The following is a 101,222-nucleotide window of genomic DNA, read 5'->3' on the forward strand; positions in this document are numbered from 1 at the left end:
TCCGGCTGTCAGCCCGTCATTCCACCCAGAAAAAATCGCAAGGAGCAGCGGGACTATGACAAAGCTCTATACCGTGTACGCCATCTGGTCGAGAACGCCTTTCTTCACCTCAAGAGATGGCGCGGCATCGCTACGCGCTATGCAAAACGAAGCCTTTCCTCCCTTGCCGCCGTGCAAATCAGGTGCATCTCACTGTGGGCAACAATAATTTGACGACACTATCTAGCCGGACAGCAATGATTATAATAGGGACCTCTTCTCTTCACCCCCGCTCTCGCTTGAGATAGCGATACAGCGTGGCCAAGCTAATGCCCATCCAATGGGCTACGGCCTTTTTGCCTTCCATATCACTGCCGTACCGTTGCAGCAGACTTTCCATACACGCCACGTCAAAGGCTGACTTGCGACGGCGCACTCCATTTGGCACCTTATCCAAAACTCCCGACAAGGCAAAACGCGGCTCCAACAGCTTTCGGGTCAGTCGGCCATTTTCACTGAAACAGACACCGTATTCCACAAAATTCTTCAGCTCACGCACATTCCCGGGCCAAGCATAAGACTCGAATTTTCTGAGCAAACCGGACGAAATTTCATAGCGTATCCCCTGTGCAGCGCTATGTGCATTGAGAAAAAAATCTGCCAAAAGACGAATATCCTCTGGCCGCTCGCGCAGAGGCGGCACAAACAAAGGTATGACGTCCAATCGATAGAAAAGATCTTCACGAAAGCGGCCCAACCTGACTTCCTCGCGCAGATTCCGGTTACTGGCAGCTATTATCCGCATATCCAACTGACAGACCTGACTGCCGCCCACGCGACGAATTTTATGATTCTGCAATGTCCTTAGCATCTTGGCCTGCAGGCTGGGCGGCATTTCACCCGCTTCATCCAGAAAAAGGGTTCCGCCGCTGGCCTTTTCCAGCAAACCAACCTGACCGGCACTGCTTGCCCCAGAAAATGCACCGCCCTCATAGCCGAAAAGGATGCTCTCTGTAAGAGATTCGGGGATAGCCCCGCAGTTGATGGCCACAAAGGCTTTCCGACTCCGTCGGCTCTGATCGTGGATGGCTCGTGCCACCAATTCCTTGCCAGTACCGGACTCGCCCTGCACAAGAACAACAACATCCATGGCGGCAACCTTATGTATCTGCTCCCGCAAACGGCAGATAGCAGGACTCTTGCCCAGTAATTGCATACTCTCGCCGCTTTCGAACGCCACCTCCCCCCCCGTTCTCTCTTAATCATTCTCAAGTTTTTTATCATTAAAAAATATTTTTAATTAAAAATCAATATGTTTTATAAAAATTTTTCTTATTTAAGAAAAACAAAAAAAACTTGTGCATAAAATGAAAAATTTTTACCGCGCCATGCTCACAACAATAGCCATAAGCATTTCAAAAAACTTATACAACCGAAATAGTATCAGGAATATCTGTTTTTGGCACAGTAATTGATAGTCTTTTAGCATCTGTTGCGTTTACGGACCCTCATTTTCATTAAAAAGCAACAATATCAACATATTATACTGCACAACAAAGGAGGCCTGTTATGAAATGGAATGAAGAAGTTACGCGGCGTGTTCGTGGCGCAATGCGGGATCGTGCCCGTGTAATGGCCTGCCTATGCGGAGAACTGGAAAAGATTCTGCCCTCCAACAAGGCGGAATCAGTGGCACGACGGGCTATCACCAGTTATGGCTGTATCCGTGCGGAGCGCGACGGTCACAAGATAACGCCCGACGAATGGGTCGATATTCACTACCGCGATATGGGCGGTGTCTTTGAAACAGAAATCACCAAGAACGATGAATACAGCGAAATGCGCATGCATTATTGTCCTCTTTTGGAAGAATGGAAAGCTATGGGGCTTCCTCCGGAAAAACAGGATCTATACTGCGACATCGCCATGGAGTTAGACCGCAATCGCGCCGCAGAACACGGCATCCCCTGTGATATCATCGAAAGACTGGGCAAAGGCGACAGCTTTTGCCGCGTCCGCCTATGGAAAAAAAAGCGACTATAAAAAAATAGCTTTTTCTCTGTTTGAGGCTTTTCTATCTTGGCAAACACCCCGATCATACTGTTTAAAACGTAAATTTTTCTGCCCTCGGACACCGAGTGGACTCTGGAATCCGGCTCCCAAAACAATTTGAAATTTCAGGGAGACACTATGAAAATCCACAGAGATATCATCTCAGGAACCATCGTTCTTTTTTTCTGCGTCGTGGGTGCTTCAAGTACCAGCCAGTTACCAACCCCGTCCACCGGAGAATGGGTCGGCCCCTCCACCCTACCTTACATTGCGCTCTTATCCACGACACTGTGCGGTATCTTTCTTGTGATCAAGGGGGCTGTCTGCCGCAATGCTGCGTATAGTGCGCCTTACCTCCCCAATCTCGATCCCAAAGCTCTGGGGTTTTATGCCTTCTGGGTTTGTTATATGGTTGCCATGATCTGCGTCGGCGACCTGGTCGCCAGCTTGGATTGGCTCAACATGCCCCACAATGGCGGCTTCATCGTGTCCACCTTTTTGTTTTTACTTGTGGCTTTGCCTCTGCTCGGCAGAAGAAAGCCATTAGAAATTGCTGGGATAGCGGCAGGAAGCACTGCCGCTCTCGTGCTTACCTTCAGTGGATTTTTTCAGGTTCTCTTGCCTTGATCTTGATAATCTGGCTTCGACTTGCTGTACGAGCATTTCGCGCGGAAAGACTTTTACAGGAGACGAACGTACATGGACATTTTCGCGGGCTTACAACAGGCGCTAACCCCCGCAGCGCTTTTCGCAAACTGTTCGGGTGTGGCCCTCGGCATTATTTTCGGTTCATTGCCAGGCCTGACAGCCGCCATGGGGGTTGCGCTACTCATACCGCTCTCTTTCGGCATGCCAACGGTAGAAGCCTTTTCTTTGCTGCTGGGCATGTACTGTGGTGCCATTTACGGAGGCTGTATTTCTGCCATTCTGGTGGGAACTCCCGGCACAGTGGCTGCTGCTGCCACCATGTTGGAAGGCCCCAAGCTCACGGCCAAGGGACAGTCGCTAAAGGCTCTAGACATGGCTACATGGGCTTCCTTCCTAGGTGGAACCTTCAGTGGCATAGCACTTGTTACTTGTGCCCCATTACTGGCTATGGTTGCCATGCGCTTCGGCGCGCCCGAATACTTTGCTCTATCCATCTTTGCCCTTACAGCGGTCACGACCTTTTCTTCCGGAAACATCCTAAAAGGCTTTACAGCCGCCTTTTTCGGACTTTTTCTTTCTTCTGTCGGCATAGATCAGATTTCAGGAGATTTCCGCAACACTTTCAACATTCCCGATCTTTTCAATGGCATCCCCCTTGTTCCGGCGCTGGTAGGCCTGTTTGCTGTTTCTCAAGTGATGCTTTCGCTGGAAGATATCTTTCACGGTCAGTTCGGCATGGTGAAATACGGTTCCCTTTCTAATGACAGCTTAACGTTCAAAGAACTGCTGGTTCAAAGGCTCAACCTGTTGCGCTCCGCTGTAATCGGCACAGCCATCGGCATTATTCCCGCGATGGGGGCTAGCGCGGCCTGTTTCATCGCCTACAGCGAGGCCAAGCGCCGATCGGCCACGCCGGAAGCCTTCGGCACGGGGACCCTTGAAGGCATCGCTGCCACTGAAAGCTCCAACAATGCTGTTACGGGCGGCGCGCTCATTCCCATGATGGTTCTGGGAGTTCCTGGAGACGTACTGACAGCCCTTCTGCTCGGCGCACTCATGATTCAGGGACTTGTCCCCGGGCCGCTGCTGTTCAGCGAACATGAAGCAGTGATCAGCGGCATTTTCGCGAGCTTCTTTGTGGCCCAAATGGCAATACTGGGTATCGGCCTGCTGGCCGTGCGGATAGCAGGTAAAATAGTTCATGTCCCCACCCCCATTCTCATGCCCATCGTCCTAGTATTGTGTGCCGTGGGCAGCTACGCCGCCAACAATTCAACCTTTGACCTCTGGATCATGGCCGGATTTGGTCTGCTCGGCTATCTCATGATCAAAGGAGGCTTTCCACAGCCACCGCTCCTGCTTGCCCTAATTCTGGGACCTATTGCCGAGTCCAATTTCCGGCGCACACTCTCCATCTCCCGCAACGACGCAAGTATTTTTGTAACCAGCCCCATTTCCTGCACCATTCTTCTCATCAGCCTGCTGCTCGTCATCAAGGTAGCCCTAGACGAACTATGCCGCACACAATCATCCCAAAGGACTCATCTGTAAAAACAAGGAGGAAGAACATGTTAGCAGCACTACAACGCCATATTGCAGCAGCCTGTAGTCTATTGGCCCTGATCTGCATGGCTTCACCAACCGTAGCGGAAGATTTTCCCGAGAAACCCATCACACTGATCATGCCCTTTGGTACAGGTAATGCCCCGGATACACTGGCGCGCATTATAGGAGAATACCTGCAAACCAAACATGGCGTTACCCTCCTGATCACAAGCAAAGCCGGCGGCAGCGGCATTCCTGCCATGGTGGAGCTGTCGCGCGCTCGCCCCGACGGGTACACCATCAGCCTCACCTCGGCCAACATTCTGACCGTGGTGCCGCAGGTCAAGCCCTGTGGCTTCACATGGGAAAGCTTCACGCACATAGCGCAGGTTTCCGAGTTCACCATGGGTTGGGGCGTATTGCCCGCTTCGGGCATTACATCGCTGGTCGATCTGATGGGAAAAGCCAAAGCCGCTCCGGATAAGTACAGCCTTGGCAGCCCAGGAGCCCTCACAGCGCAGCGCTTCTTCCACATGCAGCTTATGAAGCACTTCCCTGGTTCCAATGTGCCATATGTGGCCTATAACGGAGGCGGCGAACTGATCACGGCACTACTGGGGGGGCATATCAGCGTGGCATACACTCCCATTGCCAACTTCCTGCCGCACAAAAACAACATCCGCGTCATTGCCGTTTCCAGCGCCAAACGTGACCCCTACTACCCTGATGTTCCCACCTTTGCTGAACTGGTGAGCAAGAATCTGATCTTTGATTCTGTATATGGCATCGTAGGACCCAAACTTATTCCCGCCGAACGTGTGGAACGCCTACAGGCGTTATTCCGTGAAGCTCTTGCGGATCCCGGCGTGCAGGCCAAACTGAAGCAGGTCTACATACGCCCCAATTTCTTGCCCGGAGTGGAATTCAGCGACGTACTGAAGCAGTACAATGATTTCTTCACGGAGCCGATCCGCCAGCACAAGGAAGAAAATACTGTGAAATAATCGGAGAAAAACATGTACCGCGATCATCTTGTCCTTTTGCTCAGGCGGAATGTAAAACCGGCTCTGGGCTGTACCGAACCAGCGTCCATTGCCGTGGCCGTGTCCCGTGCACATGAGGAAAGCCGCGGGGAAGTCAGAGGCGTTCATGTCCGTCTAAGCGGCAACATTTTCAAAAACGCTCGTGGAGTGGGTATACCGGGAACCAACGAATATGGCATAGAATACGCCGTTGCTCTGGCATTGGCCTGCGGCGACTGGCGCAAAGGTCTGGAAGTGTTCGCTAACGTGGACGAAGACAGCGTGACCCAGGCTCATACAATCATGGAAACCGTACCCATTCAGATGAGTATCTGCGATTCCAAAGAACATTTTTATATTGAAGCCATAGTGTACGGTGAGATGGGGCATGGACGAACCGTAATCTTGGAAAACCATACCAATATAGTTCTAGTGGAACGCGATGGCAATGTCGTAGAGGAGGCTACCCCCTCGACCGTAGTTAATGGAAAAGAAAAAACAGCCGACACTCCCATCCTCAAGGATATGTCCATCGGGGATCTGCGAAAGGAAGTGGAAGCATTGCCTCTGGAAGAGATCGCCTTTCTTATCGCTGGGGTTCCCATGAACTACCGCATGGCCAGAGCGGGGCTGGAACGAACGCCCGGCCTAGGTCTGGGCGCGGGGTTGCGCCGCCTGATGGACGAAGGAGTCATTGAGGACAACATGGTCAACAAAGTCCGCATGTATGCTGCCGCAGCTGCGGACGCTCGCATGGCCGGACTCAAACTTCCTGTCATGTCCAGCGCGGGGAGCGGAAATCACGGCATTATAGCCATCCTGCCACCGTATATCGTCTGCAAGGAAAAGGCTCTGGATGAAGAAAAACTTATCCGCGCCCTAGCGCTAAGTCATTTAGTAACCATTGCCATCAAGGAGCTTTCCGGACCGTTATCGCCCGTGTGCGGCTGCGCCATTGCGGCCGGAGTTGGTGCGGCGGTGGCCGTCGCTTGGCTTCTGGGCTGTGAAGACAACCAACTGGCCGGAGTCATCAATTCTATGAGCGGTACCTTAGCGGGAATGCTCTGCGATGGCGCCAAGGGCGGCTGCGCCTTCAAGCTGGCCACAGCAGCATCTGAGGCTGTACTATGCGCTCTGCTGGCCAGTCAGAATATCCATGTAGGATACGGTCAGGGCATTGTTTCAATTCATCCGGAAACCACCCTACAAAATATCGGAATCATCAGCACACAAGGCATGTGCGGCGTGGATAAAACGGTTCTTGATGTCATGCTGGCCGACGCTCTCCGCGCCCCTCTGTAAACCACCTTACAAGCAAGCAGACGATCCTTGCATGCTTCTGCCCCTCGGCAAACCCAGCATCGTACAGCGATGGGGTGCCGTGTTCCGGCACCCCATCGCATTGAGCTCCGACACAGCCGGAGTCAAAAACAAGCAGCACTTCTGTCGCCGACGATACGGCGTGCCAGTGTCAGATATGCGTGCCCGCCAGGGCTTCCAAGCTGCTGTCAACAGCTTGGACGATGGCATCAGCCAGCGCCAGAAAGGCCGTTTTGGCGGCACTTTCTTCCTCAAGATAGACCACAGGAACGCCCTTGTCCGCCGCTACCACGGTCACGGGATCCAGAGGTACGGCCCCCAGAAATTTGAGGCCGTATTTCCGGGACAGTTCCTCGCCTCCGCCTTTTTTGAACAAGTCAATTTCCTGACGGCAGTGGGGACAGACAAGGCCGCTCATGTTTTCCACCACCCCAAGCACATTGGAGTTGGTATACTGCAAAAAATTGATGGCCTTGCGCACATCGGCCAGGGAAATTTCCTGGGGAGTGGTGACCACGACGCACAGGGCGTTGGGGATGGACTGCATGACAGTCATGTGTTCGTCACCGGTTCCCGGAGGCGAGTCGATGAGCAGAAAATCCAGATCCCCCCATTTGACATCCGCGATAAACTGGCGGATGGCCGCTGTTTTTTTGGGACCGCGCCAGAGGATGGCCTGATTCTTGTCCTGCAGGAGGCTGTCCATGGAAATGACAGACAGATTTTCGTTGTAACAGGCGGGGAGCATGAGGCCGGTTTCCGCATCCATTTCCACGCCGCCGGTTAGCCCGAGCAGATTGGGAACGCTGGGGCCGTGCATGTCCACATCCAGAATGCCCACCTTGAAGCCCCTGCGGGCGAGCGCCGCCGCGGAGTTTACGGTAACGGAGCTTTTTCCCACGCCTCCCTTGCCGCTCATGACAAAAAGCGTATGCCGGATATGGCCGAGGCGCTCGGCGATGCGCTGATCCTGCATGGCCGCGGGGTCGGAGCAGTTGCCGCTCCCCCCCTTGCTGGTGGCATGGGCACAGGAAGCTGCGGACGAACAGGACGAACAGGACGACATAATCCCTCCTTGCACAGATAAAACCTTGGTCCCACAAGCGGGCGTACGCGGCAGCACGCCTGTACTAGACCTTCCAGTGAATGATTGCCTTCCCACAAGCGGGCGTACGCGGCAGCACGGCGGAAAAGCCCGGAACCTACCAGCCGTGACTCCCCACAAGGTCGACAAAGACCACGGAATCCAGCTCCTCCCGGAAGGTGCGCCCGTTCTCCTTGCGGACGCGCACCAGGCGCTGGGCGCGCCGCTTGCCCCCCACCGGAATGAGCAGAATACCGCCCTCGTCAAGCTGGTCCACAAGAGGCGAAGGCACTTCCGGCCCGCCCGCTGTAACAATGATGCGGTCAAAGGGGGCGGCCTCGGGCATGCCCAGAGTGCCATCCCGTCGTTCCGGGTGGACGCCGCTCAGGCCCATATGCCGGAACAGGTGCACAGCGTTCTGGTGCAGCTCCCGTACCCGTTCCAGCGTGAACACAGTGCAGCCCATGCCCGCCAGAACAGCGGCCTGATAGCCCGATCCTGTGCCGATTTCCAGAACACGCGCGCCTTTTTGCACCTCAAGATACTGGCTCATCAGGGCAACAATATAGGGCTGCGAGATGGTCTGGCCGTATCCGATGGGCAGGGAGGTATCTTCATAGGCCTGGGCACGCAGCGCCTCCTGCACGAAAAGATGACGCGGCACGCGCGCCATGGCGTCAAGAACCCCCGCGTCCGTAATGCCCCGGCTTTCCAGCTGTTCGCGCACCATGCGCAGGCGGGAACGCTTCGGATCCACAGAACGCAAGGTTCCTCCGGAAGGGACACTGATCTTTCTCTGTCCGCTGTGCTGCATACCGGGCATGTGAGAACAGATTTTTTTCCGCAAGTCAATGCGGGGCTTCCCCCTCCTGCGGCGCGACCAAAACCCCGTATTGACCCCCGTGGGCCGCACGCGCTAGAATACAGGAATGTCAGCGCCATGACGGCGCGCGGGAGAAGCAATGAAAAAGGCACTGGTTCTCGGAGGAGAAACCGGCCTGCTGGGGCAGGCCCTGACGCGCGCGCTGCAGGCGGACGGCTGGACAGTTCATACCCTGGGCCGCCGGGACGGCAACCTGCTGGACAGGGACTTCCTGCAAGGGGCTCTGGCCGGGCATGCCCCCCACATTATCTTCAACGCCGTGGCCTGGACAGCCGTCGACGATGCGGAAGACCGCACGGAAGACGCACTGCTGCTCAATCGCGCCCTGCCCTCCATGCTGGCCCAGACGCTCAAGACCTTGGGCTCGGGGCATCTTATGCACTACAGCACTGACTTTGTGTTTTCCGGCGAGGGAACCAGGCTCTGGACCGAGGACGATACGCCGCAACCCCGCACAGCCTACGGACGCACCAAGCTGGAAGGCGAACAGGCCATTCTGGGCATTTTGCCGGACAGGGCCTGCATTTTGCGCACTGCTTGGCTTTTCGGGCCGGGGCGCAAAAATTTTGTGAGCACCATTCTGGGGGCTTGCCGCCAACGCGATGCCATCAGGGTTGTGCACGATCAGGTGGGCTCGCCCACCTATACCGCAGATTTGGCGCAGTGGAGCGTGGCGCTGGCGCAGAGCGGGGCCACGGGCATCTGGCATGCAGCCAACGGCGGTCAGGCAAGCTGGTGCGATCTGGCCTGCGAGGCTGTTTCCCTGGCTGCGGCTCCATGCCGGGTCATTCCCATAGATTCTGCAGACTGGCCGCAAAAAGCGCAGCGCCCGGCTTTTTCCGCCCTGGACACAAGAAAGCTGGCGACCTTTCTGGGCAAACCGCCGCGCCCCTGGCCCCAGGCCCTGCGGGAATATCTTTTCAGCGAAAACATGCTGCTTCCCTCTGACAACGGCGGACGATCATGAGCCACGCCATGACAGACGACCGCTGCGCCTTTGCGGCAGCTTGGCCACTGCCCGTCCTCCTCTGCCTGCTGTCCCTCTGCCTGACGGCCCTGCTGCCGCCCGAGGCCGCAGCGCGGCCCCGAAGCCTTGAAGAGTTGGCGGCCATCAGCGGAAAACTTGTCGATACAGGCACGGAATACGGCTCCATCCCCTCTCTCTACCGCCCCCGCTATGACCGCATCCAGGACGCCAACCTGAGCAGCAGCGACGATGACATCATGTTTGTCGTCATCTTTCCTGATGGCCCACGCATATATCCGCAGCGCATCATGGTCTGGCATCAGGTGGTCAACGAGGTCATTGATGATGTGGCCTATACCGTCACATACTGCCCCATCAGCGGCACACTCATGGCTTACAACGCCTATCTTGACGGCCTGAACCTCATTTTTGACATTGAGGGACGGCTCTACGACGGCAACAGCGTCCTCATGGATCGCAATTCCGGCAGCCTGTGGCTTCAGGAAACAGGCATGGCCTTTGAGGGGCCGCTCTTGGGGCGCGGCCTGCCCCTGCTGCCCGTTTTCTGGACCACATGGGGATCCGCCAAGCGCGTCTACCCCGATGCTCCCGTGCTGGCCAGACCCGCAGGCAACAGGCCTTACGGGCGTGACCCTTACGGCAGTTACCACCACAGCAACAGCTACTATACCAATGACAGACTGATCTACCCCGTACAGCGGGTGGACAGACGCTTTCCGCGCAAGACACCCATGCTCTGCCTTGAATACGAAGGCTACCTGCTGGGCATTGATGTGGCGTACGTCAAGAAAAGGGGAGCTGTGAACTTTTTTGCCGGGCCCCACGCCCTTCTGGCCGCCCATGATCCGAAGCTCGATGTGATCCGGGTTTTCAACCGCCGCGTCTGGACAGAACCGTTCCTTTTCATTCCCAGCTACGGCAAGCTCATGGATCTTGCCACCCGGAGCATCTGGGATCCGGGCACAGGCATTGCCCTGGAAGGCAACATGAAAGGTGCGTCCATGCCGCAGTATTACGGGGGCTATTCCATGTGGTTTTCGTGGTACAGCATCAATCCGGAAACTCTGGTCGTTCCCGGGGAAGGCGATGTGCCGGAAAACCTGCTCTCTCCCGCTCCGCCCGGTCAGTCCGCTCCGCAGGAAGCGCCCGACGCCACGCGCTGAATTTGCGTTCAGCCAAGCGGCAAGACGCAGGGGGAAAAGCTCCCCCTCAACAAAGGGAGAGCCGCCTACCAGCCCCCCACGCCGCCGCCGCCCGAACCACCGCCCGAGCTTCCTCCGCTGCTGAAGCCGGAATCACCGGAGCTTGAGCTGGAAGAACCGCTCGAAGACATGGCGGCAGCCGCCGCTGCTGCCGCAGCAGCCACACTCCCTGCTGCCACGGAGAGCGCCTGCACCGCCGGGAATACGCTCTGGTATCCAGTGGAAGTCACCAGCGGGTCAGGAGTGGCGCACCAGTCCGGACGGTATTCCACTTCCGCCAGCAAGGGCGCAAAGCGCTTCTGCCAGGCATCGGCGCATCCCAGAGCAAGAGCGTAGGGCAGAATTTCCTCATACTTTTCCAGAGTGTCCTCGGGCGCGTTGATTTTGGCCAGACGATCCTTTTCCGCTGTGCGGATGTACATTTCGAGCCCCTGAACCTGAGCATACTCCTTCGCCCCCTGCTTGGTACGAACGCGCAGAAAGTGCGTACTCCACACCCAAGCTATCCCCAAGCCGACCGCATAGACTGCAACGAAAATGTAGTCCACAGGCTCGACAAAAGCGGACAGGATATGCATGCACCCGACCTCGAGGGCAAGAAAAGCAACAGACATAGCCAGCCGCTTCCAGCCCTTCCGCATTACCCATACCCTGTACAGGGCAAACAAGAAAAGGCCCATGAGAAACAGCAGAAAAGTGAAGAAAAAGAAAAACTCCGAAATACCGCCGAACTCCGAAGCCGGAGAGGAGACAAAAGGCATAACGGCGATTATCATCCCGCCAAAAAGAACCGCGCCCAGCCCTCCGAGAAAAGGATGTTTCGTCCAGCGCCCCCAAGAGCTGTAGTAGTTCTGAAGGCTGTCATAGGCGTTCCCCAGTGCTGCCCGTCCGGAACCATCGCTCAGATCAAGCCTGTCTACGGAAAAGGGAAAAAACATGGAGAAAAGTACATCACACAAAGAGAGTATCCAACCGGACCTTGCTGGCCTTCCGATGCGCACAGCCTCCAGTATCACATTTTTTTTGTCCTTCATGTTCATGCGCAGATATCCGTTGACCGCCAGCCACATGATATCCGCTTGGAGCATAAGGGCGGAAAAGCGCATCTGCCTGAGCGATGCCATGAACCCCGGAGACATTCCTTTCGGAGGAGAAAAAATTGGAATAACCGTATGCCGCCCCTGCGATTTTTTCAGAATATGGCCGAGCATCAGATAATACAGGATCAGCATGCCCAGAATGGCCGCCAGCAGCAGGGTGCGGTGCTCCCCGGCCCAGTTGGCCCACGATTGCGGTGGCAAAGAAACCAGGTTCTTGTCAAAAGCGAAAACCACCGTCATGCCCTCACCCGGCATGAGCGTACGGGAACTGGTCACCGAGCCGTTTTCCAACCTGAAGTCGCGTCCTGTCTCGCCCCGCTTGCCGGTAAAGGCCGTTATGCGTGTGGGCGCGGCATTGCCGGGCAGTTCCAGGCGGAAGCTGGCCTCCTCCACGGGAAAGACGTTTTCAAAGCCTATGCCGTTATAGTATATCTCGGCATGGTTTTCGAAAAAACGCACATGATTGTCTGTCGTATAGCGCAATTCGTACACATGCTCGCCGTGGGGCACGAGCCTGTCAGAGCGGCCCACGGCAACCCCCGCAAACAGGGACAGATTCTCCAAGTGGACGTGAAAGGGAACTTCTTCTCCGTCCAGACGGGCGGACAACATGGTGAATCCGTAATGGCGCAGGGTTCCGTCTGCCAGACGCTGCCTGACAGGATAGGATCGGGTAATGCCCCGGCGGATCTTGCGCCCCTCAACATTGACGCGGATGCGCTCTGTCACCAGAAAGGATGCATCCTCCCGCACCTGCACCACCACGTCATACTGGAGAATACGCTCCGCAGCGGCTCCTTCGGAAGCAGAAAAACAGGCACACACCAGACACAGAAAAAATACGGCAAAACAGGACATCCCGCGGAACATCACAGCCTCCTTGCCAAGGCGAAACAGGGCACGCTAGCCCGCTCCCATACGAATAAGTTCTCTTTTTAGCAGAAAGTATGCAGAAACGCCATCCCCGAAAAGCTCAAACCGCTTCCGCGGCCCGACGCGCGCAGCCTGTGTGGATTTTTCAGAGCACATTGTCCTTGAAGTGCAGGCCCCTCCGGGGTTATGCTTGGTGTGCGGGAAAGCCCGCGATTTTCTTTGTACCCCCAACTTGGAGAATTTTCATGAAAAAACTGTTTTTGTGCGCGATCCTGCTGGCCTGCGGAACTTTTTTCATCGGCACCACATTCGTATCGGCCGCCTCCACGACGTACAAGGTATACTGCGCCAACGGCAAAATCGAGGTGGACAGCCGCGACCTGAAGCAGATGCAGTCTGCCCGGGGCAGCGGAACATACATGATGTCGGAATTCAACTACAGGATGGATGCGGAGAAGTTCGCCAAGCAACTGGGCGGCGTTGGCAGCCAGTGCCCCAAACGCTAACATTGCGGCCGACAGAGCGCGAACCGCCGCGCTGAAGAAAAGCGATACCACGATACGCACAGGGAGGGCAGAAAAATGGCATATACGGAAACCACAACCACAAGCTTTTTCAGCCGGATAGGTGCCTCTTTCGGCGGCATTGGGCTCGGCATCGTGCTTTTTCTCGCCGGGACGGCCCTGCTCTGGTGGAACGAAGGAGACTTTGTGGCCACGGGCGATGCGCTCACCGAGGCGCAGTCCGTAACGCAGGAGTTGGGCGACATCACCAGGCTCAACCCGGCCATGAACGGCAAATTGGTGCACGCCACAGGGCCGACCGAAACAAAGGATGTGCTCGTTGACCCGGTTTTCGGTGTCAGGGTGCAGGGCATACGCCTGCTGCGGAATGTGGAATACTACCAGTGGGAAGAAAAATCCCGGACGGAAAAACGGCAGAAGCTCGGCGGAGGCGAAGAAACCGTGACCACCTACACCTACGAGCAGGGATGGCAAAACTCGCCGGTGGATTCGTCCCGCTTCAAGGATGTTCAGGGAGGATACAGGAACTTCGTTCTTGTCCACCTTGACGATTTTGAATCCCAAGCCAAAAATGTCGCTTTCGGGGCATATCGCCTGCCGGAATCCATGATCGGATCCATCAGCGGCGAAGAACCTCTGAACGTGACTCTTTCCGGGGAAGCGCTGGACAAGCTGGATACACAGGTCCGGCGGACGCAAAAAGAGGTCGCGCCGTCAGCGCAGCAGTTTTCCGGAACCCTGTTCGGCGGGACGGACTCCCAGCTTCCGGAGGGCAAGGTGCATGTGGAGGGCAATACCGTCTTTCTGGGCGACTCTCCGGCAATGCCCAAAATCGGCGACATGCGGGTGACCTTCCGGCAGGTTCTGCCGACCAACGTCAGCATTCTGGCCAAGGTCAACGGCAATACCTTTGAAAGCTACCATGCGAGCAACGGCAAGAATATCAGCAGGCTGAGCATGGGAACCCAGAGCTTGGAGAACATGTACGGTGCCGCGCACAGTTCCAACGCTACCTGGACTTGGGTTCTGCGCATTCTGGGAGTCATTCTGGTCATTTCCGGATGCAAGATGGTTGTGGCTCCCCTGTCGGTCATTGCCAGCGTTGTGCCCTTTCTGGGCGATGTGGTCGCGGCGGGCACGGGCATCGTCTGCACGTTTTTCGGCCTTGCCTGGTCGCTGCTGATCATTTCCATCGCATGGCTGCGCTTCCGCCCGGTAGTGGGCGGCTGCATGCTGCTTGTGGCGGCAGTGCTCATCGCCCTGCTCTACGTCAAGGGACGCAAGGCAAAAGCCGCCGCGTAAGAATTTGCCTCCCGCAAAAAAATAACCCGGAAAAATCTGCCCCGTCATGCCAAGGTCTTGACGGGGCGGATTTTTTTTCAGCATGCGCCAAGATTTCAAGACTTTTTATAAAAAATAACTTATTGATTTTTATTTATTTTTACATACTGGCACATGTTCTGCATGATGCGGGCAGGCAAAACGCACAGGCGTTTCAGACAAAACAGATTTTTCTCTTGGGGAGGAAATATGAACAATCATCTGGATTACGAAATCAACAAGGAACTGGGCGAGTGCTACCTGTTCATGGGCGATTACGACAAGGCCGAAGAATACTACCGCAAGGCGGCCAGCAGCAATACGCAGAGCGCCGCTCCCTATCTGGGCTTGGCTACCGTGGCCGTGCAGCGCTCGGAACTGGACAAGGCCCTGATCCTCTACCAGAAGGCCGCGGCTGTGGACGAAACGGACAAGGCCCTGTGCGGCATCGGACTTGTGTGCATGGAGCAGGGCAAGCATGAGGAAGCCTATACCCACTTTGCCAAGGCTCTCGGCAAGGCCGCCGACAATATTGTGGCCCTGAACTGCCTGGTGCGTGAAGCCTATCAGCTGGGGCGCGTGGAAGACGTGCTGCCGTTTTTGGAAGACAGCCTGCAAACAGGCGTTGAAGCCGAGGCCATTCGTGTCACCTTGGCCGGGTGCCTCATTTACCTTGGCCGTGGCGACGAGGCTCGCCAGCATCTGGAGGCTGTGCTTGGCGCCAACCCGGCCAATGCCAACGCCAAAGAACTTTTTGAAACCATGGCCGCCTGAAGGTATGCGCCTGCGGGGCATCCCGCATGCCCCTCCCCATAAGGTTTTCCGGTCCGGTCACAGACCGGGCCGGAAAACCCCGGAGGAAGCATGCCTTCAGGCCACTCCTGCCCTGCACAGCCCGGCTGACGGAACCGGCTGCTGGCGGCAACACGGTTTGGGCAAAGACGCTGCGGGTTCATCCGCGCGCTCCGGCTGCCACAAGCCTGCGTCTCCATCACCTCTCGTGGTACATCTATGACCCGGCTGCCCACAAGCCTGCGGAGCCTGCTCGCTCTACCTCAATGCCGTCATGCTTACCAAACGGCTGCCCACAAGCCTGCGGAGCCTGCCCTGCCGGAAACGGCAACAGGCGAAAATGTACCGTACGCAAGAACGGCAGCCCCCCCCAGCAGAGAGCGACGGCGCGTAATCTCCATGCCCGCCGCGCGCGCAAGTCCTTCCAGTCCGCCGCGTCTCATGTATTCCCGCGCACAGGCAAAAACCGCATTCCCGCCTTTTCTGAACGCCGTTCCCGCCATAGCCGCAAAGCCCGCAAGCACAGCGGCCGGGGTCTCCATATTGCGCTCCGCCAGCCTGAAATCCGCAGCCAGCACCACGCGCGCGCATCTTCCGGCCTCACGCAGCATATTTTCCGCATCTTCCGGCGACAGACAGGACAAAACATAGCCCAACCGCAGGCAGGAAAGAGCGCCGTCTGCCAAGGCGCACAGCATTGCCAGAGAAGGATTGAGCGGCGCAGAACGCGCATCTGCGGGCCACGGCACCAGATCCCGTACGGCAGACCAGGGGAAAAAACTCGCGCCGGAAAAATTCTTCATGCTGTCTCCGCAGCCGCCCGCAGTTCACGCAAAAGAGCGTCCCGCACGTCGGCGTGCGGCGGGCAGTCCCGCAGGCCCTGCAACAGGCTCGCGGCATGGCCGTCCCGCAAAAACTGCCGCCGACTGGAGGAAAAATGCAGGTCAAAGTACCAGGATCCCAGCAAAAGGCGAAAGTCGTTGACACACAGCAGATCAGCATAGGCCGCCGAGCGCCTCTCCAGCACCGCCTGTCTGACCTTCGGGCTTGCCAGCCCGGGATCGTCGGGAAGTTGCAGCACCACAGCGGGATGGTACGGTTCCGGGCCACGCAAGTGGCAGTCCATAACGCGCAAAATGTCCAGTTTGTCAGCATCGCGTACTACTGTGACCACAAGGGCCGTCTGCCGGGGCATATGCACTGGCAGGGAAAAACGGTTGTGCAGGCCAACGCCCGCGAGCACCAGCCGGGCGACATCCGGCGGTTCTTTGGCCAGCGCCCCTTCCCGCTTGAGAATGCGCACTCCCAGGTGCCCGTGGTTGCACGAATCCCTGTCGCGAAAAGTTCCGTACCGCAAATACTGCTCGAAGCGCCCCACGTCATGATACAGCGCGGCCAGCAGGCAGGAGCGCCCCACAAGAGGAGAAAAATTTTCCGCCTCCACCATGCGCGCGGCATTGGCGAAAACAAGGAGGGAGTGCTCCATTTTCAGATCCAGCGGCCCCGGATCGCGGGCAGCCGAGGCGCGTTGCCGCGCAAAGTAATCCTGAAGCCATTGCTGATGCACGGCAATGTCCATCTGCCGTTTCTCCGTTTGGGTTTCTGATGCTGTTTTGGCGGCGGGTCTTTTTGCGCGCCAGCGCCCCGCGGCGGTTGGGATCAATGCCGCCCCGCTGAGTTTGCGCCTTCCTGCCGGGCGGCTTGAGCATCACGCGACTTTTTCCTATCATGAGCGCACAGCGCGTATCGCGCAGCTTCACATACACCCACATCCGGAAACAGCCAAACACAATCTCGCCCGTACACCCGGAGCCGCCATGTCCGATTTTGTCCACCTGCATTGCCATACCGAATACAGTCTGCTGGACGGGGCCATTCGCATCAAGGATCTTTGTGCCCGCGCCAAGGATTTCGGCATGCCCGCCTGCGCCCTTACCGACCACGGCAACCTGTTCGGCGCGGCGTACTTCTACAAAGGCTGCAAGGACATGGGAATCAAGCCCATTCTGGGCTGCGAGGTATACGTCTGCCATGACCACAGAGACAAAAGCGCGGATTCTCCCCTGGCCCGCCGCCGGAACCACCTCATTTTGCTGGCCAGAAACATGACGGGCTACAAGAATCTGGTCAAACTGGTCACCCACGGTTTTTTGCACGGCTTTTACTACAAGCCCCGCGTGGACAAAGATTTGCTGTGCACCCATGCCGAAGGACTTACCTGCCTTTCCGCCTGCATTGCCGGCGAAATTCCCCGCGCGATTCTGGCTGATGACATGGACAAGGCCCTGACCCTGACCCGCGAATACGCAAGCATTTATCCCGGCCAGTTTTATCTGGAAATACAGTCCAACGGCCTCTCTGAGCAGGAAAAAGTCAATACGGCCCTGATGGAAATCGCCCACGACACGGGCATTCCCCTGGTGGCCACCAACGACTGCCACTATCTTGAAGCCGACGACGCCAAGGCCCACGAGGTACTGCTCTGCATCCAGACCCAGACCACCATGGACGATCCGAAACGCATGCGCTTCGAGACGCACGAATTGTATTACAAGTCCGTCGAAGAGATGGAAAAGGCCTTTGCCCATGTGCCCGAAGCCCTGGCCAACACCGTGCGCATCGCCGAAGACTGCACGGTGGACCTGGATTTCGGCAAGCACTATTTTCCTGTCTATCCCCTGCCCGAAGGTGCCAGCATGGACTCGGAATTCCGCAGGCTGGCCGAAGACGGACTGGAAAAACGCCTGGAAAGGCACCCTGACCGCGAAAACCTTGATCCCCAAGTGTACAGGGACCGCTTGCGGCACGAACTGGACGTGATCATCCAGATGGGATTTTCCAGCTATTTTCTCATCGTGCAGGAATTCATCAACTGGGCCAAAAACAATGCCGTGCCTGTGGGGCCGGGCCGCGGCTCCGCCGCCGGCTCCCTGGTGGCCTGGGCCTTGCGCATCACCAACCTGGACCCCATCCCCTACAACCTGCTCTTTGAACGTTTTCTCAACAGCGAGCGCGTGTCCCTGCCCGATATCGACGTGGACTTTTGCGAGCGCCGCCGCAGCGATGTCATCAAACACATGGTGGACATGTACGGCGAGTCCTCTGTCGCCCAGATCACCACTTTCGGCAGCATGAAGGCCAAGGGAGTGGTGCGCGATGTGGGCCGCGCCCTGGGCATGAGCTTTGCCGAGACAGACCGCATTGCCAGACTGGTGCCCGCCGACCTGAAAATGACCATCGCCAAAGCGCTGGAAACCGTACCGGAACTGAAAGACCTCCACGCCACAGACCCGCAGGTGCGCCACCTTCTGGACACGGCTCGCCGCCTTGAAGGGCTTGCGCGGCATGCGTCCACCCATGCTGCGGGACTGGTTGTTTCCGACGGCCCCATGCAGGAATACCTGCCCCTGTATCTGGGCAAGCGCGGCGAACTTGTTACCCAGTTTGACGGTCCCATGACGGAACAGGCCGGGCTGGTCAAGTTTGACTTTCTCGGCCTCAAAACCATGACCCTCATTCAAGACACTCTGGACAATATCGCCCTTCAGGGCCAGACCCCGCCCGATCTCGACAACCTCTCTCTCACCGATGCCGCGACGTACGATCTCTACGCCAGAGGCGACACTGACGGTATCTTTCAGGTGGAAAGTTCCGGCATGCGCCAGTATCTGCGCCAGCTCAGGCCGTCCTGCTTTGAAGACATCATTGCCATGCTGGCCCTGTACCGTCCGGGGCCGCTTGGCTCGGGCATGGTGGACGAATTCATCAAGCGCAAGCACGGGCAGGTAGAGGTAAGCTATCCGCACGAATCCCTCACCGACTGCCTGCGCGACACGTACGGAGTCATCGTCTATCAGGAACAGGTCATGCAGATCGCCCAGATCATCGCCAATTATACTCTGGGCGGCGCGGATCTTCTGCGGCGGGCCATGGGCAAGAAAAAGGTCGAGGCCATGGCCAGGGAGCGCGTGACCTTTGTGGACGGGGCGGAGAAAAACCATATCACCAGGCAAACGGCGGAAGAAATTTTCGACCTGATGGAAAAGTTCGCGGAATACGGGTTCAACAAGTCCCACTCTGCGGCGTATGCCCTTATCTCCTACTACACGGCCTATCTGAAAACGCACCATCCGGTCGAATTCATGGCAGCCCTGCTCACCTCGGAAATGGGCAATCAGGACAAACTGCTCAAATACGTTTCGGCCTGCAAGGACATGGGCATCACCGTGGTGCCGCCCTCCGTCAACCGGAGCCAGCGCGAATTCACGCCCCATGAGGGTCAGATATTTTTCGGCCTGGGCGGCATCAAGAACGTGGGGGATGAAGCCATCCGCGAGCTGACGGACGCCCGGCTGCAGGCGGGAGAATTCACGTCTCTTCTGGACTTGTGCTGCCGGGTCAACCTGCGCAAGGTGACCAAAAGGGTGCTGGAATCCCTTGTCAAGGGCGGAGCCTGCGACTGCTTTGGCGTGACGCGCGCGGCCATGCTGGCCTCTCTTGAGCTTGTGACCGCCCGCGCCCAGAAAAAAGCGCGGGAAAAAAACTCCAGCCAGATTTCCCTGCTGGTCATGGCGCCGGAGGAGGAAACCGCGCCCCCGTCCGGCATCGGCATGGACTGCCCCGAAGGGACTTTGCCGGAAATGCCCGAAGACGACAAACTCAAGGCGGAAAAGGAAGCGCTCGGATTCTTTCTGACCAGCCACCCCTTGCAGCCCTATTGGCACGAAATACGCCGTCAGTGGCTGACAACCCTTGAAGAAGCGCGCGATCTGCCCGCCGGAACAGAAATCCGCTGTGCTGTGCTGGTCACAGGCGTCAAGGAATTTCTGACAAAAACCCGGAACGAACGCATGGCCTTTGTCAACGTCGAGGACCTCACCGGCCACGCGGAAGTGACCTTTTTTCCCCGTTCCTATACCCTGTGCCGCGAGCTTCTGCTTTCGGAACAGCCCCTCTGCCTGGTGGCCCGCATCGACAGCCAGACAGACGCAAGCTCCGGCGACCCTGATGAAGACAGTGAAAAATCTTCTGAACTCAAACTGCAGGGCCAAAGTGTCTGCACCATGGAAGAAGCCTGCCGTCAGTGCGATACTCCCGTATGGGTGCAGGTTCCCCCAAACAGGCTGAACCGCGCCGACCTGCTGGCCCTGCGCACCATTCTGGAAAACCACTCCGGCCCGGTGGAGGCCCGGGCCCAGATACGGATTGACGGGCACGTCTGCACACTGTCTCTTGCCGAAGAACTGAAGGTGACTCCGGGCCCAACGCTGGACAAGGCGCTTTCCGCCTGGGCATCATGAACGTGCATATCCGGCGGCATGCCGGAGGGGTTGCCCGATACCATCAAATGGCGAAGGGCTGTACCCGGCAGCAGCATGCTGAAGGAAAGAACTCTAAACCATTTTTGAGGGATAGCCGATAGAGAAGGAAGTACCGGGCAAAATACTATGCTTGTGCCCATGGTGCGATAAAAGGAGAGAGGGGAAACAATGAACATAAAAAACAAGATCGTATTGTTCTATATCTTGTCCTCGGCCGTAACCGTTTTTGCGATCATCGGCATCCTTGTCTACAAGGCCTACGAGTTTGAATACACAAACAGCGGGCGGCAGAACGCGCAGACTCTCGCCCACATCAACAAGTACATCGAATCCGTCTTTCACTCGGCGCAGCAGAACGCCCGTATGCTTGCGGCAACTCCGGAGGTTGACGCGGCCAGACACGGAATTCCCGACTTCACGCGGGCCACCGAACCCACCAAGGTGCTGCGCTCCCAGATGGACGAAGAAACGCAGGAGTTGGACAAGCTGCTCGAACGCATTGTGCAGACCCATCCTTCATATCTGGCTGCGGGTGTGGGGCTGGAAACAGGACAATACACGGAATTTCCCCCATCGACGTTTTCTCCGGGCTATGACCCGCGCAAACGCGGCTGGTATCAGGGTATCATGGCCGCAGGCACGGACGTTTCCGTCAGCCCGGCCTATCTGTCCACAGCCGGCGATCTGGTCTGCGGCGTCACGGCAAAGATGACGGATGCGCGCGGCGCGGCAAAGGGCGTGGCTCTGCTGGAAATCAAGCTCACCAGCCTTGTGGAGATGGTCGCTTCTGTCCGCCTGTACGACACAGGCTATCTGGTGCTGCTGGAAGACTCGGGCACCATTCTGGCTGATCCGCGCCACAAGGAAGCCCTGTTCAAGAAAATCGGCGACGGCGTCATCCCCGGTCTTGCCGGGGCAATGCAACTTAAGGACGGCACAACGGTCATCCGCATGGGCGAGCAGGAAAATCAGGTGACCGTTTTGACGGGCTTTCACGGCTGGAAACTCTTGGCCATTGTGCCGCAGGACGAAGTTTACGCCAGCGTCACCGAGATGGTCCGCTTCGTCGGCCTGACCGGTTTTGTCATTCTCTGCCTTGCGGGGCTGGCTTCCTGGGGACTTGCCAGAAGCATCAGCACCCCCATTGTTTGTCTGGCCCAGACTTCCGAAGCTCTGGCGCAGGGCCGCCTCGACACTCCCCCGCCCCATGCCGCCATGTTCACCGGCGAAATGAAAATTCTGCACCGCTCCTTCTTCATGATGGTGGACAACCTCAAGCAGATGCTGGAAAAAGCCAGACTCAACGAAGAAGATTCCGCCACGCAGACGGCCAGGGCCCAGGAAGCTCTGGCCCAGGCCGAAATCGCCGGGCAGGAAATCGAAAAAAAGAACGCGCACATCCTCTCGGCCGCCCAGCATCTGGAACAGGCCATCCTGACCCTGAACTCCACATCCGACGCCTTGGCCGGGCAGATCGACCGATCAAAGGAAGACGCTTCCCGTCAGGCCGCAAGAATCACGGCAACAGCCGCAGCCATGGAAGAAATGAACTCCACCGTGCTGGACATCGCCCGGAACGCGGGCCAGGCATCAGAAGCCTCCGCCCTTGCCCGCCAGAAGGCCGAATCCGGCGCGGAAGTGGTGCAGATGGCCATTTCCGGCATCCAGACCGTGCGGGATCAGGCCCTCAAACTCAAGGAAGACATGGCGCAGCTTGACGAAAGCGCGCGGGCCATCAACCAGATCATGAGCGTCATTTCCGACATTGCCGACCAGACCAACCTGCTGGCCCTCAATGCCGCCATTGAGGCGGCTCGCGCGGGCGAAGCCGGGCGCGGCTTTGCCGTGGTGGCCGACGAGGTGCGCAAACTGGCGGAAAAAACCATGACGTCCACAGCAGAGGTAGATCGGGCCATCACCGCCATTCAGGCCAGCACCAAGCAGAGCATGGTGCAGATGGACGCTGCGGCAAATTCCATTGAGGAGGCCACACAGTTGATCAACCAGTCCGGCGGCTCCCTGCAGGAAATCGTGCAGATGGTGGACTCCACGGCGGATCAGGTGCGGGCCATTGCCACAGCGGCAGAGGAGCAGTCCGCCACCAGCGACGAGATCAACCGCTCCATTGCGGACGTCAACGAAATCGCAGGCACAACCGTTGATACCATGCGCCAGGCCGCCGATGCCGTGGTGGAGCTGGGGCGCCAGTCGCATGACCTGAAGGGGCTGGTGCAGGACATGAAAATGCACTGATGCAGCCGGGACGACACAACTTCCGCGAGGCGGGGTTTGTCATCAATCAGAAACGGCAAGGCCAGCGCTGCGGCCTTGCCGTTTCTGCACATGCGTTGCCCCGCCCTGACACATTGTCGCGGAGTCCCCAAACGGAGGCGAGCGTCAGAAGAGCAGCAGAAACACCAGCAGCAGAAACATGCCGCCGCCGAGCCACGGCTCCACTGTGGTCACATATCCTGCGGCAAGGCAATAGATCAGGAGGGCGGTCAACAGCACGGGATGCCGGGCAAAAAACGCCCAGAGAAAAAATCGCTCACCCCGCGCGGCTTCCTCTGCTGCCCGGCGTTTTTCAAGGATTTTCCGCAAGCGCGGCAAGTGCCGCGCGGCCGCGCCCGGAGCGTTCCAAAGCGGCGCATACGCGTCGGCCACTACGGGCCAGATGCCGTCGGGCAGGCCGCCCTGCTCCAGAAAGACGCACAAATCCTCCATAAAGTCCGGATCCGGCAGGACAATAAGAACCTCCGGCCGACCGAACACATGGTCCCACGGCGTGCGCCGGGTGCTTGCGGCAAAGCCTTTTTTGGTCAGCAAAAGGAGTTCCAGCGCTTTTTTGCGCAGCGCGGCGAGAAAAGCCTCTGCCCCGCCCCCAAAGATATCTTGCGCCAAAGGGTTCCAGGCGGGCCACTCGGCATGGGGGCCCGTATCTGCAGGCAGAAATTCCGCCAGGGGCAAAAGGCAGGGGGAGGTCGGCTGCCCGGATGCCAGATACCACTGGGCCAGGGCAATCTTCATGGCTTCCGGAGCCTGCGTTCCGGCGCACAGACCGGAGAGCAGGTCCAGAAAATACGGCTGGTGTCTGACCGTCGCCATGTCTGGGTGTTGCAGGGCCTGCTGCCAGACATAGAGAACCGGGCACTCAAGGCGTTTCAAGCGGTCCAGCGCCTCCCTGCACTGCCGCACATTTTCCTCCAGCGACAACAGAGGAACGTCCGCCGCAGGCAGACGCAGAACAGCGCGGAGCATCTCGCGCAATTCCCCCAGCGCAGGCAGGGGGCACGGCGCGGCGGAAGAAGCGAAGCCATATGCCGTATACAGGGCCTTGGCCGTGGGCAGCGAAAGGGAGGCGCGGCAAAGTTCCAGCAGACCGGCCAGAAATTCCCTGTCACGTCCCACAAGGACAAAATCTTCGCTGCGGAGCAGTGAAAGCCAGTCCTCCCAACGGGCATCTTCCTGCCGGTTCAGGATTTTCATGCTCCGGAGGCAGGAGGCGCGGGCTTTTTCCGTGCGGATTTTCCGTTCTTCCTCCTCGGGGGTCTGGGGAAAGTGCTCCGCACGAAATCGAGAAAAACCCTCCACGCCGCCGCCAGGCAGGGGGAGCGGCATCAGGGGAAAGCCCCCTCCTTCTCCGTCCAGCAGAGAAGGCATGCCCGGAAACAGCAGCGGCGTGACATGGCCCACCGGGGGAGGCGTTTCTCCTCTCCCGGTGGCTGCGGATGTTCCGGAAAACGTGCCGGAAGGAGCTGCACAACCTGTAGCAGCGAAAGACAGCGGTTCTTCCGCCGCCTGTTCCACATCAGGTGAAGCAGGCGGAATGGACGCCGCCCCCCTGACCGGAGGAAAAGAAAAGTTTTCTCCTGCCTCTGCTGCGGAGCTGCTGACGGAAGAAGGGGGCGCATCTCCCACCCCACGGTTTGCGGAGGCAAAGGACAGCGGCTTTTCCGCCGCCTGTTCCACATCAGGTGAAGCAGGCGGAATGGACGCCGCCCCCCTGACCGGAGGAAAAGAAAAATTTTCTCCTGCCTCTGCTGCGGAGCTGCTGACGGAAGAAGGGGGCGCATCTCCCACCCCACGGTTTGCGGAGGCAAAGGACGGAGGCAAAAGACAGCGTATCTTCCGTGACATCTTCCGCTTTGCACGGAACAATCGGAGAAGCCTCCCCTTCATCCTGCCCCGCACTCCCGCCCACCGTGATGCTGCGCAGATTGCCCCCGCCAGCCAAAAGCACGGGGTGTCTTCCTCCCTCCTCCCCGCTTGCATCCCTGCTCTCTTCCTCACGCGCATCCCGCATGGCCTCCCGATAGGCCTCGTGCAGACGGCGGAAGCCCTCGGGGTCTTCCTCCGGATGGCATTTTCTCGCCTTTTCCACATAGGCTCGCCGGATTTTCGCGGCGTCCCTGGTGGGCGGTATGCCCAAAATATTCCAAACAGACACAGGCAGCCTCACAACAGGCAAAAGCTTCAAAAAAACAGGCGCAAAATACCGCGCCAGCATCCTACTGCAGGACGGAACCTGAAGGAGGCGGCCCCATGCCCTCCGGGTCGGCGTCTGCGGCATCATTGTCATCGACATCAAAGGCATCTGCATCGTCCATATCGTCCGAAGGCAGCAACCCGTACCCTGCGGAAAACTTTTCCACTCTTTCCAGTACTTCCCGAAAAACCTTTTTTCCCCGCGCAAGGGCAACGGGGCCTCCCGCAGCGCAGGCCTTCAAGAAATCCTCCACGGCAAGGACCACCGCAGTCCTTTCATCTCCGGTGGTCTGCGCATACAGGCGCTCTCCCCAAGCCAGGAGCGCGCGGGCTTCCTCTTCTTCATGGGGGGGACGCTTCAGGGCGGCCAGGGCCTGTATGCGCTGCCGGGCTTCTTCTTCCGTCATGCCGCTGCGCTTTCCCAGCAAAATCTCCCGCCGCACCTCCCCAGTGCTGGGCACGGTTCCTTCCACCTCCAGCAGTCCATTGATATCATAGGTAAAGCGCACAGAAACGCATTCCTTTCCCGCAGGCGCAGGAGGAACATTGAGCGTCATTTCACCCAACAGAAGATTGTCTCTACTGTAGAATTCTTCACCCTGCAAAATGTCCACATGCACTTTTGTCTGGTTGGCAGTCGTCGTCCGGAACTTTTTGACCCGGCTGCACGGCAGGGGGCTGTTGCGCTCGATGATGGACGCCATGTGCAGCGTGTCGTCCTCCCTGCTGCCCACAACGGATGTGCCCAAGGTAAAGGGGCAAATATCCGTCATGATGATATCGCGCACTTCTTCCCTGCGCTCCCTGATGCCCGCATAGATCCCCAAACCCAACCCCACCACGGTGTCCGGAGAGAAGGGATGGCCCACCTCGCGCCGCAAAAGCCGGGACAAAAAGGCCTGCACCACAGGCATATTGCATGATCCGCCCACCAGAATGATGTGGCTGATTTCCCGAAGCCGGGTTTTGCTGTCGGCCAGCACACGCCGCACCGGTGTGCCCATACGTTGAAAAAGAGGGCCACTCATGTCGATGAGCTTCTGGTTGGTCAACACCAACTTTCCGGCAGCCTCGCCCGCCGCGATATGCAGCAGGGTTTCTTTTCTGTTGCTCAGTTCGCGCTTGCAGGCTTCTGCCCGCTGCAACAGATCCGCCTGGGCCAGAGGCGAAAGCAGGTCCAAATCCAGCCCATTGGCCTCGCAATAGCCCAAGGCAATCTGCCGGTCGAAATCCCGCCCGCCCAACTGATTGTCGCCGGAAACAGCCATGACGCTGAGCATGTTCTCAAAACAGTCCACAATGGAAACATCAAGAGTGCCCCCGCCAAAGTCGAAAATGAGCGCCTTCATATCTGTGCTCTGATCATACAGGCGGCAGGTCAGGGCCGCGGCCGACGGCTCGTTGAGAATGCGCTCCACCCGCAGCCCAGCCAGGCGGCCCGCCGCCTTGGTGGCGGCACGCTGGGCATCGTTGAAGTAGGCAGGCACGCTGATGACGGCCTCGTTCACGTCTTCTCCAAGCCATTGCCCGGCATCATCCTTGAGCTTGCGCAGCACCAGGGCGGAAAGATCCTCCGGGGCAAAGGTCTGCCCCCCCAGAAAATATTTTTTGTCCGTGCCCATGAAACGCTTGAAGCCCGACGCGGAATATTCCGGCGCGCAGACGAGCCTGTCCAGCGCGGCTTGCCCTACCAGCACGGAACCGTCCTCGGCAATGCTGACGGCGCTCGGCGTGAGTACGGACCCCAGGGCATTGGGCACAAGTTCGGCACTGGTTTCGCGCCAGACGGACACAAGGCTGTTGGAGGTTCCAAGGTCTATTCCGATGACTGGCATATCCACTCCCGATTTTTGGTACAGTTTTCGGACGCAGGCCTTGCATGGGCTGGCCGCAGGGGGACGCAACGCACAGCCCCCCGGAACAAGCCCCCTGCGCAGCATTGCGGCGTGGGTATTTTTATGCTATAGATATACGGTAATATGCAACAAGCCCGCTATGAGGAATTTTCCCGGTGCCTTACCTGTCGCCCGCAGAGAGCCTTTCTTGAGCCATGCCGGAATCCGCCGGGAAAAAACGTCCGCCACCCAGCAATGCAAAACCACGGGAGACAGCCCGCATGAAACGATCCGCCGCCCTTTGGCTGTGCCTTGCCTTTCTTTTTGCCCCCCTTTTCGCCCATGCCAAAGAAAAAGTTCTGCTGGACACCGACATGGTGGAAGCCTTTGACGATGGCGTGGCCATGGTCATGCTGGCCAATGCCCCCGGCATCGAGCTTGTGGGCGTGACCACCGTCACAGGCAATTCCTGGGTGCAGGACGGCACTGCATGGGCCATACGCCAGCTTGAGGCCGAGGGCCGCACCGACATTCCCGTAGCCGCCGGTCTGGAATATCCCCTGCGCCCGCAGCGACATCTCAACTTCGAGCAGGAGCGCAAGGCCAACGGCATGGGGCACGATGCGTGGCTCGGCTCCTTCGGCTATCCCCAGCCCGAAAGCTGGCAGGCGTTCTACAAAAAGCACTATGGCAAGGAACCCACAGCCCGCCCTGTGGACAAGCATGCCGTGGACTTCATCATCGACACCGTGCGCGCCGACCCCGGCCAGATCACCATTGCGGCCATCGGCCCGTGCGGCAACCTTGCCCTGGCCATCCGCAAGGCCCCCGACATCATCCCCCTGATCAAGCGCGTAGTCTACATGGGTGGAGCCTTTTTCCGGCCGGGAAACGTGACCCCCGCTGCGGAGTTCAACTGGTGGTTTGACCCCGAAGCCGCACGCATGACCGTGCGCGCGCCCTTCAAGGAACAGATCGTTTTGGGGCTGGATGTCTGCGAAAAAGTCGTCTTCCGCCGGGAGAATTACGACAGGCTGTTGACTACCCTGGGCACGGGGGAGCAAGGCCGCATCCTGCGCTCCACATTTGTGGGCAAAAGCTTTGAAAAAGACCCCGCGTTTACCCACTTTGTGTGGGACGTGCTGGTGGCTGCGGTAATCATTGACCCGACCCTCATCACCAGCGAGGTGACGTGCCTTGTTGACGTCAACGATGTCTTGGGCTTGTCTTACGGGCAGTCTCTGGCCTACCCCAAAACCGGCCCCGAGGGGAGCCAGAAGGCTCGCATTGTTCTGGATGTGGATCAGAAGCGCTTTTGGGACATGCTCAACGACACCACATACTGGGCCTCTGTGCGCCGCAAATAGCCAGCCCGCCGAAAGGCAGGCGCGGCCCTGACATAAACACAAACATTACAGGAAGAACACAATGGCCCTGCAACCAGTACGCATAGGCGTTCTCTTTGTCCTGTTCGCCCTTTTGTCCGCCCCGCTGGCCCTTGCCGGACCGGCATACCGCACGATAGTGACCAGCAATCCCCAGCATGACAATGCCGAGCGTAGCAGCGGCTTTTCCGTCAGGATCATCCTTGACGAGGAAAAATGCAAAAAACAGTACGGAGCGGACTGGTCCGCGCAGTGCTCGGCCCCGCCCGCAGGCGAACCCGGACGTCGGGTGGAGGGCGTGCAGATGAGCCCTGCGGTTCCCGGCGTCTGGCGTTGGGAATACGGATCCGCCATGCGCTTTTTCCCGGAAAACCGCCTGGCTCCGGACACGCGCTACACCATCTCGCTGGAAAAAGTCTCCCTGCCGGGACGTTTTGACTTCGTCAAGCGCACCGTCACCTACACCACGCAGCCCCAAGGCGCAAAAATCGGCAAGGAAACTCTCTGGATCGACCCTTCGCCCAAGGGAGCGCACGCCATTTCCGTACCGCTGTCTTTCATCTGGCCAGCCACGCCTGCGGATGTGGAAAAGCTCATTTCCCTGACGCCCACCGATGCCAAGAGCGGCCTGACCTTGGGCGCGCCGCGCTTTGTCTGGAACGAGAGCCGTGACGAAATGGTGGTCAGCGCGCCGGTCACGGCCCTTGCCGAAGACAATGCGGCCGCCAGGCTCACCGTCCAGAATATGCCGCCTTTTGAAGAAAAGGACGGCAAGCGCATTGTGCAAAAAAACAAGAAAGACAAGGAAACAAAAACACAAGGCACCTTCAGCGTCACCGGCAAATCGCAGTTGCTGAAAGTGAGCAGTATTGTTGTGCAGCCCCGATACGATGCCGATCTGGACAAGAAGTACCAGCTTGAGGTCAAAACAACGCTGCGGGTGTTGCCCTCGGAAGTGCTGCGCTATCTTGAGGTCATCCAGTTGCCGCGCACCCTTTCGCCCGGAGCCGGACAGGACTGCGACTGGTCAAAAATGCCCGCTGTCAGCGCAAAGGACATTGAAAAAGGCGAAAAACTGACCCCGCAGCTGCTGCAACCGGCCGACGAACCTGCCGACCGCATTCTTTTGCAAATTCCGGCTCAGGCCGGGCGAGGGCTTTTGACGGCCATGCGGGCCGGGTTGCCCTCCACCAGCGGGCTGACCCTGAAGAAACTGAACCGCTTCATTCTCACGGTTCCTCCGCTTGAGGCGGAACTGCGCTTTTTGCAGCCCGGCAACGTGCTGGCCCTGAACGGTGACAAAAAACTGGATATTTATGCCACGGGGCTGACCTCCATTGCTTGGCGCGCCGAACGCGTCCGCGAGCCGTTTCTGGCCCTGCTGGCCCAGGAAACCGGCTTCACCCCCCCAGAGCAGGAGGAAAATGAGGATGAGGACGAGTACGGCGGGCAAAGACGCGTTGTAAACTTCAGCGGCATGAGCGATGCCCTTGAAGGCCGTATGGACGTCCAGAAGGGCGGCAGCAAAAACATGCCCGGAGGCGCTTCGTTTCCTGTTGTTGACATGGCTCCCCTGCTGCAGGGCGGGCAAAATTCCTGGCATGGTCTGGTGCGCCTCACCCTGACCGGATTTGACGGCGAAAAGCAGGTGGCCGAAACATCGCGGCTGGTGCTGGTAACCGACATCGGCATGACCATCAAGACCGCCGCCGACGGTTCCCGCGCCGTCTTTGCGCAGCGCTTGGGCACGGGCAAGGCCCTGAGCGGAGCGCAGGTGCGCCTGTTGGGCGCCAACGGCCTCCCGGTGCTGACCGCCACCACCAACGATCAGGGGCGGGCCGATCTGCCCCCTACCCAGGGCCTTGTGCGCGAAAAACGCCCCGTGGCTCTGGTGGTCAGCGCGTCTTCCTCCGGCGGGCAGGACATGGCCTGGATGTCGCTGAGCGATGCGGCCCGCCGCGTGGACTACAGCGATTTTGCCGTGGCCGGACGCCACAGCGCCGCCGACGGCCTCAGTGCCTCTGTTTTCAGCCAGAGGGGGCTGTACCTGCCGGGCGAAACCCTGCGCTTCGGCTGCGTGGCGCGCCGTTTTGACTGGCAGCCCCTGCCTGCGGATCTGCCCCTTGAAGCCGTGCTGACCAGCCCCACAGGCACAGAAGTCATGCGCACCCCCTTCAAGCTGGCGCAAGACGGCCTGAACACCTTTGACTGGAAAACACCCGACGATGCGGCAGTGGGAACCTACCGCCTGGATATTCGCTTGGCCGCTCCATCGGCAGGCTCCGGACGCTCCCCGGTACTCGGCAGCGCCGAAGTACGGGTGGAGGAATTCCAGCCGGACACCCTGGCCCTGAACGCCTCTTTTGAGCCTAAAGCTCCCAAAGGCTGGATACGTACGGATCAGGCTGCCGGTCCCGCCATTGCCCAGGCCCGCTTGGACAACCTCTACGGAGAGCCGGCCTCCGGCCACCGCGTGGAAGCCACCTTCCTCGCCTCTCCGGGCAAACTGCGTTTTCCGGGTTTTGAAGACTACACTTTCCACGATGCTACCCCCTACGGGGGGGAAACCCAATCCATAGAAATGCCCGCCGCCTTTACCAATGAAAAGGGTGTGGCACGCTTCTCCCTGCCTCTGGGCAAACTCCAACCGGGCACCATCCGCGGCGTATTTCAGGTGCAGGGCTTTGAACTTGAAGGCGGGCGCGCCGTGGGCCGCCAGATGGAAGCCCTTTTCTCTCCGCTGGACGTAGCCTTGGGCTACAAACCCGAAGACGCCGCCAACAATCTGGACTACATCCCGCAGGGGGCCAAGGCATCCCTGCGCCTGCTGGCCGTGAACAACGACCTTGCGCCCGTGAGCCTGCAAAATGCCGATATTGTTTTGTCGGCCAGGCGCTACGTCAACAGCCTCGTCACCGATGCGCGGGGCGAATACCGCTACGACGCCACCCCTGTGGACACGGAAATCTCGCGCCAGTCGGCGGCCATCGGTCCGGAAGGCTATTCCTGGACGCTGCCCACCGGCGAAGCGGGAGACTATCTGGTAACGGTCAAAAAATCCGACGGCACGCCTCTGGCCATCATCCCCTACAGCGTGGCGGGCAACCGTCTGGCGGAGCCGGAGAGCCTTTCTGCCGACTCCCTGGTCAAGGGCAACCTGCGCCTCAAACTGGACAAAGAGCGCTACGAAGCCGGAGAGACCATCAAAATGCGCCTTTCCACGCCGTATGCGGGCACAGGGCTCATCACCATCGAACGGGAAAATGTGCTGGCCCACGCCTGGTTCACGGCCGAGGCCGGTTCCAGCGTGCAGGAAATCAAGATTCCCGCGAATTTTGAAGGGCGCGGCTACGTCAACGTGTCGTTTTCGCGCTCCCTGCAATCAGACACCGTATATATGAAGCCCTATGCCTATGCTGTGGCTCCCTTCACGGCGGGCGTGGCCCGGCGCGACATGGGCCTGAAAATCGAGGCGCCGGCCCGCGTGCTGCCCGGCGAAAAGGTCACACTGCGCCTGACCGCACGCCAAGCCGGGCGCGCCCAGGTTTTTGCCGTGGACGAGGGTGTGCTGCAACTGACCGCCTTCCGTACGCCCGATCCCCTGCACGATCTGCTGGCCGACAGGGCGCTGGATGTGGACACCCGCCATGCCTTTGACCTGCTCATGCCCGACCATGCGCGCTTGCGCGGGCGCATCCCCGGTTTCGGCGGCGACATGGGCGGCGCGGGCGGACGTTTTCTCAATCCCTTCAAGCGGAGGGGCGAACCTCCCTTTGCCTTCTGGAGCGAAATTGTCTCCGCTGATACCAGCGGTACGGAAATCACCTTTACTGTTCCCCAGTATACCAGCGGCCGGATACGCATCATGGCCGTGGGCAGTGCCGTTTCATCCGATGCTTCGGCGGCGGGCAGCGCACAGGCTTTCTCCGAAGTGCGGGGAACCCTGCTGCTCAAGCCCCTGCTGCCTTTGGCCGTTGCCCCCGGCGATACCTTTGACGGTGCGCTGGTTGTAGCCAATACGGTGGAAAACAGTGGTTCCGGCGCTTCGGTGCAGGTACGCATGGAGTGCGACCCCGGCCTTGCCTTTGTGAACAGCAAAAAAGAGCAGACCATTACCGTGGACGAAAACGGCGAAGCCGTAGTGCGCTTTACCCTGAAGGCCAGGGAACATCTGGGCGAAGCCTCGGTGCGCTTTACCGCATCTCTGGAGGGCGCGTCCGGCAAAGGCACGGCCCGCTCCCAGAGCCTGTCGGTACGCCCCCCCGCCCCGCGCGTACGCACCGAAACCGAAACTCCTCTTACTGCCTCCACGGACATTCCCGTGCGGCGTGATATCTACCCCTATGAAGCTGTGGGCAGAGCCGCTGTTTCCAGCGTGCCCATGCTGGGGCTGCGCTCCGTCTTCTCCAAGCTTGATGCCTATCCTTACGGCTGCACCGAGCAGCTTATCAGCCGTGCCCTGCCCTATGCGGCTCTGCTCGCTTCACCGGCTCTGCGCGAACAGGTTCTGCGTACTCCCGGCCGCAGCCCCGAAGAGGCGGAAAAGCTGGCCGGACAGACTATTGCCAACGCCATTGCCGCCATACGCCGCAACTTCACCGCCTGGGAAGGGGTCAGCCCCTGGCCGGGACGGGAAGGTTCCGACTTTGTCACAGCCTATGCCGCAGACCTGCTGCTGACCTTGCGGGAAAACGGCGCGGCCGTGCCCGAAGGGCTGACCAGAAATGTTCTGGACACCTTGGAAAATATCGTTGGCCGCTCCCCCGCGGACCTCTATGACGGCCGCGTCAAACTGTACGGGGCATGGCTTCTGCTCCGCGACGGGCGCATCATGACCCAACAGGTGGAGCGCTTGGAACAGTGGTACAAGGACAATACCACCGGTTGGGAAAAAGATATTGTGGCCGTTCTCATGGCTGACTGCTATGCGCTGCTGCGCCTCGCGCGGACTGCGGAAAAACGCTTCCCTTCGGACTTCAATCCCGGTACGGGCGATGCGATCTTTTCCGTTGGCATGGCCAGAGCCCTGCACGCCACCATTATCCAGCGCGATTTCCCGCAGCGCGCCAAGGAGATTCAGGCTCAGGATCTTTTGCAGCGCGCCTTTGATACCAGAGCCAGCACCGTGGATCTGGGCTTCACGGCCAGGGCGCTGACGGTCATGGCCCTTGGCGAGGGTTCCGTGCCCACGGGCATCAAGCTGACCTGCGAGGAATATGCGCAGGACTTCACGCCCGCCACGGCTCCTGCCGAGCTTGTGGGTTCGCTGCTGCAACTGGATGCTCCGGGCTGCCTGCGCTTCCGGGCGGAACTACCCGCAACGGGCAAGCAGCAATGGCAGGCACATGTGACCGCGGAAGGCTTTGAACGCGCCCCCTTGGGAGAAGCGACCAACGGCATGGAACTGCAACGCCGCTACCTGAACTCGCGCGGGGAGCCTGTAACCTCAGCCCGCTTGGGCGAAGTGCTCACGGTGGAACTGACCGCGCGTGCGGCTTCGGCGGACAAGATCGACAACGTGGTTCTTGTGGACCTTCTGCCGGGCGGCTTTGAGCCCATTCTGGAAAAAGATGCGCCGTCAGACATGGACGGGCTGATCCGCTACGAGCGGCGGGAAGACAGAGGCATCTTCTTTGTGGAACTGGCACAAGAAAAGCGCGTCTTCACCTATCGGGTGCGGGCGGCTACCAAGGGACGCTTCATCCTGCCCACTGCCTCGGTGGAGGCCATGTACACGCCTGAAGTCAACGGCCGGGTGGGCGGCGGCCATATGGACGTGCAATAGCCCCAACCTCTTGCCTTGGTTTTGCCCCCTCTCCGGCGCACAAAAAACACGCGCCGGAGAGGGGGCGATTGATACCGCATGAAAATCCTCTGGTCCAAAATCCGCCACATAGGGCTTTGGGCGGCAATTCCGCTCGCCGCCCTGCTGGCTTGGCTGTTTTTCGCGCCCTGCCGCGCGCCACTGGAGGGGGTGAGCTTTTCGGGCGTGATTCTGGACAATACGGGCGCGCCCCTGCGCGTCAGCCTTTCCCGTGATCAGAAGTACCGCATCCACACGCGCCTGACAGACATTCCCCGCGCGGCCGTGGAGGCGGTGCTGCGCTATGAAGACCGCCACTTCTACTCCCATCCCGGCGTCAACCCCTTCTCTCTTTTCCGGGCAGCCTTGAGCATGCTTGGCGGGGGGCGGCGCATGGGGGGGTCGACGATCACCATGCAGGTGGTCCGCCTGAGCCACAATCTGGAAACCGGAAAACCCGGCGCAAAGCTGCGCCAGATGCTGCTGGCCCTGCAACTGGAATGGCATTTCAGCAAGGACGAAATCCTTGAAGCCTATTTCAACCTTGCGCCCTACGGTGGCAATGTGGAGGGGCTGGGAGCGGCCGCCCTTGTGTATTTTCACAAAACTCCGGCCCAACTGACCCAGGCCGAGAGCGCCGCCCTGATGCTGGTTCCGCAAAATCCTGTCAAACGGCGGCCTTCCCAGGACAATCCTGCTTTTGCCGCTGCGGTCAAACGCCTTGACCAGGCCTGGTCCGGCAGGACGGAGCACGCCCCTTTGCGCATATACGGCCCCCAGGATCTGCCCTTTGCAGCTCCGCACATCTGCGCGGAACTGCTTGAGCGGCACAGGGACGGAGGCGTGCTGCGCACCACACTGTCGCCCACGCTGCAAAAACGTGTGGAGGGCGGCCTGCGCGCCTTTGCAAGCCGCAATACCGCCTACGGCCTGAAAAACGCCGCAGCCTTGGTGGTTCACTGGCCCAGTATGGAAATCCGTGCTCTGGCCGGTTCCGCCGATTTTCATGATGCGCGCATCAGCGGGGAGATTGACGGCACAAGGGCGCGCCGCTCCCCCGGATCGACCCTCAAACCCCTGATTTACGCCCTGGCCCTTGACCAGGGCATCATCCATCCCCACACCCTGTTATTGGACACGCCGCGCAGCTTTGCGGGCTATGACCCGGAAAATTTTGACGGCAGCTTTCGCGGCCCGGTATCCGCAGCGGAAGCCCTGCGCAGCAGCCGCAATGTGCCTGCCCTGACCCTGGCAGCGCGCCTGAAGCACCCCGGCCTGTACGAATTTTTGCGCCGGGCAGGTGTGGAATTTCTGTCCGGCGAGGAGCATTATGGCCTCAGCCTGGTACTGGGCGGGGCGGAGCTGAACATGCGGGAGCTGGCGGGCCTTTACGCCATGCTGGCCAACAAGGGCGTCTGGCGGCCCCTGCGCCTGCTCGGCAGCGAGCGGGAGGAAACAGCGCGCCCCCTGCTTTCTCCGGAAGCCGCCTTTGTGACCCTTTCCATGCTGGAGGACGGCAGCACAGACCACCGTGTGCGTTCCCGTGGCGGGGCTGTTCTGCCCCTGCGTTTCAAAACCGGAACCTCCAACGGCTTCCGGGACGCTTGGACTGTGGGCATTGTCGGCCCCTATGTGCTGGCGCTCTGGATAGGAAATTTCGACAACAGTTCCAACCCGCTGCTGGTGGGAGGCCAGGTGGCCGCCCCGCTTTTTGTGGACATGGCGCGGGAAATCGCTGCGGCCGAAGCCCTCAAAGATACCTTGGGCCAGCCCGCGCCCGGCCTCAACCTGCAACGCGTGTCCGTGTGCGCGGCCACCGGCGACCTGGATACCTCCCTCTGCCCGGATACTACGGAAACCTGGTATATCCCCGGCGTTTCTCCGCTGAAGGATTCGGGTGTCTTCCGCACCATCCTTGTGGACACGCAGACGGGACTGCGGGCCTGTACACAACGCAAAGGCCGCACGGAAATCCGCGTATGGGAATTCTGGCCCAGCAACCTGACCCAGATGTTTGCACGGGCGGGCATCCGCAAGCCTCCTCCCCCCCCCTTCGGGCCAGAATGCCTTGAGGCAGGCCAAAGCTCGGGCCAGCCCCCGACCATCGCCCAGCCCAAGGAGGGCCTGATCTACCGCATCAGGCTGAGTCCGGAGGGCAACCAGCCCCTGGCTTTTGTAGCCCATGCCGATGCGGGAGTGCGGGAACTGTACTGGTTTCTGGACGGAAGCTATCTGGGCAGCAGCCGTCCGGGGCAGGCCCTGCTCTGGACAGCCAGACCCGGCGATGCCGTGGTGCGCGTGGTTGACGATGCGGGGCGCTCCGCGCAACGCCGCCTGAAAATCCGGGCAACGCCGTAATTCCGCTGAAAAAAGCAAACTCCCCCGCCAACGATTGCAGTTTCAGGCGGATTTTCCTACACTTTTTGTGCAGGGGATTCCCTTGCCATGTTGCGATGCCCAGTGTTCCGGAAAGCCGGATAACGTACCGAAAAACAGGAGTATGCCATGCAGTGGAAAAAACTTCTCTTGCTCACTCTCTGCGCGGGTCTTTTGGCCGCCCCGGCCTTGGCAGCCCCTTCCGCCAAGCGGAGCGGCAATACCGTACAGATCACCGAAGGCCTGACGCCGGAAGTCATCAGCGCCATCAAGGAAGAAGAAGGCAAGATCAGTGACAAAAGCCAGATGGGTTTTACCCTGAAAAATGCCACGGATGCAGACGTGGCCAAACTCTGCGAACTGTATCCCGACATGGCCTCCCTCAACCTGGAAGGCAAGGACTACAGCGACCTTTCGCCTGTGGCCTCCCTCAAGAAGCTGAGCCAGTTCAGAACCCGGAACAGCAGGATCAAGGACTTTTCGCCCCTGCGCGGACTGACCGGCATGAAGGTTCTGGACATCTCCGCAGAGGCCATGGGGCCGGATCTGAGCTGGATGAGCGGCATGAGCCAGTTGACCTCCATCACCATTACTGCCGGAAAAAACCTTGTTTCCTTCGAGGGTATTCCCTCCCTGCCCAACCTGACCAGAGCGCATTTCGACAGGGGTGAGCCCAAGGACCTGACCCCACTGGTCACTGCCCTGCCCGGCCTGAAAGAACTGCATCTCAAGTACGCCACCCTGAGCGACCTTGCCCCCTTGACCAAACTGGCCGACCTGGAAGTCTTGGATTTTTACGGTGCCAAGCTGAGCAGCTTTGCTCCTCTGGCGGGCTGCCCCAAACTGCGCAAGCTGGACTACTACGCCACCAAAGACGCGGACTACAGCACACTGGGCGAGCTGACGCAGGTTTCTGTTCTGGAAGGCGGCCTGACCAAGCTTGAAGACATCTCCTGGCTGGCAAAACTGCCCAATCTCAAAGAGTTCAGGCTGTTCGCCGAAGCTGTGGCAGACTACAGCCCCCTGGCCCAGACAAAACTGGAAAAGCTGTTCATCTGGAGCATGAAAAAGCCTGTTGACCTTGCGCCTGTGGGCAAAATCGCCACACTCAAGGGACTGAAGCTCTGGAGCGTGGAAAATGTTTCCGGCAGCCAGGAGCTTGCGAATCTGACCAATCTGGAAAAGCTGGAAATCAGTGGCTGGGAAGAGAAGAGCAGAACAGCTCTGGACTTGGCCTTTTTGAAAAAACTGTCCAAACTGGTCAACCTGAATATCCAGAAAACCACGCTGACCACTCTTGATCCTGTTGCCCTCTGCCAGAGCCTGGAGTCTGTGCGTATGACTCAGGTGAGCGGCCTGATCAGTCTTGCCCCGCTGAAAAAGCTGCCCAAACTGAAGAACATGGAAGTGAGCAAGGGTGCTTTTGCCGAGGCGGAACTGACAGGTTTTGCGCCTTCTGTCAAAGTTGCCCAACGCTAGAAACGGCGTTTTCACGCGGGCAGGTCTGAAAAGGCCTGCCCGCGCTCCAGCCACTGACAAGACCCACCAAGGGAACAAGGAACCGTCATGAAACAAGGCCACGCTCTTTTCGTCAGGCAGTTCTGGCCCGTGCCCCTGTTGCTGGCCCTTCTGCTTCTGCCCTTCGGCTGCTCCCAAAAACAGAAAACCGTGCCCCCCCCTCCCGTTGCCGGAGCGGGGATGGAGTTGGTGTTGCTGCACACCAACGATACCCATTCGCATCTGGCCGGTATCGACAAGTACGGCAATCCCTGCTTTGAAGACAGCCAGTGCCGGGGCGGCATGGCCCGCATTGCCGCTGCCATCCGCGCGCGCAAGGCTCAGAGTGACAACGTGCTGGCTCTGGACGCGGGGGACTTTTTTCAGGGCACGCTTTTCTACAGCGTGCACAAATGGCCTGTTATTGCCGCGGTCAACGCGCACATGCCCTACGATGCCATGACCCTCGGCAACCACGAATTTGACGACGGCTGCGATGCGTTGAAAAAATTTCTGGAAAAGACCACCTTCCCCGTGGTGGGGGCCAATCTCAAGCCACAGCCGGGCTGCCCCCTGCGCAACAGCACCATCGAAAACTGGATTATCCGTCAGGTACGGGGAACCAGCGTGGGCATTGTGGGTCTGGCCAACGATGAAGTACGGCATCTGGCCTCGGCCTGCGAGCACACAACCTTTGACGCCGCCGCAACCGCCCTGCGCCGCGCTGTGCAGGAATTGCAGGCAAGAAACGTGAGCCATATCGTTGCCCTGACCCATCTGGGCCTGCCCGCAGACAGGGAGCTGGCCCGCACCGTGGACGGCGTGGACGTGATCATTGGCGGGCACACCCACAGCTATCTCGGTCCCGACTCCAGGGAAGGCCCCTATCCTCTGGTGGAAAAATCTCCCTCGGGCAAACCCGTGCTGGTGGTTACGGCCAAAAACGCCACCCAGTATCTGGGCGACCTGACCGTGGTTTTTGACCGCGAAGGCGTGCCCCTGCGCTGGAGCGGCGGAGCAAAGGAACTCATGCCCGAAGATCCGGGCGATCCCGTGATCAGAAAAATCATCAACAGCTACACCGGTTCGCTGGAAAGTTTCAGAAAAACGAAAATCGGCTCCCACAATCTGCAATACGCTGACGGCATGGACGCCTGCCGCGCGGGAGACTGCCTGAGCGGCATGCTCTTTGTGGACGCCCTGCTGGAATATGCCCGTCCTTTCGGCGCAACATTGGCCCTCGCCAACGGCGGCACCATACGCAGCGCCCTGGCTCCAGGCGACATCACCCGCAGCGACCTGATGACGCTCATCCCCTTCCGCAATATCATGGAACTGCGCCGCTATACCGGCGCACAGCTTTTGCAGGCCCTGGAACACGGTGTGGCCGAAGAAGGCGGCAAAGGGCCGCGCCTCCTGCAGACCGCAGGGCTGCGCTATACGGTGGATGCCTCCCGCCCGACGGGACAGCGCGTTGTCAGCGCAGAAACCTTGGACGAAAAAGGCAATGCCGAACCCATTGACAGGGCAAAGACGTACACCGCCATCCTTGCCAACTACCTGACGCGCGGCGGAGACGGCTATGGCGTGCTGGCGCAGGGCGAAGCCATCTCCTTTTCCAACCCTACGGATGTTGAGGTGCTTGAAGCCTATGTGAAAAAACACTCCCCCCTGCCCATGCCTACAGCCGGACGCATCACCTTCCGCTAGCCTTTTGGCTGCGGTTCCCCCTGCTTTTTGGGCAGGGGAACCGCAGCTTTTTTTCTGTTTCCCTCTCCTGTTGCCCTGTGGCAATGCCCGCTTTCCCCCACAAACGCTTGCTTCTGCCTGCAATGCTCCGGTCTTGCGGCATGGCTGCCTTGACGTTTCATCAAAAAGCCCCATTATTTCTGCCGGAGGAATTGTTCCATGAAACTGCCCGAACTTTCCCGTATCCTGAAATTGCAGGTGGTGCTGAAAACCCTTCTGGTGCAGGCATGCCTGCTGGTGGGCATTTTGCTGACGGTCTGGGGCCTGCAACGCCTGTACGGCATGGTGGACAGAACAACCTTTCCCAAGGCGGCGGCCGTGCCCGCCAATGTGGACGCCCTGCAGGAACATGAAAAGGGCAAGGTGCTGCTGGACGCCATTTCCGCCCAGATGCGCCGGGAACTGGATTCCACTTTTGGCTGGAGCTTCAACGACATCGTATTCAACCGTTTTGTGCTGGACAACCGCGCCTACCGCCAGTACGGCGTGTACCACATGACCAGAGTCCTGCTCGATCTCTACGCTTCCCAAATCGCCAAGCTCGGCTCCAGCGGCAGGGAGAGCGAGTTCCTGTACAAGGCGCGCATCAACAATTTTGCCATTGATCCGCGCAGTTTCCTTTTCCCCTCGGCGGAAGGCTCCTACAAAAAAGGCCTGCAACTGCTGGAAGATTACAAAACGTCTCTGGACAAGGGCACGGGCGTTTTCAACTGCCGCACCGACGACATCCATGCTTCCTTTGTCACGGTCACGGGCGAGAACGTGCTGGGCTATGCCCAGGGCCTGCTGGAAAACGCCCAGGACCTTTCCTCCAGCACCCTGGACAACAGAATTTATGAGGTCCAAGGCATGGTGCTGGTGCTGCGCGACTTCATCCACACGCTCTACCGGTTGTATCCGGAAATCCGCGCCAGAAACAACGAGGAAAACATGGCCGCCGCCCTCGCCCATATGGACCGCATCTGCACCTATGACCCGCTGTTCATCACGCCGACTCTCAATTCCGGCGAGCTGGTTCTCTCCTATCTGCTTTTTGCCAAGGCCCGCCTTGAGGATATCCGCGACAGCATCCGCATGTGATCCGCCGGACGAGAGGCGCAAACAAATGCAGTACCCCCGCACCCGGCATACAGCCGGGTGCGGGGGTACTGCATTTGTTTGCAAAACTCAACCCATATCTTCTGTCAGGGCCATGTTGCGCGCCGCAGCGGTTTCGTCGAGACGGCGCACTGGCAGGCCAACGGGAGCCTGTGCCAGAGAGGAGGGGTCTGCCAACCCCTGGCGCACGATGTCCCGCAGAGCCTCCACATAGGTATCCAGCGTATCTTTGCTTTCGGTTTCCGTGGGTTCAGCCATCAGGCATTCGTGCACAATGAGCGGAAAATAGACCGTGGGCGCATGGATTCCGCGCTCCAGCAGAGCCTTGGCCAGATCAAGGGCGCGCAGGCCCTTGGGGGCCGAAGCCACAAATTCGTGGGCGCAGAGACGCTCCTGAAAAGGAATGTCCAGCACACCTTCCAGCTTCTTTTTGAGGTAATTGGCGTTGAGCGCCGCATACTCCGAAACGCGTGTCAGGCCCGGCCCGCCCAGGCGCAGAATATAGGCCAAAGCCTTGAGCACCACGCCGAAACTGCCATAGAACGGCGCGATATAGCCTACGGATTGGGGGATATTGTAGTCCAGACAGAAGCTTCCGTCCTGCCGCCGGAGTACGCGCGGCGCCGGGAGGAAAGGCAAAAGCCGTTCGCCGACCCCCACTGGTCCCGCACCCGGCCCGCCGCCCCCGTGGGGAGTGGCCAGGGTCTTGTGCACATTGAGGTGCACCACGTCAAAACCCACATCGCCAACGCGCATTTTGCCCATGATGGCATTCATGTTGGCCCCGTCATAGTACAGAAGGGCGTCGATTTTGCGCAGTTCGTCCACAATGCGCGGCAAATGGATTTCCATGAGCCCCAAGGTATTGGGGCATGTCATCATCAGCCCGGCCACATCGTCGCCGTGCTCGGCAATGACCCGTGACAGCGCCTCGGGATCGACCATGCCGTCACGCGATTCCAGATTTATGGTCTCGAAACCGGCCAGAACCGCCGAGGCGGGGTTGGTGCCGTGCGCTGCATCGGGAATGAGCATCTTCCCGCGTTTGCGGCCCTTGGCCTTGTGGTAGGCAGCCATGAGTTTGACACCGGCAAACTCGCCGTTGGCCCCCGCCATGGGCTGAAAGGTAAACGCCTTCATGCCCGTAAGCTCGCAGAACAGTATCTCGGCTTCATACAGACACTGCAAGGCCCCCTGAACGCGAGCAGCCCCCCGCCCTGTCTGGGCCAGAAGAGGATGCAGGCGGGCAAAACCCGGCAGGCCCGCCACATACTCCGTGAACTTGGGGTTGTACTTCATGGTGCAGGAACCGAGGGGATAAAAATTGGCGTCAACGCTGAAGTTGCGCCGGGAAAGCTGCGTGAAGTGGCGTACCACGTCCAGTTCCGAGCATTCGGGCAGACGCGGCGGATTTTTTCGCAAAAGTTCGTCCGGCAGCATGGCGGCAGCCGCAGGCGCATCGCCCGACAGGCAAGAGGCGCGGCGGCCGGGTACGGATTTGGCAAAAATTGTTTTCACAGCAGGCCTCCCACCATTTCTGCCAGCATACCGATCTGGCTGCGGCTGTTTTGTTCGGTGCAGGACAGCAAGAGCGCGTTCTCCATGCCGGGATAGTACCTTCCCAGCGGATATCCGGGTATGCAGCCGTGATCAGCCAGAGCATCCACCAGATCTGTAGCGGGCATGGGCAGGCGAAGGCACACTTCCGAGCCGAAAGGCGCATCGTTCAGCAATTCCACGCCCTTGAGGGCGGTCAGCCTCTCCACGGCATAACGGGCAAGGGCCATGTTGCTTTCTGCCCGGCGTGTCAGCCCGGACGGCCCCAGCAGGCACATGTGTACAAGCGCCCGCAGGGCGCAGAGAGCCTGATTGGAGCAGATATTGGAGGTAGCCTTTGCGCGGCGGATGTGCTGCTCGCGCGCCTGGAGGGTCAGCACATAGCCGGTCTTGCCGTCCACGTCGACCGTGCGCCCCACAATGCGTCCGGGAAACTGCCGTATGTGTTCTTTGCGGCAGGCCATAAGCCCCAGATACGGTCCGCCGAACTGGAGGGGCAGGCCCAGGCTCTGCCCCTCGGCCACCGCAATGTCAGCCCCCATTTCCCCCGGAGTCTTGAGCACGGACTGCATGACCGGATAGACGGAAATGACGCCGAAAACCTTGTTCTCCCGCGCTTTGGCAAAAAGGGAGGAATAGTCGGCCACGACTCCGAAGAAATTGGGATTCTGCACCAGAACCGCCGCGCAGGAGCCGTCAATGGCGTCCATCAGGGCCGCCACATTGCTCACGCCGTCTTTCTGGCGCACGGTTTTCACTTCCACATCCAGGTCCGCCACGTAGGTGGCCAGCATGACCCGCCAGAACGGGTTCACAGCTTCGTCCACCACCAGGGTGCGCCTTTTTGTGGCGCGCACGGCCATCATGGCAGCTTCAAACAGGGCAGAGCCGCCGTCATAAACGGAGGCATTGGCGCAGTCCATCTCCAGAAGGCGGCAAACCGCCGTCTGGAATTCAAAGACCGCCTGTAGCGTGCCTTGCGAACATTCGGCCTGATAGGGCGTGTAGGCCGTATAAAATTCGCTGCGTCCGGCGATGGCGTCCACAGCCTTGGGAATGTCGTGGGCGTAGTAACCCGCGCCCAGAAAGGAAATGAGGTTCACATCGTTTCTGGCGGCCAGACTTTCAAAATACCCGCAGACAGCCGCCTCGCTCTGCCCTTCGGGCAGATGGAAACTTTGGGGCCGCATGGTTTGCGGAATGTCCGCGAAAAGCTCATCCAGGCTGCTCATGCCCAGAACAGAGAGCATCTCGCGCAATTCATCAGGCGTGTGGGGAATGTATGGCATGGGGACTCCTCACCTTCAGGCGGAATACAGCTGGCGGCTCTGCCGCCCCTTGGTCGTGCGGATGCCGGAACAAGACTGTCCGCAAGCGGAGAAACCCCGCTTGCGGCTATCACAATCGCTCGCTTTGCGGTGCGGCCAAGCCACGTCCTGCTCGCAATTTTCGGGACCGCTGCTCTGGCAACAGCCCGTCCGCATCGCTGTCAGACGGTGGCGCAAAAAGCCTCGTACGCCGTCGCGTCCATCAGCCCCTCGGGCTTGCGGGCCAGCTTGACGCGCAGAAGCCAGCCCTCGCCGTAGGGAGCGCTGTTGCACAACTCCGGTGTGTCTTCCAGTGCCCCATTGACGGCCAGAACGCTGCCCGCCACCGGAGAATACAGATCGCTGGCGGCCTTGACAGATTCCACGGAACCGAATTCCGCGTGCTCCGCAAGTTCGCCGCCGACTGCGGGCAGTTCCACATAGGTAATGTCGCCAAGAGATTCCTGGGCAAAGTGAGTGATGCCCACCACGGCCTCGTCACCCTCGATGCGCACCCATTCGTGACTTTTGCTGTACAGGATGTCCGCAGGATTGGTTGTCATGGCTGCTCCTGAAAATAAGGTTACGGAATTGCCCGCTGTGCGCCGTCAGGCGAGCTTTTTGCGGGCCGAGCCTTGCCTGTAAAAGGGAATTTCCGTTTTCCGGGCGGGCAGCTCCGTCCTAGAGGCGCGCACGAGAAAATTTTCTTCATGGGCATGAGCGGCATGGATCCAGGCAAAGGCAATGGCTGCGCCCACCGATGGTGCAAAGGAGCCGCTGGTCACGCGCCCCACCGCAACACCGTCCGGCAGGGCCACAACATCACCGTGCCGCGCGGAGCGGCGCCCCTCGATGACCAGAGGCACCAGTACCTCGGCTACCCGTTGCGCTCCCTGCTTGCCCACATAATCGGCCTCGCTGGTCAGCATGCGACCCATGCCAGCCTCTGCGGGGCTGTGAGCCGCGTCAAGGTCATGCCCGTACAGAGGAAGGCCAGCCTCCAGGCGCAGAGTGTCGCGCGCGCCCAACCCCACAGGTTTGACCCGTGCATCGGCAAGCAGGGCAACCCAGAAAGCCTCAGTTTTTTCTGCCGGAAGATAAAGTTCGTACCCCAATTCCCCGGTATAGCCTGTGCGGCTCACCAGAAGGGGCACATTTTGCCACCGGGTTTCACGAAAAGAAAAATAGCTCAAATCACGCAGATTCTCGCCCAAAGCACCTTCCAGCACTTCCAGAGAATCCGGCCCCTGCAGATCAATCTTTCCGGTACTGGAGGAAATGTCTGTCAATTCCACGCTGTGGGGAAGCCGCTCGCGCAGTACGGAAAAATCACCGGCGGCGCAGGCGGCGTTGACCACTGCCATAAAGGAGTCGGGGCCAAGGCGGTACACAATGCCGTCATCCAGTACCCCTCCGTTTTCGTTGAGCAAAAAACCGTAGCGGCATTTGCCGGGCGCAAGGGTGCGCAGGTTGTGGCTGAGGGCTTTTTCCAGAGCCTGCTCCGCACCCGGCCCTTCAATGCGGAACTCGCCCATATGGCAGATATCAAAAAGGCCCGCATGGGCACGGACATGGTGGTGTTCGGCAAGAATTCCCTCATACTGGATGGGCATGAGCCAACCGGCGAAGGGAGCCATTTTGGCCCCGTGCGCTGTGTGCCATGCACTGAGCGGGGTATGCATCTCTGACATGCGGACTCCTTGCGGCTGCGGGATGCGGCGAAAAAATGACAAATTTCTGTGACGAATGTACCCACCCACGGCGCGCCCTGTCCACAGAAAAAATGCCTGGAGAGAAAGAAAGCGGGGAGATCACGACTCCAGTGCGAAAAAACGCCGGGCATTGTCCCCGCAGGCGCGCCACAGGCTTTCCACGTCTTCCCCGCGGGCCAGGGCCACCTCTCGCGCGGTAAAGACCGTCAAGGCCGGTTCATTGCGCCTGCCGCGCCACGGCAAGGGCGCGAGATAGGGGGCATCTGTTTCCAGCAGCAAGCGGTCGGCGGGCACAAGGGCCACAGCCTCGCGCAGGGCCTCATTGGCCTTGTATGTCACAGGCCCCGGAACAGAAATGTGCCAGCCGTTGCGCACAATGCGCCGGGCCAGTTCCGGCCCCTTGCCGAAGCAGTGCCAGAGCAGCGGGTAGCCCACAAAACCCTGCGCTTCCAGCACCATGAGGGTTTCCTCTTCCGCCTCACGGCAGTGGATGACCACAGGGCGCTCCACGGCACGCGCCAGGGCCAGTTGCTCGCGCAGAACCTCGTACTGGACTTCTCTGGGGCAGTCCTTCCAGTAAAAATCAAGACCGATCTCGCCCACGGCACGGAGGCGGGGCTCTGCGGCAAAGGCATCGCGCATGGCCGCCAGATGCGCCGGAGTGTACGTCTGCCCGTGACAGGGATGGATGCCCAGCAGAAAAAACACTTCGGGGTGGGCATCAAAAAGACCGCGCCGGGCTTCAAAATCCTCCGGCCCGAGAAAAACATTGCCTATTTGGGCAATACCCGCCATCTTTGCCCTGGCCAGCACCTCCGCGCGGTCCCCGTCAAACTCCCCGCCGTCAAGATGCGCATGGCTGTCCACACCGCACAGAGGCAGGGCATGGTCCAGCGGGTCTTCCCGAAAAACTTTTTTTGCCGCCATCACAACCTCAAAGCTCTTTTCGTCCGCATGCCGCCGCATCCCTTGCCGGTATTTTTTCGTGCAAAAGAGGTTTCCCCGCCCGGAGTCCGGGGAGCAGAAACGGCAAAGCTTTCCGCTCCATTGCCATTCCCGCACAGGCAGGCTATACTCCCCAATGGTCACAAGGGTGTGAAAAACCACAAGCGGCCCGAAGAATATATACTATCCCGGCGCGAAACGCGAGTGCCTGCTTTTTCGTTGTCCGGTCTTTCCTTTCAAGCCTTGCGGAGGGGAAAATGCATCTGCGTAAGCGCGTTATGGTCACCGGAGGTTCCGGTTTTCTGGGTTCGCACCTGTGCGGGAAGCTGCTCGAACAGGGGCATGAGGTGCTCTGTGTGGACAATTTCTTTTCCAGCGCCCGCGCCAATGTGGAAGAATTCATGGACAACCGGCGCTTTGAGCTTGTCCGCCATGACGTGACCTTTCCCCTCTATGTGGAAGTGGACGAAATATACAATCTGGCCTGCCCCGCCTCGCCCGTCCACTACCAGCACGATCCGGTGCAGACCATCAAGACCTGCGTGCACGGGGCCATCAACATGCTGGGCTTGGCCAAGCGCCTTGGGGCTCGGATCTTTCAGGCGTCCACCAGCGAGGTGTACGGCGACCCCGAAGTGCACCCGCAGACCGAAGACTATTGGGGACATGTGAACCCCAACGGGATACGCTCCTGTTACGATGAGGGAAAACGCTGTGCCGAGGCCCTTTTTTTTGCCTACCGGCGGCAGGGCGGCCTCCCCATCAAGGTAGGGCGTATCTTCAATACCTACGGCCCCAAAATGCACCCCAACGATGGACGCGTGGTTTCCAACTTCATCGTCCAGGCGCTGACAAACCAACCCATTACCATTTATGGCGACGGCAGCCAGACCCGCTCTTTCTGCTATGTGGACGACCTTGTGGAATGCATGCTCCTTCTCATGGCCTCGCCTGCGGATTTTACCGGCCCCATGAACATGGGCAATCCGGACGAATTTACCATCAGGGAACTGGCCGAAACCGTTGTGGGCATGACCGGCAGCCGATCTGTCATCAGCTACAAGCCTCTGCCCGGCGACGACCCCAAACAACGCCGCCCCGACATTGCCCTCGCCCGGGAAAAACTGGGCTGGGAGCCCAAAGTACCTCTGGCAGAAGGCCTGAAAAAAACCGTGGCCTATTTTGACGCGCTGCTTGCCAACGCGCAGCTTCCGACATCATGACCGCCCTTGCACTGACTCTCTGCCTTTTTGCTGCGGCAGCAGCGGCCACCGCCCTGACGGCCGTGCGTGCTCCCTCGGCAAAAACCGCGCGCGCAGCCAACCTTGCCGGGTGCGCGGGCGGTGCTCTGGGCTGCGTTGCCGGTTTGTACGCGGCTCTTTCCGGCTCGTGGGAGCACACAGCGTCCCTGAGCCTGCCCTGGGGCTTGCCTGTGGGTGCATGCACCCTGGGGCTGGACCCCTTGAGCCGCCTCTTTCTGCTGCCTGTTTTCGGCTTGGGGCTGGCCTGTACGCTCTCCGGCTGGCACAGCCTGCGCCATGAGGATCCACAGCGCCACAATCTGGGCGCACACTGGTTTTTCTTTCTGCTGCTCCTGCTGGGGCTGACACTGGTCATCACGGCACGCGATGCCATTTTTTTTCTGCTTTCCTGGGAGCTCATGTCCCTTGCCCCGTTTTTTCTCATTGCCTTCAACGACAGGGACAGAAAAGCGCGCGATGCCTCCTGGGTATATCTGGTGGCAGCACACTTGGGGGCGGTGGCGCTCATGGCCCTTTTCGTGCTGTTATGGCAGAGTTCCGGCGTCACCTCTCTGGACGCCCCCCACGAGGCAACCGCTCTGCGGGAGGCACTGCTCCACCCCGGCGTAAGCACCACGCTTTTTGTGCTTGCCCTGCTGGGTTTCGGCGCAAAAGCCGGCATTGCTCCCCTGCACGTCTGGCTGCCTGAGGCCCATCCCGCAGCGCCCAGCCATGTTTCCGCCCTGCTTTCCGGTGCCATGATCAATGCCGGACTGTACGGCCTTTTGCGCTGCCTGGGACTGCTGACATCCTTCGGGCAGCCGCCCGAATGGTGGGGATGGGTTCTGGTGGCACTGGGGATTGTCACTGCCCTCATGGGCATTCTCAAGGCCATGGCCCAGAGCAATCTCAAGCGTCTGCTTGCCTATTCCAGCGTGGAAAACATGGGGCTCATGTTCATGGGCGCAGGGGCCGGGCTTGTGGGCCAGGCCTGCGGCAATGCCTGGATCGCGCTTCTGGGCTTTGCCGGAATGCTGATGCACATGCTCAACCACTCCGCTTTCAAGGGACTGCTTTTCTTGTGCGCCGGAGAAATTCTTCACGCCACCGGCACAGTACGCATGGAGCAACTGGGCGGGCTGCAAAAACGCCTGCCGCTGCTGGGGGCCGCTTTTTTCCTGGGCGCGGCGTCCATCGCCTGCCTGCCGCCGTTCAACGGCTTCTCCGGTGAACTGGTGTTGGCTCTGGCCCTGCTGAACGGCCCGGATCTCATCGGGATAGAACGGCAGGCGGGCCTGCTTCTCTCCCTTGCCTGTCTTGCCCTTGTCAGCGGTCTGGCGGCGACCCTCTATGCCAAGGCGTATGGCATCAGCTTTCTGGGAGAAGCCCGTACAGGCTTTGCCGCCAATGCCCGCCCCCTGTCATGGCAGGTTCTCTGGCCGCTCGCTCTCCCTGTGGGGGCCTGTATTGTGGGCGCGCTGGGCGCTCCCTGGCTTTTCACCCTGACGGCGGACACCGCGCAGGGCATTCTGCGCCTTCCGGAAAGCCTGACACCCGACATTCTTGCCAGCCGCTCCCGTATTGAGGACAGCCTGCGTGCCGTTGTGATTGTGGGAATGGCGGGACTCACGCTCACGGTGGGGCTGACCTGTTTGCGCGCAAGGCTGCTGCGGCAGCGGCCACCCGCGCGTGCAACAACGTGGGGCTGCGGCTATCAGGAAAGCTCCCCCCGTGTTCAGTATACCGATGCCGCCTTTTCCGAACCGCTGGCCAAGATCTTTGCTCCGGTCATGGGCCTCAGAACGCAGTTGCGCCTGGACGAAAAGCTTTTTCCCAAGCCGGGTCTGCTGGTCGTGACCGCACCTGACCGCCTGCGCACCGGCCTGTTTGCCCCGCTGTTCGAAAGCGTGGAAAACATCTGCAATGCCTGCAAAATCATCCAGCACGGCAAAATCCATATCTATATTCTCTATATTCTGGCGACCCTCGTGGGGCTGCTGGTATGGGGCCTGCATACATGAACGGGGAAACGGCATTGTATCTCGCGCATCTGGCGCTGGCCCTGCTGCTGGCCCCTCTGCTGCCCGGCATCATCAACCGCGTCAAGGCAATCTTTGCCGGGCGGCGCGGCAGGCCGCTGCTGCAAACCTACCACGACCTTGCCAAACTGCTGCGCAAGGGAGAGGTCATCAGCCAGACCACCACCTGGGTCTTTACCACAGGGCCGTGCGTCTCTCTGGCTGCGGCTGCCTGCGCCCTGGCCCTGCTGCCTCTGGGCGGTACGGCATCTCCCCTTGCCTTTGCCGGAGATTTCATGCTCGCGGCCTGCCTCCTGGGCGTGGGGCGCTTTGCCATTGTGCTGGCGGCGCTGGATACGGGATCAGCCTTTGAGGGCATGGGGGCAAGCCGTGAAGCAAGCCTGTCCGCCCTTGCGGAACCGGCGCTTTTTCTGGGCATCATGGTGCTCGCCACCACAAGCATGGCGCTCGGCGGCACTTCTGAAAACGCCTTTTCGCTCTCGGCACTGCTTTCGGGGCAGATTGCCGAAGCCTGGATGACGGGCAGGGGTGAACTGCTTCTGCTGCCGATGATCTTTTTTCTCCTCCTGCTGGTGGAAAATTGCCGCATCCCCGTTGACGACCCCAATACCCACCTGGAATTGACCATGATCCATGAAGTCATGGTTCTGGATCACTCCGGACCGAGCCTTGCGCTGATCCTCTACGGCGCGGCGCTCAAGCTGTGGTTTTTTTCCGCTCTGGTGGCGGGCTTGGTCACACCGGATCTGCCCGCATGGCAGAAAGTCGGGGCACACCTCGCCCTTGTTCTGCTGCTGGCCGTGGCGACAGGCATTGTGGAGTCGGTCATGGCCCGCCTGCGCATGGAGCGCGTCCCCCTTCTTCTGGGCGGCGCGGCGGCCATGTCCGGTCTGGCTCTGCTGCTCTCCCTGATGCGATAGCCGAGGTAAGGCATGCTGCTCCAATCCTGTCTTTTCCTGTTCATGCTGAGCAACTTCCTGCTGCTGGGGGCACCCCGCAGCGCAGGCCTTATCCGGCTGACAGCCCTGCAGGGAGTGCTGTTGGCAGCACTGCTCGCAGCCATGCAGCAGCACGCTCTTCTGGCAGGAGCAGTGCTGCTCATCAAGGGGCTGTTGTTGCCGGGCATGCTCCGGCGCACACAGAAAAAGCTGGATTCCGGCCAGAAGGGCTGCCCGCCCCGCAGGCTCGGTGCCGGAATGCTGGCAGGCATGGTGGGACTCACCTTTTCCATATGGTTCGACGCAAAGCTGCTCATGCCACCGGGCCTGTTTCCGCCGCTGCTTTTGATCACGGGGCTGACCACCCTTTTCTGCGGGCTCATCCTGATCGTGGGGCGTATTACGGCCATCAGCCAGGTTATCGGATATCTTGTGGCGGAAAACGGCATTTTTCTGCTCGGATCACCGCTGATGACCAACAATGCCGTATGGTTTGAACTGGCACTGCTGCTGGATGTCTTTGTGGCGGTTTTTGTCATGATGATCGCCGTAAGGCATATCAGGGACTCTTTCTCATCCATTGACGTGATCCGTTTTCATGACCTCAGGGACTGACAAAACGCGCATGCTGCACACGCGGGGCGCAATGCTCTGCGCCGCACAGGACTTTTGCCCATGCTGATTCTTCTTTTGCTCCTGCCCTTCTGCTCCGGCTGCCTCATGCTCGCGGGAGGCCGCCCGGCGGCATGCCGCACGGCCCTGCTGCTTACTGCTCTGGCCCATACGGCGTTGGCTGCTCTGGTTGCCGTGCGCGTGGGGCGTGGGGAAACACCCAGCGCGTGGGGCGGCCTACTGGCACCCGATGCCTTGGGAACCCTCTTTTTGATGCTGTCCAGCGTGCTGTTTCTGGCAAGCTCTTTCTATGCCCTTTCCTACCTGCGCGCCGAGGCTGCCCAGACCGAGCGTACCGATATCAACAGCAACGGCCGCTTTACCAATGCTCCGGAACGACGCTTTACCGCCTGCCTTTGCTTTTTTCTTGCGGCCATGAGTCTGGTGACCACCACCCCCCACATGGGAGCGCAGTGGGTGGGCATTGAAATGACCACTCTTTCCACCGCTCCGCTCATCTATTTTCACCGCCATCGGCAATCTCTGGAAGCCACCTGGAAGTACCTCATCATCTGTTCCGTGGGCATTGCTCTGGCTCTTTTGGGCAATATCCTGCTGAGCATTGCCTACCATGCGCCCAGCATTGCCAACGCCGGACAGGAGAGCATGGATCAGGTGAACTGGTTTGTGCGCCATGCTCTGGCCGCCGAACCCACATGGCTCAAGGCTGCCTTTGTTTTTCTGCTGGTAGGCTACGGAACAAAAATGGGCCTCGCGCCTCTGCACAACTGGCTGCCCGATGCGCACAGCCAAGCTCCCTCGCTGGTTTCCGCCCTGCTTTCGGGCGCACTGCTCAACTGCGCCATGCTGGGCATTCTGCGCGGACACCAGATCATGCAGGCTGCGAACCTTGGCGACACTTCCGCAAGCATGCTGGTTTTCTTCGGTATGTTCTCCATCGTGACCGCCGCTGTTTTCATTGTGGGGCAGGGACACTACAAGCGTCTGCTGGCCTATTCCAGCGTGGAGCACATGGGAATCATCGCTCTCGGCATCGGCACGGGCGGCTTGGCTGCCTCCGGCGCGCTGCTCCATGCTGTCTGCCACTCCCTGACCAAGTGCATGCTTTTTCTTCTCTCCGGCAACATTCTGGCCCGCTACCACACCTACTCCAGCTATGACATCCGCGGGATGCACCGGACCATGCCCGTCACCAGCGCCCTGTGGACAGCCGGTTTTCTGGCTGCGGCAGGATCGCCGCCGTTCGGCCTTTTTGTCAGCGAAATGCTTGTGTTCCGGGGCATGCTGGATGCCGGCAGCCTCTGGCTGGCCGCAGGTTATCTGACGGCTCTGGCAATCATTTTCATCGGCCTTTCCGTAACCATGCTGCGCATGACACGGGGCGACAGCCCCCCCCACATGCCGCAGATGCGCCATGAGCCTCTCCTGAGCGTTGTGCCCCCGCTGGTGCTGGGGGGCGGTGTTCTTTTGCTCGGCCTCTGGATTCCCGACTGGCTGTGGGATTTTCTTGCGCGAGCCGCTGAACTGACCGGAAGGCAGGGCGGATAGCTCCGGGCAGGCAACAAGGCACATTTGTGATTCCGAGCGCCCGGATTCTTTCAGGAGACACGCATGATGTTTGACTACCGCCACAGCGCCCCTCTGCACGAGCTGCCTGTTTTGTCCGCAACGGAATTGTGCGGGCATCTGCACACGGCACTTGCCGACGGGTGGCGGCTGCTGGGCCTTTTCGGCCTGCAGGAAGCATCGGGCGTGGTCTTGTGCTGCGTGCTGTGCCACGACCCTTCACGCCGTCTTCAGGCCATGCGCACCCCGTGTCTGGAAAGTTTTCCGTCCATGACCCCTTCCTGCCCCCAAGCCCATTATTTTGAAAGGGAAATCCACGAACAATGGGGGCTGGAACCGCAAGGACATCCCTGGCTGAAAAACGTGCGCCGCATTCCCGATGCCCCCGTGACACCCCATGGCGACACCGCGAACGCTCCCACCTCCTACCCTTTCTATCGCGTGGAGGGTGGTCATGTGCACGAAGTGGCTGTAGGCCCCGTGCATGCCGGCGTCATTGAGCCGGGGCACTTTCGCTTTCAGTGCTACGGAGAAAATGTTCTCCATCTGGAGATCGCTCTGGGCTACCAGCACCGGGGCATGGAACACATGTTCGTCCACGGCCCCGGGGAGCGCCGCCTGCCTCTGGCGGAATGCATTGCCGGCGATACCTCTGTGGGGCACGCTCTGGCCCACTGCGTTTTGCTGGAGCGATTGACAGAAACAAAAATTCCGCACCGCGCCCAGCTTGTGCGCCGCATCGGGCTGGAACTGGAACGGCTTGCCAACCATGTGGGCGATCTTGGCGCCATTGCTGGCGATACGGGATTTTTGCCTACTGCCTCGTGGAACGGGCGCATCCGCGGCGACTTTCTGAACATGACTGCATCCCTGTGCGGAAACCGCTTCGGACGCGGCCTCGTGCGCCCCGGAGGCGTAGCGCACGATCTGTCGCCCGCCCAATGTGCGGATCTTCTGGCCAGGGCACACAGCGCGGGCCGCGATGCTCTGGGGTCCGCCGAGGTGCTGTTGCATTCCCCCAGCGCCTGCGAGCGCCTGACCGGAGTGGGCGTACTCAGCAAGGAATACGCCCTGCAGTTGGGTGTTGTGGGCGTGGCCGCGCGCGCCTGCGGCCTGCCCCTGGACGCGCGCCAGCACGCCCCGCTTTCCGATCTTTCGGGCTGTGTGCCGCGCACGGAAAGCAGCGGCGACGTCATGGCCAGAACTCTGGTGCGCCGCCACGAACTGGAAGACAGCCTGCGCTTGCTGGAAGCGGATCTTTCCGCCTTGGCCGAACTGCCTGCAGACCCTGCCGCGACAGGAGATATCCGTGCGCTACCGCCAGACACGCTTGCCGTGGCGCAGGTGGAGGGCTGGCGGGGAGAAATCTGCCATATGGCGGTGACAGGCCCGGACGGCAGACTGGCGGCATACAAGATCGTCGATCCTTCCTTCCGCAACTGGCCGGGACTTGCCGTAGCCCTGCGGCACAATCAGATTTCGGACTTTCCACTCTGCAACAAAAGTTTCAATCTGTCGTACTGCGGACACGACCTGTGAGGCATTGCCATGCTGCGCATCATCAAGGAACGGCTGCGCCAGAAATACCGTACTCAGGACTACCCCCGCCGCATGCCGGTTCTCCCGGCACGCTACCGGGGCCTCCCGCATATTGAGCGCGTCACCTGCGGCTCCTGCCGCGCCTGCCATACCGCATGCCCGACAGGCGCTCTCACGCCCGCTGACGGAATACAGGGCGGCCCGCCTGCGCTGGATATGGGGCTGTGCACTTTTTGCGGCGCCTGTCACGCGGCCTGCCCGCAAAAGGCCATTACGTTCACCGGGGAACACCGCATGGCGTCCTTTACGCGGGAAGGGTTGATCATCACGCCCGGTCTTTCCCCCGCGCCGCCTCCGGCCGCGCCGGAAAAATTCTCTCTTTTCCGCAAGTCCCTCAGGCTGCGTCAGGTCAGCGCGGGGGGATGCAATGCCTGCGAAGCCGACTGCAATGTCCTCACCACCCTGGTTTTTGACTTGGGGCGCTTCGGCATAGATTTTGTAGCCTCGCCGCGCCATGCCGACGGTTTGCTGATTACCGGGCCGATTCCGGAAAACATGCGGCAGGCGCTTGTGGACACCCTCACCGCCACCCCCGAACCGCGCGTGGTCATTGCTGTTGGCGCGTGCGCCATTTCCGGCGGCCTGTTCCGGTCAAGCCCCCTGTGCCGCACGGGCGTGCAAAGCCTTTTTCCGGCAGACCTTTTTGTGCCGGGCTGCCCGCCCAACCCCTGGACCATTCTTGATGCCCTGCTGTCACTGCAAGGCAGAAATCGGACAAGGGTGTCCGGATAACATATGAAATTTTATGAAGGTGCATTGCCATGAGCAAGTTGAATGTTGATCAAAAAAGCATCAATGAACTCTTGACCGCCAAGAATGCAAATTTTTTAATTCCTGATTATCAACGCCCATATGCATGGGGAGAAGAAGAGTGTCAAACTCTCTGGGATGACATTTTTACTTTTGCTTTTCCTGACAATGATATGGATGCATTCAACCAAAATGACGAATATTTTCTCGGATCCATTGTCACATATAGAAATTGCAAAAACCAATCGGAAGTCATTGATGGTCAACAAAGACTGACGACAATGATGCTTCTTTTGCGCGCTTTTTATGACAAATTTGGAGCGATGCAAGATAATGCATCTCAAAAGATGAGAGAAAATATCTCCGCCTGCATTTGGATGACGAATGAGTTCAACGTGGCAGACAGGAAAAAATTGAAAATTGACTCAGAAGTAGCCACTGATGATGAAAAAGAAGAATTTTTGACTATCCTACATGCTGGATTACCGGATAACGCACGCAGTAGATATGCAAAAAATTATCGATTTTTTGAAGACAAGATTAAAAAATTCATCGCTGAATACGCATCATATTTGCCGTATCTGCCTGCGCGGATTCTCAATAACTGTATTCTCCTGCCCATCGAGGCAGATTCACAGGATACTGCATTACGAATTTTCTCGACACTTAATGACCGCGGCCTCCCGCTTGCTGATGCCGATATTTTTAAAGCACAGTTTTACAAATTCTATGAGAAACAAGGGAAAAAAACTGCATTCATTGAGATTTGGAAAGAATTATCCTCAGGTACCGAAGAAATTTTCCATCCAATCAATGGTACTCCAATGGATGAACTGTTTACAAAATATATGTACTTCATCAGAGCGTCCGAAGGCAACAAATCTACGACAACTGAAGCCCTTCGCAAGTTCTACGAAACAGATAAATACCGCCGGTTGCTGAAAGATCGCACCATATCTGATTTGAAGGAGCTTTTGAGCTTCTGGAAATCCGTTGCCCAACAGGATGACGACCGTTTTTCCTCAGATGTGCTCAAACGGTTATTCATATTAAAATTTGCCCCGAACGGGATGTGGGAGTACTTCACATCTGTCTATTTTCTGTCTTATCGTGATACCGATGGCAATTTGGATGATGCCGAATTTGAAAAATTCCTTTCGAAGATTACGGCGTTTATCTTTGCCTATGCACTAACAAACCCTGGTGTAAATGCGTTGCGTACCCCAATTTATTCTGAAATGCTTAAAGTTTACAAAAAACAACCATGCGTTTTTGCGGAATTCAAATTTGATGAAGAACACTTCCGTGCAGCACTCGAAAATTACAAGTTCACAAACAATAGATCTGTTACTCGATCAATGCTAACATGGTATGCTTTCAAATCTCCAGAACAGAAACTTCCAGCACCAGGAAGAGAGAGCTTTAATATTGAACATATCTATGCAAAGGGACGCTACAAGAAGGAAAATATTCTCACGGATCAGAATATCCTCGAAAAACTAGGCAACAAGATACTTCTTGAAAGATCTATCAATATCCGGGCATCTGACTATAAATTTAAAGACAAAAAAAGATATTATTGCGGATACACTGATGCCAACAAGAAAATCTACCATGGAAGCGATATTGCTGAGTATGGCATTCTTGTTAACATGGAAGATTTTACTGAACATGACATTCGAGAACGAGACAAACAAATACACAATGAGTTTATAAAATACCTCAAGGATGAAGGGTTACTGAAAGGCTGACAATAGGATCAGGCTAGGCTTGGGGAGAATCGCTGGTTAAAATCGAAGATGATAATGGCTGTCACAGGCAAATCAATATATGCAGGAACAGCTTCTCAGAGGCGAATCACAATGACTGAATTTTCGGTTGACCCCGCAGTTTTGAGCCGTGCCCAAGGCTGCCTGCTTGGTCAGATCGCTGGAGACTCTCTTGGCAGTTTGGTCGAGTTTCAGTCGCCGGAGCGAATTCGTTGCAACTATCCGGCTGGTTTGCGGGATCTTGCCGATGGCGGAACCTGGAATACCATCGCTGGTCAACCGACGGATGACTCAGAAATGGCCTTACTGCTGGCGCGGATGTTGGCAAAACACGGTGTCTATGATCCCGATGCTGCGCTTCAGGCTTATCAATTCTGGCTTCAGTCTGCTCCTTTTGACTGCGGTATGACCATTTCCGCTGCTCTCCGAGGTAGCCCTAACCTAGACAGCCAAGCTAACGGCGCCATGATGCGGATTAGCCCACTTGGTATTTGGGGAGCCAACTACCCATTAGATAAAGTGGGCGAATGGGCCGGGCAAGACGCCGCCTTGACCCATCCTAACGTGGTGTGTCTACAAGCGAATAGCCTTTTTGCCATGGCCATTGCTTATGCCGTCGCTTCTGGCTGTACCGCCAGCACCCTCTATCAGAGTATGAAACAGTGGGCTGCTGACTTGGCAGTTGACACTGCGCTTATGCTTGTCGTTGATAGAGCTGCTGAAGACCCTCCGGCTGACTACGTCCGCCATCAGGGCTGGGTGTTAATAGCGCTTCACAATGCCCTCTGGCAACTGCTACATGCCCAAACTCTTGAAGCTGGCGTTGCTGATACCGTTATGCGGGGTGGAGACACTGATACCAATGGAGCCATCTGCGGGGCACTTTTAGGTGCCGTCTACGGCTTAAACGCTATCCCCGCCCAATGGACTAACCGGATCATGAACTGTCGCCCCAAGGCTGGACAGCCCGGTGTTCATCGTCCTCGCCCAGAATGTTTTTGGCCTGTGGATGCATTGGAGTTGGCTGAACAGTTAATCGCTGGCAAGAAATTTGAGTAGAGTGAAGTGGTAGAGGTTCCCTCCGGCTAGCTTGAAGCACCAGATTACCCTGTGAGCAGGCTACGCCGAGGTCGATTATGTGGATGACCACGGGACGGTGAGGTGTAGCAGGCACGATGCCGAGATGGCAGGCATTCTCAGCCGCCACAGGCAGGTGCAAATCCCCTGCGGAGGATTTGCGCCTGCCTGTTCTCCTTGATGGGGAGGTGCTTTGCGTTGGCCGGGCTAACCGCTGTAGTCGCCCCTGTTGAACTTGAACTTTTCCGTGGCAGTCAACACTTCAAGTTCGGTAAGCAGAGAGTCCAGTCCGGGATTCTGCCCACGGGCGGGGTCTTTGCCCAACGCGGAAACCTGACCGTCTATGCCCTGCAAAAGGGTATAGGCTTCACGCAGGCTCCCCTGGCCGCCTCCTCCCAGCGCCGCACGGTACGAATCCCACATGTCCAGTGTGCCTGATGCAAGAGCAAAAGCCGCCTGCATGGCTGAGGCATCGGCGTCGGCTGTCGCGGGCTGGGCTTTGCCCAGCAGCATCTGGCTGATCATGGAAGCCTGACCGGCCTGCACCGTTGGGACCGGAGTACCGGCCTGCGCGGGAGAAGACGCAAGCTCCATCTGCTGCGCCAGCGCCGCGCCGAAGCTCTTTTCCGGCGACGCAGAAGACCGGGAAACACCGGACGACTGCTCCTGCTGCCGCACAAGAGCTTCAATTTGTGCATTGATTTTCATACTGCCTCCAAATAGTGCCTTTTCCGCATTCACGCACCAGAGCATGCAAAATAACTGCCAAAAACCCCATCGGAAATTCTCCAATTTTTTCAGGGAGGCTCTGCTTCACTGCCCGGAAAAATTTTCCCCCTTGGGCGCACCCCAAGAAAATCCTTGTCTATCCGCCAAAGAATGTCTACTCTTTTTATGAGGGCAAAAAACTTCCGCCCTGTTACCGACAGCACATTCCGGCCCCAAAACTGCTTTGCGAGAAACACAGGAGATTGTCATGAAGGACATCAAGAAAATTCTTTGTGCGGTGGATCTTTCCGAACACAGCAAAGAGGTGGCGCAATACGCAGTATTGATGGCCAAGGGTCTCGGCGCGAGCATTGTTGTGGTGTATACAGCCCCCTCCCTGAGCCAGTATGTGGGTTTTCACGTGCCGCCCAATACCATTGAAAACTTTGTGGGCGAAATTGTCAGCGGGGCGGAAAAATCCATGGAATCTTTCATTGCCGAGCACTTTGCAGGGGTCGACGCAAAGGGTGTGGTGCTCATCGGTTATGCGGCAGAAGAAATCCTCAATCGCGCCAAAGAAGAAAATGTGGACATGATCGTCATGGGCACTCACGGCCGCAAAGGCCTTGACCGCATCCTGTTTGGCTCTGTTGCGGAAAAAATTGTCAAGAACGCCACCATCCCCGTGCTGACCGTACGCCCCGCAGGAGCGGACGCGGCCGCATAGCAGACTCCCGGGGCCGCGCCATCCACACGGAGCACAAGAAGCGCGGCGCGAACTCCGCGAAACGGGATTTGGCATCAGCTTGGGAGTGGCTGCCCCACGGGCAGCCACTCCGTTTTTCCTCCCCTGCCCCGCCTTTGCCGCGCAAGCAAAGAAGCATCCCTTGGCGAGAGGCTGTTGTCATTCCGCACTGCTTCCGCTAAACGTATTTTCTTTTGCGCGGGCAAAAGTCGTTGCTTCCGCGCACAGCCTCACAGGGAGAAAGCATGCTCAGCCTACGCCAGGAAATCACGGGCCTCAAAGCCTATTCTCCGGGCCTCTCCATCGCGGAAATCCAAAAAAAATACAGCCTGTCCCGGGTCATCAAAATGGCCAGCAACGAAAATCCCCTGGGCCTGCCCCCGCTGGCTCGGGAAGCTCTGATGCGGCATGCCGCAGAGGCTTTCCGCTATCCGCAGGGAGGAAATCCCCGTCTGGTTGAAGCCCTTGCCGCACGGCACGCGGTTGATCCGGCCACCCTTGCCGTAGGTAACGGTTCTGACGAAATCATCGACCTGCTCATCCGGATTTTGGCCGTTCCCGGCAAGCACAATCTGGTGTGTTTTTCCCCCTGCTTCAGCATCTATCCCATTCAGGGGCAGATTTGTGGCGTTGAGATACGCCGCCGCCCCTTGAAGCAAGACTTTCTTTTTGATTTTGACGCCCTGCTGGAGGCCGTGGATCAAAACACACGCCTTGTCTTTGTGACCACGCCTGACAATCCCTCCGGCCATTGCCCGCCACGCGCCGCGGTTCTCCGCTTGGCGCAGAGTCTGGCAGAGTGCGCTCCCGACTGCCTGCTGGTCGTTGACGAAGCCTACATGGACTTTGCCGGGGACGAAAAAGAGCACTCCCTGCTGGCCGCTGGCATTTTGCCGAAAAATACCGCCAGCTTGCGCACATTTTCCAAATGCTTCGGCCTGGCGGGGCTGCGCGTGGGCTACGCCGTGCTGCCGCAAAAAATTGCAGACGGTTTCTGGCGCGCCCGGCTGCCTTTTTCCGTAAATATTCTGGCAGAGGAAGCCGCTCTGGCCGCACTGCGCGATACGGAATTTCTCGCTGCAAGCCGGGAGGTCGTGCTCTCGGGCCGCGCGGTACTGCACGCGGGGCTTGAGGCTCTCGACTGCCGTGTCTGGCCCAGCGAAGCCAATTTTCTCATGTTCCGGATGCCGGAGGGCGCGCCCACCGCTGCCCACTGCTTTGAAGCATTGCTCAAGAGCGGCATCATCATCCGCCCGCTGACCAGCTACGGCCTGCCCGATCACCTGCGCGTGAGCGTGGGAGACCCTCAAGAAAACAAGGCATTTCTGGATGCCATGTCCCGCATATGTGCCGCCGCGCCTTCGGGGAGGCCCGCATGAGCCATTTTTTGCCTGTTGTCACCCTGGACGGCCCGGCAGGCGTGGGCAAGACCACCCTGGCCAGACGCATGGCCGAAAATCTTGATCTGCCGTACCTGGACTCCGGGGCCATGTTCCGCTGTCTGGCGCTCAAGCTGGGCCGGGACGCGGAAAATTTGCCCGAAGGCGAACTGCGCGCCCAGTGCGCCCAATGGACGTTCAACCTTGCGGGCAGGGGGCGAAAGTCCGTTTTGCTCTGCAATGGTCAGGCCGTGGGTGACGAGGTGCGCACAGAGCATGTGGGCATGCTGGCAGCGCGCATCGCCACTGTGCCTGCGGTGCGGGAAATTCTGCGCGCGGTTCAGCGTGCCATCGGCGAAAAGTCTCCTCTGGTGGCAGAGGGGCGCGATATGGGCACAGTGGTGTTTCCCGAAGCGCGGTTCAAGTTCTTTCTGGATGCCCTGCCGGAAGTGCGCGCCGCGCGCCGCCTGCGCGAGCTGGAAGAACGGGGAGAAAACGCGGAACTGGCTGACCTCACGGAACAGATCCGCAAGCGAGACGCCCTGGACCGTAATCGCGCCGTGGCTCCCCTGCGCCCGGCGCGCGATGCCTGCGTGGTGGACACCTCCCGCCTGGATATTCAGGGAGTACTGGGGGTCATGCTCCACCACATCAGTTTGCACGGCGGCAGGCATGCCCTTGCCGCCGGGATGCCGTCCGCCCTGTAACCGCGCGGGCGAACAGACGCCTCATCTGGTTCCGAAAATGCGGTCGCCGGCATCTCCCAAGCCCGGAATGATGTAGCCCTGCTCGTTCAGGCAGTCGTCAACGGCGGCCGTGTATATGTCCACATCGGGGTGGGCCTTCTCCACTCTGGCAATGCCTTCGGGCGCACAGACCAGAGTCAGGCTGCATATCTGACGGCAACCGTGCCTCTTCAGCAGGTCGATGGTGGCAACAAGAGAACCGCCTGTGGCCAGCATGGGATCAAGAATGATGGCCAGCCTCTGCTCCATGTCACTGGCCAGCTTCACATAATATTCCACGGGCTCCAGGGTTTTTTCGTTGCGGTACAAGCCCACAACACTGATCTTGGCACCGGGAATCATGCCGAGAACTCCGTCCATCAAACCCAGCCCCGCCCGCAAAATGGGAACCACCGTCACTTTTTTTCCCGAAATGGCTTCCGTGTCCACCCAGCCTGCCCAGCCCTGCACGCGCTGCTTTTCCGTGCGGATGTTCTTGGTCGCCTCATAAATCAACAGCATTGCGATTTCATTGGAAATCACACGAAACTCGCTGGTCGATGTGGACGCCATGCGCAAAATGCCCAGTTTATGGCGCACCAGAGGATGATCAACAACATGAACGGCCATGTTCCCTCCCGGAATTTTCATCCTGTTTGTCAAAGAATACAAAAAGTTATTCATACCCATACCGATTGTCAAGACATGGATCTGCACACATGTCGACACTACTGCTCCCGGCTACCGCAATCGTTCGCCTTGCACGCGGCCAAGCCAACCTGCTCGCAATTTCCGGATCTGCGGGAATTGCCGCCCGCAGCCCTGTACGCTATCATGCCGCAAGGCGGCGAAACAGCAGGCCGCATGAGCCCGCGAATTCCGGCGGCCGTGCCGCCACCACGGCAGCGCAGGCTTGTTTTTGTCAGGCGTGTGCTCTTGGCACACGAAAACACGGCACTGGAGGTGCATATGCCAGCCACCGTATACTATGCGGATACGAACAGCCGCTCTCACGAAGACAGCAAGATCGCCAAGGTAGCGCGCCTTTGCGATGCTGTTGGCCTGAAAAAAAAGATCAAAAAAAATGACCTCACCGCGGTCAAGCTCCACTTTGGAGAATACGGCAACGACACCTACCTGAACCCCGCGCTGGTGCGGCAGGTCATTGACAAAATCTGTGACGCCGGGGGCAAGCCCTTTCTCACGGATACGGCGACACTCTACTCAGGCAGCAGGCAGAACGCCGTGGACCATCTGCACACGGCCTATCTGCACGGATTCGCCCCTTCCGTGGTACGTGCTCCCATCATTCTGGCCGACGGCCTGTACGGGGAAAATGACGAGGCCGTGCGCATCAACGGCAAGCATTTTGAAAAAGTATACATCGCAACGGAAATCCGCCGCGCTCCGGCCATGGTCGTGCTCTCGCACTTCAAGGGGCACGAAATGGCCGGTTTTGGCGGCGCCGTAAAAAATCTTGCCATGGGTGCGGCTTCCGTGCGCGGCAAAAGGGAGCAGCACGCAACCCGCGTTCAGATTGCCGAAAAAACCTGCATCGGCTGTGGAAAATGTGTCAGGGTCTGTCCGCAGAAGGCTCTGGGCATGCACGACAAAAAAAGCGTGCTTGATCCCGAACGCTGTATCGGCTGTTTTGAGTGCATCACGGTCTGCCCCGAAAAGGCCATTGGCATAGACTATGCCACGGAAATGGAGCCCTTTGTGGAGCGCATCGCGGAGTACGCGTACGGCGCTGTCAAGGGGAAAAAGAAAATCTGCTACCTCAACTTTGTTCTCAACGTCACGCCGGACTGTGACTGCGTGAGCTGGAGCGATCTGCCTCTGGTGCCGGATGTGGGCATCCTTGCGTCTGCCGACCCCGTGGCGCTGGATCAGGCCTGCTTTGACCTTGTGGAACAGGCACCCCGCCTTGGCCGGAAAAAGGCGAAACCGGGGGTGGACACTTTCACCGCACGCTGGCCGGAAACCCGCGGAATTGTACAGTTGATCCATGCCGAAACCCTTGGTTTGGGCAGCCGGCAATACACGCTGAAAAAAATCTGACACAACGCCGCGTGCTCCTTACCGGAGCACGCGGCGCACACTTTGGATCCGCAAAAACGGTTGATCAGGCAGCCTTACGGATGGGGCGGCAACGGAGGCCGGGCCTGCGCGTAGCTCTTTTTCATCCTGTACCCCACCCAGACGCAGAGAATCCAGAAGGGCACAAGCATGACGGAAACCCCTTCGCCGATCTGCACAAGAACAACGAAAACCGCAACAATGAAGGCCAGGCAGAAGTAGTCGGACCAGGGATGCCAGAAAGCCCTGAAATGGATTTTCTCTCCGGCCCGCAGCATGGCCGCGCGGAATTTCAGGTGCGTCAGGGTAATCATGGCCCAGTTGATGACCAGAGCCGCGACCACCAGAGCCATGAGAACGCCCAGAGCGTTTTTGGGCATGGCATAATTGAGCAGCACACAGAGCAGGGTTGCGCCCGAGGAAATCAGAAGCGCGTATACCGGAACCCCGCGCGCGCTGACCGTGCCCAAGGCGCGGGGCGCATTGCCCTGTAGCGACAGCCCGTAAAGCATGCGGCTGTTGCAGTACACACAGCTGTTGTACACCGAAAGCGCGGCAGTCAGAACAACAAAATTGAGTACTCCGGCAGCGGAGGGAATGCCTATCAGGTCAAAAATCTCCACAAAGGGGCTGGCGGTCATGGCTTCGGCCCAGCGGCTCTTGTCCACAGGAGCACCCAGCTTGTTCCAGGGGTGCAGGGTCAGCAGCACGGTGAGCGCGCCGATATAAAAGATGAGTATCCGGTAAATGACCTGATTGACGGCCTTGGGGATGGTCGTGCGGGGATTGTCTGTTTCGGCGGCGGCGATGCCCACCAGTTCCAGCCCCCCGAAAGAAAAGGATACCACCGCCAGGGCCGTGAACACGCCCCCCCATCCGTGGGGCAGAAACCCGCCGTGGCTCCACAGGTTGGACACAGACGCCTCCGGCCCCGCATGCCCTGAAAGAAGCAGCAGACAGCCCAGGCAGATCATGGCGATGATGGCCGATACCTTGATGAAGGAAAACCAGAACTCCATTTCGCCGAAAAACCGCACATGCGCCAGATTGATGGCATTGATGAGCAGAAAGAAAAGGGCTGTGGTCTGCCAGGGTTCCATTGCCGGAAACCAGTACTGCACATACACCGCCACCGCCGTCAACTCCGACATGCCCACCAGCACATAGAGTATCCAGTAATTCCAGCCCGACAGAAGGCCGGGAAAATCCCCCCAGTACTTGTGGGCCAGATTGCTGAAGGAACCGGCCACCGGCTCCTGCGCCATCATCTCTCCCAACTGGCGCATGATCAAAAACGCCACAAAGCCGCCAAGGGCATAGCTGACCAGCACCGCCGGGCCGGCCATCTGGATAGTGCCCGCGGAACCGAGAAAGAGCCCAGTTCCGATGGCCCCGCCAAGCGCAATAAGCTGGACATGCCGGTTTTTCAGGGCACGCTTGAGTTCTGGCTGTGTGTTTTTCATATCTGCCTGGGCGGCGACCCCGCCGGGTCGCCCGGTTACAGTGCTGCGGACAGAAAAAACCGTCGCGCGCAAAATATGCGGCAACAAGAACTCAGGCCGCTATTGCCTTGCCGGGGGTGTGCCTTCCGCCGGGGGTGAATCCTTTGCATCCACAATCCGGACGCCGAATTCCGCAACACCTTCGGGCGGCGCGTAAAACAGTATCATGAACGGCGATTCTCCGCCGTGGGGCACATTGGTATTGTTGGTGAGAATTTCCAGCTTGTTGTTCAGAAGTGCTTCCATTTCCTTTTCGCTGAGCACCTGAAGCTGAAAAAGGGAAAGCTGCACACCGGTCAGCTGCCTCTTGGCGGAAAGGGTTTTTTTGTCCTTGTCGTAAATGGCAGCCTCAATGGCAATGAGATCCTTGGACTGGGGAAATCCGTTGACAACCCGGCCCTCAATGACAAATACCCTGCCTGCCTTTTCATTGTCCACGTAATATTGGCGCACATTGCGCATGGTCAGCAGTTCCACATTCCGGGCAACCTCCTGCCCGGGTGAAGCTCCCTCCCCGCTACCGGCGCCGCTTTTCCACCACCACAGGCCGCCGCCGAGCGCCAGAAGAAGCACGCAGGCCCCAAGAATCCGGACAAGATTTTTCCGTTTGCGTGCGGGCAGGTCGGGCAGACTTGCCGCCGCAGGCGGAGCCGACTCCTGCACGGGAGCGGGTTCGTGGGCAAAAACATTCTTGCAGACCGAACAACGCAGCCTGATCCCCGGCTTGACAAGATTGTCCGGCAGGTGAAAGCGGCTGGAACAAGCGGGACACTGTATCTCCACCCTGTATACCCCTGGAAACTGCCCGGCTGCGCCGGAGGCAGGCTATGCGGGAATGACCTCGAAAATCCCTGGCAGCGTGCGGTATTTCTCTGCGTAGTCCAAGCCGTACCCCACAATGAATCCCCGCTCAAGCCGGAAACCCGCAAAGTCTACGTTCACGTCCAACTCGCGCCTTTCGCCCTTGTCCACCAAGGTGGCAAGACGCAGGCTGCGGGCCTTGCGCGCCCGGAACTGGCCCAGCAAGAAACTCATGGTGTGCCCGCTGTCCACAATATCTTCCACAATCAGCACATGCTTGCCATGAATGTCAATCTCTATATCCTTGCTGAAAATCACATGATTGGAACTGAAAGAATCCGTATTGTAACTGGACAACCGGACGAAATCCAGCTCAAGGTTGGGGTTTTTCAGAGAGCGAACCAGATCGCTGAAAAACATGATGCCGCCCTTGAGCACGCAAACAGCCACCAAAGGTTCCTGCCCGTAAACGGCGTCAATGGCGCGGGCAAGCTCCCTGACCCGTGCGGCAATCTGCCCGGGAGTGTACACCGGCTTCAATTCCTTGACCTTGAGTTCCGCAGCGTCCGACATACCCTTTTCCTGCCTGTCCTTGCTATTTTTGTTCCAGAAGTCTGCCGATGGTCGTTTCGAGAATATGGGTATCGGCCAGCCCCGGCTCGGAAATCACCAGCTTGCCGTCCTTGCCGTAAAAAGCATTGTGCGGAATGGTCCTGACCTGAAAAGCGCGAACAATATCACGCCCGGCCAGATATACAGGATATTCCATGTTCATCTTTTCCATGAAGCCGGGCAGCACCTCAGTCTTTTCGTCCACCGAAAGGCCGATGATCAGCACGTCCTTGCCCGCCATTTTTTTGTGTACGCCCACAAGATCGGGAATCTCGGCGCGGCACGGCGGGCACCATGTGGCAAAAAAGTTGAGCAGCACGACCTTGCCCTTGTTTTGGGCCAAAAGGTCCGTAAGCCCCGCAAGGTTCAGGGGAGAAACCCCGGTTGGGGGAGCGGCCGCAACAACGCACGGCAGTGCCAGGCAAAAAAGAAGAGACAGAAGAATTTTTCTCATGAAGTTTCCGAATGTTGCTGATGGTCTGGAATGCAAAAAACCTACGCCACGCCGTCCATAAAGTTTTTGGCCGCACGCACCGCGCCCACGGCATCGGCGCAATAGGCATCTGCCCCGATGCTGTCGGCAAACGCCTGGGTCACGGCAGCTCCTCCCACCATGACCCTGATGGGCAGATCCCGCTCGCGGACAATGCGGATGGTGTCCTCCATGCGCACCATGGTGGTCGTCATCAGCGCGGACAGGCCAATAATACGCGCGTTGTGCCTGACGGCGCAAGCCACAATCTCCTCCGCAGGCACATCCTTGCCCGCATCCACCACGTCAAACCCGTGGTTGCCCAGAAGCAGGGCCACAATATTCTTGCCGATATCATGGATATCCCCCTCCACGGTAGCCAGCACGACACAGGGCAGGTGCTGCTCGCCGCGCCCCGCCTCCAGCAGGGGCTTGAGCCGGGCAAAGGCGGTCTGCATGGTTTCAGCGGCCCGGATAAGCTGGGGCAAAAAATATTCCCGCCGCTCATAGCGCGCTCCCACTTCGGTAATGGCCGGAATGAGCGTATCCTGCACCAGGCCGAAAGGCTCGGCTCCGGCTTCCAGCTCCTTTTCCAGCAGGGGCAGGACGTTCTCCCTGTCGCCGAAGAGCACGGCCTCCGCCAAAGTTTTGGCCGTGCAGGCACTGCTCCCCGGCGCCGCAATCCCGCCTGTGCCGGGCTTCCAGCTGGCATAACCGGCAATGAAGGAAGACGCGTTCGCATCGTGCTGGCAGAGCACCAGCAGAGCGTCCCGCGCCTCGCGCAGGCGCGGGGCTGAAGGATTGGCAATGCACGAACTCAAACCCGCCCCCGCTGCCAGGGAAAGAAAGGTCGCATTGATCAACTCGCGCGCCGGCAAGCCAAAAGAAAGATTGGAGAGGCCCAGTGTGGTGGGCAGCCCCTCACCGGCGCACCAGCGGATCATGTCCAGGCATTGGCGGGCGCTGTCGGGGCTGGAGGAAATGGCCAGAGCCAAAATGTCCACCAGCAGCAGGCGACGGGGAATTTTCAGATCTTCGGCCTGTACCAGCAGGCTTTCCAGAATGCGGATGCGCTGGGAAGTTTTTTCGGGCAGGTGCGCGCCCTGCAGAGGCAAAAGGATGAAGGGAGAACCAAAATCACGGCAGAGAGGCCCCAGCGCCTCCATGCGCCCGGCCTCGCCGCTGATGGAGTTGACCAGAAAAGATCCGGGGCAATAGGGCAGCGCTCCGGCAATGGCCCCGGCATGGGACGAATCCAGCGAAAGCGGCACTTCCAGCCTGCCCACAAGCCGCTGCACCAGTTCCGGCAAAAGAACGGTTTCGTCTACCAGCGGCGCCCCCACATTGACGTCCAGCACTGCGGCCCCCGCCTCCGCCTGGGCATCGGCAAGCTGCAGGGCAATGTCAAAACGCCCTTCCTGCAGTTCACGGGTCAATTCCTTCTTGCCCGTGGGATTGATTCTTTCCCCGATGATGACCAGCGGCTGCTCCGCCCCGATGCGCACCAGCCGCGAACGGCTGGTCAAGCATATCCCGGCGGAGGAATGACCCGGCGTATCAACGCTTTCGGTGCCGCGCAAAACCTGTGCAAGGGCGGCCAGATGCGCGGGAGTGGTGCCGCAGCAGCCTCCCAGAATCCTTGCCCCCATCCGGGCGAAAACGGCTGTCTGCCGCGCAAAGCCCTCCGGCTCCAGAGGAAAAACCGTGGTACTGCCGCGCAGCTCGGGCAGCCCGGCATTGGGCTCGGCCATGACCGGACAAGAGCAGACATCCAGCAGTTCCCGCACCACAGGCTCCATCTGCTCGGGGCCAAGGCTGCAGTTGGTGCCCACAACATCCACACCCATGTTCTGCATGGTTTCGGCAAAAACCGCAGGGGTTGAGCCGGTCAGGCTCATTCCCTGCTCAAAAGTCATGGAAACCATGATGGGCAAATCACACACCCGCCGTGCTGCCGCCACCGCCGCTCGCGCCTCGGCCAGGTCAAACTGGGTTTCAATGAAAATGAGATCCGCTCCACCGGCTGCAAGACCACGGATCTGCCGGGAAAAAGCCTCCATGAGTTCGCGCGGCTCCAGAGCGCCCAGAGGCTTGGCAAAGTGCCCGGTAGGCCCCACATTGCCAGCCACAAAGACAGGGCGGCCCGCCTCCCTCGCCGCGTCCCTGGCCACTATGACCATGTCCCGGTTGAAAGAAAAAACGTCCAGTTTCGGGGAAAGCTTGTACTCACTGCCGCCAAAGGTGCAGGATGTCAGCACATCGGCCCCGGCATCAATATAGGCCTTGTGGATGCGCGACAGAATCTGGGGATTTTCCGTGCAGAATTCTTCGGGGCTTTCCCCAACAGGCAGTCCGGAAGCCTGAAGCATGGTGCCCATGGCCCCGTCCAGCAAAAGCGGCCGCCCCCAGCAAAGGGCCTGGCAAAATGTCATTGGCTTTCCCCAACCTTGTTTGGATCTCGTGCCCGGAAGCGGGAACCGTTTTGCTTTCCGGGCCAAAACCTGTATGCTGCAAAAATCCCGCCCGTCTTCCGCTCCCGGCATGTGCGCGGGGAGAGGCGGAAGCCTTGCGGGGAAGGCCCAGTACTACTGAAAAAAAACAAAAAAAACAAACCCGGACTCCCGCCGCCCGCACGCCCGGCAAGCGGCAGGTTCGCCCCTGTGGATATCATGAAAAAACAGAGCGCCAACGAGGCGAAAAAACACCGTCAGGCCGGAGCGGACGGCGCAACGGACAAAAAAAATTCCCGTCGGGTGGAAATTCTCCACGTCAGGGAACACGAAGACGAAGAAAAGTTGCGCGGGGTCACGGCGGAGGAAGATGCCGCCGATACGCCCGTTGACATTGATGACGGCGACGACGTCATCGATGTTGGTCTGGACGGAGAGGAAGAGGCTCTCTCCGCCGGGCAGGACGGCCCCCTGGCTCTTGAAGACAACCGCAGCGAAGACTTTCCCGCTCCGGCGGGAACCCACCTGCCCGCTGTGGGCGTCCGCGATGGCCTGCACCTCTACCTGCGCGAGGTAAACCGCTTCCCCCTGCTCAAGCCCGAAGAAGAACACGAACTGGCCGTGCGCGTACGGGATCATAACGACGCCGATGCGGCCTTTCGCCTGGTATCCTCCCATCTGCGGCTGGTGGTGCGCATCGCCATGGATTTTCAGCGTCGCTGGATGCAGAACGTGCTTGATCTGGTGCAGGAGGGCAACGTGGGCCTCATGCGCGCGGTCAACAAGTTTGATCCCGACAAGGGCATCAAGTTCTCCTACTACGCCTCGTTCTGGATCAAGGCCTATATTCTCAAGTTCATCATGGACAACTGGCGCATGGTCAAAATCGGCACCACCCAGATGCAGCGCAAGCTTTTCTACAACCTGAACAGAGAGCGCCAGAAGCTGGTCATGCAGGGCTTTGATCCCGATGCCGCCATGCTGGCCGAACGCCTGGGGGTGAGCGAGGAGCAGGTTCACGAAATGGACCAGCGCCTCGCCTCTGCCGACCTTTCGCTCAACATGCAGGTGGGTGAGGAAAGCGGCGGCGCCACCCGCATGGACTTTCTGCCCGCCCTGGGGCCGGGCATCGAGGAGCATCTGGCATCGGGAGAAATGGCCGAGCTTGTGCGCTCCGGCCTGAAAACCCTCATGCCCCGGCTCAACGACAAGGAGCTCTATATCCTGCGTCACCGGCTGCTGACAGACGAACCGGCCACCTTGCGCGAGATCGGCGAACGGTATAACGTCACCAGAGAGCGTGTCCGCCAGCTTGAGGCGCGGCTGCTGGAAAAGATCCGCCGCCACCTCTCCGGCGACATCAAGGATTTTTCAGACGAATGGATACAGTCCTGAAATGAAGCATACCTGCATTGCGCTGTACTGCGCCCTGACTCTGACGCTCGCCGCCAGTTTTTCCCTGCTGGGCTGCGGCGGCTGCGCCGACTCCCGGCACGTGCCCGCCGCTCCCGGAACGCCTCCTCCCGTCGCGGCGGAAGACCCTGCATCCGGACGCGGCGAGCATGCCGAAGATCTGCGCGGAATCGCCGTCCTCCCCCAGGAGGATACCCTCAGCCCCGAAGCTCTGGGCACCTATGCCTTTCTGGTTTTCACCCAAGCCCTTCAGGCCGAGGACGACAGCGCCATGGCCGCCGCAGCTCCGCTGCTGGTGCAGACCCGCCTGCCCGCCAACATCTGGCTGGAAGGCTGTGTCTGGCTGGTGAGCCGCAAATCGCCCCATGCCGTTCTTGTGCTGGAACAGGCGCTTTCTGTCTGGCCCGACGACCTGTCGCTCAACCTGCTCTGCGCGGAGGCACTGGCCGACCAGGGGCAGGCCCAGCGCGGAGTGCAGCGCATGCGGGATTTCCTTGCCAGGCATCCCGACGAGACGGATGCCCGCATAGAACTGGCCCTCCTGCTGGTCAAAATCCGGCAGTTTGACGAGGCGGAAAACCTGCTCAATTCCGTCAGCGGCAAGCAACGCACTCCCCTGGCGGACTATTACCACGCCCGCGCCCTCATCGGCATGGACCGCAAAAAAGAGGCCATCGCGCATCTGCAACGGGCCGTCAAGGCTTTGCCGGACTTTACGGAAGCCCTGGCCGAACTGGCCTTTCTTCATGAGCAGACAGGAAACCTCAAGGCCGCCAAGGCCGTCTACGAAAAACTGCTCAAGCTCGACTTTTCCCCGCCGGACATTCTGCTGCGGCTGGCGCATATCGCCCTGCGCATGAACCAGCCCGAACACGCTCTCAGGCTTGTGCGCCAAGGGCCGAACACCACCCCCTTTCTGCTGGCTGCCACCAGCATGCTCATGGAGTCGCGCCACTATCTGCAGGCGGAGTCCATGCTCAAAGAAGTGGAGTCCCGCAGCGATGCGCCCGATGAGGTCTACCTTCTGCTGGCCGAACTGGCCTATGAGCAGAAGCGCGACCTCTCCCAGGCCCTCGCATGGCTGAATAAAATCCCCGAAGCGGGCAAAGCGGCCCCCCGCGGGGCGCTGCTGCGCGCTCACCTTCTTGCTGATGCCGGAAAAATGACCGAATCTCTGGATCACCTCAGGCAGGCCAGCGCCCGCCAGAACGCCACGCCGGAACTGGCCGAGGCAGAGATACGCATTCTGGCCAGCCTCAAGCAGATGCCCCAGGCTCTCGACGTAGCCCGCAAGGCTGCCGAACGCTGGCCGGACAGCACGGAAACCGCTTTTCTGCTGGGTTCCCTGCTGGACGAAACCGGCGACAAGAAGGCCGCCTTCGCCGTAATGGAGCGCCTTCTTGTTCTCAAGCCGGACAACCATCAGGCTCTCAACTATGTGGGCTATACCCTGGCCGAAGAAAACCGCGATCTGGACAAGGCTCTGGAGCTCCTGCTCAAGGCCGACAGCCTCGCGCCCAACCAGGCCTATATTGTGGACTCTCTGGCCTGGGCCTACTTCCGGCTGGGCAGAGACGATGATGCCCTGCGCGAAATCCGCCGCGCTGTCGGACTGGGGGGCAGCCCTGATCCCACCATCTGGGAACACTACGGCGAAATTGCCGTGCGGCGGGGGCTTGTGGACGAAGCGCGCCGTGCCTATCAAAAGGCTCTGGAACTTGCGCCTGCCAACGCGGAAAGGCTGCGCCAGCGCCTTTCGGAGCTTGAGTCCGCTCCGCGCTCCGGCCCCCCATCCCGATGACGCTGTCTGCGAAGGAAAGCCCCATGAAAAAAATTCTCCTGTTCTGCTGTTTGGCCCTGTTGTGCGCCTGCGCCCGGCAGCCCGTCACAGAGGGCGGCCCTGATGACCAGGCAGCCCTGGAGCAACGCTGGAAGCACTTTGCCGCCCAAGACCGGCCCCAGGCTCCCTACCGCCTGCACATGAGCCTGCGTTTCGGCACGGAAGGCGATACCCGCCGGGTGACAGCCCTTTTCTGGGGCAACGGCGAGCGGGGACTGCGTCTGGACGTGATGGCGGGTGTTGGCGCGGTCATGGCCAAGGTTCTCGAAGACGGCCAGCATTTTCTGGCATACAGCCCCGGAGAAAATACCGCCTATTTCTACCAGGGTGCGACAACGCCCCTGTTGCAGTTGGGCGTGCCCGTGCCCTTTACCCTGAGTCGCCTGGCGGATCTGCTCAACGGGCGCTACCCTGCGGCCTTCGGGCGCAGCCATACCCACGCCCAAGCTGCGGCGGAGAACAAAGCCCACTACGATCTGGACGGCAAACCCGGCGGCCGCCTGACGCTCAATGCCGCAGGCCTTCCCGTGGGCTGGCAGGAACAGGCCAACGGCACAGGCTGGCGCATGGAAATTGCCTATGCGGACGATGCGCCCACCCTGCCGTCCCGCCTTACCCTGAGCCACAGCAACGGCAAGAAGGCCGTCCTGCTGGTCAAGCAGAGGGAAGTTCCCGCAGTTCCCTTTGCCAAGGAACAGATGGCCCTGCCTCTTCCCCAGGGCACGCCTCTTCTGCCCTTGGCCAAATTCAAGCAACGCTAGCCATCTTTACTGCAGGAGCCGCCATGCGTACCGTTCTTCTGGCATCGGATCACGCCGGTTTTGAAATGAAAAAAACTCTTCTGGCCCATCTGGAATCCAGGGGTTTTGACGTTGTCGACCACGGCACGCACTCCACAGAAAGCTGCGACTACCCCGTGCTGGCCCACAAGCTCTGCGAGGCCGTAAAGCACACCGGCTGTACAGGCATTCTCATCTGCGGCACGGGCATCGGGGTTTCCATCACGGCCAACAGGCACGCAGAAATTCGCGCGGCCCTCTGCTTCACAGAACTGCACGCCCGGCTGGCCCGCCGCCATAACAACGCCAATGTGCTCTGCCTCGGCGCACGCATGACCGGCACGGAACTGGCCGGAGCCATTGTGGACGCATTTCTGGAAACCCGCTTCGAGGGGGGGCGGCATCAGCGGCGTCTGGACATGATACAGCAGCGCACATAAGGATCATCATGCTTATCTACAATACGCTGGGACGGAAAAAAGAAGAATTTGTCCCCGTGCGTCCGGGCAGGGCGCACATGTACGTCTGCGGCATCACGGCCTACGATTACTGCCATATCGGGCACGCCCGCTCAGCCCTGGTTTTCGACATATTGGTACGCCAGTTGCGGCATCTGGGCCTGGAGGTGCTTTTTGTCCGCAACTTCACCGATGTGGACGACAAGATTATCAACCGTGCGCGCGAAGAGGGGCGGGACTGGCGTGAAGTGGCCCAAACCTACATGGACGCCTTTCACGAAGATATGGATCGCCTCGGGGTTTTGCGGGCGGATCAGGAGCCGCGCGCCACGGAGCATATCCCCGAAATCCTGTCTTTGTGTGCCCGGCTGATGGATGCCGGCATGGCCTACGCCACGCCCTCGGGGGATGTGTATTTTCGGGTGCGCGCTTACGCTCCCTATGGCAAACTTTCAGGCCGCAGCCTGGACGAACTGCGCTCCGGAGCGCGGGTCGCGCCCGGAGAGGAAAAGGAAGACCCTCTGGACTTTGCCCTCTGGAAAGCGGCCAAAGCCAGCGAGCCTTTCTGGGATGCTCCCTGGGGCAAGGGGCGGCCCGGCTGGCACATCGAATGCTCGGCCATGAGCGAAGCCTGCCTGCCTCTGGACATCCACGGCGGCGGTCAGGATCTGGTTTTTCCACACCACGAAAATGAAATTGCCCAGTCCGAGGCTGTGTGCGGCTGTTCCCTCGCCAAATACTGGGTGCACAACGGTTTTGTACAGGTGAACACGGAAAAAATGTCCAAATCCCTGGGCAATTTCACGACCATCCGCGCCATTCTGGAAAATTATCTGCCGGAAAGCCTGCGTTTTTTCCTGCTGGGCAAGCACTACCGCAGCCCCATTGATTTTACCGCCGACAGCATGAGCGAGGCAGAAAAAGCCCAGCACCGCGTCTATTCCTCCCTGCTGGAGGCGCGCAGAGTCCTGAACCGCACCACATGGAAAAAGAAAGAGCTTCCGCAGGAAATACGCAAGGAATGGGAAGAATTGCCCCAGGCCTTTGATGCCGCCCTGAACGATGACCTGAACACGGCGCAGGCTCTGGGCCAGATTTTCTCCCATGTCCGCCTGGTGAACCGCCTGCTGGAAGACAAAAATCTGAAATCCGGCGAAGAAGCCCGCCTGCTGCTGGAGCAATTTGTGGCTCGCGCCCGCCAATGGCATGCCCGCCTGGGGCTTTTTGGTCAGGAGCCGGAAATCTTTTTGCAGGAGCTGCGCGCCGTCCGGGCCAAACGCAAAAACCTTGATGTGCAACGGGTGGAGGAGTTGCTGCACAAACGCGGGCAGGCCCGCGCAGCAAAGGATTTTGCCCTTTCCGACGCCCTGCGCCAGGAATTGCAGGAAATGGGCGTCAGCGTCAGGGACACTCCCGACGGGCAGACCTGGGATACGGACTAGCGCCCGCGCCCCCAAGGACCGGCCGCACCACGGCATGAGGATCGTGCTATGCCCTCTCTCTTTCAGCGCCCCTGGCTGCGGATTCTTGTTCTGCTGGCCTTTGTCGTGCCGCAGGCCATCCCCGCAACGGCTCCGGCCTTCTTTTTCGGCGGAGTGTCCATCAAGGACGAAAAGGAGATGGGGCGCAAATTTGACGCCATGATCCGCGCCAACATGGGTGTTGTGGACGATCCGGAAGTCAGCCAGTATGTGGGCCGGATTCTGGAGCGCCTGACCAAAAACCTCCCGCCGCAGCCCTTCACCTTCAAGGCGGCGGTTTTTCTGCACAATTCCATGAATGCCTTTGCCCTGCCCGGCGGATATGTTTATGTGTTCACAGGGCTGGTCATGCATATGGAAAGCGAGGAAGAACTGGCGGGGGTGCTGGCGCACGAACTGGCCCATGTTACCCAGCGCCATGTAGCCGCCCGTCTGGAGCGGGCGCAGCTTGTGTCTCTCGGCTCCCTGCTGCTGGCGGTGGCGGGCGTGGCCCTGGGCGGTTCGGGCGGGGGAACCCTGGCCGTCGGGGCCATGGGCGCGGGGCAGTCGGCCATGCTCAATTACAACCGCATGGACGAAAACGAGGCAGACCACATCGGCCTGCAATATCTTGTGGCCGCAGGCTATCCCCCGGCAGGCATGGTGCGGGGCTTCCAGCTTCTGCGGCAAAAAAGCCGCATGAGCGGAACCAGCATTCCCACCTATCTTTCCACCCATCCGGCCATCGGAGACCGCATCAACGGCATCCAGGCCCGCATCCAGACCATGCCTGCTGCCGTTCGCAACCGCGCTACGGACAACACGCGCTTCGCGCGCGTCAACACTCTGCTCTGGGCGCGCTACGGCGACGGGCAGGCAGCCCTGCACCGCTTTGCGGGCAAGGACAGCCTCTCGGCTCTGGGACGGGGCATCGTGCTGGCGCGGCTCAACCGCATCCCCGATGCGGGTGCGGCCTTTGACCGCGCTCTGGAACTGGCCCCCAGCGACCCGCTGGTATTGCGCGAAGCAGGCATTTTTCACTACCGCAAAGGCGATATGAGCCGGGCCGAGGGCCTGTTGCGTCAGGCCATGCGCCTTGACCCGCGCGACTACATGGCCTCGTTTTTCTACGCCCGCATGCTGGACGAAACCGGCAGACAGGCCCAGGCCAAAAGCCACTATCAAGACGTGCTGCGTGCCGTGCCGGAGGATGCGGAAGTGCACGAGGCCTACGGCAAGTCCCTGGGCAGGGCGGGCGACAAAGCCAACGCCTTCATCCATCTGGCTTACGCCGCCCTGTATGCCAACAACAAGAAACTGGCCGAACGCTACTTCAGGGAAGCCAAGGGACAGGCGGAAAAATCCTCCGACAAAAGGGCTTTTCAACGCCTGGAGGCTGCCTACAAGGAGCGCAAGGAAATGTGGGACCAAAAATGACAGAGACACATGCCACAACCATACTGGCGGTACGCAAGAACGGCCTTGTGGCTCTGGCCGGAGACGGCCAGGTCACTCTGGGGCAGACCATGATCATGAAGCAGGCGGCCCGCAAGGTGCGCCGCTTGCACCAGGGAAAAATTCTGGCGGGGTTCGCCGGCGCCACGGCCGATGCCTTTACCCTGTTTGAAATTTTTGAAGACAAACTCAAGGAAGTCCGGGGCGACATGCGCCGCGCCGCAGTGGAAATGACACGGGAATGGCGCAGGGACAAGTATCTGCGCAAGCTGGAAGCCATGCTGCTGCTGGCTGATGAGGAACACACGCTTGTTCTCTCCGGCACGGGCGATGTCATCGAGCCTGACGACGGCGTGGCGGCCATCGGCAGCGGCGGCCCTTACGCCCTGGCTGCGGCCAGGGCACTCGCGCGCCACAGTACCCTTGATGCGGAAAGTATTGCCTGTGAGGCCATGCGCATTGCCGCAGAAATCTGCGTGTACACCAACGACAGGCTGACTCTGGAAACCCTGCCGCCAGCGGGCGACAACGCGGACAACTAAAAACTCTGCGGAATTGAAGAAAGGCTGCATGGAGATCCTCAACGCGGGCTGCAAGGTGAATCTGGGGTTGCGTATCACCGGCGTGCGTCCCGATGGATACCATGAGTTGGACTCCCTGTTCTGGCCCCTGCCCCATCCCCACGATTGCCTGGAAATCAGGCCGCTGCACAGCGGCGGCCTGAAGTTTTTCTGCGCGCAGCCGGACTTTCCTGCGGACAATACCCTCACCAGGGCATACGCGCTTTTTGCCCGCGCAGCGGGGCATGCCCCCTCCCTGGAATTGACCCTGCACAAGGGCATCCCGCACGGGGCGGGCCTTGGCGGCGGCAGCAGCGATGCGGCTGCCCTGCTGCTCTGGCTCAACGCCCGCGCAGAGCGCCCGCTGGCAGGGCAAGACCTGTCGGCCATAGCCGCAAGGGTGGGGGCGGACACGCCTTTTTTTCTCCAGTCATCTCCCTGCCGCGTGCGCGGCATCGGGGAGATATTGGAGCCTGTCGGCAGAATGCTGACCGGCTGGCATCTGGTGCTGGTCTGCCCCATGATTCATGTCAGCACGCCCTGGGCCTTTGCCGCCTACGATGCGGCCTGCGCAGGACAAAACAGCTTGACAATTGCCGGGGGCGGGGCTAATGGAGTTTTTCTCTCCGGGGGGCGCCCCCTGCCGGACATGCACAACGACCTTGAGGCCGTTGTTTTGGCGTGTCACCCACAGCTTGCGGCTATCAAGGCGGATCTGCTGCGCTTCGGAGCGGAAGCTGCGGGCATGAGCGGCAGTGGCTCAAGCATGGTGGGGCTTTTTGCCGCAGAGAACGCGGCGCAGGATGCTGCACGGCATCTGCGCGGGGAGAATTGGCGTGTTTTCACGCATGTGTTGTGACGCACTGGGATGTAGCCAAGTGGTAAGGCAACGGGTTTTGGCTCCGTCATACGAAGGTTCGACCCCTTCCATCCCAGCCACAGCATCCGCCGGGTGCGGGATTGTCCCGCCGGTGCGGTACGCAGGATGAAAACGCCTTTGTTGTGAAACGGCCCGGCGGCACAGGCCTGCACCGTCCGGGCACGCGTTGGCTGCTGGCCGCAACAGGACCACACATGTACAGCGATCTGAAGATCGTCACCGGGTCTTCCAATCCGGATCTGGCCAAAGCCATCTGCGACCACCTCGGGTGTCAGCTCACGCCCACGCTGGCGACCAGATTCAGCGATGGTGAACTGCGTATCGAGATCGGCGACAATGTGCGCGGTGATGATGTGTTTGTGGTGCAGCCCACCTGTCCGCCCAACATCAACCGCAATCTGGTGCAACTCTGCCTCATGCTGGACGCCCTGAAAAGAGCCAGCGCGGGCAGGATTACCGCTGTGATTCCCTATTACGGCTATGCCCGCCAAGACCGCAAGGTTTCGCCCCGCGCACCCATCAGCGCCAAGATGGTGGCGGATTTCATCAGCGTGGCCGGGGCCGAGCGCGTGGTCACCGTTGACCTGCATGCCGGGCAGATTCAGGGATATTTCGACTGCCCGGTAGACAATCTTTTCGCTGTTCCGGTCATGCTGGAGGCCCTGCGCCAACTGGACAAGGAAAACCTTGTCATCGTTTCCCCCGATGCCGGTGGCGTGGAGCGCGCGCGGGCGTTCGCCAAGCGCCTTGACGCTCCCCTGGCCATTGTGGACAAGCGCAGGGACAAGCCCAACCAGGCACAGGCCATGCATGTCATTGGCGATGTGCAGGGGCGTCTGGCCGTTGTGGTGGACGACATGATCGACACTGCGGGCACACTCTGCACCGGAGCGGAAGTTCTGCTCAAAAACGGCGCCACCAAAATTGTGGCCTGCGCCACCCATGCCGTGCTCTCCGGGCCGGCCATTGAGCGTATCAACGCGACCGAGGCGCTCTCGCAGGTCTTTGTCACGGACACCATCCCCCTGGGCGAAAAGCTCGAAAGCTGCTCCAAGATCACGGTGGTTTCCGTGGCGGCCCTGCTGGGAAAAACCATCCACAACATCCATACGGGATCTTCGGTCAGCGTGTTGTTTGTGTAGCACCGCTCCGGGAGCGGAACATTTGGAGGCCGGGAGCCATCACGCAGAGACCTGCGCCCGGCCAGAAAGAATTTTTCCGCCTGTCGGCGGCAAGCAAGGAGTGACGCCATGAGCATTGAAAAAACATTGAGCGTGCAAAAACGCGAAGGCAGCGGCAAGGGCGCCAGCGGCCGTCTGCGCGCGCAAAAGCTGATTCCCGGCGTGTTTTACACCCCTGACGGAAAAAATATTTCCGTTCAGGCTCCCAGCCTGCCTCTGGAAAAGATGTACGGCGAAATGGGGCACACCACCGTGTTCAACCTGGAAATTGACGATCAGGGCAAAAAAACGGTGTATCCCGTACTCATCTGGCAGGTGCAGCAGCACCCCTACAAAAAAGCCTTCACGCATATCGATTTTTACGGCGTGGATCTGGACAAGCCCGTGACCGTGGAAGTGCCTCTGGAATTTGTGGGTGTTTCGCGCGGCGTCAAGCTGGGCGGCGCGCTTGAAACCTACCGCGAATCGGTGCGCCTGAGCAGCAAGCCCATGGACATGCCCAAAAAAGTCACGCTGGACATCAGCGACATGGGCATCAACGACACCATCAGCGTGGCGGATCTTGCTCTGCCCCCCAATGTCCGCGCCGTATTTGACCAGAATTTTGCCCTGGTCAGCGTCATTGCCAAAACCAAGGAAGACGAGGCCGCCGGAGCCGAGTAGAGCATGGCTCACAGTCCGGACGCCCTGCAAGGGACGCGGCAAGGCCGGTTTCGCACGGAACCGGCCTTGCCGCGTCCTGCCCCGTCCCGCATGGTGCCTCTGGGCAGGGCCACACTGGAAGTGTGGGACAATACCGGGGCCGGAAGCCTGCTCTTCTACCCCGGAACCATGCTTTCGCCCCTGCAGTACCGCCCCCTGCTCCAGGCTCTCCACCAGTCGGGATTCGCCGTGGCGGGGCTGCACCTTACCGGGCACGGGGTCAACAGGCACAGCGTGGGCTTTACCTTTGACGATTTGTTGCGCGATGGCCTGGAAGCGGAGAAGTGGCTTGCGGATGCGGGCCTTGGCCCTGTCGCTGTTTGCGGACACAGCCAGGGCGGCATTCTGGCTCTGGCCCATGCGGCAACGTCCCCAAGCCTTGCCGCAGCCCTGCCGATCAGCGCCGTACTGCCCCAGACGGATGCAGCCGTGACCCTGACCCGCTTTGCGCCGCTGGCAGCGCACAGGCAAAAAATTCAGGCAATTATGCGCAGCGTTGCCCGCCACCTGCCGCGCCTGCCCCTGCCCCTGCAGAGCTATCTTTCCACCCGCAGGATCGTGGCCGGAGCGCGGCGTTGCGTCACCAGCCGCGCGCGCGTCAGGCTGACCTATCCCCTCATTTTTCTGGACAGCCTGTTTTCCGCGCGCGTCAGCCATGCTCTGCGCTGCCCCTTGTGCCTGTTCAGCGCTCGTGATGATGCGCTGTTCACCCCGCACCTGACGGAAAACCTTTTTTCGCATGTACAGGCGCCGGAGAAAAAGCTTGTCTGGCTGCCCGGCGGAGGCCATCTTGCCACCATGAACCCACCCTTGTGCCGCTTTGTCGCCCGCCACGCGGCAGCTTTTTGCGCAGGCCTGGGGCTGCCTGTAAGACTCTTCGACAGCGGAGCAGATGATGGACTATGACGGTCTGCTTGTGGGCCTGGGCAATCCGGGGCCGCGCTATGAACATACCCGCCACAACTGTGGGTTTGCCCTGGTTGATGCCCTGCTCCGCCTGGCCGCGACAGAAGGCCGTGCCGACGAACTCAACGGCGCAAAATTTTCCTGTCTGCTGTGGCGGGTGCGCCTGCCCCTGTTGCCCGGCCTCTGGCTGGCCGCCAAACCCCAGACATTCATGAATCAGAGCGGCATGTGCGTACAGCCCCTGCTGGCCTGGCACAAAATCAGCCCATCCCGGCTGGTGGTTGCCCACGACGAACTGGATATCCCCGTTGGAGAACTGCGCTTCAAATGCGGCGGGGGCAATGCCGGGCACAACGGCCTTGCCTCCATCACCCGGCAGTTGGGCACACCGGATTTCTGCCGCCTGCGCATGGGTATCGGCCGTCCCCCCCACAAGGGAGATGTTGTCAACTGGGTGCTGGGCCGCCCCGATGCCGAAGACGCGGCAAAACTGTCCGCCGCGCTGCCGCCAGCCCTGAACGTTCTGGCAAGCTTTGCGACCCATGGACGGGAAGAAGCCGTGCGCGCCGCAAAGAACGCATAACCCGCTTTGCAAAAAAATATTCCCCGGCCACGGAAAACTTTTTCAACTGGACGCCGCCCCGCCTTTGGGCTATTCTTCCCAAAGAGTTGGCTTCAGCACCTTTTGCATCCTCAGGCAACGCAAGCTGTCCGGTTTCGCGCAGGCTGCCCTTCGCGGGCTTGGTGAAGACATGTTTTCTCCCAACAATCTCGTGGTATATCCGGCCCAGGGCGTGGGCGAGATAGAACGCATCGAAAGCCGGAATATCGGCGATGCGGAATGCCGATTCTACATTGTGCGCATCCGGGCCAACAATGTGACCCTCATGGTGCCGGTGTCCAACGCCGACCATGTGGGCCTGCGGCCTCCTGTGCCTGCGCCCCGCGCGCAGGAAATTCTGGACTCTCTGCACGGCGATACCGAAAAAACCGTACACACCGGGCAGAACTGGAACCGCCGTTTTCGCGAATATTCCGAACGCCTCAAGGATCCGGAACTGGGCGTGGTGGCCGGGGTATTGCGCGAACTTCTGCTCATTGGCCGCCAGAAAGAACTTTCCTTTGGCGAACGGCGCTTGCAGGAACAGGCCATGAGCCTTGTAACCGGAGAGCTTGCCGTGGTTTTGCAGCGCGATGAAGACCAGTTGCGCAGCGACCTGCTCGAGCGCTATGCCCCTCCGCCCGCTCCCGAAGAAGCCCTGTAGACCTGCCGCTCCTCCGGATATTTTTTGCCTTGCCGCCTCCGGAGTGCAAAGCCCCCGTCACAGGCCGCAAAAGATCCGGAAAGCATTTTGGCCGCTCCCGTATTTTTTTCTTGCCATGCGGGAAAAGATAGGCTAATCGCAAACCGCATATCCCCTTATTGCTTATTGTCCCCTGCCACATACGTTTTCCGTCGGGTGTCACCGCACCCTGTTGTTTCGTGTCGTACAAAAAAACCGGATGATTATGCGCAAGAAGAAAGCATCTCCCCCCCTGTTGAGCGACAGCACCCTGAACCTCACCGACCTGAAAACCCGCAGCATGCAAAACCTGATGGAACTGGCCGAGCAGTATGAAATCGAAAATGCCAGTTCCATGCGCAAGCAGGAATTGATTTTCGCCCTGCTTTCGGCCTGCTCTCTGCAAAACGGCGCTATCTACGGCGACGGTGTGCTGGAAATTCTGCCCGACGGATTCGGTTTTCTGCGCTCGCCCCTGTCCAGCTACATGCCCGGCCCGGACGACATTTATGTTTCGCCTTCGCAAATTCGCCGTTTTTCCCTGCGCAAGGGGGATATTGTTTCGGGCCAGATACGCCCGCCCAAGGAATGCGAACGCTACTTTGCCCTGCTCAAGGTCACGGAAATAGGCCTGGAGCCGCCGGAAAACGCAAAAAATCTCGTTCTGTTCGACAATCTCACGCCCATTTATCCCGACCAGCAGCTTGTCATGGAAAACGGCGAGAAAAATCTCGCCAACCGCGTTGTGGATCTGATGGCGCCTGTCGGCTGTGGGCAGCGCGGGCTCATCGTGGCCCCGCCGCGCACGGGCAAGACCGTTCTGCTCCAGTCCCTGGCCAATGCCATCAATGCCAACAACCCCGATGTCTACCTCATCGTCCTGCTCATTGACGAGCGCCCCGAGGAAGTGACCGACATGGAGCGCACGGTCAAAAAGGCCGAAGTGGTCAGCTCCACTTTCGACGAACCGCCCCAGCGCCATGTTCAGGTGTGCGAAATGGTGCTGGAAAAGGCCAAACGCCTGGTGGAGCGCAAACGGGATGTGGTCATTCTGCTGGATTCCATCACCCGCCTGGGCCGCGCCTACAATGCGGTCACCCCGTCATCGGGGAGGGTACTCTCCGGCGGGCTTGACGCCAACGCCCTGCAGCGCCCCAAACGCTTTTTCGGCGCTGCCCGCAATATCGAGGAAGGCGGCAGCCTGACCATCATTGCAACGGCCCTCATTGATACCGGCTCCCGCATGGATGAGGTCATCTTTGAAGAGTTCAAGGGAACCGGCAACATGGAAATCTACCTGGATCGCCACCTTGCCGAAAAGCGCGTATTCCCGGCCATTGACATCAACCGCACGGGAACCCGCAAGGAAGACCTGCTCCTGCCCGAAGACGTGCTCAACCGCGTCTGGATTCTGCGCAAAATCCTGGCTCCCATGTCGTCCATCGACAGCATGGAGTTTTTACTGGACAAGATGCGGCCCACCAAGTCCAACAGGGACTTCATGAATGCCATGGGGAAATAGGCGCGCGGCAAGGGGTGTGCGCCTGATGCTTTCTTGACCTTTCCCCCCTGTCACGCGTATCCTGCGCGAAAGGCCAGCGATGCGGCGCGCAGCCCCGCTGCCCCTTTGCGGACAGTGCTTTTTTCCGTTTCGCCCAACACATAACGGAGACGTCCCCATGTTCGGCCTCGGCATGCAAGAAATTCTGCTTATTCTGGTGATCGGCCTGCTGGTTTTCGGTGCCAACAAGCTCCCGGAAATCGGCGGCGGGCTGGGACGGGCCATACGCAACTTCCGCCGCGCCTCCTCGGAACCTGACGAAATCGACATCACCCCCAAAGACAGAAAAGCCTCCCCTGCCGATGATGCTGCGGCGCGGGACGGAGTTTCCGCCGACAAAAGGCCATAATCCCGGCGAGCGCACGGAGGACGCGCCATGAAAACAGAACAGCTGTCCGTTTTTCTGGAAAACAAGGCCGGACGCCTTGCCGAAGTCACCCGCACACTGGCCCAGGCCGGAGTCAATATCCGGGCGCTCTCCCTGGCGGACACATCCGATTTCGGCATCCTGCGCATGATCGTCTGCGATCATGAAAAAGCCAAAAACGCCCTCAAGGAAAAAGGCTTCACCTTGGGCCGCACCAGCGTGGTCGCAGTGGAAGTGCCGGACACTCCGGGCGGCTTGGACTCTGTTCTGCAACTGGTGTCGGAGCACGGCATCAATGTGGAATACATGTATGCCTTTGTGCAGCGCGAGGCCGAAAGCGCGGTGATGATCTTCCGCTTTGACAAGGTGGATCACGCCATCGAAATTCTCACGGCCCACAACTTCGTGGTCATTCCCGCCGAGCGGCTCTGCGCCCGCTGATCCCCTCAAAGGGAGTATGTTTTTGCGGCGCAAGGCCGCATCCTTGCGGCAACATGTTTCGCAAGGATGCGGCCTTGCGCCGCAAAACTGTCAGCATGGCGTCGCGTTGCCCGCGCAGATTCTTCATGCAGGGAGCAACAAGAGAAGAGTTCTTTTCAGAAACTCCAAGCCACTCCCAAGCTCACCAAGGACTGATCATAGGTGTAGATGGCGCTGTTGGACGCATTGCACGTATACTGGTACATGGCCTCCACAGCCCAAGCCTCGGTGATGTTCCATGTCAGGGCCGCACCCAGACGCCACTTGTGATCGTTGCGGGCATCTGTTTCCAGAGCCGTGCCGGGGCCGTGATACCAGTCGTACTCATATGCAGCAAAGGGCGCCAGTTCAAAGCCGACGGGCAGCTTGAACAGTGCCCGTGCCGCGAACTCCCATCCATGATAGCCGTAGTCGCGGTGGCGCGGCGTTTCGGCCCCCACATGGCTTACGCCCAGCACAATTTCGTGGTTTTCCTGCCCAAAAAAACGCCGCACATGCTGCCCCACGGACCAATACGCCCCATTGCGCTCGTCGGCGCGGGAATACATGCGGGCATTGAGCGAGCCGCGCGAAATGAGCTGCCATTGTGGTGTGACAGCCCATATCCACGCAGCCTCCGGCCCCACGGCCGTGATGTTCTGATACCACTCATAATCGAAAACTTCGCTCTTGAAGCGCAGGTCAAAAAGCGTTGTGGAGGTCAGGTGGCGCAACCCTACTGCGGCCCGCCCCCAAAGGGAGGTGCGGCTGTGGCTGTCTTCCAGCGCAGAGTTGCTGTTGCCGCGCGCCTGCGCCCACACATCCCCCACCAGCCACCAGGGCGTATCCCGTTCGGCCTTCCAGGCCAAATCCGCATTGGCCCCCAGATACGCGCCCAGAGTGGATTCGGCCTTTGCGTCGGGAACCTCCACACGCCAGATGCCCAGGTCCATGGATGATGAGGCGGGGCCCAAGTTGGCATTGGAATCGTAAAGAATGCCTGTGCGTACCCGGCCGTGGGCCTGCCAGTGGCTGTAGCGTTTTTCCAGAGAGTCCAGCAGGTTTTCTCCTGCTTTCTGACCGGAGGCGTCCTTCAGGGTACCGGCTGCGGCCAGCGCGCGTTGTGCGCTCCCGCGGTCGCCAAGGGCCATGTAGGCATGGGCCAGCTCCCCGTAGAGGGAGCTTTCGGCAGGATATTTCTCCAGAAGGCGCTCATAGGCCATGACCGCCTGATTGTAACGGCCCGCGCGCATGGCGCTGCGTCCCAGATACAGATGCACGGCATCATCATCGGGATTTTCCCGCAAGAGGCGCATGAAGGCCTCATAGGCCGCGTCATATTTTCCCTGCTCCAGCAGGGCGGCAGCCCGCTGCCTGTCGGCGGATCCCGCTGTTTCCGGCGCAGCCGCAGCCAGCCCGACGTCAACAGCCATCAGACACAGCACAGTCAAGGCAAGGGCACGCAACATGCCGCACACTTTTTGCATTTCCATGACTCCCTACTGCTGCTGCCCTGAAAACGTGCCGGTCAGGTGGAGGGGGGGCACCCCCCCAACTATTTCATACGAACCGCTGATGGCCAAGCGCCCGGAAGATACTGCCGCCGTGCCGTTCATGGTTCCCTGATGTGTGCTATCGGCAAATCCCCCCGCCGACAAGGCGCCGCCGGAAATCTGCCCGCTGCCGCCGCTCAAATGATACGTGTCAAGAAGCATGACGCCGTTTGTGATACGGCCGGAGCCAAGATTGACATTGAACTGAAAAGAGCCGTCGTGATTGAACCCAACAGGGCGAACCAGCGTGCCGGACACAAAAGCCTCCGCTGACAGCGGTTGCGGCGCAAGGGCGGCCACAGGCGGACTGGACTGCACAGGCAGGCTGCTTCCTGTCAGAATTGTCCCGCCGGGCGCGGCGGCCACGGGCGCGGCGGAATCCCGCGCGGGATCGCGGGCGGCAATCTCTCCGTCAATGGCTGCCATGTCCTCCGGCAGGAGGGGCACAAGCCTGCCGTGGGGAACGGTAATCTTGAAACCCGTGGGCACAAGGACGCCGTTGACGTGAACCTGTCTGGTGGTGTTGGCCACATAAACAGTGGTCTGCCCTTCGCTCACCCGGACAGTGAAAATGGTGCCGCGGATGCCCACCGTGGCTTCGGGCGTGACCACGCTGAAGCCATCGGGGTTTTTCTCCACGATTTTTCCGGTGATGAAGCGGGCCAGCCCCTGCCCCATGCGCACGGCAAGGCGCGGCTTGCTGCTTTTTGCAACAACGCCTTCCAGTTGCAGGCGCGTACCGGAACCAAGGGATACCGTGCTGTCGTCCTCCAAGAGGATCTGTGCCCTGCCCGTGGCGTCGGTGGACAGAACATCCCCCTCCATGACCGGGCTTTTGAGAGCCAGCGGCACACTTTGCCCGCCCCGCTCGGCCTGCACCCCGGCCTTCCAGGCGATGACCTGCCCCACTTCGCCGCACCAGCCGAAAGAGGCCCAGAACAAAAGGCCCATGACGGTCACACATATTTTTGTCATACAAGACCCCCTTGTCACACGGCGCGCCGCACCCGAAAAAAATTCAGGAAACAGGAAAAACGCCCATGCTGCCATAATAGGCAATTTTTCGCTGTTTTTCAAGAAAAGCACGCCTGCTCTCCTTGTGCAAAGGGGCGCGCTCTATTTTTCGTCCATGATCCAGATACCGTTCCAGTTTCCCGGCGGGCGGGCACACAGACTCCGGCATCGCTCGTGGTACAGGCCAAAAAGCGTTTCCAATCCGGGATGCCGCCGGGCCAGATCCGCAAAGACCGAGGCCGCCTGCGCAAAATCCCCCTGCGCGTACCGGCCGCGTGCGACCTCCCATTCCTCCGCCGCTATGCCCCACGGTCCCTGATTTTCAGAGCGCAGAGGCCAAAACACGCGCACAGGCAGTGCCTTGCCCTTGACCCGCAGTTCGTCCAGCAACACAAAAACAAAGTCCTGGCCGCAACGCAGCGCGGTATCGCCGCTGACCAGCGCCGGAGCACCGTACCTCTTGCACAGGCTCTCCAGACGCGCGGCAAGGTTCACGCTGTCGCCAATGAGCGTATAGTTGACAAGATCGTCAGACCCCATGTTGCCCACATAGGCAGGGCCGGTATGTATGCCCGCGCCCATATGCAGGCGGACGCCGAAATGCTCCTCCATGCGCGCGTTGAGGTTGACCAGTTTTTCCTGCATGGACAGGGCTGCGTCCACAGCCAGCGCCGGATGCCCCGGAACGTCCAGAGGCGCGTTCCAGAAGGCCATGAGTGCATCACCGATAAATTTGTCCAACGTTCCCTGCCGCTCACGCACAATGGCGGTCATGGGGCTGAAATATTCGTTCAGCAGGCGGACAACATGCTGCGGAGGCAAAGACTCGGAAAGAGACGTAAAGCCGCGCAGGTCAGTAAACAGGATGGAAAGTTCCCGCTCTTCCCCGGCCAGCAGATCTCCCTGGTGCTCGGTAATGCGCCGAACCACCTCGGGCGACACATACCGCGAAAAAGCCTGCCGCAAAACACTCTTCTGCCTTTCCTCCTGCCAGAAGCGCACACTCAGGAGCGCTCCCCCGCACAGCAGCATGCAGAGCAGGGCATACAACGGAGAAAAAAACAACCCGTGCAGAAAAAGAGCTGCCGAAGTACCCACGGCCAGAGCCGCCAGAACAAGCGAGAGGGGCGCATAGACGCGGGCGCGGGAAAAGCCGAAGGCCGCTGTGGACGCCATGCCCACCAGCAGAATGACCAGAGCGTGTGCACCGGGCATCCAAGGGGGGTGACGCACAAAATTGCCGTGCAGGATGGCCTCGATGGCTTGGGCATGCACCTCCACGCCGGGCATGATCCGGTCGTAGGGTGTGGCCCGGATATCCAGCAGGCCGGGGGCCGAGGTGCCCACAAAAGCGATGCGGCCCTCCAACGCCTCCCCGGTAATATGCCCTTCCAGAACACGGGCTGCGCTCACATAGGGGCAGGTTCCCCTGCCGCCCTGAAACACGACATGCATGAAACCCTGCGGGGACACAGGAACGGAAAGTTCGCCGATGGTCAGGCGTTCCAGCCCGTCCGGGCCGGAGTCAAGGCGCAGGCTGTCCACGTCCTGGGCGCGCATCAGCGCCGCTGCCGCCAAAGACGGATATATGCTGTCGCCAAAGCGTACCAGCAGCGGCAACCGGCGCACCGTTCCGTCAGCATCGGGCGACACGTTGACAAAGCCCACAGGTGCCTTGTCCACAAACTGCGGCAGGGGCAGAACAGCATCGGGCGCATCTGTCAGCGCCTGTTCGGGGGGCGGCGCACCCCTGCTGCCGCGCGCGATCAGCCCGGGAGCACGCGGTTTCTGCACTGCCCCCTGTGCCGTGGCGCCAGGGGCGTGCCCTGCAATGTCGACCCCTTGCCCCGTGATCTCGGCGCCTTGCCCTGAAACGCGCCGCCCATCGCCAGACGGAAACGTTGCCAGAAGCCCGCCGCGCGTATAGTAGGCATACGCGCCCAGAACCGCTGGAGACCTGCCGAGGGCTGCGGCAAAAAGCGCGTCATGATCCGGCAGGGAGGCAAGCAGGGCAGACAGTTCCCGCGTTGCGCCCCCGCCGGATTCTGCCTGCGGGAAGGCGAGGCCGCGCTCCAGATTCTCCCTGATACGCGCGGGCGAAGTTCTGTCCGGCTCGGCAAACATGATATCAAAGGCCACGGCCGCAACGCCGCTTTCTGTCAGCCTGTCCAGAAGGGCGGCCAACAGGTGGCGGGGCCAGGGCCACTGGCCGTACCGGGCCAGAGAAGCCTCGTCAATATCAATGATGACCAGGGCATCGGAACGCCGCTCCTCCTTTCGCAGGGGCAGGAGGAGATCATAGGTCTTCAGGTCAAGGCGCTGCAGCAGGGCAGGCTGAACCACATACAGCGCAAGAACACCCAACGTGCAGGCAAGCCCCGCCAGAAAGGCGAAAGCCCGGGGATGACGCGCCAGCCGCTGCCCGGCTTCCACAGCCTTTGCCGCCGCCCGGACAAAACCGGAGTGGGGGGGCTTCATTTCTCTCCAGCGCCTGAAGCATTTTCCCCGGCAGGCGCAATGGCCCCGCCACAGGACTGCGGCGTATCGGGAAAACGTTCGTAAATGCGCTCCACCACATCCATCATTTCTGCCATGCACTGTACCAGAAAGGGATCAAAATGGCTGCCCGCATCCCGACGCAACACCTCCAGAGCTGCGGCATGGGTCCACGGCTCCTTGTACGAACGCGGAGAAACCAGAGCGTCAAAAACATCGGCAATTGCCGTAATGCGGGCAGAGAGAGGAATATCCTCCCCGGCCAGCCTGCCCTGGGGGCCAGCCCCCGCATACCCCTGCCCGTTCCATTTCTGGTGGTGGTGCAGGGCAATGTCGCGCGCGTAGGCCATATACCCGCCGTCCGCGCACCTTGCCCCCGGAAGCAGGGGATCAGATTCCAGAATTTCCGCGCCGAGCCGCGTGTGCTCCCGCATGACGGCAAATTCCTCATCGCTGAGCTTGCCTTTTTTCTTCAGCAAAAGGTCGCTCACCCCCACCTTGCCGATATCGTGGAGCATGGCCGCCATGCGCAGCAGGCTCTTGACGTGGCGGGTTTCGTCCGGGTCAAGGCCCAGTTTGTTGGCACGGAGTTGAAAAATCTCCGCCGCAATGGCTCCCACACGTTCGGCATGCGGCCCTGTTTCTGTAGGGTCGTGCACCGCCGCCAGCCGGATAAGCCTGTAAATGCCGGAGCGCACCAGAGAGCTGCGCTCCAGAATATTGGCAATCTCGCGGGCCAGTACGCGTACATGCCGCTCCATATCGTGGGTAAAGGCGCGGGGCAGGCCGCTACGGGCATCAAGGCTGTTGATCAGTTGCAGAACGCCGGTAATCCGCCCTGCGCGGTCATAAAAGGGAATCACAAGCATGGACCGGGTGTGATAGCCGGTGGCCTTGTCATAGTCCTCCCGGAAGGAGTACGGCACTCCGGGCGGCAGGGAACGCACGTCAGGCAGATTGAGCGTCTGGCCGGTGAGCGCCACAAAACCCGCGATGGAGCGGTCGTCAATGGGCAGACGGGAGGAGGAATAGGCGTACTTGGACGCAGTATCCACGGAAAACAGACTGTCGTTGTGGGTATAGGCGAAAAGCAGTTCCTGCCCCTCGGCCAGAAAAATGGTGCCCGCATCGGCCCGCGCGATCTCCCGCGCCTTGAGCAGAATGCGGTCCAGCAGAGTATTTTCGTCCTGATAGAGCGCAAGGCCGTCCAGAAAATTGTCCAGCCATGTGCTGGACGGCACAGACTCGCGGGAAAAAGCGGAAGGTTTGGCGGCGCGGGGCAGGCTGATACGCAAGCCCTCGCGCGCGAAAGAAAAATTCTGCCCCGCCTTGCGGCTTTCGGCAAGGCCGGTCTTTTGCAGGCGATCAAGCTCGCAGTCTGTCCTGTCCGGAGCATGGTGCGAAAAAATGATATCGCCAGCGCCCGCCTCGCGCGCGATATCCCGCCAGTCTTCCCAGCAGGAATGTCCCCACCCCGGCCGGTAGTCGGAACGGGAGTACATGGCGTCCACCACGGCCAGATCCGCGCCGTACAGCATGTCTGCCGTGGTCTGGCGCACGGCCTTGTCTTCCGTAATTTCGTGGTCTCCGCTGTACAGAAACACCGCGCCGTCGGCCCGCAGCCTGTAGGCCAGAGAGTCTCCCGGATGGTTGGCGGCCAGAGCCTCCACCACAACATCTCCCTGCCTGCCCAGGCGCACCATCTGCCCCGGCTCAAGGCCAGTCCGCACGATATGCCCCTGAAAAGCCCTGAACGGGATGGGAAACATGCCGTGGGAAAAATATGTGTCCAAAACGCCCTCTATCCAGGCGGGGAGGTAGATATGGGTCGTCCAGAGCGGAGAATGCAGGGGGGCGAAAAAACCCAGCCCCTGAATATGATCCGTATGGGCATGGCTGATGAAAAGATGGCAGACTCCGCTCGGGGGCAAACCGTCCCCCCCCTCGCGCAGGCCGGTACCGGCATCGAAGAAAAGCAGACTCCCGTCATCGGTACAGACCTCGACGCAGGAGGTGTTGCCGCCGTAAAAAGACATGGCTGGCGACGGTACCGGAGTGCTGCCGCGCACTCCCCTGAGCACAATTTCCATATACCCCCCCAGAGCCGTTCCGCCGTATGACGGGAATTAAAGCAGGATAGCGGGAAAAAAAGATTCTTTCAATGCCGTCGGCAAAGCCTTGCGGCTGTCCGGCAACGCGGCCCCGGCATTCCGAACCCCGCGCGGACGAATGGCGGAATCCGCACCAAAGGCACCAAGCCCCCAAACCGGCGATTGCGCAACTTCAGATCCGCGCTTCCAGAGAGCGGGGCGAGAGATTTTGCAGAAAGGTCAGCAGGTCGGGCACATTGTGCCCCCGGCAGGCAAGATAGCAGCTCACATACTGCCGGTGGGTCAGATGCACTTGATAGATGGGATAGCGCCGCCGGGCCGCAGCAAAAGGCAGGTTCAGGGCCTTGCCCACAGCCGGGTGGATGGGCAGCCAGAAATCTTCCAGCGGGTGGCGGTAGGCGGCGCGCACACTGTCCGGCAGGCCTCCCAGTCCCAGCAGCCGCAAAACACTGTCGGCCACATGGCAAACGAGCTTCCGGCCCGGATGGTTGACCGTGATGAAAAGCTGTTCCTCCTGCCAGAAACGGCGCAGCAACGGCGCACAGCGAACGGGGCTTGCGGCTTCCTTTTCCTCCTCCCGTGCCAGGGAGTCTTCGGCGCAGGCGGCCAGATCCGCCGGGCTGCCCAGAAGCGCCGGATCCCCCCGAAGATAGAGAGCCATGACCTGCTCCGGCGCAAGCCCCCGCTCCAGCAGGTTTTCCAGCAGGCTGTCCGCAAAGTTGATGCTTTCGCTCCGCATCCAGAACGGCCAGTATCCCTTGAAAAAGAGATTGGGGATCTCCAGCGTTTGGCATGAAGCGGGCAGGCGTTGCAGCAATTCCCCGCTGGAAATGTCCCCCCACTTGGGAGCAAGCTTCTGGTACAGAAAAAGCGCGCACTGCCCGATATCCGCCGGGTCAATGCCCTGACGCGTGTAGTTGACGTACTGACGGATATGAAAGCGCCGCGCAAAGGCCGGACTGTTTTCCAGCAAAGGGCGCAGGGCATCGCCCTGACAGTTGGCATGCAGAAGGCAGAGAGCACGGGCCATGACGCCGACCACCCACGCCGGGCGCTACCGCTCCCCGACTTCCCTGTACATGGCGCTCTGCGCGCCTTTTTCGGCCACGGTGACACTGTGCAGGCTGACCATGCGGGCCTGGGGATCAGCATGCCCGGCCAGTTGCGCGGCCATGCCCCGCCAGATATGCCGCGCCAGATTTTCCGACGAGGGATTCAGGCGGTCAAAGGGCGGGGTTTCGTTGAGCAGGCGGTGGTCCAGAGCTTTCAGCACTTCTTTCAGGCAGGTCTTGAGCACCTTGAAGTCCAGCAGCAGTTCCGTATCCGGCGCGAGTTGCGCGCCCTGCACGCAAACTTCCACGGAGAAATTGTGCCCGTGCATGCGCTCGCACTTGCCCGCATAGTTGCGCAGGGCATGCCCGGCGGAAAACTCGTCACGCACCGTAAGCAGCCAGAAAGCGCCGCTCATGACATGATCCAGGCAATGATGAATCCCGAAACAATGACCACGGCCACAGCCAGCACAATGCGCACGTTTCTGCTCCAGGCCAGCGCTCCGCCCTCGGCCTGATCTTCTTCATCGTCCGCATCAAGGTCGGCCATGAGGGGATCCTGCGGAGGGGAAGAAGGCGGCTTGCGGATATCTTCGGGCTGCGCGGACATGGAGCTTCCTGTCGGGTTTGTGATTGCGCGGGAGGGCCGGAGCATAGCATGTATGCCCAGGAAGTCAAAACCGTGGCGGCACGGCGTTTTTCGCCTGTTGACCCATGTTTTCCTCTCTGCGAACATGCGGCATGCAGTGGCCCACAGTTACCGTCATGACCGCCTGCGGCCCGGCACAGGCCATCGCCCCGGCAGTCATCTCCGCCAGTCGTGCAACAGACATTCCCGCCTTCTATGCCCCCTGGTTTTTCAACCGGCTGCAAGCGGGGCATCTGCTCTGGACCAATCCCTTCAACAGGCGGCCGCAGCATGTGGCCCTGACACGGGCGCGGGCGCTGGTGTTCTGGAGCAAAAATCCGGCTCCTTTGCTGCCCTTCCTCTCCCTGCCTGCAGAAAAGGGAATGGCCTGCGTTCTGCACTTCACGCTCAATGACTATGAGGATGAGGGATGGGAGCCGCATCTGCCGCCTCTGGAACAGCGCGTGGAGACCTTTCGCCGTCTGGCGCGCCTGCTGGGGCCGGAAAGGCTCGTCTGGCGTTTTGACCCTCTGCTGCTGGCCGGTCATCTGGCCCATGCCCCGGACGCCTGCAAGCTGCTGCTGGACAAGGTGGAGCGCGTGGGCAGGGCCATCGTTGGCTGCACCCGAACCCTCATCTTCAGTTTTGCCGACATTGCGGACTACCGCAAGGCGCAGTGCTCCCTGCGCCGCAACGGGCTTGCCTGGCGGGATTTCACCCTTCCGGAAACCGCCTTTGTGGCTCAGGGCATGGCGCGCATTGCCGCATCTCTGGGCATGCAGGCCCGCGCCTGCGGCGAGGCGACCGACCTTGCGGCCTGGGGGGTGGCACGGGCCGCCTGCCTGGATCCGGAACTGCTGCTCCGCGCCACGGGCAGGCATCCGGACATGCTGCAAACGGCAGGCGCGCATTTGCCCTCCCTGCCCGGCCTGCCGCCCGCTCGCGGCTTTCGCCGCGACAGGGGGCAGCGCCCGCACTGCCGTTGCCTGCCTGCCAAGGATGTGGGGCAGTACGACACCTGCCCCCACGGCTGCGTGTATTGCTACGCCACCCGCTCGCGCCAGACCGCACTGGCCCGTTGGCAGACCCACGATCCCCGTGCGGAAAGCATTGCGCCCACAGCGCACTTTCAACGCAGGGACGGGGCCAGCTAATCCGCCCCCCCAAAGGTAGCCTTTGAAAGCAGAATAGGTGTAAGCGGATACACAGTTGCGGACTGAGGTCGTGCAGGAAGCACTTGCAAAAAGCGGTGAGGCCGTCTCTGCGTGCAGAGATCGCCAAAGAAGGCGTGAATGAGAAGAAAATGATATTGCAAGCATGCGCATCGTTCAGCATCAGCACACACTGCTTTCGGCATGAGGCGAAGCGCATAGACGACAATGCCGGAGTCGCGGAACTGCTTTTGGCCCTCACCCGGGCTCAGTGCAATTGGGGATTTGCCCTGTGCTTTTTGTTCCTGCGCAACGTCAAGGGCTGCGGCTGGAACCACAAACGCGTATACCGCATTTAGCGGGAGCTTGAACTGAATTTGCGGATAAAGTGGAAAAATCCGGAACAACTGGCGGTTCCTGAAACCGCGAATCAGGCATGGTCAATGGACTTTATGCGCAACCAGCTTCAAGATGGCCGCTGTATCCGCCTCTTGAACGGCATGGAGACTTTGACCGTTTCCGTTTTTCGGGGGGATTACACTGCTTCCTTGCCCCCAAGACGGCTGTAGAGGTACTTCAGGCCGATGGTCATATTGGCCTCAAGGTTACTGAAAAGTTTTTCTTCGTCTTTTTCCCGGATGGCATCCACTATGTTCTGGTGATGGAGGATGGATTCTTCACGGTAGTCATAACCATAGATATGGGTGTTGAGGAAGATATCGATATGTTCGTTCAGGATATTAATGATGTCCTGTATGTGTGGCATGTTGGCGATGGTATACAGGTAGGCGTGAAATTTCCGGTCGTGGAAATAGAAATTTTGCGGGATGTTGATTTCCTTCAGAGAAGTGTTGACCATTTTCTGAAGGCTGGAAAGATGGTGTGTGTTGGCCTTGCTCATGGCTTCGGCTATGGCCAGCCTTTCGATGGTCAGGCGCGTTGTGTAAATGTATTCCAGCTCCTGAAGGGAGGGGGGCGATTTAACAATGGCCCCCTTGAAAGGGATGTTCTCGATAAGCCCCGAGCGATCAAGGCGCATCAGAGCATCACGGATCGGACCTCTTCCCAGTCCCAGTTTCTGTTCCAGTTCCGAAAGAATCAGTCGTGACCCGGGTAAAAACTCCCCGGACAGTATACCGTCCCGAATCATTTTGTAGGCAATCAAGGACTTAGTGGTGGATTTTTTCATGGACTCTAAACCATCAGATTTTTGTTTGGCTCTAGACCATCAGGTCTTTGTTCTTTGACACCAAAAGCTTGAGGCTGGCGAGAAGCTGGGGCAGCGTTTGGTTGTAGCGCCATTCGCACTCCTTGAGGTGGAGTTCGAAATTTCGCTTCACGCCATTAAACTTTGCCAGACGGCGTTTTGTAAAGCTCCAAAAGGCCTCAATACCATTGATATGAACCGATTTTTCCGCAAAGTGTTTGGATTTGTTGATACGAAAATGTTTGTCGAACCCAACGTCCACCAGTCCGTCGTAGCCCTTCCAGCCGTCGGAATGGACAATGCTTTCAGGGGAAACCTTGCCCCTGATGATGGCCTGGAGCGTCTTGGCCGAGCAATCAGCGACCAGTTCAGTGTAAACCGCGCCGTCACGCTCATAGATGCCGAAAACCGGCTGCTTGAGCGTGCCCCGGCCCCTTTTGCGGGGGCCGGGGCGCCCGCGAACCCGTGCAGGGCCAAAGAAGCTTTCATCAACCTCAACCACACCAAGTATTTGTTCCTTTTGTGATACTTGGTGAAGATAAATCAACCGCCTGAAGGCCAGAAAATACCTGTTCACGGTCTTTCTGTTCAGCTTCAGGAGCAGAGCTGTTTTGGTGGCATCGATGTCGATACAAAAGCATTCAATAATTTTTCCGGCCTTGTATCGACTTAACTTGCTGTTTTTAAACATTTTTCTAGCCTGTCAGGTTTTATCCTGATGGTCTAGAGCCTTCTAAAAATGGACCAGTGATATTTTTAAAAATATTTTATGAAATCTTGACAAAAAGGCGGGGATCGCCCACTCTGAGCATATAAGAAAATTTCTTTTGATCAATGCCGGGACCGCTCGGCAGAAGCCTCACCACCAATATAGGGCATGGCCCCGCCAGAACGATCCGGACGTTCTGTGGTCATATCGGGCTATTTTGTTCTTCATCTCTTATTTCTATGGAGGCATCATGAGAATTTTCCGTTTGATTTCCCTTTTCTGTCTGATGGCCGTGATGCTGGCTTCTGTGGGCTTTGCCGCGACGGTCATCAAAATTGCCCACCCCAACGTCCCTTCCCATCCCGAAGGTCAGGCCTTTGAACTGTTCAAATCTGACCTTGAAAAACGCTCCAAAGGCACTTTCAAGGTGCAGATTTACGACAGCTCCAAATACGGCAACTTTGACGCCGTGGTACAGGGCCTGCAGATGGGCGTGCTCCAAATGGGAGCCGATGCGCCCAACAACTTCTCTGTGTTCAACCCCAAGCTGATGATGTTCGACATGCCTTTTCTGATCCCCGACTATGAAAGTTCGGACCTGATCACTGACGGACCTCTGGGACAGGAACTGGCGAAGGCTCTGGAAAAGAACAATATCATGGGGTTGGGATACATTGAAATTGGCTTCAGGAACATTTTTAGCAGCCGCCCTGTGCGCACGCTCGAAGACGCCCGCGATCTCAAGATTCGCTCCACCCATTCCAAGGCCCACATCGCCATCCTGAAGGCGCTGGGCATGAACCCCACCCCCGTGGCGTGGGGCGAAGTGTACACGGCTCTGCAGCAGAAAACCGTGGACGCCATCGACATCGACCTCAACCTTGCATGGTTCAACAAGTTCCCCGAAATCACCAAGCATGTGACCATGACCAATAGCTTCTACAGCCCGCATCTCGTACTGGTTTCCACGGCCTTCTGGTCCAAGCTTGATGCGCAACGGCAGCAGTGGATCCGAGAATCTTTCGGCGTCATGCAGAAATTCGAGCGGGAAACCATCCGCAAGAACGAAGCCATGATCAAGCAGAAAATCGTGGACCAAGGCGGCGAGATCATCGAACTTTCCCCTGAAGAGCGTCAGCGCTGGGTAGAAGCGACCAAAAGCATTGTCAAAGACTTCGCCGATGCCGTGCCTCCCGCAGTAATTCAGGAAATCAAGGATACCGTTCGTAAAAAGTAACTGACCGGGGCTCTTTCGGGGCCCCCACCCTCTCAAAAAGAAGGTGCCGCGATGTTCCATTTTCTTGATCGGTTCGAAGAAACGTTTTCCTCATTTCTTCTAACCTTGATGTCCGTGGCGATCATCCTGCAGGTTTTTTTTCGCTACTGCGTCTCCCACTCTCTCGATTGGCCGGAGGAACTGGGTAGATACCTTTTCATCGCCCTCGTTTATATCGGCTCAGGATACGCGGAACGCGAGAACAAGCATCTGGCCATCACCATCCTATGCACGAGCGGAGGTGCGTGGTGCGCGAGATATCTGCCTCTCGTGGCGCTGGGAGTGACGGCGACCTTTTGCGGGATGATGACGGTGTGGGGCGTGAACATGACCTATTTTGTCTGGAAGACCGGACAGGTCGCCCCCGCCATGCAGTTTCCCATGTGGATAGTCTACGCTTGCCTACCCTTGGGCATGACCTGCATGGGCATCCGGGCGCTCATCAAATTTTTTCGTCAGCTTTCTCTGAACAGACCCCAAGGGTCACAGGAGTAGTGGCTATGGAATGGCCTATTGCCTTGGCCGCAATCGCATTGGTCGCTCTCCTTATCTTGAGTGTGCCCATCGGCGTGGCCATCGGTTCAAGCGTTGTTGTCGCGGTGATGGCGGGGGATTTGCCCGCTGAGTTTTTACTGCAGAAACTTGTGCTCTCTCTGGATTCCTTTCCTCTGCTTGCGGTGCCCTTCTTCATCCTTTCTGGAGAGATCATGCAGAAAGGGAGCATGGCACAATCGCTGCTCGCCTTTTCCAAATGCTTGTTGGGGCATATCAGGGGCGGCCTCGCGCACGTCTCCATCCTCACGAGCATGTTTTACGGCGCGCTAAGCGGGTCCGCACCCGCCACCGTAGCCGCGGTGGGCGGCATCATGATCCCGGCGATGGAGAGGGAAAGCTACAGCAAAGACTTCGCATCCGCCGTCAATACGGCCTCGGGCTGCCTCGGGGTAATGATTCCTCCCTCGGTACCCCTTATCATCTACGGCACTACGGCCAACGTCTCTGTGGGTGATCTGTTCATCGGCGGCATTTTTCCCGGCATTTTCATTGGGCTTTTGCTGATGGTGACGAGCTACATCATCGCACGGCGGACGCAGACCGGGAACAAGGCCGCCCGCGCCCCGTGGCGTGAAACCCTCACGGCCTTTTCACGTGCCAAGTACGCACTGGTGGTGCCGGTCCTCGTCCTTGGCGGCATCTACGGTGGCATCACGACCCCCACAGAAGCAGGTGCCATCGCCGTCACCTATGGCTTCATCACCGAAGGCCTGATTCTGAAGACCCTGACATGGAAAGATGTCGTCGACATTTTTAAGAGTTCTTGCCTAACCACCGCGTCCATCTTTATCGTGGTGGCCACGGCTTCGGCCCTTGGGCAGCTGCTCATGATCTACAATATCCCCGATCTCGTCGTCCAAGTGCTTTCCGGCCTGACCGGGAGCAAGTACATCCTGCTCACGGCCATCATCGTGCTCCTGCTGATCATGGGTACGTTCATGGACGCGCTGGCCAACATTCTTATTCTCACGCCGCTCCTCCAGCCCTTGGTCACGGCGGCGGGCATCGACATGACCCATTTCGGAATCATCATGATCGTCGCTGTCTCCATCGGCTTCCTGACCCCGCCCGTAGGAGTGAACCTTTTCGTCGCCTGCGGCATTTCCGGAATTTCCATCGAACGACTGAGCGTGGCGGTACTTCCCTTCGTGGGCGTCATGATCGTGGGGCTTCTCGTGCTCGCCTTCGTTCCACAATTCTCACTGTTCCTGCTCTGAGATCATTATGGAACTGAGGCCCTCTGCGTGCCAAAAAGGAATGATCGGCATCGCCGGTCATGTGGGTGTGGGACACGCTTTTTCCCATTCCGGCTTTTTCCAGGAGGATTCTGGTGGCTTCGCCGTCCTCTTGACGCTGCTTGACCGGGCTTGCCCGCTTGATATTGAAATCGCCTCCGTCAGGGTGCTGGATGGCGAGCATGTGGTGGTGACAACGCGAGGGGGCGGCACCGGGTCGGCGTGGGCGCTGCACGGCTTCACCCCCTATGAGGAGAGCCTGATGCAACAGGCTGTCAGGCAACGTTGCGCCGCGCCCCAGACGCTGGCCAGCCTTATTTTCGGAAGAGTCTACGGGCAGGGAGCGGGTACGCAGGCCTGTGCCTTCTGCTTGGCTGCGGCCAAGGCGATGCTCGATACTGTGCGCACCGCTTGGCCATACACACTTGCTTCGGCCCCGGAGGACATGCCCAACAGTTGTGGCGAATATCTGGGCGGAGTGATTGATATCAACGGGATTCCCGCCTCGTGGCTGCTGACCATTAACGCCACCTGCGGTGGCATAGGGCCTAACGAGGACGCCGAGGGATGCGTTCCCATCGGCAACAAGGCACAAATCATGCGGGCACTGGACATGGAAAATACCCCCCTGCTCGTTTTGGAGGGGAAGGCGTATATGCCAACGCAGGAGCCTCCCCTTGCCCACAACGCCCTTTTCGTTCGCTGGAATGGAGAATACGATAATCCAGTTTCCGGGCAATGCTATGAGCGAGCGGCACGCGAAAGCGGCTATCCCGTCCTTGTGCAGTCCAATACCTATCCCCGGATGGGGACGTCCCTTTCGGAAGAAACGCAGCATCTTGGACAACGCATCGTCAGCCTCGGGGAAGCCTACGGCAAAGCGGAGACCGCTGCAGAAAAAATCGAATTGATGGCCGAGTTGGCGACCTTGTGCAGCCACGATGCCGGGGGCAGCATCTTCATGTCGGACGCTGTGCATCGCTATGCCGGAAACGGCGGATTGTGGCCGGGACTTGGGGCCATGCTGTCGCTCATCGTCACCGAGGAAGAAGCGAGGACGTGGAAGTCCCTACGCCTGACGCAGGAAGAGCTGGACATGCTGACCGATGTACTGGCGAGGGCGGCGAGCTATTTGTACGAGCGACGAGAGGAGGCCTTGGCCTTCGTGTCCGAGCGGCGCCCGCGCATAACCGGCGAAGACCTTCTGCGTATGATTTCCCGCCGTTGTGTAAGGTAGTCTCGACTTGATCTGACAGTATCCCTTGAAAAAGGGGGACTCCGTTTTGATGGAAGTATCAGACACACCCAACCGGGTGCCACGACCACGGAATTTCTCTGTGGGAAGTTAGATAGTGTCGTCAAACTATGAATCCTGTGATAATACCTCTTCCTGCATGACAGGAGAAGCTATGCGCGCACATCGACGACATGATATTTGTGACAG

82 protein-coding genes, 1 tRNA gene and 2 pseudogenes are annotated in these 101,222 nt (G+C 59.3%); 55 read left to right on the forward strand and 30 right to left on the reverse strand.

Annotated features, from left to right (window positions below):
- A pseudogene (locus tag EII23_RS05470) lies at positions 1 to 213 on the forward strand (IS5/IS1182 family transposase); the annotation flags it as partial.
- 49 nt (positions 214 to 262) lie between these two features.
- Here the strand turns inward: EII23_RS05470 and EII23_RS05475 are convergent.
- Entirely contained in the window at positions 263 to 1,195 is a 933-nt protein-coding gene (locus EII23_RS05475; protein WP_260424612.1) for a sigma-54-dependent Fis family transcriptional regulator, read from the reverse strand.
- Positions 1,196 to 1,548: 353 nt separating this feature from the next.
- Here EII23_RS05475 and EII23_RS05480 point away from each other — a divergent pair, with 353 nt between their 5' ends.
- The 5 genes from EII23_RS05480 (at position 1,549) to EII23_RS05500 (ending at position 6,548) form a co-directional block, all read left to right on the forward strand.
- A complete protein-coding gene (locus EII23_RS05480) occupies positions 1,549 to 2,022 on the forward strand; it encodes an L-2-amino-thiazoline-4-carboxylic acid hydrolase (protein ID WP_124792385.1) in 474 nt (157 codons plus the stop codon).
- 147 nt (positions 2,023 to 2,169) lie between these two features.
- Positions 2,170 to 2,658, forward strand: a complete 489-nt coding sequence (locus tag EII23_RS05485; protein ID WP_124792386.1) for a tripartite tricarboxylate transporter TctB family protein — start codon at positions 2,170 to 2,172, stop codon at positions 2,656 to 2,658.
- A gap of 72 nt (positions 2,659 to 2,730) precedes the next feature.
- Complete coding sequence (locus EII23_RS05490; protein WP_124792387.1) at positions 2,731 to 4,230, forward strand: tripartite tricarboxylate transporter permease; 1,500 nt, start codon at positions 2,731 to 2,733, stop codon at positions 4,228 to 4,230.
- Positions 4,231 to 4,247: 17 nt separating this feature from the next.
- On the forward strand, positions 4,248 to 5,228 hold the full coding sequence (locus EII23_RS05495; RefSeq protein WP_124792388.1) for a tripartite tricarboxylate transporter substrate binding protein: 981 nt from the start codon (positions 4,248 to 4,250) through the stop codon (positions 5,226 to 5,228).
- Between the two features lie 12 nt (positions 5,229 to 5,240).
- Positions 5,241 to 6,548 (forward strand): serine dehydratase subunit alpha family protein, encoded by a 1,308-nt coding sequence (locus EII23_RS05500; RefSeq protein ID WP_124792389.1) that lies wholly within the window; start codon positions 5,241 to 5,243, stop codon positions 6,546 to 6,548.
- A gap of 169 nt (positions 6,549 to 6,717) precedes the next feature.
- Here the strand turns inward: EII23_RS05500 and EII23_RS05505 are convergent, their stop codons facing one another.
- A complete protein-coding gene (locus EII23_RS05505; protein ID WP_124792390.1) occupies positions 6,718 to 7,632 on the reverse strand; it encodes an Mrp/NBP35 family ATP-binding protein in 915 nt (304 codons plus the stop codon).
- Positions 7,633 to 7,768: 136 nt separating this feature from the next.
- The gene (locus EII23_RS05510) at positions 7,769 to 8,380 is read right to left on the reverse strand and encodes a protein-L-isoaspartate(D-aspartate) O-methyltransferase (protein ID WP_124792460.1); all 612 of its coding nucleotides are present in this window, start codon (positions 8,378 to 8,380) and stop codon (positions 7,769 to 7,771) included.
- Positions 8,381 to 8,612: 232 nt separating this feature from the next.
- Between EII23_RS05510 and rfbD the strand changes: the two genes are divergently transcribed.
- Positions 8,613 to 9,500: a dTDP-4-dehydrorhamnose reductase gene (gene rfbD / locus EII23_RS05515; RefSeq protein WP_124792391.1), complete on the forward strand. Its 888-nt coding sequence runs from the start codon at positions 8,613 to 8,615 to the stop codon at positions 9,498 to 9,500.
- Positions 9,497 to 10,684 carry a DUF3179 domain-containing protein gene (locus EII23_RS05520; RefSeq protein ID WP_260424613.1) on the forward strand — a complete coding sequence of 396 codons (1,188 nt, stop codon included), beginning with the start codon at positions 9,497 to 9,499 and terminating at the stop codon, positions 10,682 to 10,684. The genes rfbD and EII23_RS05520 overlap by 4 nt, the downstream gene beginning before the upstream one ends.
- A gap of 65 nt (positions 10,685 to 10,749) precedes the next feature.
- Here EII23_RS05520 and EII23_RS05525 read toward each other — a convergent pair whose 3' ends face one another.
- Entirely contained in the window at positions 10,750 to 12,693 is a 1,944-nt protein-coding gene (locus tag EII23_RS05525; RefSeq protein WP_124792392.1) for a DUF2207 domain-containing protein, read from the reverse strand.
- 248 nt (positions 12,694 to 12,941) lie between these two features.
- On the opposite strand from EII23_RS05525, the gene EII23_RS05530 reads away from it, so the two are divergent.
- The 3 genes from EII23_RS05530 (at position 12,942) to EII23_RS05540 (ending at position 15,314) form a co-directional block, all read left to right on the forward strand.
- On the forward strand, positions 12,942 to 13,202 hold the full coding sequence (locus tag EII23_RS05530; RefSeq protein WP_124792393.1) for a hypothetical protein: 261 nt from the start codon (positions 12,942 to 12,944) through the stop codon (positions 13,200 to 13,202).
- A 75-nt stretch (positions 13,203 to 13,277) separates the two neighbouring features.
- Positions 13,278 to 14,522 carry a TMEM43 family protein gene (locus EII23_RS05535; protein ID WP_124792394.1) on the forward strand — a complete coding sequence of 415 codons (1,245 nt, stop codon included), beginning with the start codon at positions 13,278 to 13,280 and terminating at the stop codon, positions 14,520 to 14,522.
- Positions 14,523 to 14,750: 228 nt separating this feature from the next.
- Positions 14,751 to 15,314 (forward strand): lipopolysaccharide assembly protein LapB, encoded by a 564-nt coding sequence (locus EII23_RS05540; RefSeq protein WP_124792395.1) that lies wholly within the window; start codon positions 14,751 to 14,753, stop codon positions 15,312 to 15,314.
- A gap of 296 nt (positions 15,315 to 15,610) precedes the next feature.
- Here EII23_RS05540 and EII23_RS05545 read toward each other — a convergent pair whose 3' ends face one another.
- Together EII23_RS05545 and EII23_RS05550 are read right to left on the reverse strand one after the other, a co-directional pair.
- Positions 15,611 to 16,135 (reverse strand): hypothetical protein, encoded by a 525-nt coding sequence (locus EII23_RS05545; protein WP_124792396.1) that lies wholly within the window; start codon positions 16,133 to 16,135, stop codon positions 15,611 to 15,613.
- Positions 16,132 to 16,911, reverse strand: a complete 780-nt coding sequence (locus EII23_RS05550; RefSeq protein ID WP_124792397.1) for an HD domain-containing protein — start codon at positions 16,909 to 16,911, stop codon at positions 16,132 to 16,134. Before EII23_RS05550 ends, EII23_RS05545 begins: the two co-directional genes overlap by 4 nt.
- A 238-nt stretch (positions 16,912 to 17,149) precedes the next feature.
- Here EII23_RS05550 and dnaE point away from each other — a divergent pair, with 238 nt between their 5' ends.
- A complete protein-coding gene (gene dnaE / locus EII23_RS05555; RefSeq protein WP_124792398.1) occupies positions 17,150 to 20,632 on the forward strand; it encodes a DNA polymerase III subunit alpha in 3,483 nt (1,160 codons plus the stop codon).
- Between the two features lie 189 nt (positions 20,633 to 20,821).
- Positions 20,822 to 22,906, forward strand: coding sequence for a methyl-accepting chemotaxis protein (locus EII23_RS05560; protein ID WP_124792399.1), 2,085 nt, complete (start codon positions 20,822 to 20,824; stop codon positions 22,904 to 22,906).
- A 144-nt stretch (positions 22,907 to 23,050) separates the two neighbouring features.
- Here EII23_RS05560 and EII23_RS05565 read toward each other — a convergent pair whose 3' ends face one another.
- The 3 genes and pseudogenes from EII23_RS05565 to EII23_RS05575 form a co-directional block, all read right to left on the reverse strand.
- On the reverse strand, positions 23,051 to 24,790 hold the full coding sequence (locus tag EII23_RS05565; RefSeq protein WP_260424614.1) for a hypothetical protein: 1,740 nt from the start codon (positions 24,788 to 24,790) through the stop codon (positions 23,051 to 23,053).
- Between the two features lie 184 nt (positions 24,791 to 24,974).
- A pseudogene (locus EII23_RS13615) lies at positions 24,975 to 25,253 on the reverse strand (J domain-containing protein); the annotation flags it as partial.
- Positions 25,162 to 26,973: an Hsp70 family protein gene (locus tag EII23_RS05575; RefSeq protein WP_185702313.1), complete on the reverse strand. Its 1,812-nt coding sequence runs from the start codon at positions 26,971 to 26,973 to the stop codon at positions 25,162 to 25,164. The gene EII23_RS05575 and the pseudogene EII23_RS13615, both read right to left, overlap by 92 nt.
- Positions 26,974 to 27,254: 281 nt before the next feature.
- Between EII23_RS05575 and EII23_RS05580 the strand changes: the two genes are divergently transcribed.
- The 6 genes from EII23_RS05580 to EII23_RS05605 all read left to right on the forward strand — a co-directional run bounded on the left by EII23_RS05580 (position 27,255) and on the right by EII23_RS05605 (position 40,863).
- Complete coding sequence (locus EII23_RS05580) at positions 27,255 to 28,340, forward strand: nucleoside hydrolase (RefSeq protein ID WP_124792403.1); 1,086 nt, start codon at positions 27,255 to 27,257, stop codon at positions 28,338 to 28,340.
- Positions 28,341 to 28,401: 61 nt separating this feature from the next.
- Positions 28,402 to 34,143 carry an alpha-2-macroglobulin gene (locus tag EII23_RS05585; RefSeq protein ID WP_124792404.1) on the forward strand — a complete coding sequence of 1,914 codons (5,742 nt, stop codon included), beginning with the start codon at positions 28,402 to 28,404 and terminating at the stop codon, positions 34,141 to 34,143.
- A 78-nt stretch (positions 34,144 to 34,221) separates the two neighbouring features.
- Entirely contained in the window at positions 34,222 to 36,519 is a 2,298-nt protein-coding gene (gene pbpC / locus EII23_RS05590; protein ID WP_124792405.1) for a penicillin-binding protein 1C, read from the forward strand.
- 147 nt (positions 36,520 to 36,666) lie between these two features.
- Positions 36,667 to 38,016, forward strand: a complete 1,350-nt coding sequence (locus EII23_RS05595; protein WP_124792406.1) for a leucine-rich repeat domain-containing protein — start codon at positions 36,667 to 36,669, stop codon at positions 38,014 to 38,016.
- 87 nt (positions 38,017 to 38,103) lie between these two features.
- Entirely contained in the window at positions 38,104 to 39,744 is a 1,641-nt protein-coding gene (locus EII23_RS05600) for a bifunctional UDP-sugar hydrolase/5'-nucleotidase (protein ID WP_260424615.1), read from the forward strand.
- Between the two features lie 198 nt (positions 39,745 to 39,942).
- On the forward strand, positions 39,943 to 40,863 hold the full coding sequence (locus tag EII23_RS05605; RefSeq protein WP_124792407.1) for a DUF2333 family protein: 921 nt from the start codon (positions 39,943 to 39,945) through the stop codon (positions 40,861 to 40,863).
- 87 nt (positions 40,864 to 40,950) lie between these two features.
- Here the strand turns inward: EII23_RS05605 and gcvPB are convergent, their stop codons facing one another.
- From gcvPB to EII23_RS05630, 5 genes are all read right to left on the reverse strand, one after another.
- On the reverse strand, positions 40,951 to 42,399 hold the full coding sequence (gene gcvPB / locus EII23_RS05610) for an aminomethyl-transferring glycine dehydrogenase subunit GcvPB (protein WP_124792408.1): 1,449 nt from the start codon (positions 42,397 to 42,399) through the stop codon (positions 40,951 to 40,953).
- The gene (gcvPA, locus tag EII23_RS05615) at positions 42,396 to 43,727 is read right to left on the reverse strand and encodes an aminomethyl-transferring glycine dehydrogenase subunit GcvPA (protein ID WP_124792409.1); all 1,332 of its coding nucleotides are present in this window, start codon (positions 43,725 to 43,727) and stop codon (positions 42,396 to 42,398) included. The genes gcvPB and gcvPA overlap by 4 nt, the downstream gene beginning before the upstream one ends.
- 200 nt (positions 43,728 to 43,927) lie before the next feature.
- Positions 43,928 to 44,308, reverse strand: a complete 381-nt coding sequence (gcvH, locus tag EII23_RS05620; RefSeq protein ID WP_124792410.1) for a glycine cleavage system protein GcvH — start codon at positions 44,306 to 44,308, stop codon at positions 43,928 to 43,930.
- 45 nt (positions 44,309 to 44,353) lie between these two features.
- Positions 44,354 to 45,436 carry a glycine cleavage system aminomethyltransferase GcvT gene (gcvT, locus tag EII23_RS05625; RefSeq protein ID WP_124792411.1) on the reverse strand — a complete coding sequence of 361 codons (1,083 nt, stop codon included), beginning with the start codon at positions 45,434 to 45,436 and terminating at the stop codon, positions 44,354 to 44,356.
- Between the two features lie 120 nt (positions 45,437 to 45,556).
- A complete protein-coding gene (locus EII23_RS05630) occupies positions 45,557 to 46,384 on the reverse strand; it encodes a TatD family hydrolase (RefSeq protein ID WP_124792463.1) in 828 nt (275 codons plus the stop codon).
- Between the two features lie 275 nt (positions 46,385 to 46,659).
- On the opposite strand from EII23_RS05630, the gene EII23_RS05635 reads away from it, so the two are divergent.
- The 9 genes from EII23_RS05635 to EII23_RS05675 all read left to right on the forward strand — a co-directional run bounded on the left by EII23_RS05635 (position 46,660) and on the right by EII23_RS05675 (position 57,996).
- Positions 46,660 to 47,625 (forward strand): UDP-glucuronic acid decarboxylase family protein, encoded by a 966-nt coding sequence (locus tag EII23_RS05635; RefSeq protein WP_124792412.1) that lies wholly within the window; start codon positions 46,660 to 46,662, stop codon positions 47,623 to 47,625.
- Positions 47,622 to 49,664 (forward strand): proton-conducting transporter membrane subunit, encoded by a 2,043-nt coding sequence (locus EII23_RS05640; RefSeq protein WP_124792413.1) that lies wholly within the window; start codon positions 47,622 to 47,624, stop codon positions 49,662 to 49,664. Before EII23_RS05635 ends, EII23_RS05640 begins: the two co-directional genes overlap by 4 nt.
- Positions 49,661 to 50,602, forward strand: a complete 942-nt coding sequence (locus EII23_RS05645) for a respiratory chain complex I subunit 1 family protein (RefSeq protein WP_124792414.1) — start codon at positions 49,661 to 49,663, stop codon at positions 50,600 to 50,602. Before EII23_RS05640 ends, EII23_RS05645 begins: the two co-directional genes overlap by 4 nt.
- Before the next feature lie 12 nt (positions 50,603 to 50,614).
- The gene (locus tag EII23_RS05650; protein WP_124792415.1) at positions 50,615 to 51,235 is read left to right on the forward strand and encodes a hydrogenase-4 component E; all 621 of its coding nucleotides are present in this window, start codon (positions 50,615 to 50,617) and stop codon (positions 51,233 to 51,235) included.
- Between the two features lie 60 nt (positions 51,236 to 51,295).
- Entirely contained in the window at positions 51,296 to 52,801 is a 1,506-nt protein-coding gene (locus EII23_RS05655; RefSeq protein ID WP_124792416.1) for a proton-conducting transporter membrane subunit, read from the forward strand.
- Positions 52,802 to 52,864: 63 nt separating this feature from the next.
- On the forward strand, positions 52,865 to 54,358 hold the full coding sequence (locus tag EII23_RS05660; RefSeq protein WP_124792417.1) for an NADH-quinone oxidoreductase subunit C: 1,494 nt from the start codon (positions 52,865 to 52,867) through the stop codon (positions 54,356 to 54,358).
- Positions 54,359 to 54,367: 9 nt separating this feature from the next.
- Positions 54,368 to 55,150, forward strand: a complete 783-nt coding sequence (locus tag EII23_RS05665; RefSeq protein WP_124792418.1) for a 4Fe-4S dicluster domain-containing protein — start codon at positions 54,368 to 54,370, stop codon at positions 55,148 to 55,150.
- A gap of 29 nt (positions 55,151 to 55,179) precedes the next feature.
- On the forward strand, positions 55,180 to 56,919 hold the full coding sequence (locus tag EII23_RS05670; RefSeq protein WP_124792419.1) for a DUF262 domain-containing protein: 1,740 nt from the start codon (positions 55,180 to 55,182) through the stop codon (positions 56,917 to 56,919).
- A gap of 111 nt (positions 56,920 to 57,030) precedes the next feature.
- Positions 57,031 to 57,996 carry an ADP-ribosylglycohydrolase family protein gene (locus EII23_RS05675; RefSeq protein ID WP_124792420.1) on the forward strand — a complete coding sequence of 322 codons (966 nt, stop codon included), beginning with the start codon at positions 57,031 to 57,033 and terminating at the stop codon, positions 57,994 to 57,996.
- A gap of 225 nt (positions 57,997 to 58,221) precedes the next feature.
- Here the strand turns inward: EII23_RS05675 and EII23_RS05680 are convergent, their stop codons facing one another.
- The gene (locus EII23_RS05680; protein WP_124792421.1) at positions 58,222 to 58,722 is read right to left on the reverse strand and encodes a hypothetical protein; all 501 of its coding nucleotides are present in this window, start codon (positions 58,720 to 58,722) and stop codon (positions 58,222 to 58,224) included.
- A gap of 268 nt (positions 58,723 to 58,990) precedes the next feature.
- On the opposite strand from EII23_RS05680, the gene EII23_RS05685 reads away from it, so the two are divergent.
- The 3 genes from EII23_RS05685 to cmk all read left to right on the forward strand — a co-directional run bounded on the left by EII23_RS05685 (position 58,991) and on the right by cmk (position 61,553).
- Positions 58,991 to 59,449, forward strand: coding sequence for a universal stress protein (locus tag EII23_RS05685; protein WP_124792422.1), 459 nt, complete (start codon positions 58,991 to 58,993; stop codon positions 59,447 to 59,449).
- 263 nt (positions 59,450 to 59,712) lie between these two features.
- A complete protein-coding gene (gene hisC, locus EII23_RS05690) occupies positions 59,713 to 60,846 on the forward strand; it encodes a histidinol-phosphate transaminase (protein WP_124792423.1) in 1,134 nt (377 codons plus the stop codon).
- A complete protein-coding gene (gene cmk, locus EII23_RS05695) occupies positions 60,843 to 61,553 on the forward strand; it encodes a (d)CMP kinase (protein ID WP_124792424.1) in 711 nt (236 codons plus the stop codon). Before hisC ends, cmk begins: the two co-directional genes overlap by 4 nt.
- Positions 61,554 to 61,574: 21 nt before the next feature.
- Here the strand turns inward: cmk and upp are convergent, their stop codons facing one another.
- On the reverse strand, positions 61,575 to 62,201 hold the full coding sequence (gene upp / locus EII23_RS05700) for a uracil phosphoribosyltransferase (protein ID WP_124792425.1): 627 nt from the start codon (positions 62,199 to 62,201) through the stop codon (positions 61,575 to 61,577).
- A gap of 339 nt (positions 62,202 to 62,540) precedes the next feature.
- On the opposite strand from upp, the gene EII23_RS05705 reads away from it, so the two are divergent.
- Entirely contained in the window at positions 62,541 to 63,632 is a 1,092-nt protein-coding gene (locus EII23_RS05705) for a DUF362 domain-containing protein (RefSeq protein ID WP_124792426.1), read from the forward strand.
- Positions 63,633 to 63,706: 74 nt separating this feature from the next.
- On the opposite strand, the gene EII23_RS05710 is transcribed toward EII23_RS05705, so the two are convergent.
- From EII23_RS05710 to EII23_RS05730, 5 genes are all read right to left on the reverse strand, one after another.
- Positions 63,707 to 65,113, reverse strand: coding sequence for an amino acid permease (locus EII23_RS05710; RefSeq protein WP_124792427.1), 1,407 nt, complete (start codon positions 65,111 to 65,113; stop codon positions 63,707 to 63,709).
- Positions 65,114 to 65,212: 99 nt separating this feature from the next.
- Positions 65,213 to 65,935, reverse strand: coding sequence for a zinc-ribbon and DUF3426 domain-containing protein (locus tag EII23_RS05715; RefSeq protein WP_124792428.1), 723 nt, complete (start codon positions 65,933 to 65,935; stop codon positions 65,213 to 65,215).
- 42 nt (positions 65,936 to 65,977) lie between these two features.
- Positions 65,978 to 66,526, reverse strand: coding sequence for a hypoxanthine phosphoribosyltransferase (hpt, locus tag EII23_RS05720; RefSeq protein WP_124792429.1), 549 nt, complete (start codon positions 66,524 to 66,526; stop codon positions 65,978 to 65,980).
- A gap of 22 nt (positions 66,527 to 66,548) precedes the next feature.
- Complete coding sequence (locus tag EII23_RS05725; RefSeq protein ID WP_124792430.1) at positions 66,549 to 67,019, reverse strand: TlpA disulfide reductase family protein; 471 nt, start codon at positions 67,017 to 67,019, stop codon at positions 66,549 to 66,551.
- Positions 67,020 to 67,060: 41 nt separating this feature from the next.
- Complete coding sequence (locus EII23_RS05730; RefSeq protein WP_124792431.1) at positions 67,061 to 69,469, reverse strand: homocysteine S-methyltransferase family protein; 2,409 nt, start codon at positions 69,467 to 69,469, stop codon at positions 67,061 to 67,063.
- Positions 69,470 to 69,706: 237 nt separating this feature from the next.
- On the opposite strand from EII23_RS05730, the gene EII23_RS05735 reads away from it, so the two are divergent.
- The 17 genes from EII23_RS05735 (at position 69,707) to EII23_RS05815 (ending at position 84,773) form a co-directional block, all read left to right on the forward strand.
- Positions 69,707 to 70,882 carry an RNA polymerase sigma factor RpoD/SigA gene (locus EII23_RS05735; RefSeq protein ID WP_124792432.1) on the forward strand — a complete coding sequence of 392 codons (1,176 nt, stop codon included), beginning with the start codon at positions 69,707 to 69,709 and terminating at the stop codon, positions 70,880 to 70,882.
- Between the two features lies 1 nt (position 70,883).
- Positions 70,884 to 72,701, forward strand: coding sequence for a tetratricopeptide repeat protein (locus EII23_RS05740; RefSeq protein ID WP_124792433.1), 1,818 nt, complete (start codon positions 70,884 to 70,886; stop codon positions 72,699 to 72,701).
- A 23-nt stretch (positions 72,702 to 72,724) separates the two neighbouring features.
- Complete coding sequence (locus tag EII23_RS05745) at positions 72,725 to 73,501, forward strand: hypothetical protein (RefSeq protein WP_124792434.1); 777 nt, start codon at positions 72,725 to 72,727, stop codon at positions 73,499 to 73,501.
- A gap of 23 nt (positions 73,502 to 73,524) precedes the next feature.
- On the forward strand, positions 73,525 to 73,959 hold the full coding sequence (gene rpiB / locus EII23_RS05750; RefSeq protein ID WP_124792435.1) for a ribose 5-phosphate isomerase B: 435 nt from the start codon (positions 73,525 to 73,527) through the stop codon (positions 73,957 to 73,959).
- 8 nt (positions 73,960 to 73,967) lie between these two features.
- Entirely contained in the window at positions 73,968 to 75,419 is a 1,452-nt protein-coding gene (cysS, locus tag EII23_RS05755; RefSeq protein WP_124792436.1) for a cysteine--tRNA ligase, read from the forward strand.
- Between the two features lie 48 nt (positions 75,420 to 75,467).
- Positions 75,468 to 76,874: a M48 family metallopeptidase gene (locus EII23_RS05760; protein WP_124792437.1), complete on the forward strand. Its 1,407-nt coding sequence runs from the start codon at positions 75,468 to 75,470 to the stop codon at positions 76,872 to 76,874.
- Positions 76,871 to 77,434: an ATP-dependent protease subunit HslV gene (hslV, locus tag EII23_RS05765; RefSeq protein WP_124792438.1), complete on the forward strand. Its 564-nt coding sequence runs from the start codon at positions 76,871 to 76,873 to the stop codon at positions 77,432 to 77,434. Before EII23_RS05760 ends, hslV begins: the two co-directional genes overlap by 4 nt.
- Positions 77,435 to 77,462: 28 nt before the next feature.
- Positions 77,463 to 78,311: a 4-(cytidine 5'-diphospho)-2-C-methyl-D-erythritol kinase gene (gene ispE, locus EII23_RS05770; protein ID WP_124792439.1), complete on the forward strand. Its 849-nt coding sequence runs from the start codon at positions 77,463 to 77,465 to the stop codon at positions 78,309 to 78,311.
- A 5-nt stretch (positions 78,312 to 78,316) separates the two neighbouring features.
- Positions 78,317 to 78,391, forward strand: a tRNA-Gln gene (locus EII23_RS05775).
- A gap of 135 nt (positions 78,392 to 78,526) precedes the next feature.
- Positions 78,527 to 79,474 carry a ribose-phosphate pyrophosphokinase gene (locus EII23_RS05780; RefSeq protein WP_124792464.1) on the forward strand — a complete coding sequence of 316 codons (948 nt, stop codon included), beginning with the start codon at positions 78,527 to 78,529 and terminating at the stop codon, positions 79,472 to 79,474.
- A 108-nt stretch (positions 79,475 to 79,582) separates the two neighbouring features.
- Positions 79,583 to 80,176: a 50S ribosomal protein L25/general stress protein Ctc gene (locus EII23_RS05785; RefSeq protein WP_124792440.1), complete on the forward strand. Its 594-nt coding sequence runs from the start codon at positions 79,583 to 79,585 to the stop codon at positions 80,174 to 80,176.
- A 3-nt stretch (positions 80,177 to 80,179) separates the two neighbouring features.
- Entirely contained in the window at positions 80,180 to 81,121 is a 942-nt protein-coding gene (locus EII23_RS05790; RefSeq protein ID WP_260424616.1) for a carboxylesterase, read from the forward strand.
- Complete coding sequence (pth, locus tag EII23_RS05795) at positions 81,111 to 81,704, forward strand: aminoacyl-tRNA hydrolase (RefSeq protein WP_124792466.1); 594 nt, start codon at positions 81,111 to 81,113, stop codon at positions 81,702 to 81,704. Before EII23_RS05790 ends, pth begins: the two co-directional genes overlap by 11 nt.
- A gap of 169 nt (positions 81,705 to 81,873) precedes the next feature.
- Positions 81,874 to 82,386, forward strand: coding sequence for a CarD family transcriptional regulator (locus EII23_RS05800; RefSeq protein ID WP_124792441.1), 513 nt, complete (start codon positions 81,874 to 81,876; stop codon positions 82,384 to 82,386).
- A gap of 244 nt (positions 82,387 to 82,630) precedes the next feature.
- Positions 82,631 to 83,926: a transcription termination factor Rho gene (rho, locus tag EII23_RS05805; RefSeq protein ID WP_124792442.1), complete on the forward strand. Its 1,296-nt coding sequence runs from the start codon at positions 82,631 to 82,633 to the stop codon at positions 83,924 to 83,926.
- Between the two features lie 157 nt (positions 83,927 to 84,083).
- Positions 84,084 to 84,314: a twin-arginine translocase TatA/TatE family subunit gene (locus EII23_RS05810; protein ID WP_124792443.1), complete on the forward strand. Its 231-nt coding sequence runs from the start codon at positions 84,084 to 84,086 to the stop codon at positions 84,312 to 84,314.
- Between the two features lie 27 nt (positions 84,315 to 84,341).
- A complete protein-coding gene (locus EII23_RS05815; RefSeq protein WP_124792444.1) occupies positions 84,342 to 84,773 on the forward strand; it encodes an ACT domain-containing protein in 432 nt (143 codons plus the stop codon).
- A 155-nt stretch (positions 84,774 to 84,928) separates the two neighbouring features.
- Here the strand turns inward: EII23_RS05815 and EII23_RS05820 are convergent, their stop codons facing one another.
- From EII23_RS05820 to EII23_RS05850, 7 genes are all read right to left on the reverse strand, one after another.
- Positions 84,929 to 86,284 (reverse strand): M48 family metallopeptidase, encoded by a 1,356-nt coding sequence (locus EII23_RS05820; RefSeq protein ID WP_124792445.1) that lies wholly within the window; start codon positions 86,282 to 86,284, stop codon positions 84,929 to 84,931.
- A 6-nt stretch (positions 86,285 to 86,290) separates the two neighbouring features.
- A complete protein-coding gene (locus EII23_RS05825; protein WP_185702314.1) occupies positions 86,291 to 87,319 on the reverse strand; it encodes a FecR domain-containing protein in 1,029 nt (342 codons plus the stop codon).
- A 141-nt stretch (positions 87,320 to 87,460) separates the two neighbouring features.
- Positions 87,461 to 89,836, reverse strand: a complete 2,376-nt coding sequence (locus EII23_RS05830) for a CHASE2 domain-containing protein (RefSeq protein ID WP_124792447.1) — start codon at positions 89,834 to 89,836, stop codon at positions 87,461 to 87,463.
- A complete protein-coding gene (locus EII23_RS05835; RefSeq protein ID WP_124792448.1) occupies positions 89,833 to 91,944 on the reverse strand; it encodes an HD domain-containing phosphohydrolase in 2,112 nt (703 codons plus the stop codon). Before EII23_RS05835 ends, EII23_RS05830 begins: the two co-directional genes overlap by 4 nt.
- Before the next feature lie 193 nt (positions 91,945 to 92,137).
- Complete coding sequence (locus tag EII23_RS05840) at positions 92,138 to 92,995, reverse strand: WcbI family polysaccharide biosynthesis putative acetyltransferase (protein WP_124792449.1); 858 nt, start codon at positions 92,993 to 92,995, stop codon at positions 92,138 to 92,140.
- A 24-nt stretch (positions 92,996 to 93,019) separates the two neighbouring features.
- Positions 93,020 to 93,433 carry a 6-carboxytetrahydropterin synthase QueD gene (gene queD, locus EII23_RS05845; protein ID WP_124792450.1) on the reverse strand — a complete coding sequence of 138 codons (414 nt, stop codon included), beginning with the start codon at positions 93,431 to 93,433 and terminating at the stop codon, positions 93,020 to 93,022.
- A complete protein-coding gene (locus EII23_RS05850) occupies positions 93,430 to 93,627 on the reverse strand; it encodes a hypothetical protein (protein WP_124792451.1) in 198 nt (65 codons plus the stop codon). The genes queD and EII23_RS05850 overlap by 4 nt, the downstream gene beginning before the upstream one ends.
- Positions 93,628 to 93,758: 131 nt before the next feature.
- Here EII23_RS05850 and EII23_RS05855 point away from each other — a divergent pair, with 131 nt between their 5' ends.
- The gene (locus EII23_RS05855; protein ID WP_185702315.1) at positions 93,759 to 94,799 is read left to right on the forward strand and encodes a DUF1848 domain-containing protein; all 1,041 of its coding nucleotides are present in this window, start codon (positions 93,759 to 93,761) and stop codon (positions 94,797 to 94,799) included.
- A 149-nt stretch (positions 94,800 to 94,948) separates the two neighbouring features.
- Complete coding sequence (locus EII23_RS05860) at positions 94,949 to 95,155, forward strand: hypothetical protein (RefSeq protein WP_124792453.1); 207 nt, start codon at positions 94,949 to 94,951, stop codon at positions 95,153 to 95,155.
- A gap of 176 nt (positions 95,156 to 95,331) precedes the next feature.
- On the opposite strand, the gene EII23_RS05865 is transcribed toward EII23_RS05860, so the two are convergent.
- Together EII23_RS05865 and EII23_RS05870 are read right to left on the reverse strand one after the other, a co-directional pair.
- The gene (locus tag EII23_RS05865; RefSeq protein WP_124792454.1) at positions 95,332 to 95,985 is read right to left on the reverse strand and encodes a GntR family transcriptional regulator; all 654 of its coding nucleotides are present in this window, start codon (positions 95,983 to 95,985) and stop codon (positions 95,332 to 95,334) included.
- Positions 95,986 to 96,016: 31 nt separating this feature from the next.
- Positions 96,017 to 96,694, reverse strand: a complete 678-nt coding sequence (locus EII23_RS05870; protein ID WP_124792455.1) for an IS1595 family transposase — start codon at positions 96,692 to 96,694, stop codon at positions 96,017 to 96,019.
- Between the two features lie 268 nt (positions 96,695 to 96,962).
- Between EII23_RS05870 and EII23_RS05875 the strand changes: the two genes are divergently transcribed.
- From EII23_RS05875 to EII23_RS05890, 4 genes are all read left to right on the forward strand, one after another.
- Positions 96,963 to 97,949, forward strand: a complete 987-nt coding sequence (locus tag EII23_RS05875; protein ID WP_124792456.1) for a TRAP transporter substrate-binding protein — start codon at positions 96,963 to 96,965, stop codon at positions 97,947 to 97,949.
- A 114-nt stretch (positions 97,950 to 98,063) separates the two neighbouring features.
- Positions 98,064 to 98,483: a TRAP transporter small permease gene (locus tag EII23_RS05880; RefSeq protein WP_185702316.1), complete on the forward strand. Its 420-nt coding sequence runs from the start codon at positions 98,064 to 98,066 to the stop codon at positions 98,481 to 98,483.
- A gap of 5 nt (positions 98,484 to 98,488) precedes the next feature.
- Positions 98,489 to 99,760, forward strand: coding sequence for a TRAP transporter large permease (locus EII23_RS05885; protein ID WP_124792458.1), 1,272 nt, complete (start codon positions 98,489 to 98,491; stop codon positions 99,758 to 99,760).
- A 7-nt stretch (positions 99,761 to 99,767) separates the two neighbouring features.
- Positions 99,768 to 101,015: a hypothetical protein gene (locus EII23_RS05890; RefSeq protein ID WP_124792459.1), complete on the forward strand. Its 1,248-nt coding sequence runs from the start codon at positions 99,768 to 99,770 to the stop codon at positions 101,013 to 101,015.
- The last annotated feature ends 207 nt before the right edge of the window (positions 101,016 to 101,222 follow it).

It is taken from the genome of Desulfovibrio sp. OH1186_COT-070 (assembly GCF_003860215.1).
Classification (GTDB): domain Bacteria; phylum Desulfobacterota; class Desulfovibrionia; order Desulfovibrionales; family Desulfovibrionaceae; genus Desulfovibrio.

Bases quoted from the DNA above. Each gene is read 5' to 3' on its own strand.
- EII23_RS05475 (WP_260424612.1), bottom strand. From the start codon at position 1,195: ATGCAATTACTGGGCAAGAGTCCTGCTATCTGCCGTTTGCGGGAGCAG.
- EII23_RS05480 (WP_124792385.1), top strand. From the start codon at position 1,549: ATGAAATGGAATGAAGAAGTTACGCGGCGTGTTCGTGGCGCAATGCGG.
- EII23_RS05485 (WP_124792386.1), top strand. From the start codon at position 2,170: ATGAAAATCCACAGAGATATCATCTCAGGAACCATCGTTCTTTTTTTC.
- EII23_RS05490 (WP_124792387.1), top strand. From the start codon at position 2,731: ATGGACATTTTCGCGGGCTTACAACAGGCGCTAACCCCCGCAGCGCTT.
- EII23_RS05495 (WP_124792388.1), top strand. From the start codon at position 4,248: ATGTTAGCAGCACTACAACGCCATATTGCAGCAGCCTGTAGTCTATTG.
- EII23_RS05500 (WP_124792389.1), top strand. From the start codon at position 5,241: ATGTACCGCGATCATCTTGTCCTTTTGCTCAGGCGGAATGTAAAACCG.
- EII23_RS05505 (WP_124792390.1), bottom strand. From the start codon at position 7,632: ATGTCGTCCTGTTCGTCCTGTTCGTCCGCAGCTTCCTGTGCCCATGCC.
- EII23_RS05510 (WP_124792460.1), bottom strand. From the start codon at position 8,380: ATGGTGCGCGAACAGCTGGAAAGCCGGGGCATTACGGACGCGGGGGTT.
- rfbD (WP_124792391.1), top strand. From the start codon at position 8,613: ATGAAAAAGGCACTGGTTCTCGGAGGAGAAACCGGCCTGCTGGGGCAG.
- EII23_RS05520 (WP_260424613.1), top strand. From the start codon at position 9,497: ATGAGCCACGCCATGACAGACGACCGCTGCGCCTTTGCGGCAGCTTGG.
- EII23_RS05525 (WP_124792392.1), bottom strand. From the start codon at position 12,693: ATGTTCCGCGGGATGTCCTGTTTTGCCGTATTTTTTCTGTGTCTGGTG.
- EII23_RS05530 (WP_124792393.1), top strand. From the start codon at position 12,942: ATGAAAAAACTGTTTTTGTGCGCGATCCTGCTGGCCTGCGGAACTTTT.
- EII23_RS05535 (WP_124792394.1), top strand. From the start codon at position 13,278: ATGGCATATACGGAAACCACAACCACAAGCTTTTTCAGCCGGATAGGT.
- EII23_RS05540 (WP_124792395.1), top strand. From the start codon at position 14,751: ATGAACAATCATCTGGATTACGAAATCAACAAGGAACTGGGCGAGTGC.
- EII23_RS05545 (WP_124792396.1), bottom strand. From the start codon at position 16,135: ATGAAGAATTTTTCCGGCGCGAGTTTTTTCCCCTGGTCTGCCGTACGG.
- EII23_RS05550 (WP_124792397.1), bottom strand. From the start codon at position 16,911: ATGGACATTGCCGTGCATCAGCAATGGCTTCAGGATTACTTTGCGCGG.
- dnaE (WP_124792398.1), top strand. From the start codon at position 17,150: ATGTCCGATTTTGTCCACCTGCATTGCCATACCGAATACAGTCTGCTG.
- EII23_RS05560 (WP_124792399.1), top strand. From the start codon at position 20,822: ATGAACATAAAAAACAAGATCGTATTGTTCTATATCTTGTCCTCGGCC.
- EII23_RS05565 (WP_260424614.1), bottom strand. From the start codon at position 24,790: ATGTCACGGAAGATACGCTGTCTTTTGCCTCCGTCCTTTGCCTCCGCA.
- EII23_RS05575 (WP_185702313.1), bottom strand. From the start codon at position 26,973: ATGCCAGTCATCGGAATAGACCTTGGAACCTCCAACAGCCTTGTGTCC.
- EII23_RS05580 (WP_124792403.1), top strand. From the start codon at position 27,255: ATGAAACGATCCGCCGCCCTTTGGCTGTGCCTTGCCTTTCTTTTTGCC.
- EII23_RS05585 (WP_124792404.1), top strand. From the start codon at position 28,402: ATGGCCCTGCAACCAGTACGCATAGGCGTTCTCTTTGTCCTGTTCGCC.
- pbpC (WP_124792405.1), top strand. From the start codon at position 34,222: ATGAAAATCCTCTGGTCCAAAATCCGCCACATAGGGCTTTGGGCGGCA.
- EII23_RS05595 (WP_124792406.1), top strand. From the start codon at position 36,667: ATGCAGTGGAAAAAACTTCTCTTGCTCACTCTCTGCGCGGGTCTTTTG.
- EII23_RS05600 (WP_260424615.1), top strand. From the start codon at position 38,104: ATGAAACAAGGCCACGCTCTTTTCGTCAGGCAGTTCTGGCCCGTGCCC.
- EII23_RS05605 (WP_124792407.1), top strand. From the start codon at position 39,943: ATGAAACTGCCCGAACTTTCCCGTATCCTGAAATTGCAGGTGGTGCTG.
- gcvPA (WP_124792409.1), bottom strand. From the start codon at position 43,727: ATGCCATACATTCCCCACACGCCTGATGAATTGCGCGAGATGCTCTCT.
- gcvH (WP_124792410.1), bottom strand. From the start codon at position 44,308: ATGACAACCAATCCTGCGGACATCCTGTACAGCAAAAGTCACGAATGG.
- gcvT (WP_124792411.1), bottom strand. From the start codon at position 45,436: ATGTCAGAGATGCATACCCCGCTCAGTGCATGGCACACAGCGCACGGG.
- EII23_RS05630 (WP_124792463.1), bottom strand. From the start codon at position 46,384: ATGGCGGCAAAAAAAGTTTTTCGGGAAGACCCGCTGGACCATGCCCTG.
- EII23_RS05635 (WP_124792412.1), top strand. From the start codon at position 46,660: ATGCATCTGCGTAAGCGCGTTATGGTCACCGGAGGTTCCGGTTTTCTG.
- EII23_RS05640 (WP_124792413.1), top strand. From the start codon at position 47,622: ATGACCGCCCTTGCACTGACTCTCTGCCTTTTTGCTGCGGCAGCAGCG.
- EII23_RS05645 (WP_124792414.1), top strand. From the start codon at position 49,661: ATGAACGGGGAAACGGCATTGTATCTCGCGCATCTGGCGCTGGCCCTG.
- EII23_RS05650 (WP_124792415.1), top strand. From the start codon at position 50,615: ATGCTGCTCCAATCCTGTCTTTTCCTGTTCATGCTGAGCAACTTCCTG.
- EII23_RS05655 (WP_124792416.1), top strand. From the start codon at position 51,296: ATGCTGATTCTTCTTTTGCTCCTGCCCTTCTGCTCCGGCTGCCTCATG.
- EII23_RS05660 (WP_124792417.1), top strand. From the start codon at position 52,865: ATGATGTTTGACTACCGCCACAGCGCCCCTCTGCACGAGCTGCCTGTT.
- EII23_RS05665 (WP_124792418.1), top strand. From the start codon at position 54,368: ATGCTGCGCATCATCAAGGAACGGCTGCGCCAGAAATACCGTACTCAG.
- EII23_RS05670 (WP_124792419.1), top strand. From the start codon at position 55,180: ATGAGCAAGTTGAATGTTGATCAAAAAAGCATCAATGAACTCTTGACC.
- EII23_RS05675 (WP_124792420.1), top strand. From the start codon at position 57,031: ATGACTGAATTTTCGGTTGACCCCGCAGTTTTGAGCCGTGCCCAAGGC.
- EII23_RS05680 (WP_124792421.1), bottom strand. From the start codon at position 58,722: ATGAAAATCAATGCACAAATTGAAGCTCTTGTGCGGCAGCAGGAGCAG.
- EII23_RS05685 (WP_124792422.1), top strand. From the start codon at position 58,991: ATGAAGGACATCAAGAAAATTCTTTGTGCGGTGGATCTTTCCGAACAC.
- hisC (WP_124792423.1), top strand. From the start codon at position 59,713: ATGCTCAGCCTACGCCAGGAAATCACGGGCCTCAAAGCCTATTCTCCG.
- cmk (WP_124792424.1), top strand. From the start codon at position 60,843: ATGAGCCATTTTTTGCCTGTTGTCACCCTGGACGGCCCGGCAGGCGTG.
- upp (WP_124792425.1), bottom strand. From the start codon at position 62,201: ATGGCCGTTCATGTTGTTGATCATCCTCTGGTGCGCCATAAACTGGGC.
- EII23_RS05705 (WP_124792426.1), top strand. From the start codon at position 62,541: ATGCCAGCCACCGTATACTATGCGGATACGAACAGCCGCTCTCACGAA.
- EII23_RS05710 (WP_124792427.1), bottom strand. From the start codon at position 65,113: ATGAAAAACACACAGCCAGAACTCAAGCGTGCCCTGAAAAACCGGCAT.
- hpt (WP_124792429.1), bottom strand. From the start codon at position 66,526: ATGTCGGACGCTGCGGAACTCAAGGTCAAGGAATTGAAGCCGGTGTAC.
- EII23_RS05725 (WP_124792430.1), bottom strand. From the start codon at position 67,019: ATGAGAAAAATTCTTCTGTCTCTTCTTTTTTGCCTGGCACTGCCGTGC.
- EII23_RS05730 (WP_124792431.1), bottom strand. From the start codon at position 69,469: ATGACATTTTGCCAGGCCCTTTGCTGGGGGCGGCCGCTTTTGCTGGAC.
- EII23_RS05735 (WP_124792432.1), top strand. From the start codon at position 69,707: ATGAAAAAACAGAGCGCCAACGAGGCGAAAAAACACCGTCAGGCCGGA.
- EII23_RS05740 (WP_124792433.1), top strand. From the start codon at position 70,884: ATGAAGCATACCTGCATTGCGCTGTACTGCGCCCTGACTCTGACGCTC.
- EII23_RS05745 (WP_124792434.1), top strand. From the start codon at position 72,725: ATGAAAAAAATTCTCCTGTTCTGCTGTTTGGCCCTGTTGTGCGCCTGC.
- rpiB (WP_124792435.1), top strand. From the start codon at position 73,525: ATGCGTACCGTTCTTCTGGCATCGGATCACGCCGGTTTTGAAATGAAA.
- cysS (WP_124792436.1), top strand. From the start codon at position 73,968: ATGCTTATCTACAATACGCTGGGACGGAAAAAAGAAGAATTTGTCCCC.
- EII23_RS05760 (WP_124792437.1), top strand. From the start codon at position 75,468: ATGCCCTCTCTCTTTCAGCGCCCCTGGCTGCGGATTCTTGTTCTGCTG.
- hslV (WP_124792438.1), top strand. From the start codon at position 76,871: ATGACAGAGACACATGCCACAACCATACTGGCGGTACGCAAGAACGGC.
- ispE (WP_124792439.1), top strand. From the start codon at position 77,463: ATGGAGATCCTCAACGCGGGCTGCAAGGTGAATCTGGGGTTGCGTATC.
- EII23_RS05780 (WP_124792464.1), top strand. From the start codon at position 78,527: ATGTACAGCGATCTGAAGATCGTCACCGGGTCTTCCAATCCGGATCTG.
- EII23_RS05785 (WP_124792440.1), top strand. From the start codon at position 79,583: ATGAGCATTGAAAAAACATTGAGCGTGCAAAAACGCGAAGGCAGCGGC.
- EII23_RS05790 (WP_260424616.1), top strand. From the start codon at position 80,180: ATGGCTCACAGTCCGGACGCCCTGCAAGGGACGCGGCAAGGCCGGTTT.
- pth (WP_124792466.1), top strand. From the start codon at position 81,111: ATGGACTATGACGGTCTGCTTGTGGGCCTGGGCAATCCGGGGCCGCGC.
- EII23_RS05800 (WP_124792441.1), top strand. From the start codon at position 81,874: ATGTTTTCTCCCAACAATCTCGTGGTATATCCGGCCCAGGGCGTGGGC.
- rho (WP_124792442.1), top strand. From the start codon at position 82,631: ATGCGCAAGAAGAAAGCATCTCCCCCCCTGTTGAGCGACAGCACCCTG.
- EII23_RS05810 (WP_124792443.1), top strand. From the start codon at position 84,084: ATGTTCGGCCTCGGCATGCAAGAAATTCTGCTTATTCTGGTGATCGGC.
- EII23_RS05815 (WP_124792444.1), top strand. From the start codon at position 84,342: ATGAAAACAGAACAGCTGTCCGTTTTTCTGGAAAACAAGGCCGGACGC.
- EII23_RS05820 (WP_124792445.1), bottom strand. From the start codon at position 86,284: ATGGAAATGCAAAAAGTGTGCGGCATGTTGCGTGCCCTTGCCTTGACT.
- EII23_RS05825 (WP_185702314.1), bottom strand. From the start codon at position 87,319: ATGACAAAAATATGTGTGACCGTCATGGGCCTTTTGTTCTGGGCCTCT.
- EII23_RS05830 (WP_124792447.1), bottom strand. From the start codon at position 89,836: ATGAAGCCCCCCCACTCCGGTTTTGTCCGGGCGGCGGCAAAGGCTGTG.
- EII23_RS05835 (WP_124792448.1), bottom strand. From the start codon at position 91,944: ATGGAAATTGTGCTCAGGGGAGTGCGCGGCAGCACTCCGGTACCGTCG.
- EII23_RS05840 (WP_124792449.1), bottom strand. From the start codon at position 92,995: ATGGCCCGTGCTCTCTGCCTTCTGCATGCCAACTGTCAGGGCGATGCC.
- queD (WP_124792450.1), bottom strand. From the start codon at position 93,433: ATGAGCGGCGCTTTCTGGCTGCTTACGGTGCGTGACGAGTTTTCCGCC.
- EII23_RS05850 (WP_124792451.1), bottom strand. From the start codon at position 93,627: ATGTCCGCGCAGCCCGAAGATATCCGCAAGCCGCCTTCTTCCCCTCCG.
- EII23_RS05855 (WP_185702315.1), top strand. From the start codon at position 93,759: ATGCAGTGGCCCACAGTTACCGTCATGACCGCCTGCGGCCCGGCACAG.
- EII23_RS05860 (WP_124792453.1), top strand. From the start codon at position 94,949: ATGATATTGCAAGCATGCGCATCGTTCAGCATCAGCACACACTGCTTT.
- EII23_RS05865 (WP_124792454.1), bottom strand. From the start codon at position 95,985: ATGAAAAAATCCACCACTAAGTCCTTGATTGCCTACAAAATGATTCGG.
- EII23_RS05870 (WP_124792455.1), bottom strand. From the start codon at position 96,694: ATGTTTAAAAACAGCAAGTTAAGTCGATACAAGGCCGGAAAAATTATT.
- EII23_RS05875 (WP_124792456.1), top strand. From the start codon at position 96,963: ATGAGAATTTTCCGTTTGATTTCCCTTTTCTGTCTGATGGCCGTGATG.
- EII23_RS05885 (WP_124792458.1), top strand. From the start codon at position 98,489: ATGGAATGGCCTATTGCCTTGGCCGCAATCGCATTGGTCGCTCTCCTT.
- EII23_RS05890 (WP_124792459.1), top strand. From the start codon at position 99,768: ATGGAACTGAGGCCCTCTGCGTGCCAAAAAGGAATGATCGGCATCGCC.